We start from the raw sequence: 93657 nt of genomic DNA on the forward strand, positions 1-93657 counted from the left end.
CAGGCGCGCCGTGGGGGGGGGTTTTTTTTGGGGGGGGGGGGGGGCCCCCCGAAGCGCCCCAAGAGGTTTAACTGACTGGCATTACCCCGCGCGCTGTCTTTTCCCACTGCCCTCCCGAACGACAACCCTGACGATGTCGGCCCTTCCCTGCGGCCGATGCGGAGACTTGCGATGAGTACTGATAATCCTCAACCGATCGATGCAGCCGTGGTCCCACGCTTTGCCGGAATTCCGACGTTCATGCGCCTGCCGGCGTTCGAGGACCCGGCGCAGGTGCGCATTGGTCTGGTCGGCGTGCCCTGGGATGGCGGCACCACCAACCGCGCCGGCGCCCGGCACGGGCCGCGGGAGGTGCGCAATATGTCGAGCCTGATGCGCAAGGTGCACCACGTGAGCCGGATCGCGCCGTATGACCTGGTGCGGGTCGGCGACCTGGGCGATGCGCCGGTCAATCCCATCGATCTGCTGGACTCGCTGAAGCAGATCGAGGGCTTTTTCAGCAAATTGCATCAGGCCGGCGTGGTGCCGTTGTCGGTGGGCGGCGACCATCTGGTGACGCTGCCGATCTTTCGCGCGCTGGCCCGTCATCGGCCGATCGGCATGGTGCATTTCGATGCGCACTCGGACACCAACGACCGTTACTTCGGCAACAACCCGTACACCCACGGCACGCCGTTTCGGCGGGCGATCGAAGAGGGTCTGCTGGACCCGCGCCGTACCGTACAGATCGGTATCCGCGGCTCGATCTATTCCGCCGAGGATGAAGCCTTCGCCGAGGAATGCGGGATCCGGGTGATTCATATGGAGGAGTTCAACGACCTCGGCGTGGCCGGCACCCTGGCCGAGGTGCGCCGGGTGGTGGGCGATGAACCGACCTACATCACCTTCGATGTGGATGTGCTCGACCCGGCTTTCGCTCCCGGCACCGGCACCCCGGAAATCGGTGGCATGACCACCCTGGACGCCCAGCACCTGATCCGTGGCCTGCGCGGCCTGAACCTGGTGGGCGCCGATGTGGTGGAAGTCTCGCCGCCGTTCGACTTCGGCGGCGCCACTGCGCTGGTGGGCGCGACCATGATGTTCGAGCTGCTGTGCATCCTCGCCGACGCGCTGGCCGAACGCCGCTGAACCCAGGAGAAGCCATCATGCGATTCAGCGAATTCATCGGTTACGACCGCCACGGCGACGTGCGCGAAATCGACACCACCCTGTCCAAGGGCCGCCTCGGCACCCTCAATGTCTGCGCCAACACCCTGGCGTTCAACGGCCCGGCGTGGGTGGGGGTATCGTCCATGCCGCTGCTCTACACCCTATCCGGCGAGTTGGCGCCGCTGTCGATCCTGGTGGCGTATTTCTTCCCGATGATGGTCATCGCCTTCAGCCTGATCTACCTGGTCCGCCGCGCCCCGGCGGCAGGCGGCGTGTTTGTGTTCAGCAAACGCTACCTGCACCCGGGCGCCGCGACCATCCTCGGCTGGACCTACGTGATCATGTGTTTCAGCGTCACCGCCATGTGCGCGCTGGTCGGGGCGCAGTACGCGCAGAACCTGCTGGGGCTGGACAGTTCGCCGGCCACCGGCCAGGTGGTCGCCAGCGTCCTCTTGCTGGTGTTCATGGTGCTCAACCTGCGCGGTGTTGAGGCCACGGCCAAGGTCGCCGTGTGCCTGCTGGCGCTGGAGTTGACGGTGCTGCTGGGCCTCGGCCTGGCGGGGATCATCGATCCAAAGGTGCCGGACGTGGGCATTCTCAGTTCCTACCTGCCGACCTCCCTGGACAGTTTCTGGACGGCCATCGGCCCGGGCATGCTGTTCGGCATGTGGATGCTCGCCCAGTTCGATTCCTCGATCAATTTCATCGAGGAAGCCCGCACCCCGGTGCGCACCATCCAGCGCTCGTTCCTGCTCACGCTGACGGCGATGCTGGTGATCTATTCGATCGCCGCGATCGGCTGGAAGATGGCGGTGCCCGCCAGCACCCTGGCCGGTCTGTTCGCCGACAGCGCCCAGGCGATCGGCAGCATCGCCCGGCTGTACCTGCCGGAATGGCTGCTGTGGCTGCCGGTACTGGTGATCATCACCTCGGCCTGCAACTGCCTGAACATCTCGCTGAATGCCGGAGTCCGCGCCGGTTACCGGATGAGCCGCGAAGGCGACCTGCCGGCGCCGCTGGAACGCCTCAATCGGCGCCAGGTGCCGGCACGGTTGACCATCATCGGCACCCTGTGCGGGCTGGCGATGGTCTGGGCGAAACCGGTCAGCGAGCTGCAGTGGTACTACGACGTGGTGTCGATCACCATGATGATTTCCTACGCCACCCTGCTGCTCTCCTTCATCCGCGCGGTGTTCCGCGAACAGGCCTTCAGCCGCGCGGTACTGATGTCCGCCCTGCCGGCCCTGGCCCTGTTGACCCTGCTGTATATCGCCTGGACCGCCGGCACCCAGCCCGCCGACCCGGCCTACCTCTATCACGTCTGGTATTGCGGCGCGGTGATCATCGCCAGCGGCGCCGCCGTGCTGCTCTACAACCGCCTGCGTCGCCGGGCGCCTTCGACGAGGATTGTCTCCCCATGATCATGTGGCCCGATCGCAAACGCTTCGCCGTCACCCTGAGTTTCGACCTCGACGCCGAAACCGCCTGGGATACCTCCAGCCTCGATGGGCGGCGCCTGACCCTGCTGTCGATGGGCGCCTACTGCCGCCGCGTGGGGGTGCCGCGCATTCTCGAACTGCTCGCCCGTCACGATATCCGCGCGCAGTTCTACATCCCGGCGCGGGTGGCCGAGATGGACCCGAACGTGGTCCGCGGCATCGCCGACGCCGGTCACGGCATCGGCTGCCACGGTTACTTCCACGAGCGCACCGACGAACAGACGCCCGCGCAAAACCGGCAAATCCTCGAAGACAGCAAGCGCCTGCTGGAACGCACCATCGGCCGCGAAGTGAGCCACTACCGCGCACCGACCTGGGAAATCACCCCGGATGTGGTCGAGGCGCTGGTGGAGCTTGGCTTCAAGAGCGACAGCAGCCTGATGGGCGACGACCGTCCTTATCTGGTGGGCGGCGAGCCTGGCCAGTTGCTGGAACTGCCGGTGAGCTGGGTGCTGGATGACTGGGAGCAGTTCGCCTATTCCGCCGAGCCGGCCATGGGCGGCGTGATCGAAACGCCGGACAAGGTCTTCGAGCTGTGGCGCGCCGAAGTCGACGGCATGCGCGCCTACGGCGGGCATTTCATGTTGACCATGCACCCGCAACTGATCGGCCGGCCCTCGCGAATGCTCATGCTGGAACGGCTGATCGAGTACATCAAAGGCTTCGACGACGCCTGGTGGTGCACCCCGGACGACGTCCACGGCCAGTGGCGCAGCGGCGCCCTCGACCTTCCCCTTTACCCTTATTGAGAGGCAACGCCATGCACGTTCTCGTCACCGGCAGCAACGGGTTTCTCGGCCAGGAAGTGGTGCGCCAGTTGCTGGAGCAAGGCCACAGCGTCAGCGGTTTCGACCGCAGTGCCCCGCGCGAGGCACCCGCCCATCCATTCCACCAGGGCGACCTGGTGGAGCTCGCCAACCTGATCGACACCGGCAACGCCACGCGCTTCGACGCGATCATCCACACCGCGGCGATCTCCCACCCGGTGGACTCCCGCGACATTCCGCTGCAGACCGTACTGACCAACGCCCTGGGCACCACCCATGTGTTGGAGATGGCGCGGCTGTTCGGCATTCCCCGGGTGGTCAACCTCAGTTCCGAGTGCGCCTACGGGCACAACCAGGACATGGGCGTGATCGACGAATCGGCGCCGCTGAACCCGACCACGCCTTACGGCTGCACCAAGGTCTTCACCGAAAAGCTCGGCCAGGTCTACAGCGACCTCTACGGCGTCAGCGTGGTGTCGCTGCGTCCGGGCTGGATCTACGGCCCCGGCCAGTTCATGCAGTGCTACCTGAAAAGCCTGCTGCGCGCGGCCATCGACGGCGAACCGCTGCAGGAGCCCACGGGCGGTGACTACCGCCTGCAATACGTGCATGTCAGCGATGTCGCGGCCGCTTGCCTGCTGGCGATGACGGTCGACGACAGCCAGCTCGAACAGCGCGTGTTCAACGTCACCGCTGGCGAGCAGGAGCGTTACGCCGATGTCGCCGAGCGCGTGCGCCGGCTCTATCCCGCCGCGCGAATCAACATCGGCGCAGGCGGCATCGACGTTCTCGACGACAACGCCCAGTTCGATATCGGCGCCGCCCGCCGGCAACTCGGCTATCGCCCCGCCTACCTGCTGAGCGACGGCCTTGCCACCTACGCGCACTGGCTGGAAAACCACCCTTACTGATCCGGAGCCTCACGCATGAAGACTTTTCTGGTAACCGGTGCCGCCAACGGCATCGGCCGAGCGGTTGTCCTGGCCCTGGCTGAACAGGGTGACCTCGCGCTGCTCAATGACCTCGGCGACAGCCCGGCGCTGGCCGCGCTGGTGACGCACCTGCACGCGGCCGGTGTCGAAACGCGGGTGGTGCTCGGCGATGTCTCGGCGCCGGAGACGGCGCGCGAGGCGTTCAGCGGCCTTGAGCGCCTGGACGTACTGGTCAACAACGCCGGCATTCTCAACGAAGCGCCGATCACCGAGATGACCTTCGAACAGTGGGACCAGATGATCCGCGTCCACCTCTATGGCAGCTTTCTCTTCGCCCAGCAGGCGGCGCGGCTGATGACCCGGCAAGGCAGCGGCGCCATCGTCAATATCGCCTCCGACCTCGGCCAACTCGGTTGCGCCAATCTTTGCCATTACTCGGCGGCAAAGGGTGGCATCATCGCCTTCACCAAGGCCCTGGCGAGGGAGCTGGCGGCGCACGGCGTGCGGGTCAACGCGGTGGCGCCGGGCGGCACGCTGACGCCGATGGTGGAACGGCTCGGGCCGGACTACATTCGCGAGGAATCCGCGCGCTACCCCTTGCAGCGCCTGGGCACGGCCGAGGAAATTGCCGCGACCGTGGCCTTCCTGGCCTCGGCGCAGGCCAGTTTCACCACCGGCCAGGTGCTCGGGGTCAACGGTGGTGGTGTGATGAACGGCTGAGGCGTCGCGGCAAGGCTGCCCGGCGCCGCCAGTGCAATCCGACAGTGACGAGGCAGCCATGCTGGGAAACCTGAACGACATCGACCTGCGCATGCTGCGCACCTTCTGCACCATCGTTGAGGCGGGCGGCTTCACCGCCGCCCAGGTCAGGCTGAACATGAGCCTGCCGCGCCTCAGCGTGGTGGTCCGCGACCTGGAAATCCGCGTCGGCTACTCGCTGTGCAAGCGCGGCAAAGCCGGCTTCCAGCTTACCGACGAGGGCCTGGCCACCTACAGCGCGGCCCAGGAACTGTTCGCCGACATCGAGCGCTTCCGGCAGACGACCGTCGAAGTCAACGGCCGCACCCAGGAGCACCTGCGCATCGGCACCGTCGACAGCCTCGCGAGCATGCCCGACAGCCCGCTGCCCGCGGCCATCGCCCGGTTTCGCCCGGACAACGCGCGGGTGCGCCTGCAATTGCACGTGATGCGCCCGGACGAGCTGGAACAAGCGGTGCTGGAAGAGCGCCTGCACCTCGCCATCGGCGCCTTCCACCATCGGCTGTCGGGGCTGGATTACCGCGACCTGTTCGAAGAAGAGCAGAACCTCTATTGCAGCCGCGAACACCCGTTCTTCAACCGCGCCGACGACAGCCTGGGCATCGAGGAAATCAGCAGCGCGGACTATGTCGACCGTGGCTATGTCGCGGAAAACCGTCGCCCTTACGAGCTGCGTTTCAGCAACATGATCAGCGCCTTCTCCATGGAAGCCATCGCCCTGCTGGTGTTTTCCGGCACCTACATCGGCTACCTGCCGACCCATTACGCCCGGCAATGGGTGGACCAGGGCCGGCTGCGGGCGATCCTGCCGCAGCGGCTGTCTTACGCCTCGGCGTTCCATTGCATCACCCGCCAGGGGCTGGAGATCCCGCCGGGCCTGGGCAACTTCCTCAAGGCGATGAACCTGTCCGGCGCTTAGCGCGCGGCCCAGGCGTTGAAACGCTCCTCAAGTTCCTCGCCGTGATCCACCCAGAACGTCGAGTCCACCAGCAGGCCTTTGTCCATATTGGCCGGCGCGGTCGGCAACTGGGTCTGGATGGCCTCCGGCAGGTGCGACACCGTCTGCTTGTTGACCGGCCCATAAGGGATGTTCATCGAGAAGGTTTTCTGGTTGTCGGCCTGGCTGGCGAACACGATAAAGCGCTCGGCCAGGGCCTTGTTCGGCGAGCCGCGGACGATGGCCCAGTGGTCCGGGTCATACAGCCCGCCGTTCCAGACGATGCCGAGGTTGGTGCCCTCTTTCTGCGCCACGGCGATGCGGCCGTTGTAGGCGGCGGACATCACCACGTCATTGGCCGCCAGCCATTGCGGCGGCTGGGCGCCGGCTTCCCACCACTGGATGTAGGGTTTGAGCTGATCGAGCTTGGCGAAGGCGCGGGCCACGCCGGCGGGGGTAGAGAGGACTTTATAGAGATCGTCGCGGGCGACACCGTCGGCCAGGAGCGCGGCTTCCAGGGTGTATTTGGCGCCCTTGCGCAGGCCGCGTTTGCCGGGGAAGCGCTGCACGTCCCAGAAGTCCGCCCAGGACGCCGGCGGGGTGTCGAGCTTGGTCGCGTTGTAGGCCAGCACCATCGACCACACGTAGCTGGCGACGCCGCACTCACTGACGGTATTGGCGATGTAGTTGTCACCGCTGCCCAGCAGGGCCGGATCGAGCCGCTCGAACAGCCCTTCCTCGCAACCGCGCAGCAGTTCCGGGCTTTCCACTTCGACGATGTCCCAGGAAATCTGTCCGACGCTGACCATGGCTTTGACCTTGGACAATTCGCCGTTGTAGTCGCCGGCCACCACCTTCCCCGCCCCGCTCTGCTCGAACGGTTTGAAATAGGCCTGGTCCTGCGCCGCCTTGGTGGCGCCGCCGAAGGAAATGATGGTCAGCCGGTCGGACGCCGCCATGGCCTGGTTTCCCGCCAGCAGCGCTACCGCTGCGACGATGCACGCACGCAAATTCAAAGACATTGAAACACCCTCCCTACGCTCAAGATGAATGCCGGGGCCGGTATGAAATTCCGGGCGCACGCCGACGGCGTTCGCGGGTTTCATGACCCCGACACGGTTGCAACACGACAGTCTTAAAAGGGCAGTAAGGCGGGTGCGCGATCGTTCTTGTGGATGCGGTCGTGGGATTGCCGCGAAGTTCGACACCTGCCAGAGAGCGAATCAGTTGGCCGCTCATTGTCGATCGCCGAAGCGATCACTTGTTATTGGCTTGACCCGATAATGCGTCAGTTGGGCCGGCAGGCAAATTATGAAAATTGTTATCGCTGGGCATGAAAAAGCTTTGCAGGCAAATGCCGTGGTGATGCGCAACCTGTAGGAGCGGCTTTAGCCGCTCCTACAGGTTCATCCGCGTCGGCTGTCAGATGTGTTCGGCGGGCATTACAGATCAAGCACCAGGCAGCCACTTCTGGCGCGTGAACAGCACGGCGTGAACTGGTCGTTACGCGCCCGTTCCTCGGCGGTGAGGAACTGGTCGCGGTGGTCCGGCTCGCCGTCGAGCACGCGGGTCAGGCAGGTGCCGCAGATGCCTTGTTCGCACGCCACCGGGATGATGATCCCGGCCTCGTCCAGCACGCGGGTGATCGACTGGTCCGCGGGCACCGCGAACACTTGTCCGGTGCTGTGGATGCGCACTTCGAAGGCGTCGTCCTCGGCCTTGGCCACCGGCGCGGCGCCAAAATACTCGCGGTGCAGCCGCGCCTCGTCCCAGCCCGCCGCCCGCGCGCCGGACAGCACATGCTCCATGAAGCCGCCCGGGCCGCAGACATACAACTGGCTGTCGCCGGGTTCCGCTTCCAGCACAGCCTGCAGATTCAATCGCTGTGCCGCCGCGCCGTCATCGAAGTGCAGTTGCACCTGCGCGGCGAACGGCATAGCCCGCAGCCGCTCGACGAACGCCGCGCTGTCCGGCGAGCGGGCGCAATAGTGCAACACAAAGTCGCCGCCCTGCCGCGCCAGGCTCTGGGCCATGGCCAGGATCGGCGTGATGCCGATACCACCGGCAAACAGGATCGAACGCCTGGCCGGCTGCAACGGGAACAGATTGCGCGGCTCGCCGACCGTGATCACCTGGCCGACTTTGAGCAACTGGTGCACCGCGCTGGAACCACCACGGGACGCGGGGTCACGCAGCACGCCGATGCAGTAGCGCATGCGTTCGTGCGGGCTGTTCCACAGTGAATACTGGCGAATCAGGCCGTTGGGCAAGTGCACGTCGATATGCGCGCCAGCATCGAACGCGGGCAGTTCGGCGCCGCTGACGCTGGCCAGTTCCAGGCTGAGGATGTCGCGGGCGACCAGGCGCATCGCCTTGATCTGCACGTCCATCACGATGCACTCCGGGCAATCACCGGCGCTGCCGTCGCCTGCTCGGCGGCGATGATCCGCTCGATGATGCGCCGCGACTGCACCCCGCCGGCATCGATATTGAGCTTGAGCAGCGCGCGCTGCGGGTATTCCAGCAGGTTGCGCTGCTGGCGCTCGAGCATCTCCAGGTCTTCGGCGAAGATCTTGCCCTGGCCGACGCGGATGGTTTCGGTGAGGTCCGGGTCATCGGCCTTGAAGTTGCGCGCCATGCCCCAGAAGTACCAGATCGAGGTGTCGCTCTCGGGGGTGATGAAATCGACCACGATGCTGCCGGCCTTGAGCGCGGCCGGTGCGTCGTAGCCACCGCTGCCGGCATGGGCGACGCCGACTTCGATCAGCACATGGCTCGGCGGGCTGAAACGGCAGATCTGCCAGCGGTCCACCGGCACGTCATCGGCCAGGCCGTTGCCGCGCAGCGCCGCCTGCCAGAACGGCGGCGGCAGGATGTTTTCCATGAAGCGGCTGGTCACCACCGTGTCGCCTTCGACGCGGGTGCTCACCGGGGCTTCGTCGATTTCCTTCTGGCCGATGCTCGACGCATGCACGTAGGTCTCGTGGGTGAGGTCCATCAGGTTGTCGATCATCAGCCGGTAGTCGCAGGCGATGTGGTACAGCCCGCCGCCATAGGCCCAGTCGGGGCTCTCGGCCCAGTGCAGGTGAGGAATCAGCGCGGTATCGGCCAGCCCCGGCTCACCCGGCCAGACCCAGATGAAGCCGTGGCGCTCTTGCACCGGAAAGCTGCGAATGGCCGGAAAGCCCTGCACCCGCTGGCAGGGCATCGCGGCGGTCTTGCCGTCGCAGTCCATCACCAGGCCGTGATAACCGCAGACCAGTTTGCCGTCGCGGACGAAGCCCAGCGACAGCGGCGCGCCGCGGTGGGGGCAGAAGTCTTCCACCGCCGCCACCTGCTGCTGGTGGCCACGGTAAAACACCATGTTCTCGTTGCAGATTTTGCGCCCCAACGGCTTGGTGGCGATTTCATCAGGCGTGCAGGCGACGTACCAGGCGTTCTTCGGATGCATGGGTGTGGCTCGTTTTGTTGTTGTGATGGATCCAGAGATTGAATATTCGGCGGAAAAAACACAACAAAACAGCAGTTACTGGATCCAATAACAGTTCGATAATCGCACGGCATTTGCCGCGGACCTCCCTTCGCAGCCGCGCACAAAGCGGGTAAAGTCCCGCGCTGGAAAGCCTTTGGCCCGTGGAGTCGCCTGTGAGTGGATCTGGACAGCGTGTATTGAACCTGCTTCGCAGGATGATCCTCGACGGGCGCTTCGCCCCCGGCGAGCGGATCGCCGAAATTCCCACCGCCGAATTGTTGGAAGTCTCGCGGATGCCGGTGCGCATGGCGTTCCGCGCGCTGGAGCAGGAAGGTCTGCTGGTACGCCAGGGTGCGCGGGGGTTCGCGATCAAGCAGGTCACCGCGCAAACGCTGTCCGACGCGGTGGAAGTGCGCGCGGTGCTGGAAGGCCTGGCGGCGCGTCAGGCGGCGGAAAACGGGCTGTCGAAAGCCGCCCGCGCGGTGTTGCAGGAGTGCCTGGAACAGGCCGACCAGCTGTTCGAAAAAGGCCACGTCACCGAAGACGACCTGGCGGCCTACCACGACATCAACAAGCGCTTCCACCAGACCATCATCGAGGCCAGCGGCAACGGCGCGGTGGCCGAAGCCTTGTCGCGCAACGAGCACCTGCCGTTCGCCTCGGTCAGTTCGATTGCCGTGGACCGCAACAACCTCGACCAGGAATTCCGCCGCTTCAACTTCGCCAACATGCAGCACCACATGATCGTCGATGCCCTGCTGGCCGGGCAGAGCGCCCGCGCCGAAGCGATCATGCGCGAGCACGCCAACGTCACCATCCGCTACATGAAAATCTTCAGCGGGCCGCGCCAGGACGGGCTGAAAATCATCCAGTAGAAATGCCCTTCACGCATATTCATCGCTAAAAAATATGCGCCTTGTTATTAACAAAGCACCAACGGATATTTCACAAGCAGGCCGCTTGCCCCTACCGTGTTCGCCATCCCTTCCCGTGATGAAGAACGCCTGCCATGTCCAACGCCGCCACCACCGACCTGCTGCAACAACGCTACGGCGAGCAGCATGCTGCCAATGCCCTGAACAACCCGGTGATCGATCACCTGCTCAATCACCGCAGCGTGCGCAGCTACAGCGACCGCGCACTGCCCGACGGCACCCTGGAAACCCTGATCGCCGCCGCCCAGTCGGCGGCCACCTCGTCCAACCTGCAGGCCTGGAGCGTCATCGAGGTTCGTGACCCGGCACGCCGCGCGCGCCTGGCCAAACTGGCCAACAACCAGCGGCATATCGAGCAGGCGCCGCTGTTCCTGATCTGGCTGGCGGACTTCTCCCGCGCCCAGCGCATCGCCACCCGGAACGACACCGAACTGCGCGCCCCGGCCTACCTCGACAGCCTGTTGGTGGGCAGCGTCGATGCGGCCCTGGCGGCGCAGAACGCGGTGGTCGCCGCCGAGGCGCTGGGCCTGGGCACCGTCTACATCGGCGCGCTGCGCAATGACCTGCAAGCGGTGGTGGATGAGCTGCAACTGCCGCCGCTGGTCTATCCGGTGTTCGGCCTGTGCGTGGGCTACGCCGCCACTGACAGCGCCATCAAGCCGCGACTGCCGCAGGCGGTGACGCTGCACCACGAAACCTACCAGGTCAATGCGGCCCAGGAACAACGCCTGATCGGCGACTACGAAGCACTCGCTGCCGCGTTCAGCCGGGCCCAGGGCCAGAACACGCCAGGCTGGAGTGAACAGGTGATCAACCGCCTGAAAGACGAGTCGGCCCTGCATGGCCGCGAGCGCATCGGCAAGGTCCTCAACGACCAGCAACTGGCGCTGCGCTGAGCCGTACGCCCTGACCCTCTTGCATGGAAGTCCGCCCTGAACAGCATCGCCCAACCGACACACACCGAACGGCAAGCTGACCCTGCCCCGCCACCGGGCAACGACGCCACACCCGAGGGGACCTTCCAGCGCAAGGTGCCGATGATCATCGGCTGCGCGCTGTTCATGGAACTGCTCGATTCCACCGCCGTGCTCACCGCGCTGCCGCAACTCGCGGCGGACTTCGGCGAGCCCAGCGTGCGCATGAACCTGGTGGTCACCCTGTACCTGCTGGCGGTGGCGATGTTCATTCCGCTCAGCGGCTGGCTGGCCGAACGGCTCGGGCCGCGGCGGGTATTTATCGCCTCGATCCTGTTGTTCGTTCTGAGTTCGCTGGCCTGCGCCGCCTCCAATGCCCTCTGGCAACTGGCGCTGGCGCGGTTTTTCCAGGGCATGGCCGGCGCGCTGATGGTGCCGGTGGGCCAGGTGATCCTGCTGCGCTGGTCGAGCAAAGGCGATCTGCTGCGGGCCATGGCCTACCTGACCATGCCCGCCCTGCTCGGCCCGGTGTTCGGGCCGCCACTGGGCGGCATGCTGGTGACCTGGCTGTCGTGGCACTGGATCTTCCTGCTCAACCTGCCCATCGGCCTGCTGGGGATTTACCTGGTGCTGCGCCATGTGCCGAACTATCCCGGCCAGGCCAGCCAGACCCTCGACCTGCGCGGTTTCCTGCTCGGCAGCCCGGCCCTGGCCTGCCTGGTGCTGGCCTTCGAAACCCTTGGCCACGGTTCGCTGAACCGGACCTGGTCGTGCCTGCTATTGGCGATCGGCGTACTGTTCGCCGGCCTTTACGTGCGCCATGCGCGGCGCGCCAAAGCGCCGTTGCTCGACCTGTCTCTGCTACGCATCGCCAGCTTCGGCCTGGTGCTCAACGGCGGTTTTCTGTTTCGCCTGGGCGCTGCGGCGCTGCCGTTCCTGTTGGTCCTGCTGTTTCAGGTCGGCTATGGGCTGAGCGCCCTGGAGGCGGGCTTGATGACCTTTGCCGGTGGCGCCGGCGCGCTGCTGATCAAGTTCATTTCGGTGCCGCTGGCGCGGCGTTTCGGCTTTCGCCGCCTGCTGGTCTACAACACCCTGCTGGCCAGCCTGTCGATGGCGGCCTGCGCCCTGCTGAGCGCCGACACCGCGCCGCTGCTGGTGATGCTGATGCTGTTCGCCGGCGGGCTGTCGCGGTCGTTGCAGATGACGGCGATGGGCGCCCTGACCTACGCCGATATCCCCGCCGAACGCTCCAGCAGCGCCGCCACCCTGTCGGCCACCAGCGTGCAGATCAGCATGAGCCTGGCGGTCTGCGTGGCCGCCATGCTGCTCGGTCTGATCCAGATGCTCGGCGGTCACGCCCAGCCCAGCGCCGGTGATATCCAGCTCACGTTGTTGGCGATGAGCCTGATCTGCCTGGCGTCGGTCCTGGTGTTCCGCCGGCTGGAGGGTGACTGAGCGCCGTCAGTAGCGCCGCGTACTCATCAACTCGTCCAGCACCCGGTTCGGCACGCGGAACGGAATCGCCGCATGGTCCTCGCCCGCCTCGATCTGGAAATCGCTGCGCAGGCCGTACTGCGAGAGGTTTTCCAGACGCATTTGCAGCGAGCGGACATCCTGGATTTCCTGCGGCATTTCCCGGTCGCCGGCGATCAGGGTCAGGCTGCGGTGGATCAGGTCCAGCTTGCCGGCGTGGGCCTGGCGGGTGAACGCCCGCTCGTGGGCCAGCAGGTAGCGATCCTGCCACCACAGGCTCGGGCTGATGGCGACGTAGTGCTGGAACAGCGCCGGACGGGTGAACAGCGTGTAAATGCCGAACATCCCGCCGAACGAATGCCCGACCAGGCTGCGTTGGTCCTGGTCCACCTTGAAGCGCTCGTTGACCTTGGGCATCAGGCGCTTTTCGATGAAGTCGAGGAACACGTCCTGGCCACCCTGCGGCGGCTCGTTGCGCTCCGCCGGGGCTGGCGGCGACAGGTCGTAGGCGCGACGGACGAAGTCCAGCGGCGTATCGCTCGGATAGCCGATGCCCACCAGAATCGCCCCGCGCAAGCGATCCTGCGCCCGCTTGGCGGCATGGAACGCCGGGAAATAGGCGTTGCCGTCGAGCAGATAGATCACCGGATAGCCGCCGGTCCAGGGCACCTCGCCTTCCGGCAGGCTGATCATGATCCGGTACTCGCGGCCTTCGGCACTCTTCATCAGCCATTGCTCGGTGCCGTCCAGCGTCACCGGGTCGGCCTTGGCCAACGAGGCGGCGGCCAGCAAACAGGCGCCGGCCATTTTCAGAATTGACTTGAACATGCGCTTCCCTCCCCTTACCAGCGGTAGCTCAGGCTGGTGACCACGCTGCGCGCTTCACCGCGGTAGCAGTAACCGTCCTGGCAGTTGATGAAGCGCTCGTCGAACAGGTTGCGCGCGTTGACGCCCAGGCGCACACCGTCCAGGCCGCCGCCGAAGTCGTAATGAATGCCGGCGTCGACCAGGGTGTAGGCCTCGTTCTTCACTTCGTTGCTCGGGTCGCCGTAGGTGCTGCCGGTGTAGCGCACGCCGCCGGAGAGACCCAGGCCGAACGGCAGCTTGTAGTCCAGCCACAGCGACGCGAGGTGGCGTGGCACATTTTTCGGCACCTTGCCCTGGTCGCCATTGTTGCCACGGGTGACTTCGGCGTCGTTGAAGCTGTAGCTGGCGGTCATGCGCAGGTGCTCGCCGAGGTCAGACACGGCTTCCAGCTCCAGGCCACGGGAAACTTGCTCGCCGGTCTGCACGTTGTTCAACGGATTGAGCAGATCGCGGGTCTGCACGTTGCTCTGGGTCAGGTGATAGAGCGACCCGGTCAGCAACGTGCTGCTGCCCGGCGGCTGGTATTTCAAGCCGATTTCGTACTGCTCGCCTTCGGTGGGCTTGTAGGGCTGGCCGCTGGCGTTGTTGCCGGTCACCGGCAGGAACGACTGCGCGTAGCTGGCGTAAGGCGCCAGGCCGTTGTCGAACAGATAGAGCACGCCCGCCTGCCAGGTGGTGGCCGAATCGCTGGTCTTGCTGTTGATACCGGTCAGGTTGTCGTCGCGGCGCACATGCACCCAATCGCGGCGCAGGCCGGCGGACAGGCGCCAGCGGTCCAGCTCGATCTGGTCCTGCACATAGAGGCCGCTGCGTTGCTCGATGCCGTCCTGGTCGGCGAGCGCGTCGGTGGGGCGGGTCACCGGCTGGTGATAGTCCGGCGCCCAGCGGTCGATGCTCGGCGCCGCGCCCCAGGCGTACAGCAGCGAAGTGTCCAGCCAGGCGTAATCCACGCCGCTGATCAGGGTGTGCTGCACGTCGCCGGTGGCGAAGCGGCTGACCAGCCGAGTGTCGGTGGTCACCGAGCGCATGTCTTCGTAGAGCCCCACCGCGTAACGGTCGAGGGTGTGGCCGTCACTGGAGCCGGTGGGCTGCAGGTACTGGTTGGTGGTGCCGACCTCGCCGTAGCGCAGGTTCTGCTGGAGGCTGAAGGTTTCGTTGAAGGCGTGCTCGAACTCGTAGCCGAAGGTCCACTGCCGCTGGTGGAGCTTGTCGTAGTACTCGTCGCCCTGCCAAAAGTTGGTGAGGTGATCGCCTTCCTGATAGAGCATCGGCGAGGCGGCGGTCTGGCGCTCCTGGTACTGCGCCAGCAGGGTCAGGCTGGTGTCGGAATCGATCTGCCAGCTCAACGACGGCGCCAGCAGGCGCGACTGGTTGTCCATCTGCTCGACCGAGTAGCCGGAATCGCGGTACAGGCCAACGGTGCGGAACAGCACATCGCCCGCCTCGTCGAGCTTGCCGCCGATGTCGAACTGGCCTTGCTCGTGACCGTAATTGCCACCCTGCACCTGCACCTCGTTCCTGGCCAGCAGGCTCGGCCGCTTGCTCACCCGGTTGACCATGCCGCCGGGGCTGATCTGCCCGTACAGCACCGAGGCCGGACCCTTTAGCACTTCGATGCGCTCCAGGTTGTACGCCTCGGTGGAATACAACGACAGCCAGCCGCTGCCCGGCTGGCGCAGGCCGTCGAGGAAGTCGGCGGCAATGGTGGTCTCGAAGCCGCGCACCTGGATGTTGTCGAAACGCGGGTCCAGGCCCGAACTGCCAACCCGCACACCGGCGGCATAGGCCACGGCGTCCTCGACCTTGTTGACCTTGCGGTCGGCGATCTGCTCGGCGGTCACCACGCTGATGCTCTGGGCGGTTTCGAGGATCGGCCGGTCGCTCTTGGTGGCGCTGCTGGCATTGCTGGCGAAGTAGCCCGGCACCGGGGCAAAGGCGCTTTGCAGCGCGGTGGTCTCGATGCTGGTGGGCGCCAGTTGCAGGCTGGCATCGGCGTCGCGCAGCACCACATAGCCGGAAGCGGTCTTGTGGGCGACCAGGCCGCTGCCCTTGAGCAGGGTCGCCAGGCCGTCTTCCAGCGAGCCGCCTTGCGTCAGGCCCGCGGTGTTGAGGCCGCGCACGTCTTGCGGCGAGTACGACAGGATGATCCCCGCCCGCTCGGCAAAGGTACTCAACGCCGCGCCCAGCGGACCGGCCGCGATGGCCGGGGCGACCGTGGCCGGCGCCGCGGTTTGCGCCAGCACGGGCAGGCTGGCGACGCCGCCGCCCAGGGCGATCGCCAGGCACACGGCGCGGGGCAGATGACGGGGCTGGAACGGCAATGGCTGGGGTCGGGCAGAACGCATGACGGAGTCCAAATGAGGGAGTGATCTTCCCTAACCGGACGAGTCCTTGAAGTCCGACAGAAATTTTCCGGTTTTTTTAAACGGCGACCACGCGCACCCACCAGCGGGTGCGTTCGACCACCTTCACCGGCAGCAAATGGGTGATGTTGTCCAGCATCGACGCTGGCTCGTCCAGGCGAAACACCCCGGACAGGCGCAGGTCCGCCACCGCCGCGTCACAGCCCAGCCAACCCTGGCGATAGCGCCCGGCTTCGGCGAGGAAGTCGGCCAGGCGGATGTCGCTGACCACCAGCAGGCCGCGGGTCCAGGCGAACGGGTCGAAGGCGCCCTTGTCCAGCGCGGTCATGCTGGTCGCCGAGACGCCTAGCCCCTCGCCCGCGCGCAACAGGCGTTGCCCGGCGGCGGCGGAGACCTGGACCTCGCCCCGGTCGACGCGGATCTCGCTGTAGCCGTCGCGCTCGCGCAACAGCACCCGCGCATCCTGCCCGGTGCACTGGGCAAAGCGGCAGCGCGCCCGCCAATGCGCGCCTTCCACCAGCACCTCGCCGGAGCGCAGCAGCAGTTCGCCGCCCTGCACGTCGGCCGAACTGTCGGTGTTGAGCACAATCTCGGCACCGTTGCCCAGGCCGACCCGGCGACGCTCGCCCGTGAAGGTCGCGTAGTCGGCGCGCCAGCCCGGAGGCGAACTGACCGCCACCAGCGCCGTACCGCCGACCAGCAGGCCAAGCAGCTTCAACGTGCGGCGACGGCCGACGTCGGCTTCGGCGCGGCGCAGCAGCGGGATGGTCTGCCCGGCGTCGGGCAACTGGCTGGCCTGGAACAGCCCGGCCATCTGCTGCAGGCGTTGCCAGGCCAGTTGGTGCCGGGGATCGCGGCGCAGCCAGTCCTGCAACTGCTCGTTCAATTCGTGGTTGCCTGCATTGCCGCGCAGGCGCATCTGCCACTCGATGGCCTTGTGCACGATGGCTTGCGGAACTGGCTGACCGGACGCGCTCATGACGCGTCCTCGAAGCACACCTGATAGCAGTGCCACAGGGCGCTGGCGACATGGCGCTCGACCGTGCGGCTGGAGACGCCCAGTTGCCGCGCAACCTGGTCGTGGGTCAGGCCGCCGAGCTGGTACAGCAGAAAGGCTTCGCGCACCGCAGGCTTCAGGCCATCCAGCAGACGGGCGATGCGCTCAAGGCATTGCAAGGCTTCATGGCGCACGTCCGGCGCGGGATGACTGGCTTCCGGCAACTGCGCCAGGGCTTCGAGATACGCCCGCTCCAGCGCGTCGCGGCGCCAGTGATCGATCACCAGCCCGCGGGCGATACGCGCCAGCAAGGCCCGCGGCGCCCGGTCACTGACCGGCTGACCGCGCACCAACAGGCGCACGAAGGTGTCCTGGGCGAGGTCCGCCGCCTGCTGCGAACACCCGACCGAACGCCGCAGCCAGCCATTCAGCCAGCCGTGGTGAGTGCCATAGAGCACCTCGAAAGGAACGATCGAATCCGCTTCATGTAGCGACATGCCAAACCCCGCAGCAGGAAAACGCCACGGGTTGGCGTGGCGAACGCGGGCACATTAATAGCGAATCATTCTTATTTCAACTTTTTACAATCGTTACCCGCCAGACGTATTGCCGCAGTGCCCGGCGATGGGTCCAGGTCACGATAATGATTTTTTCAAGGGCCCACCGGGTCGATCACCTGGGTCAACAGGTGGTCATGCCCCTCGACATGCCAGTTGGCCCAGATACGGTGCTTCGAGTCCGGGATCAGGCTCAGCCAGTTGCGTTCCGGCACCAGGTAGTGGCCCTTGAAGCCGATCGGCAGCATCCGGGCGCTGACGCCGTATTCGATGGTTTCCTGGCCAGCGCCGAATTTTTCCATGAAGTACACCGCCACTGCCGGCGGCGGTGTATGGACGATGCCGGTCGAGACCAACTGGAAAATCACCCCGGCACCGTTGCCGTGCTGTGGCAGGCTGGATTCAATCACCGCGGCCGCGGCGACGTGCACATCACCGGAAATGATGGTGACCCGGGTGCCCAGCGCAGAGAAGTTGAGCAGGCGCTTGATCAGCCGCTGTCGCTCATCGCGGTGAGGTTTGCTGCGCCAGTGGTCTCGCAGGTCGTCTTCCAGTTCCCAGGTTCCCGGCAAAGCATTCAGGGCCACTTCGGCGGCATTCAGGTCGAGGTAGGCCACCGGCAGGCTGGTGCACACCAGCAAATGCCTGGGCCGGTTCTTCGCCAGCCCGTCGAGCCAGGCGAAGATGGAATCCCAAGTCGCTTCGGAGGCGATCTGCGTGGGCTGGAAACCGGTGCTGCTGTGCAAGTCGGGATGCCGTTCGCTGCGCAGGTCCGGCACCAGGATCGCCAGTTCGCCGAGGCCGGCATACACCAGGCTGAAGCCCTGGGCAGGCGCTGGCTTGCCAGGGATGATCGGCAACGCGCCGGGGTGATTTGCGCCACTCCCCAGATGCTGCTGAAAAAGGCGGTAATACCGGGACGCCAGCCTGAAAAGATTCTGATAGACCGGACTCTCGTGCAGGTCCTGGGGATGAGAGCCCCAGCCATCAGTGATGTCATGGTCATCCCACATGGCGATGTAGGGGATCGAATGGAGGATCTGCCTGATGCCCTCCTGACTCCATCGCGACACGTACAAATCCGCCAGGAACTTGTCCACCTGGGCTTCGAGTCTCTTGTTCCAAGGCGCTTTGACCTGCGCCTTGTGCCCAAGGTCGGACCACTCCCTCATCGGGCCGTCCAGCACCATCAACGAGTCGGTGTAGACCTGATCCCCGCCCATCACCAGCAGGTGGAATTCCTTGTCCGGAATCTGGTGCCGCGTGTGCATATCGAGCCAACGCTCGTTCGGGCGGTCGATGACCTTCTTGCGGTACTTGTCTGCGGAGAATCCATTGCACGACCCGTAGGCGATGCGCGGTGACTCGCCCTTGCGGGGCACGAAAAAGCTTGCGCTACCGCCGCTGGCCTCAAGGGTGCACTGCAGCGGGGCATTGCCCTGCGTCGCGGTGACCTGGATACGCCAGACATCCTTGGTCGGCTTGTCGAAGGGTATCGAGGCGATGCAGAGCACATCGACCTGGGTGCAGTTCGCCAATTTCGGGACCGGGGCCGGGTCGCCCTTGTCGACGACCAGAAGCGCCGAAACGCAGTATTTTCCGGCATGAATGCCTTGGAAATGCACTATCGGGCCGAGTAACAGGCTCATGGACGATCCTCCCTGATCAGGCGTGCTTTTTTATGGGGCCAGTGAGCGCTGGCCAAGTGATGTTAGCCGGGCTTCGACAATTTGCATGGCGATCCCCCTGCCGGCCGCACGCGGAATCACCCACCTTTCAGAATCGTAATACCCCCCTCACCTCCCCGTTAGTTTCCCCCGGCCATGATGCCGCGCGGTCACTCGATCAATAACAACCGACCGTGCCATCCCAACAATAAAAACTGCCAGGACTACGGAGGAATCATGAACAGACGTACCCGGTTTTCCCTGGCGGCCTTTACGGCCGCAGCGGGTTTCAGCAGCGTGGTCGGTGCCGCGCAAACCGACGAACCGCAAGGCTTTGTCGAAGGCAGCCAGTTGACGCTGCTGAACCGCAACTTCTACTTCAACCGCGACGACCGCAACGGCGCGCAGGCCCCCGGCGGCGCCGGCTATTCCGAGGCGTGGGCGCACGCGATCATTGCCCGTTTCGAATCGGGCTTCACCCAGGGCACCGTGGGCGTCGGCGTCGATGCCTTCGCCATGCTCGGCCTGAAACTCGATACCGGCGGCGGCCGCAACGGGGCGCGCAGCTCGTTCGACGTGCTGCCAGTGGATAGCGACGGCAATGCCCGGGACGACTACAGCAAGGTCGGCGGCGCGCTGAAAGCCCGGGCGTTCGACACGGTAATCAAGGTCGGCGACGTATTCCCGACCACGCCCGTGGTGTCCTACGGCGACTCGCGGTTGCTGCCGGAATCCTTCCGCGGGGTGACGCTGGCCAACACCAGCCTCGACGGCCTGACCCTGCAAGGCGGCCGGCTGCACGCCATGAGCCAGCCGGTGTCGAGCAACCTGCGCGACAACTTCGTGACCTTCTATGGTGGGCCGGTCAATGCGCCGTGGGTCGCCTACTTCGGCGGCGACTACCAACTGACCGAGCACGCCAGCGTCAGTCTGTACACCAGCCGCCTGAAAGACGCCTGGAACCAGCACTACCTCGGCACCTCCGTCAGCTATCCGCTCAGCAACGACTTCACGTTGCTGGCGGGCTTCAACTACTACCGCGCGGTCGACGAAGGCAAGCAACTGCTCGGCGAGTTCGCCAACGACATCTGGAGCGGCAAGCTGGGCCTGCGCTTCGGCGCCCACACCGTCGCACTGACCCACCAGCGCAACAACGGCGATGACGACTTCGACTACCTGCGCCAGTCGGACTCCATCTACCTCGACAACTCGATCCAGTACAGCGACTTCAACTCGCCCGGGGAGCGTTCGTGGATGCTGCGCTACGACCTCGACATGGCGTCGTATGGCGTACCGGGCCTCAGCTTCATGACCCGTTACGGCAAGGGCACCGACGCCGACTACTCGAATGCCAACACCACCTACATGCGCCGCGACGCCAACGGCAACCCGCTGACAGACCAGAAGCGCTGGGAGCGGGATATCGAGGTGAAATACGTGGTGCAGAGCGGGTCGCTGAAGGACCTGTCGCTGCGTGTGCGCCAGGCGACGACCCGGGCGACGCAGTTCGAATCGGATCTGGATGAGACCCGGGTGATCGTGGAGTACCCGTTGAGTCTGTTGTGATATTTGAGGGCCTCATCGCTGGCAAGCCATCTCCCACCGGACCTGTGGGACTCGGCTTGCCGGCGATGAAGCCCTCAAACCCAGCTACTCACCCAAGCCGAGGCCCTGCTCAAACGCATAAGCCGCCCGATAGATCTCCCGCTCGCCAAAGTACCGTCCCACCAGTTGCAACCCGATCGGCAACCCATCGCTTTCCCCGCACGGAATCGATATCGCCGGGTGCCCGGTGGCATCGAAGCCGCAGGTGTTGCCCAGCATCTCGAACGCCCGCCCCAGCGTATCTTCCAGCCCGGCATCCGGCCCCGGCAGTGGCGTGGCGCGCAGGGGCAGTGTCGGCATCAGCAGCAGGTCGAAATCCTCGAACAGTTCGTCATAGGCCGCGCGCAGCGCACGCGCCAGGTTCTGCGCCTTGCCGTACAAGCGGCCCTGGTACTGCCGGTTGATGTATTCGCCGAGAATCATCGTGGTTTTCACCGTGTCCGGTAATTCGTCGGCGCGCTCGCGCCAACTGGCGTGGTGCCCGATCATGCCGTTGAGGTACAGCCCGCGCCAGTTGAAGCCATGGCTGTTGCCTTTCATCATTTGCTGCGTGGCGCCCTCGGCGGCGATCGCCAGCCAAATCGCCGGCCCCTGCGCATGCATCGGCAACGACACCTCCGCAACGCTGGCGCCCAGCCGGCGCAACACCTGCGCCGCCTCCCGCACCGCCTCGTCCACCACCGCCTCGGAATTGGCCTGGCCAAAGCCTTCGCGCAGCACGCCGATACGCAGGCCCGCCACACCAAGGCTCAGCGCCTCGACATAGCCACCGGTAGCGCCGACGAGCGCCTGCCGCGGGTCCAGGCCATCGACACCCGCCAGCACGTCGAGCATCAGCGCGTTGTCACGCACAGTGGCGGTGATCGGCCCGAGGTGGTCGAGGGTGCTTTCGATCGGCATGGCGCCGGTATAGGGCACCAGGCCGTGGGTCGGTTTCATGCCGCAGACGCCGCAGTACGCAGCGGGAATCCGCACCGAACCGCCCTGGTCGCTGCCCACTGCCATCTCGACTTCACCCGCCGCCACCAGCGCAGCGGAGCCGGAAGACGAGCCGCCCGCCGAGTAGCCATGGCGGCGCGGGTTGTGCACCGGGCCGCTGGCCGAGGTGTGCGAGCCGCCTGAGAAGCACAGCGCTTCGCAGACCGCCTTGCCGGCGATGGTAGCCCCGGCGTCGAGCAGGCGGGTGACCACCGTGGCATCCACTTCCGGCGTGTAGCCGTCGAGGGTGAAAGTGCCGTTGAGCATCGGCAGGCCGGCCACGGCAATGTTGTCCTTGATCGCCACCCGCTTGCCGGCCAGCGGCCCGGCGCCCTGGCCGCGAATCAGCGCCTTGCATTGCCAGGCCCCCAGCGGGTTATCGGCGGCCGCGGGTTGATGAACGTCCTGGCGCGGATAACGCACCGCGGGAAGATAGTCAGGCAACGCATCGAGCTGGTCGTAGGCGTCGAAGTTGGCCTGCAACGCGGCGTGATAGCCCGCCAGTTGCGCGGGCGTGAGGGTGATGCCGAAATCGGCGGCAATCTCATCGAGTTCGGTCGGATCGGGTCTGCGAATGGCCATGCGGGTATCTCGCTGAAAAGAAGAAAAACGGTGCGGCGAGGGGCTGAACGTCCATGCGGGGACTCGCCACACCAAAACTGTCCGTCAGGCCTGGAGCAGGTAGCCGCCGAACAGATCGACCACCACCGTGCCGTCATCGGCGGCATCGCCCCACAGCTCCCGGGTGGTGAACAGAACGTGGTAGGTCGGCTCGTTCGGGCTCGGCTGGCCGTGGCCCACCGCATCGGGGAACGGCCAGGCGTGGGTGGTGCGGTGCAGCACCACGCCGCGTTTGCCGCGCACATAACCGGGCATGCGGATATGGCCGCTGACGAATTCGTCGCGCACCCGCACCTCATCGCCCACCTCGAAAGCCTCGCGCGGCGGCTGCGCTTCGCGTCCCGGCCCGAGCGGCAGGGCCAACGGGTAACGGCCGCCCGCCAGTTGCTCCAGGCGCTGCTGCTGCAACGCGCCCTTCTCGACGAACAGCGAGGCGGTGCCGACCACGATCCGGTCGTAGTAGCTGGACGTCAGGTACTGCCGCGGCTCCATGCGCTCGATGGCATGGCGCAGTTCATCGACATTGAACAGCCCCAGCTCACCGGCGCCGAGAAACAGCAGGCTGTAGCCGAGGTGCTCCCAGTCTTCGTGGAACACCGGTTTGTAGCTCAGTGAATTGGCGGTGTGCGCCACCGGACCGAAGCCCTGCACGCCGCCCAGGTCATGAATGCCGTCCATTTCACTGCCCTCCCTTGCCGTGATCGGCCAGCACACCGACCTCGGGCCGGGCGATGCCGATCAGCACGTCCTTGGTCACCAGGCGGGCGAGCTGTTCTTCGCTCCAGCCTTCGGTGCCTTCGGGGCGAAACGGCAGGACCATGTAGCGGGTTTCGGCGCTGGTGTCCCAGACCCGGATCGCCACTTCGTGCGGTAGGTCCAGGCCCATTTCCCGCAGCACGCTGCGCGACTCGCGCACTACCCGGGCGCGGTATTCGAAGCTCTTGTACCAGTCCGGCGGCAGCCCGAGCACCGGCCAGGCGGTGCACGAACAGAGGGTGCAGACGATGACGTTCTGCAGCGTCGGAGTATTTTCCAGGGCGACGATGTACTCGCCCTGCACCCCGGTGTAGCCGAACTGCGCGCAGGCGGCGGTGCCGTCGCGCAGCAGCAGCTCGCGGTAGGCCGGATCGACCCAGGCGCGAGCCACCACGCGGGCGCCGTTGGCCGGGTCGAAATCGTTTTCCATCACCTCGGTGAATTGCTCGACGTAGCTTTCGGGCAACAGGCCCTGTTCTTCCAGGGCCTGCTTCAGGGCAAAGGCGCGATCCGCCGCGGACGCTGCCACGGCGCTGTTGTGCTTGTTCATGCGGTTCTCCTTCGATGCGCTCAGACGCCGCGCAACAGGCCGGTGCCAGGGTGGCAGTTGATGTATTCGTAGTGCTGGTCGGCGGCGCGCAGCACGCTCACTTCGTGATAACCCTTCCACTTCAGCTCGCCCTGCAGGCGCTGAACCATGCGCATGAAGGTGCCGAAAATCTCGATATGGGTCGGGTGTGATTCGGACCAGCGCTCCAGGTGCGACATGGAGCGCCAGTGGCTGACGGAAAAACTCTTTTCCTCGCGCTGGCCACGGGCGTCGATGTGCTGCATGTAGCGGTTGCTGTAGCAGCCCACCGGCAAACCCTCGTCACGCAGGAAGTCCATGCCGGCGCGCAGCACCGGCTCCATCTCGCCAAGGTAGAGGCCGCGTTCCTCCTCCACGGTTTCGCTCCAGTCCTGGCCGGAGCGGATGATCACCAGGTTTTCATGCCCGCCGACCTTGACCCGCGCCGGTGCGCGGCTGGCCTGGAGGTCGCCGCCGGGCTGCATGGCGTCGGTCTGCGACAGCGGCACGCGGTCGCGCATCGAGCCCCAGTAGCCGTGCTCCTGGATTTCGCCGCTGCGGGTGCCCATCGCCAGGCCCACGCCCTCCATGCCGACGGGCATGGCATACAGGGTTTCGAAGCGTTCGACGCCGGGGCTGGCAATTTCGCGGAAGTAGCCCAGGCCGTCCTGCTCGCGCTGCGCAGCGTTCCACCAGCCGGCGACGCGCTCGTCCGTCTCCCAGCGCTGGAAGGTCGCCGGGTCGTCCCAATAGGCGATGGCGATCATGTTGTCGTAGCCGGCGGCATCGACGTAGTGGGCCATGTCGTAGTGCTGCGGGGCGTTGTCCAGGCCGAAGTGCTGGACGATCTGGCGCAGCGCCGCGCAGACCGCGCCCAACTGGCTTTCGCCCTTGCCCTGCACGCCAAGGTAGGCCATCACGTATTGGCTGACCTCGGCGTCGGCCCGGCCGACCCAGGCCGGGAACGGCGGGGTGTAGTCATCGTCGATGCGGCGCGGGCGCAGGCGCGGACACATCAGGTGCTTGTCGATTGCGGATTCCATCAGGCTGACCTCATTTGTAGTTGTCGGTGTGTGGCAGCGGAAATCGGGTGCCCTAGAAGATGTGGGCGTAGCGCAGGTTCAGGCGGAAGTCTTCGCGCGGCCCGTTTTCCACCACGAGGTCGCGGCCCAGTTGCAGTTGCAACTGGTCCTTGGGGGTGAAGAAGCGGGTCGCGGTGAAGCGCAGGTTGGTGGTGCGCTGGCGGTTGTCCTGGTCAACGTCATCGACGCGGGTTTCGCCGCCCCAGAGCTGGCCGACGCCCACCGCCAGCGCGGTGGCCGGGTCGGGCATGTAGCGGCCCATCAGTTGCGCGGCGTAGGAGACTTTCTGCTTGAGGGTCGCGGAGGTCGGGCCGTAGGCGTCGTTGTCGCCGTACCAGATGGCATCGCCGATCACGTCCAGCGCCCACTTGTCGCCGAAGTGCTTGATGTAGGCGGCCTGGAAATCCACCTTCCAGCGGTTCTCGCCGAGGTTGAGCGCATCGTTCTTGTCGTAGCTGCCGCTGGGCACGTAGAGGTAGGCGTTGGCGCTGAGGGTGTCGCGGGCGCTGTTGAGCAGCAGCTTGATCGGCGCGGTGAGGATCAGGTCGCCGACGCCGCTGGTGCTGCCCAGCGCCGAGGCGTCGGCACTGCCGGCGACATGGCCGAAGGGCAACAGGAATTGCGGATCGATGGTGACCTTGTCGTTGACCTGGACGACGTGAAGCAGACGCAGGATGCCGATATCGGAGGTGAGGTTGAAGTCGGAGCTGGCCGAATGGCCGTCGGCGCGCAAGGCGTCGGTGGTCGCGTGCTGGTAGTAGATCGCGCCGATGGTAGCGCCTGCCGGGTACTGCTCGTAGTCGCCGGGCGCCACCTCCACCGCCATGCTGGAAAACGACACGCCAATCAGCACCAGGCCACAGATCACGGAGTGTTTCAGTTCGCAAAACGAAAGGCTTGTTCTTTTCATGTTGTTTGCCTTGAGTCAGGGGCCCTCTGTGGGGCATTCGAATGACCGGCTGTCCTGGCCAGATTCCTGCACGGAGACAGGTCCGGCGAACCTCCCCGCCGCCGGTGACTCAAGGATGAGAGCCCGGGCGCCGTGGTTCTTGGCTGAAACGGAACAAAAACTGTGCTTGGTCGGCCCTTGCGTCCGATGCGCTGGCGGGTGGGGGTTTGCGGGTGTATGAATGAACCTGCAGCTCCTTCGCGGCGGTTCGTCGCGATGAGCGCCACCGAGGACCGGACCGCGGCGGGCTGAGGATTCATCCTGAGAACAAATTCGATAACAGGGGTGCGTCGACGATGGTCAACGATTTCTGCGCGGGCATTCCGTCGCCCGCCAACTGGGCGAGCGACAGCATCGAGCTGGCGACACTGAGCAACAGCTTCAACGACCGGGTGGACTACTGGCGCGAGATGATCCTGCGGCTGTTCGCCGACGTGGAAATCGGCGCCCTGCCCAATCCGGCCTTCTACGGCAAGGTGCGCTCGCAGAAGTGCGAGCTGCTGCGGGTCAGCGACGTCGGCGCCGCCGCGCAGGCGGTCAACCGTCGCCACCTGCAACCGCGCTGCCGCGACGAGGACAAATACTTCGCCGTGCTCATGCTCGAAGGCCACGAATGCCTGGAGCAAGGCGGCAGCCGCGCGCGGATCGGCCCCGGCGAATTTTCCATCTACGACGCCACCCGCCCCCACCACCTGACGTTCGACAGCGACTGGCGGCAGATCATCATCAGCGTGCCGCGAGCGAGCCTCAACCAGATGGTGGTGGACATGGAATCGCGCACCGCCACCCGGGTGTCGCTGGACACGCCCATGGGCCGGGTGCTGCGCGCCTTCCTGGAAACCCTGTCGGCCCAGATCGGCCAGTTCACCCCCACCGAAATGGCGCGGCTGTCGGAGTCGGCCACCCACCTGATTGCCCTGACCCTGGGCAACCTGCAGGTCATGGACCCGGAGCACTCGCGCTCGCAGGCGCTGACCCTGACGCGGATCAAGCTGTACATCAACGACCACCTGCGCGACCCCGGCCTCAACGCCCAGCAGGTCGCCCAGGCCAATGGCCTGTCGAGCCGCTACATCGGCAAGTTGTTCGAACGCGAGGGCAGCTCGCTGATGCGCTATGTGCTGCGGCGGCGCCTGGAGCGCTGCGGTGCTGAACTGACTCACCCGCTCAATGCCGGTGCACGCATCTCCGAACTGGCCTTCAGTTGGGGCTTCAACGACCTGTCGCATTTCAGCCGTGTGTTTCGCGAGTTCTACGGGGTGTCACCGAAAGAGTGGCGGGAGGCGGGCCTTGTGCGCTGACCCTCTGTTCAGATAACGCAAAATCGGTATGATTGCCGCGCCCTTCATTTCCTGCCCTGAGCGCCACCGCCGCAATGACCCTGGCCCGCCCCCACAAATCGCTGCTCGCCTGGGCGCTGTATTTCAGCGTGCTGCTCAGCTCCGTGCTGTGCGCGATCGGCCACGGGCAGATGGCCGGGTTGCAGCTCAGTGGCCTCGATGGCGCGTTCTGTTCGGTCAGCAATGACCACGGCGTGCACACCAACCTCGATGATGCCGGCGGCTTGCCCATGAGCATGACCGGCGACACCGGCTGCGCCGTGACCAGCCTGTTCAGCGCGATCATCCTCGCCGCGTTCTTCGGCCTGCTCGGGCTGCTCGCCGGTGAAGCGGTCCGGCCGCTGCCGGTGCTGGATATCTCGCGTTCACCGCGTTATCGCTGGCCGCTGATAAACCCCCGCGCCTCCCCCGCCCTGCTGACTTCGCCCTGACATCGCCGCATACGGCGGGCCGCCCTGTGTCCGCCCGCCGCGGCTTATCGAAGACAAGCCAGGAAGCACCCTATGTTTCGCCTGACCACCTTGGCGCTGCTGATCAGCAGCGCAACCTGCGCGTGGGCGCAGGACGACAGCCTGACCCTGCCCGCCAGCACCATCACCGCCGACGCCGACGAACCTCGCGAAGGCACCCGCCTCGACCTGGATACGCCCATCGCCAGCGGCTCGCGCCTGAACCTGAGCGCCCGCGAGAACCCCGCGTCGGTCAGCGTCGCCGACCGCAAGACCCTGGAACGCATCGGCGCGCGCAACTTCCAGGACGCCGCCAACGCGCTGCCCGGCGTCAACGCCTCGGCGCCGCCCGGCTGGGGCGGATTCGTCTCCTATCGAGGCTTCAACGGCGCGCAGATCGGCCAGTTGTTCAACGGCATCAACCTGCAATACGGCGCCGCCGGCAGACCGGTCGGGGCCTGGATCTACGACCGCGTCGAGCTGCTGGGCGGCCCGTCGTCCTTCCTCAACGGCAGCGGCGCGGTGGGCGGCAGCCTGAACTTCATCACCCGCTTGGCCAGCCGCGATGAAGACAGTTTCGAAGGCCGCGTCAGCTACGGCCGCTACGACACCTGGGAAACCGCCATCGGCGTCAACAAGGCGCTGAACGACGGCGACGGCCCGCGCCACTACGCGCGCCTGGACTACAGCCGCACCGCCACTAACGGCTACATCGACCGCCAGGAAAACGGTGCCGGCAACCTGGCCTTCTCGCTGCTCAGCGACATCAACGACCAGCTCTCCCACACCCTGGCGATCGAGTACCTGGAAGAACAGGAAGACAGCCCGTACTGGGGCGCGCCGGTGCTGCGGCCACTCGGCGGCACGCTGCATATCGACAAGCACGACCGCTTCGCCAACTACAACGTCGAAGACGGTCGCTACGAGCAGCGCACCCGCTGGCTGCGCTCGATCACCGACTACCGCTTCAACGACACCACACAACTGCGCAACACCTTCTACCACTACAACGGCCAGCGCGATTACCGCAACCTGGAGACCTACCGTTACAGCGACGACAACCGCCAGGTCCTGCGTTCCGGCGGCTACCGCCAGCGCCACGACCAGGAAGTCAACGGCGACCGTATCGAGCTGACCCACGCCAGCGAACTGTTCGGCCTGACCAGCGACTGGGCCTTCGGCCTCGACTACAACCGCAACCAGCAGACCAACTACCCACTGTCCAAGGGCGCCTTCGATACGGTGACGCCGGGCAACTTCGACCCCGACCACTTCCTCGACATCCCCGGTATGGACGCCCCGCGCAGCAAGGGCCGCAGCACCGGGACCGACACCTCGTCAGCCTTCGTCGAGAACCGCACGCGCCTGACCGACCGCCTCGCCCTGGTCACCGCGCTGCGCTACGACCATATCGACTTCGAGGTGGTGGACCATGTGGCCCGGACCAATCTCGACCGCCGCTGGGATGCCGTGACCGGGCGCCTCGGCCTGGTCTACGACATCAACGAGGACATCAGCCTCTACAGCCAATACAGCACTTCCGCCGAACCACCGGGCGGCAGCCTGACCGGCGCGTCCATCGCCCAGGTCGGCGACCTCGACCTGAGCACTGGCCGGCAGGTCGAAGTGGGCAGCAAGTTCAACTTTGCCGACGGTCGCGGCAGCGCTACGGCGGCGGCGTATCGCATCGTGCGCAAGAACATTTCGGTGCCCTCGTCCAGCGTGCCCAACACCACCGACCAGGCGGGCCAACAGACCTCCACCGGTATCGAGCTGGCAGCGTCGTTCAAGGTCACCCCGACCTTGCTGGCGGCGGGCAACTTCGCCTGGGTGCGGGCCGAGTACGACGAATTCAACGAAACCATCGGCGGCGTGCTGTATTCGCGCAAGGGCAAAAACCCGGTCAACATCCCCGACCGCGTGGCGAACCTGTGGCTGACTTGGGACGTCGCGCCCGGCTGGCAGACCGGCGCGGATGCGCGCTACGTGTCGTCGGTGTACGCCAACACCGCGAACACGATGTGGGTGCCGTCCTATACGGTGTACGGACTGTTCGTCAGCCACGACCTGGACCAACACACCCAAGTCAGCGCCCGCGTGCGCAACCTCACCGACGAGGTCTACGCCCGCTTCATCCACCAGAGCAACACCCAGTACTACCTGGGTGAACCGCGAAGCCTGGAGCTGGCGGTGAACTGGAAGTACTGAGGCCGTTCACTCTCCGCGAAAAAACCTGCGCCCGTTTTCCTTGAGCAGCGCCACCATCGCCTCGGCGGCGGGCGGCAGGTAAGCCCCGGCCCGCACCGAGACCGCCACGGTGCGGCGCATGGTGGTTTGCGCCAGCGGCACTTCCCGCAGCCAGGCGGTGCCGTGGCCATGCTCCAGGGTTTCTCGCGCGGCGAAGCTGAGCAGCCGGGTCTGGGCGATCAGGCGCGGCAGCAGCGAAATGGAATTGGTCTCCACCTGCACCACCGGCGGCGGTAGCTGGTTGGAGGTGAAGGCGTTGTCGATCCAGCGCCGCGCGGTCACCGTCGGCCCGGCCAGTACCCAACGGTACTGGCACAGGTCCTTGAGGGTGATCGGGCCGGAGAACACCGGGTGATCGACGCTGGCCACCACCACCGCCTCGTCTTCGAGAATGGGCCAGGTCTCGAAGTCCGGATCATTGACGATCAGCGGGCGGATGATCGCGTCCAGTTGCCCGGCCCGCAGTGACGCCTTGAGCACATCGTCCTGGCCGATGGACAGGGTCAGGGTCAGCTCCGGCGCACGCTCCAGCAACGAGGCGGTGAGTTGCGGCAGCAGGTGCTCGGCCATGCTCGCGGCGCAGCCCAGGCGCAGGGTGCCCACCAGGCCGCTGGCAAAATCGCGGACCTCGCGCTCGGTCTCGGCGATGCTGCGTTGCAGCTCCCGGCCACGGGCCAGCAGCAGTTCGCCAACGTCCGTCAGCTTGATTCGCCGGCCATCGCGCTGGAACAGCTTGGTGCCGAGGGACTCTTCCAGGCGCTGGATGCTCTTGCTCAGCGCCGGCTGGCTGCGGTTGAGCTTTTCCGCGGCCCGGCCGAGATGGCCCAAGTCGGCGATGGTTTCAAAATAAGTGAGATCGCGTAGGTCCATGATTCATGAATTTCAGTTATGGATTCATCAAAAGTAGAAAATAGACTTGATGAATCGTGGCGTCGATAATTTTCTCCGCCAGCCGTTCGTTCCTTCGCGCGGCCCCTCTGTCTCGGAGGATTCAGACGTTGCAAACCCCTCTCGCTGTTCGCCCTTCCCGCTTCCCTGTCCTTCAATGGCTCGCGCTTGTCATCTGCGCGGGCGCTGCCGGCCAGTCGCTGCACGCGCTCTCGGTGCCGGCCGGTCTGTTTCTCGGCCCCATGCTGGTGGCGATTGTCTTCGCCGTCTCCGGTGCGCGCCTGCAACTGCACCGCCAGGTGTTTCGCTTCGGCCAGGGCTGCGTCGGCCTGCTGGTGGCCCATTCGGTGAGCTGGTCGGTTCTGGCCGCCCTCGGCCAGTCGTGGCAGGTCATGCTGTTCGCGACCTTCCTGACGGTGGCGCTCAGCGCACTGGTCGGGCTCGGAACCGTGCGCTTTGGCGGCATCCCTGGCAGCACCGCAGCCTGGGGCACCGCGCCGGGCGCGGCGTCGGCGATGGTGTCGATGGCCGAGGACAACGGTGCCGACGCCCGGGTCGTGGCGACCATGCAATACGTGCGGGTGGTATGCGTGGTGATGATCGGCTCGCTGGTCAGCCATCTGCTCGGTGCCGACGAAGTCGCCGGCGCCGCCGCCAGCGCACCGGACGTGGTCGACGCCAGCCAGTGGGGCGACCTGCTGCTCAGCCTCGCGGTCATCCTGCTTGGGGTGGCTGCGGGGTCGAAGATGCCGGCGGGGGCGTTGCTGATGCCGCTGCTGCTGGGCGCCGCGCTGCAGCTTGGCGGTGTACTGACGATCACCCTGCCGAGCGGCGTGCTGGCGTTCGCCTACGGCGCCATCGGTTGCTACATCGGCCTGCGTTTCGACCGCCAGACCGTGCGCTACGTGTGGAAGCGCCTGCCGACGATGATCGCCGGCGCGGTGGCGCTGATCCTGCTGTGCGCCGCGGGTGCCTGGCTGCTGGCCAAGGCGGTGGGTAGCGACTTCCTGTCGATGTACCTGGCTACGAGCCCCGGCGGGCTGGACGCCATGGCCATCATCGCGGTGGAAACCCATGCCGACGTCGGCATGGTTTTGGCGATGCAGACCCTGCGCCTGTTCGGCGTCATCCTCACCGGCGCCTGGTGTGCGCGGCAGATTATTCGGCTGACGCGGGCGTGAGCAGGATGGTCCGCTCGCGCGGCGCATCGCCTGTGGGGACCAGTCTTGCCGGCGATGGCGCCGGGCCAGGCGACAGCGTCGTTTCGGTCGGGCTTCATCGCTGTATGGGTATCTACACATCTCGCGGTCATTTGGTGGCTGGAAGGTGCCAGTCAAAAAACCGAGTAGTGGCCACCATGCGCATGTCGAAAGTTTTCCAGCGCTCTCAAGATCGAGCGCCGCCCGCGCGGCGCATCGCGGATGAATCCGCTCCTACATTTGCTGCAACGTACCTATGCCTGTCAGGCCATGGTTGACTGCCTTGTTTGTACGACGCGGTATCGAGTCGGCCTCAACAGACTCCCCGCGATTCATCGCCAAACGCCAAAGGCGGGCAACACCTCTCTGACAGGCCATGGCACGTTGCAGCAAATGTAGGAGCGGATTCATCCGCGATGCGCCGCGCGGGCGCACCTTTCGGCATCACTGACCTCGGCCGCCGAAACCAATCTCCAGCTCAGCGAACTGGTCGACAAGCAATTCGGCGACCTGGTCTGGGCCACCCAGCAGTCGCTGGAAATGAGCCAGGCGCTGGTGGCGTCGATGTTGAGAGCGTCGATGGCATGCAGTCAGGCTGATATCTGACAAGCATGCCGACCGGGTTACCTCAGAACCGCGTGCGCACGGTAAACATCAGGTTGCGTGGGTTACCGAAGTAGGTGCTGTTTTCGACGGTGCCGGTCTGCGAGTAGTAGGTGCGGTCGAAGAGGTTTTCCAGGTTCAGCGACAAGTTGACGTTCTGGCTCAGGTCATAGCCGACCCGGGCGTTGTAGACGGCGTAGCCGCCGGTTTCGTTTTTCACGCCCTTGCCGGGGGGGCTGTCGATGTAGCGGCCATAGACGCCGCTCTGGATATTGCCGCCCGCGCCAATCTGCCACTTGGAGAATTCGCCGGGCAACTGATAGTTGGCCCACAGGCGCAGCATGTGTTCCGGCATCGAGGTCAGGAACGAGGTGCCTTCCAGCGCGACGTTGTCAGGGTTACGCACATATTTGCTGCGGTTATAGGTGTAGCCGGCGCTCAGTTCCAGGCCGGGCAGGACCTTGCCCGACATTTCCGCTTCGAAGCCTTCCGAACGCACTTTGCCGCCCGCGACGTAGCAACGGCAGGTGGCGGGTTGGGTCTGGTCGGTCTGGGCGCGGCCGGAGTAGTTGGTGCGGAAGATGGCGAAGGCGGTGTTCAGCGCGCCGTCATACAACTCGCCCTTGAGGCCCAGCTCGTAGCTTTCGCCGGAGCGCGGCGCCAGCGGGTTGCCGGCCGCGGTTTCGTAGCTGAGCTGCGGGGTGAAGATTTCCGAGTAGCTGGTGTAAGCCGACCATTCCGGCGTCAGCGCGTAGACCAGGCCATAGAACGGCACCACTTTGGCGTTGGTCTGCTGACCAGTGAGGGTGTGGCGGCCATTGAGTTCGTTGAACTGGTCCTGGGCGTAGTCCCACCAACTCACACGGGCGCCGACGATGACGTCCAGCGGGTCGATCACGTTGACCCGCAACGAGCCGTACACGCCCTGCTGGTCGAGGGTCGCGGTGGTGGTGCGGTATTTGTCGGTGGTGTCGTACTTCGGCGGGTGGAACTGGGTGATGTCGGGAATGAAGTCGAAGGCGCCGTCGTACCAGGTCACGTCGTAGCGCGCCGCGACCCGTTTGCTGTGGGAGACGTTGCTCCCCAGGATGACTTCGCTGCGCCGGCCCATCAGGTCGAAGTTGCCGGTGATAAACAGGTCGGTGTTGTACTGGTAGTTGTTTTCGCCCCGCCCTTCGGCCCAGTTGTAGGCGCCGGAGTTGTCCGCCGGATCGATCAGGCCACCGGTGTTGCTGTACAGCGCGTCGAGGTTGAGACGTGTGTAGTTGCTGGCGAGGGTGACCTTCCAGTCGTCGTTGATCTGATGTTTGGCTTCGATGAAGAACTGCGTCGATTCGACGTCGTTGTAGTCCGACGGCGAGCTGAGGTTGGTGGAGCGCTTGAAGTCGATCTTCGTGCCGTTGCTGTAGCTCGGCAGGCCCCAGTCCATGGTCGCGTGGTTGTTGGCGTTCTGGTAGTTGAAGCCGACGCTGAGCAAGGTGTCGGGCGTCAGGTCGAACTCGATCACGCCGTAGGTCGACGCCCGCTCGCTCTTGCCCTCGTCGTAGAAGTAGTGGCGCGAGCCATAGGCGGTGGCCAGGCGCCCGCGCACGGTCTTGTCTTCGTTCAGCGCGCCCTGCAGGTCCACCTCCTGGCGGTAGTTGTCCCAGGTGCCGGCCTGGGTCGTGGTGTTGAGCTGGAAGTCAGCCCCGGCGCGCTTGCGCACCAGATTGATCGCGCCGCCCGGCGAGCCCGCGCCCTGGAACAGGCCGGCCGAGCCCTTGAGCACTTCCACGCGCTCATAGGCGATCAGGTCGGTCCAGTTCAGCGAGGTGATGCCGGTGCTGCTGCCGGCCGGAATCGGGATGCTGTTGATCTGGAAATTGTCGATTTCGAAGCCGCGGGCATAAGGCTGGTTGTCGCCGTTCAACGCACCGTAGGCGACCACGCCCTGGACGTTGTTGTAGACGTCGTTGAGGGTGGTGATGTTCTGGTCCTTGAGGCGTTGGGCGGTCAGCACCGTGATCGTCTGCGGGATTTCCTTGAGGCTGCGCTCGCTCTTGCCGATGGTCACCGCGCCGGTGGTGTAGGACCGGGTGTATTCGGTGTTAACCCCGAGGTTCTCGCCGTTGATGCTGGTCGGCGCCAGTTGCAGGGCGTCGCTTCTGTCGGCGGCGGGCACCAGCAGGTAGTTGCCCTGGGCGTTTTGCACCACGCTCAGGCCGGTGCCGGCGAGGATCCGCGCAAAACCCTGCTCCACGCTGAACTGGCCTTGCAGCCCCGCACTGGTTTTACCGGTGGTCAGGCGCGCATCGGTGGACAGCGGAATCGCCGCTTGCCGGCCGAACTGGCTGAGCGCCTGGTCCAGCGGGCCGGCGGCAACGCTGAACGCCCGCACCGCGCTGGCCGCCTGCACCGTGCTGTCGGCCTGCGCCGTCAGGTTGAAACCGAGCAGCAGGCTGCCCGCGAGCGCGAGGTGCAAGGCCGAGGTGCGGGTGTCGTGAATGGCACGGGCCAGCGGGTGGAGGCGATACGTCATGAGCAACTTCCGAGAGGGTCAAGGGGCCGCGTCAGCAGCGGGATTACCCCTAAGCCAATCGAGCGCGAAAAATCTGCCAGCCCGTCGAAAAAATAATTAGGCGACCCGCCGTGGCGTCACCGTGACCCAATAGCGAGTGCGGCGCTGGACACTCACCGGCAGGCTGTCCTGGAGCAGCGAGAAGATCCGTTCCGGGTCGTCCAGCGGATAGGAGCCGGTGAGTTGCAGGTCGGCCACCGCCGGATCGCAGCGCAGGATGCCGCGACGATAACGTGCCAGTTGCGCGACGAAATCCTCCAGACGCATGCGCTCGGCAACGATGAAGCCGTCGATCCACGCGGTGCTGCCCGGGTCCGCCGGCCGCACGTGCGACACCCCGCGGGAATCGATGAGCGCCTGCGTCCCGGCCTCGACCACCGGCTGCGCCGGGCGTCCCGGAATCGACACCGCCACCCGCCCGCTGCTGACCGCCAGCCGCGTGCCGCTGCCGGCCTCGTCGCAGCGCACGCAGAAGCGCGTGCCCAGTGGCTGCAACAGCGCGTCGGGGGTCTGCACCCGGAGTGGTCGGCGCGCGGGATCGTTGCCGGTGAGGATGTCCATCTCGCCGAAGCGCAGTACGATCAGTCGTTCATTGGCACTGAAACGGATGTCCACCGCGCTGCCGGTGTTCAGCCACAACCGGGTGCCGTCCGCCAGGGTGCGCTGCAAGCGTTCGCCGGTGGCGGTGCTGAGGTCGGCCAGTTCACCCTGAACCCAGTGGCTGTCCTTGCCGTGCCAGGCCGCGGCGCCGAGTACGCCGACGCCGAATAGCAATTTCAGCACCTGGCGACGGTCGCCACTGACATAACGGGTGTGCTGCAAGGCGCTGCGGGCCACCGGGTTGTCCAGCACCTGCGCGTGGTTGTGCAGCATTCCCGGCAGCCGGGCCATGCGCTGCCAGGCGCGCTCGTGCTCGCTGTCGCTCTGGCGCCAGCGCTGCAATTGCTGCAGCTCGGCCTCGCTGATATCGCCGGACTGGGTGAGGCTCAACCAGGCCAGCGCCTGGTCGCGAACGCGGGCGCTGATGGGTGGTTCGGCGTGCTTGGCGGAAGGCATGGCGATCACTCGAACAGGCTGGCGTAGCAGCGGCTGAACGCCTTGAGCATGGCCTTCTGCACCTGATTGACGCTCAACCCCAATTGGACCGCGATCTGCTTGTAGGTCAGGCCATCGAGTTGCGAGAGCAGGAAAATCTCCCGCACCCGCGGCGACAGACCGTGCAGCAGCGCGTCGATTTCGGTCAGGGTTTCGATCAGCAGGTAGCGCGCCTCGGCGGAAAGTTCGACGTGCTCCGGCTGCGCGGCCAGGGCCTCGGCGTAAGCCCGTTCCACCGCGAGGCGGCGCCAGCGGTTGATCAGCAAGCTGTTAGCGATGGTGGCGAGGTAAGCCAGGGGTTGCTTGAGTTCACTGACCGAACTGCGGGCGCGGATGATGCGCACAAAGGTGTCGTGGGCCAGGTCATCCGCGTCCGCCGCTTCGCCCAGGCGCCGCTGCAACCAGCTCTTGAGCCAACTGTGATGCTGCAGATAAAGGACTTCGACATCCTGCTCGAATGAGTTGTGCGTGCCCATGGGCCAGAACGCCTGCGTAGATGATAACGATTCGCAATATTAGCGATTCGTCCGAGCACGGCGCAACTGTCTTAATCTCGGGCCGCCTCAATCCCTCGGCGAATACAGTCAGCAAACACCGGCTCCTCCAGGTACGCCACATTCAACCGCGTCCATGGCGTCACGCCTTTCTGGTTGGTCTGGAAGATCGCCCCCGGCGCCAGCATCACGCCCTTGCCTTGCACCTCGCGGGTGAACGACGCCGTGTCGTCGATCCCCGGAAAACGCGCCCACAGGTACAGGCTCTGCTCCGGCCGGCAGAACACCTCGGCGCCGAGTTCATCGAGCACCCGTAAACCGCGAAAGGTGGCCTCGCGGGCCCGGTCCTGCAGGCGCATCAGGTGCCGCAGGAAATGCCCCTCGCCGAGAATCACGTCCACGGTGCGCTCGCACAGTTCGGAGCAACTGGTGTGCAGCATCATTTTCAGATCGGCCAGTTCATCGATCATGTCCTTGCTGCCGGCGATGTAGCCGACCCGCAGCGCTGCCGACACTGACTTGGAGAAGCTGCCGATGTACAGCGAGCGGCGCAGTTGATCGAGCGCCGCGACCTTGAGCGCGGAGCTGGGCTTGAAGTCGGCCAGGGCGTCGTCTTCCACCAGGATCAGGTCGTGCCGCTCGGCCAGTTGCAGCAACTGGTGGGCCTTGGCCGGGGAGATATCGGAGCCGGTGGGGTTGTGGCTGATGGACTGGATGAAGAACAGTTTCGGCCGCTCGCTGCGCAGCAGCGCTTCGAGGGCGACCATGTCCGGGCCGTCGGCCAGGCGCGGCACACTGAGCAGGCGCGCGCCCTGCAATTGCAGCTTGCCGAACAGCGGGTAGTAACCGGGGTTTTCCACCAGCACCGCGTCACCGGGGACGACGAAGCGGCGGATGATCAGGTCCAGCGCGTGGTTGGCGCCGTGGGTGGTGACGATCTGCCGCGGCGTGGCGCTGATGGCGTAGCTCGCCAGCTTGCGCACCAGGCTCTGGCGCAGCGCCGGGTTGCCGAGGCGGTTGCCGTAGCGGAACAGGTTGCCGGCACCGCTGCGCATCACTTGCCGGGTGAATTTGTCGAGGCGCATGTCCTGCAGCCAGGACACCGGCGCAAAGCCTTCGCCCAGCGGCGCCAGGCCGGGTTCGCGGACGAACTGCTGGCGCATCATCCAGATGGTGTCCATGGCGCGGGTGTAGGGCGGGGTTTCATCCACTTCCGCCGCCTGGAGCAAGGCGCCGACGAAAAAGCCCTGGCCGTGGCGCGCTTCCACCAGGCCCTTGGAGGCGAGGATTTCGTAGGCGGTGATCACCGTGTTCTTCGAGTGCCCGTGCAAGCGCATGTACTCGCGCAGCGACGGCAGGCGCTCGCCGGCCTTGAGCACACCAGTGCGGATCTGCTGTTCCACCGCGTCGGCGACCTGCTGGGCAAGGGTGATACGGGCCATCGTCGGGCTCCTGTCCTGGGTACAGTCTGGGTACTGTTGGGCGAAACTGTACCTTTATTCAAGGGCACAGTGGCTGCACATTTAGCACCACGCCGGCGACGCGCTCAAGCCGCCGCCCCAACAACAATGACTCCAACGGAGCCCTCCATGAGCCTCGACTCGCGCCTGCCCGATTTCCGCAACCTGTCCCCTGAAGCCCGCCTTGACCATATCGGCCAACTGCTCAACCTGAGCAGCGACGACGTACGCCTGCTCGCCGAAACCGGCGCCCTGCCGATGGACATCGCCAATGGCATGATCGAAAACGTCATCGGCAAATTCGAACTGCCCTACGCCGTGGCCAGCAATTTCCAGCTCAACGGCCGCGACGTGCTGGTGCCGCTGGTGGTGGAAGAGCCGTCGATCGTTGCCGCTGCCTCGTACATGGCCAAGCTGGCCCGCGCCAACGGCGGCTTCATCACGTCCAGCAGCGCCCCGCTGATGCGCGCCCAAGTGCAGATCGTCGGCGTGCAGGACCCGCTCAATGCACGCCTGAGCCTGCTGCGCCGCAAAGACGAAATCATCGAACTGGCCAACCGCAAGGACCAGTTGCTGAACACCCTCGGCGGCGGCTGCCGCGATATCGAAGTGCACACTTTCGCCGACACCCCGCGCGGCCCGATGCTGGTGGCGCACCTGATCGTCGACGTGCGCGACGCGATGGGCGCCAACACCGTCAACACCATGGCCGAAGCGGTGGCGCCGCTGATGGAACAGATCACCGGCGGCAAGGTGCGCCTGCGCATCCTCTCCAACCTCGCCGACCTGCGTCTGGCCCGTGCCCAGGTGCGGATTACTCCGGAGCAGTTGAAATCCGCCGCGTTCAGCGGTGAAGAGGTGATCGAAGGCATCCTCGACGCCTACTCCTTCGCCGCCATCGACCCCTACCGCGCCGCCACCCACAACAAAGGGATCATGAACGGCATCGACCCGCTGATCGTCGCCACCGGCAACGACTGGCGCGCCGTGGAAGCCGGCGCCCACGCCTACGCCTGTCGCAGCGGCCATTACGGCTCGCTGACCACCTGGGAAAAGGACGGCAACGGCCATCTGGTCGGTACCCTGGAAATGCCGATGCCGGTCGGCCTGGTCGGCGGCGCCACCAAGACCCACCCGCTGGCGCAACTGTCGCTGCGCATCCTCGGCGTCAAGACCGCCCAGGAGCTGGCGGAAATCGCCGTGGCCGTGGGCCTGGCGCAAAACCTCGGGGCCATGCGCGCCCTGGCGACCGAAGGCATCCAGCGCGGACACATGGCGCTGCACGCCCGCAACATCGCCCTGGTCGCAGGTGCGCGCGGCGACGAAGTGGACTGGGTCGCCCAACGCCTGGTGCAGGCCCATGACGTACGCACCGACCGCGCCGTCGAACTGCTCAAAGAAAAGCGCGGCGCGTGATCATGGCCACGTCCGAGCGAGTGAAAATCGTCGAGATGGCGGCCCGCGACGGCCTGCAGAACGAGCCTCGGCACCTGTCGGTAGAGGCCCGTCTGAGACTGATCCGCGACCTGGCGGCCACCGGCCTGCGGCATATCGAGGGCGGCGCCTTCGTGTCGCCGCGCTGGGTGCCGCAGATGGCCGGCGCCGAAGAACTGTTCCGCCAGTTGCCGCGCGACGATGGTGTCAATTACTCCGCGCTGGTGCCCAACCTCCAGGGCCTGGAAGCCGCGCTGCGGGCGGGCTGTCGCGAGGTGGCGGTGTTCGCCGCCGCCTCCGAGGCGTTCTCGCGCAGCAACATCAATTGCTCCATCGACGAGAGCTTCGAACGCTTCGCGCCGGTGCTGCGCGCCGCGCGCGAAGCGGGCGTGCGGGTGCGCGGCTATGTATCCTGCGTGCTCGGCTGCCCGTTCAGCGGCCCGGTCGCCACGGATGCCGTGGTCCGGGTCGCCAGCCGCCTGTACCAGATGGGCTGCCATGAGATCAGCCTGGGCGACACCATTGGCGCAGGCCGGCCGGACGAGACGGCGCGCTTGATCGAACACTGTGCCCGGGCGCTACCGATAACGGCGCTGGCCGGCCACTTCCATGACACCTACGGCATGGCCATCGCCAATATCCACGCGGCGCTGAGCCTGGGCATGCGCACCTTCGACAGCTCGGTGGCGGGCCTCGGCGGTTGCCCCTATTCACCCGGCGCCAGCGGCAACGTCGCCACCGAAGACGTGCTGTACCTGCTGCACGGCATGGGCTTCGAAACCGGTATCGACCTGGAGGCCATGGCCCGGGTCGGCGCGCGGATCAGCGCCGAACTGGGCCAGCCGTCGCGCTCCCGCGTCGGCCTGGCCCTGGCCGCGAGGGACGCTCGCCAGCCGTGACCCGACGTTGCTCCCGAACAAAAACAACAAGCCCGCAAGGGCAGGAGAATTCCAATGAAACCTGAATGCCGTCTGCACCGCCTCCGCCCGGAGGCCAACCATGGCTGACGACAACCTCTATGAAGTCTGGGGCGACACCGTCGACAGCCGCCACCTGATGGCGTCCATCGCCGTCGGCGCCGCGTGCAGCCTGGGTGCGTTCTTTCTGGCTGAGCACCTGCTGACCGGCTGGGTCGAGTCCGACCAGATGGCCCGCGCCTACGCGATGTTGCTGGGCATCCTCGGCTCGCTCGTCGGCGGCGCCGTCAGCGCCTGCCTGTTCAAGCCCAAGCGCCATGTGGTCGAACACGTCACCGACCCGGCGTGGCGCCTGCAGGTGATCGAAGAATTGCGCGCCGAATACGGCGGCATCGGCCAGGTGTCCGACCTGCCGCCGGAAGTGCTGGCCGAGTTGCGTGAACTGGGCCTGGATCGCCTCTTCGAAGACGCCGAGCCCGCTCAACAACCCCAGTCGCAACCCCAGCCACGCCAGCACGGCGCGGCCCTGAAGGGAGGTGTCGCCTGATGGACGCCCTGTTCGACCAGATCCTGATTGCCGCCCTGATGGGCGTGATTGGCGCCGTGGTGTTCTCGGCCATCGGCCTGATTTCCGGCAGCGACGAAACCACCACCCTGGCGCCGCTGACCTTGCTGGTGGTGCTGCTGGGCGTGCCCGCCGCCGGGGTGTTCACCTTCTTCCTCGCCGGCGCGGTGGCCAAGCACATGACCCACGCGGTGCCGACGGCGCTGCTGGGGATTCCCGGCGACACCATGGCCACGCCGCTGATGCGCGAGGCGAATTTCCTGCGCAACCTCGGTGTGCCGCACATTGCCCTGCGCAAGATGATTTCCGGCGCGGTGATCGCCGCGCTGGTCGCGGTGCCGCTGGCGGTGCTGTTCGCCGTGCTGCTGGCGCCGTTCGGCAGTGCGATCAAACAGGCCGCGCCGTGGGTGTTCCTCGCCGCCGCCACCACCATCGCCTACTTCTCGGCGGGCCGTTGGGCCTCGGTGTTGGCGCTGCTGCCCTTCGTGCTGGTGATCATCGCCCTGCAGACCCTCACCGGCCAGCATGGGGTCAAGCTCAGCGTCAGCTACTTCCTCGGCATCGCCATCGGCCCGCTGATTGCCGCGCTGTTCGCCATGCTCGCCCCGGCGGAACGGGCGCGGATGAAGCGCAACGAACCACGGACCTTCTCGCTGTCGCCGGACGTGAAAGGCTGGGGCGGCTGGTTTCCCAACCCGCTGAAAGTCCTGGATCGCCGCCAGGCCGGCTGGACCCTGGCCACCGCCACCGTGTCGAGCGCCACCTTCGTCTTCAGCCCGGTGGCGATGACGGTAATCCTCGGTGAAGTGGTCGGTGCGCGCATCAAGCACGCTTACCACCGCCTGACCTCGGTGATCACCGTGCGCAACGGCGTCACCGAATCCACCTACATCGCCGAGGCGCTGATCCCGTTGATCGCCTTCGGCCTGCCGCTGAGCCCGGTGGCCGCCGGGCCCGCCGCGCCGCTGTTCAACGCACCGCCGCGGTTCACCGTGGACACCGCCACCGGCCAGGTGAACAACCTGCACAACCTGCTCAGCGCCTGGGAATTCCTCGCCTTCGGCATGCTCGCGGTGGTCATCGCCATCCTCATCGCGTACCCGTTCTCGATGAACTTCGCCCACCGCGCCGCCTCGTTCGTGTCGCGGCGCATCAGCCACGAGGCGGTGATCGCCACCTTTGTCGGCCTGATCCTGGTGATCGGCCTGTGGGAAGGCGGCCTGCTCGGTTTGCTGGTGATCCTCACCATCGGCCTGCTGGGCGGATTCCTCTACCGCTTCATCGGCTTCAACATCGGTGTGCAGTTCATGGGCTACTACACCGCCGTGCTCAGCGTGCCGGCCATCGTCGCGCTGTTCGCCTGACCTGATCCTCCCTCACGACCCACGCAGCCCGGGCTGGCTGCGTGGCTTTACTCGCCCGCAAAAAAGGAACAACAACAATGAATATCCTTTGCACCCCTCGCCGCGTGCCGACCGCCTGCGCCTGCCTGCTGCTGAGCTCCGGCGCCGTCCAGGCCCAGGGTTTCGTCGAAGACGCCAAGGCCGGCCTCACCCTGCGCAACTTCTACATCAACCGTAATTTCGTCGACCCGGCGTTCCCGCAAAGCAAGGCCGAGGAATGGACCCAGAGCTTCATCCTCGACGCCAAATCCGGCTTCACCCAAGGCACCGTCGGCTTCGGCGTGGACGTGCTGGGGCTGTATTCGGTCAAGCTGGACGGCGGCCGCGGCACGGCCAATACGCAATTGCTGCCGGTGCATGACGATGGCCGCCCGGCCGATGACTTCGGCCGCCTGGGCGTGGCGCTCAAGGCCAAGGTGTCCGCGACTGAACTGAAGATCGGCGAATGGTCGCCGATGCTGCCGGTGCTGCGCTCGGACGACGGCCGCTCGCTGCCACAGACGTTCCAGGGCGCGCAGGTGACCTCCCGCGAGATCACCGACCTGACCCTCTACGGCGCCCGCTTCCGCGGCAACAGCCCGCGCAACGACGCGAGCATGGACGACATGTTCATGGCCGGTCGGCCCGCTGCGACGTCGGACCGGCTGGACATCGTCGGCGCTGAATACCTGTTCAACGACAAGGCGACCCAGGTCGGTGTCTGGCACTCGGACCTCGAAGACATCTACCGCCAGCAGTACTACAACCTGATCCACCGCCAGGCCGTGGGCAACTGGACCCTGGGCGCCAACCTCGGCTGGTTCGTCGGCCAGGACAGCGGCCGCTCGCTGGCGGGTGACATGGACAACCGCACCGGCTCGCTGATGCTGTCGGCGCGGACCGGCGCGCACACCTTTTACCTCGGCCTGCAACGGGTCAGCGGCGATACCGGCTGGATGCGGGTCAACGGCACCGCGGGCACCAGCCTGGCCAACGACAGCTTCAACTCCAGCTACGACAACGCCCGCGAGCGCTCCTGGCAGCTGCGCTACGACCACGACTTCGCCGCCGAAGGCCTGCCGGGGCTGCAACTGATGACCCGCTACATCAGCGGCGACAACGTGCATATCGGCACAGTGCGCGACGGCAAGGAATGGGGCCGTGAGACGGAACTGGCCTACACCCTCCAGAGTGGCGCCTTGCGCGACCTGACCATCAAATGGCGCAGCTCCACCTTGCGCCGGGACTTCAGCAGCAATGAGTTCGATGAGCATCGGGTGATCGTGAGTTATCCGCTTTCGCTGCTGTGATTCAGCGCTGGTATCTGCATATCTCACAGGCAACACGCGGAACCTGTAGGAGCGGCCATTAGCCGCGATGGGCCGCAACGCGGCCCCAAAACCATCCCGCACGAGTTGGCTGTCTATATCCGGTCTCACTTTCGACGCTCAGGCGCCCTGAATGTGAGACCCCAACCCGCCAGAAACAGTGTGCTGGATGGATTCAGGGCCGCGTTGCGGCCCATCGCGGCTAACGGCCGCTCCTACAGGTTCTGCGTCTTGCCGGCGAGATGTGTAGATACCCACAACAAATCCCCCGCCCCGACCAACAACCATCCCCCTCCATCCTGCATCTGTAGGATAGTGATCCCGCCCCAATCCACCGACACTCTCCCCCAGGCCCTGCCAACGTCCACGCGGCGCTCCGGTCCTCCCTGACTCCGTGACGAAACCAATAAGAAAAGTCGCACAGAGGTAATAAAACCCATGAGCGGTCATGAACACAGCCTTGCCAGCCTCCTCGGGGCATTCAGCACGATGACGCTGGAGCTGCAGCGCCTCGCGCAAAACAACGATATCGAACATTTCCACCAGCCCGCCCTGGCGAGCATCAGCCAGGTGTTGCCCTTCACCAGCGCCTGGTGGGGCCGCGCGGCGTTGATCGACGGGATGCCGGAAGAGCACAGCTCGTACCTCTACAACCTGGCGCCAAGCTACCTGCCGGACTGGCAATCCATTCGCCACACCGACGTGACCATCCACCGCGTCCACGAACGTCCGGGGCAAACGGTCATCGTCGACATGCGCGACCCCGCCAACGGCGCCGGGCTCAACTGGCTCGGGGAAACCTACGGCATCGGCGAGCTGCTGTGCGTGGTCTACATCGACCCGCAAACCCACCTCAGCGACCACCTCGCCCTGTACCGCGTCCCTGGCGCTCCGCGCTTCACCGAGCAGGACTGCCGAATCCTCGACAACATCATGCTGCACCTGGTGGCGGCGGTGTCGGCCAACCATATCCGCACGCTGGTCGCCAAGCGCGAAATGCTCACGCCTTCGCGCAACCTCGCCCTGGCGGTGTGCGACCAGCGCGGCACCTTGCATTGCGCCGAGCGCGGCTTCGTCGATCTGCTGCTGAACGAGTGGCCGGACTGGAGCGGCCCCTTGCTGCCGGTGCCCATGGACGCCCGTGGCTATGACGGCAAGCGCTTGCAGGTCGAAGCCTCGGCGGTCGGCGACCTGTTCCTGCTGGCCGCCCGTGGGCGCAACGTCTTCGTCCAGCTCAGCCCCCGTGAAAACGCCGTGGCCCAAGGCTTCGGCGAAGGCCGGACGTACAAGGAAATCGCCCGCGACCTGGGCATGTCGCCCAACACCGTGCGCCATCACATCCGCGCCATCTACAGCAAGCTCGGGGTCAACGACAAAACCCGCATCGCCCACCTGCTGCACACGCCACCTGACTGATCCACAGCGCTGACCCGCACTGACCGATTCGCCGGTTTTACCGGCGACGGGATCCCTTTGCCTTTTTTTTGCCACTGCCCGGTACCGGCGAGCCGTTCGCCACACAACCCCTCGAAGAAGAGACGAAAGCGCATGAGCAACCACCTTCACCGCACCCTCGCCGCGATCACCGGCGGCCTGTTGAGCCTCCAGGCCAGCGCCGCCGACCTCAACGCCCGGGACTTTTTCGGTGCGCCGTCCGGCACCAGCCTCGGCGTGCTGTACTTGCCGGCCACCCGCGCCAATGACTACCACGGCCCGGCCGACAGCACCGGCAAGGCCGAACTGAAGGTCAACGCCGTGGCCTATCGTCAGGTGTTCTTCACCGACCTCTGCGGCACCCTGTGCACGCCGCAATTCATCGTGCCCTTCGCCGACATCGACGCCCGCCTGCCCGGCGCCAGCGGTCACACCGGCGAAAGCGGCTTCGGCGACCCGCAAGTCGGCGGCACGCTGTTCTTCATCAACGACCCGGCCTCGCGCACCTACAGCGGCCTGCTGACCCTCGTCACCCTGCCGGTCGGCGAGTACCACGGGCAGAACCCGGACGTGTCGCCGGGCGCCAACCGCTGGGGCACCACCTTCGTTTACAACTACACCCAGGGCATCGGCGAAAAGTGGGTGCTGGAAGCCAACCTCGAAGCCCAGCTCTACGGCAAGAACGACGACTATTTCGGCGCCGAACTGAAACAGGATCCGCTCTACCGCCTGCAAGCCTTCGCCTCCTACGACTTCACCCCCGCCACCTACGGCGCGCTGCGGCTGATCCACGCCGATGGCGGCGAACTGCGGATCAACGACCAGCGCATCGACGACACCCACAAGCGCTACACCCAGGTCGGTTTCGAGGTCGGCCACTGGCTCGATCCGCAGAACCAACTGATGTTCAGCCTCTCGCAGAACGTCGCCACCGATAACGGCTACCACGGCGCGGACGCCTTGCTGCGTCTGGTCCACGTGTTCTGATCGACTGTCCCGGAGCTTGCCCATGACCACCCAGACCAGGCCGCTGTCCGGCGGCAACCTGTTCGCCTCCTCGCAACTGGCGCTGCTCGCGGCCATTGTGCTGTTTGCCGCGATCACCCCGACCATCCTCATGACCGCGCCGGCCGTCGCCGCGCAACTGGCCACGCAATGGCAATTGAGCCCGTCGCAGATCGGCGACCTGTTTTCCACCGAACTGGGCGCCATGAGCCTTGCCACCCTGCCCGCGTTCTGGTGGCTCAAGCGCGTCAACTGGCGCACCGCGGCGGTGCTGGCCGGCGTGCTGTTCATCGGCGCCAACCTGCTGTCGATCTGGGCCCAGGATTACAGCGCCCTGCTGGCCCTGCGTTTTTGCAGCGCGCTGGCCGGGGGCTCGCTGATGATCATCTGCCTGTCCAGCGCCGCGTCCACGGCCAATCCCAGCCGGGTCTACGGCTTGTGGGTGATGGGCCAACTGGTGGTCGGCGCCATCGGCCTGAGCGTGCTGCCACGGCTGTTCGAACACTACGGGCTGGCGGCCTGCTACCTGATCCTCGCGGTGCTGATGACGCTGTTCCTGCCGCTGGCGCGTTACTTCCCCCAAGGCGCGCCGACCGGGCAGCAGAGCGTCGATGAACGCCCGCGCGCGGCGAAGTGGAAGGTCGCGCTGGGCATTCTCGGCATCCTCAGCTTCTACATCAGCCTCAGCGGCGTCTGGACCTTTATCGGCGCCATCAGCGCCAACGCCGGCATCTCCGCCGACGCCAGCGGCGAAGTGCTCGCCATCGCCACCGTGATGGGCATCGTCGGTGCCGGCTGCGCCTCGCTGATCGGTGACCGCCTGCCGCGCGTGCTGCTGTTGCTGCTGGGCTACGGCCTGATGGCCGGCGCGGTGCTGTTGTTGCTGGGCCAGCCGCCACTGGCCCGGCTCGCCCTCGCGGCGCTGGCCTTCAAGTTCACCTGGACCTTCATCCTGCCGCTGATCCTCGCCTGCCTGGCGGACCTGGACCGCTCCGGAAAACTGATGAACGCCTCCAACCTGGTGATCGGTGGCGGCCTGGCGATAGGCCCGGCCATCGCCGGCCGCCTGATCGAAAGCAGCGGCGGTTTCCAGCCGCTGCTGATCAGCGCCGCCAGCGTAACCCTCATCTCCCTGTTGCTGATTCTCGGCTGCCGCACCAACGCCTGAGCCGCCCCATTACCTTGAAAGAACGGAATGACCATGAGCCGAACCACTGCTTTTTTCTTCGATGAACTCAGCCTCTGGCACAGCGCCGGCCTGCACGCCCTGACCCTGCCGGTCGGCGGCTGGGTGCAACCGCCCGCCGCCGCCGGCCACGCAGAATCGCCGGAAACCAAGCGCCGCCTGAAAAGCCTGCTGGACGTCTCCGGCCTGACCCGCCAGTTGCAGGTGCGCAGTGCCGCCAGCGCCACGGACGAGGATCTTTTGCGCGTCCACACCGCCGAGTACCTGCAGCGCTTCAAGGCCCTGAGCGACGCCGGCGGCGGCGAACTCGGGCCGCACGCGCCCATCGGCCCCGGCAGTTACGACATCGCCAGGCTGTCCGCCGGCCTGGCCATGGCCGCGGTCGATGCGGTGCTGGCCGGCGAAGTGGACAACGCCTACTCGCTGTCGCGACCACCGGGCCACCACTGCCTGGCCGACAGCGCCATGGGCTTCTGCTTCCTGGCGAACATCGCCATCGCCGTCGAGGCGGCCAAGGCCAAACGCGGCCTGGGCAAAGTCGCGGTCATCGACTGGGACGTGCACCACGGCAACGGCACCCAGTCCATCTTCGAGGAGCGCGGCGATGTGCTGACCATCTCCCTGCACCAGGACGGCTGCTTCCCGCCCGGCTACAGCGGCGAAGACGACCGCGGCCGCGGCGCCGGGCTGGGAGCGAACATCAACATCCCGCTGCCACCGGGCAGCGGCCATGACGCCTACCTGCACGCCATGCAGCGCATCGTGATCCCGGCGCTGGAGCGCTTCGAGCCGGAGCTGATCGTCGTCGCCTGCGGCTACGACGCCAACGCCGTCGACCCGCTGGCGCGGATGCTGCTGCACAGCGACTCGTTCCGGCAGATGACCCGTCTGGTGCGCGAAGCGGCCGAACGCCTGTGCCAGGGGCGCTTGGTGCTGGTCCACGAAGGTGGGTATTCCGAAGCGTATGTGCCGTTCTGCGGGCTGGCGGCGATCGAGGAACTGGCCGGCATCAGGACCGACGTCAACGACCCGATGCTGGAGTTCGTGCAGTTGCAACAGCCGAGCGCCACCGTGACGGCCTTCCAGCGGCGGCTGGTGGACGAGATGGCTGAAAAGCGCTGACGTCAGGCTGGGCGGGGCCTGCCTTGCAGGCCCTTGCTGGACTGCGCTGCCGCATCCCACGTGGCCATCACCTGGGGGATCGCCGCCTCGATCAGCGCATGCGGCACCTCGTCCCGGGCGAGGATCGAAACCCCTTGCAGAAAACTGTCGAACACCGTCGCCATCACCCGCGCGTCAGTGGCCTCCGGCAGCAACCCGTCGCGAATCCCACGCTCGACGCAGGCCACGAACCCCGCCCGCGTGCGCAGCCGCGACTGCGTCAGCGCTTCCGTCACTCGCGTATTTTCCGGGCTCGGCGCACTCATCACGCCGAGCGCCACCATGCAGCCCTTGGGGTGACCGTCCTCGCACTGCATGCAGGTTGACTGGCGCAGCGCTGTCTCGATGGCCTCGCGCGGCGGCAGGCATTCATCCCAGAGGCATTCGGTGACTTGGGCGTAGCTCGTCAGGTAACGCTGCACGCACTCGTTGAACAGCGCCTCCTTCGAACCGAATGCCGCGTAGAAGCTCGGGGCGGATATCCCGCCGCCGAGCCCGGCTTTCAACTGGGTCAGCGAGGTCGCGTCATAACCGTGCTGCCAGAACAGGTGCAGCGCCTGGTCAACCGCCTGGTCGCGATCGAATGTGCGGGGACGGCCCATTTTCGCCATGTCGGAAATCCTCTGGAAAACGAGTTAGATACTATTCGATACATAAATCATTGACAACACACGGGAGCGACCGCCAACATTTGTATCGATTGGTATCCAAATCGAAATACTTGTTCAAGGAGTTCTCCGTGACCACCTCACTTCCCTCGCCAGCAGCGCCCGAGCGCTTGCCTGTCGGCGCCCTGCTCGCCCTGGCCATGACCGGCTTTCTCTGCATCGTCACCGAAACCCTGCCCGCCGGGCTGTTGCCGCTGATCAGCGAGGGCCTGGCGATTTCCCCGTCGATGGCCGGGCAGATGGTCACCGCCTACGCGCTGGGTTCGGTGCTGGCGGTGATTCCCATGACCATCGCCACCCGTGGCTGGCGCCGGCGCAATGTGCTGTTGCTGACCATCGTCGGCTTCCTGCTGTTCAACTCGATCACCGCGCTGTCATCCCATTACGGCGTGACGCTGGTGGCGCGCTTCTTTGCCGGTGTCTCGGCGGGCCTGGCCTGGAGCCTGCTGGCCGGTTATGCGCGGCGCATGGTCGCGTCACAGCAACAGGGCAAGGCGTTGGCATTGGCGATGGTCGGCACGCCGATCGCCCTGTCCCTCGGCGTGCCGCTCGGCACCTGGCTCGGCGGGCTGGTCGGCTGGCGCAGCACCTTTGGCCTGATCTCGGCGCTGACCCTGGCGTTGATCGTCTGGGTGCTGGTGAAAGTCCCCGACTACCCGCCGCAGCCGGCGCACCAGCGCCGGTCGCTGCGCGCGGTGCTGACCACGCCGGGGGTGCGGCCGGTGCTGGCGGTGGTGATCAGTTGGATGCTGGCGCACAACATCCTCTACACCTACATCGCCCCGTTCGTGGCGCCGGCGGGGCTGGCGGAACGGGTGGATCTGGTGCTGCTGGTGTTCGGCATCTTCGCGCTGGCCGGGATCTGGATGACCGCCCGGCTGGTCGAGCCGCTGCTACGCGTGACCACCCTGGTCAGCCTGGCGACCTTCGCGTTGGTGTCGCTGGTATTTGGCGTGCTCGGCAGCGTGCCTGAAGTGATCTACCTCGGCGTGGCGGTCTGGGGCCTGAGCTTCGGCGGCGCGGCGACACTCCTGCAGACCGCCCTGGCGGACGCCGCGGGCGATGGCGCGGATGTGGCGTTGTCACTCAACGTGGTGGCGTGGAACAGCGCGATTGCGGGGAGCGGCGTGGCCGGTGGGGTGTTGCTGGATCGCTGGGGTGTCGAAGCGTTTCCGTGGGCGATGCTGGTGCTGCTGGGACTCGCTTTCGCCATCGCCCGCGGGGCCCGGGCCCATGGGTTTACGCCGGGGCCTAGGCGGGCTGAGGCTGGGGTGGTTGCGGGGCATTGAGATCGCTGTCGCGCGGTAGGAGCGAGCTTGCTCGCGAAAACCTGTCGGACATGCCCGGCGCACCTCACCCAGCCAACTCCTCCATCACCTGCGCGGTCGTAATGACCTCGCGAAAATGATGCGTCCAAAGGTCAATCCCCAACCGCCCCGAACGGTCCAGCGAGGAGCCCACGGTCAGGTCGGTGACCAGCGTCGGGCTAAGGCCGGCATCGAACAGCGCGAACCCGGCGGCGAGCACGCAGGTCTCGGTCTGCATGCCGCAGACCAGCACCCGCTCCACCCCAAGCTGCTTGATGTACTCGAGGGCTTCGGCGCTCTGGCCGTAGCCGTGCTTGACGAACACCCGGTCAACCTCGACCAGGCACTCGTCTTCCGCCGCCGGGTGCCAGCCAAGCTGGCGTTGAAACGGCGTGACCTGCTCATCATGCAGTTCGACCGAGGCGATCGCCGGCAACCGTGCCGACAGCCAGCGCGCCCGGTCGACCAGCCACTCGGGCGGGCTGAAGGTGGACTGGATGTCGACGATGAGTAGCACCTGGCGCATGGACGGCCCTCGAAGGTGAATGAAGGGCGCGGAGTATATCGCCAGTGGCGTGCCACACACACTGGGCCCCCTCGATACCTGCAGCGGATGATAGGCTACGCCCCACTCGGCTTTTTCCATCCGCTACAGGAGATTCCCCCATGCTCGGCGTGACCGACTACGGCGCTTTCGTGATCGCGTTCATCATCGTCCTGGCCATTCCCGGCCCCGGCAACTTCGCGCTGATCACGGCCACCGGCAAGGGCGGGATCAAGGCGGGCATGGCGGCGACCTGCGGGGTGATTCTCGGTGATCAGGTGCTGTTGTGGCTGGCAGTCGCCGGCGTCGCGACGCTGCTGGCCGCTTATCCGGCGGCCTTCCACCTGGTGCAGTGGGTAGGCGCAGCCTATCTGGCGTACCTGGGCCTGCGCATGCTGCTGAGCAAACCCGGCGGCGCGCCGCGCAAGAGCCGCATGGACAACGGCCACTACCTGCGCCAGACCATGATGATCACCCTGCTCAACCCCAAGGCGATCATGTTCTACATGGCATTCTTCCCGCTGTTCGTCGATCCGGTGAAGCACCAGGGCCTGGTGACGTTCGGCTTCCTCGCCGCGACCGTCGCGGTGGTGACCTTCCTCTACGGCCTGATCGCCGTGGTCCTGACCCATAAACTGGCCGAACGCATGCGCGCCAACCCGCGCATCAGCAACCTGTTCGAACGCGCGGCAGGCGCCTGTCTGGTGGGGTTCGGGATCAAGCTGGCGGCCATGCGCTAATAACGTTCACCGTCGTTGACAGTCCCGCAGAAAACGGCAGAATCGCCGGCCTTTTTCGTGACAGGACGGCTCCCATGCAACGGATTGTGATTCTCGGCAATGCCGGCAGTGGCAAATCCACCCTCGCCCGCGCCCTGGGCAAACGCCTCGACCTGCCGGTGGTGCACCTGGACCAACTGTTCTGGGAGCCCGGTTGGGTCGAGCCCGATGCCGAGCAGTTTCGCAAGCGGGTCCGCAACGCCGTCGCATCCGATAGCTGGGTCTGCGAAGGCAACTACGCCCGACGCACCTTCGACCTGCGTCTGCCCCGCGCCGACCTGATCATCTGGCTCGATACGCCGCGGCTCATCTGCTTACCGCGAGTGCTCCTGCGCAGCCTGATGAGCCGTCCGCGCCCCGACCTTGCAAAAGGCTGCAGCGAAAAGCTCGACCGGGAATTCCTCACTTTCCTCAAGTTCATCTGGCAATTCGATCGCGGCTACCGGCCCGGCATCGAACGCGTGCGCCTGGCCGTCGGCCCGCAGGTGCCGGTGGTGCACCTGCGCGGCAACCGGCAGGTCGACGAATTTCTTCAAGCTCTGGGGATCGCCGCCGATACAGCCTGAACCAGTATGGAAACTAAAGGCTACCGATCATGAGCCCAACCATCGCGGGATTGCGCATTTCCCCCGTGTACATTGCGCCCCAGCCGGCACCCGTCAGTACCGAGAGCATCAACGCGGTCGAGGCGGTCACGGCCATTCCCAGCACCACCGTCAGCCTTGGGCAGAGCCCCAACAGCAACGAGGACGCACGCCTCTACACCTCGCGAGGCACCCTCGGCGCGTCGCAGGTCCGCTACGCGCTGGAGCAAGACAACCTCGACAAACTCAGCATCAGCCTGATCAGCAGCATCCAGTCGTCCTCCATCGGCGCCCGCTTCCAGGGCATCGGCGCGGCCTTGCTGGAGCAACTGGCGGCCAATGGCGGGCAATCCGTTTCGCAATCGGTGTTCACCTTTACCGAAGGCACCCAGCCCAGCGCCGAGGCACTGAAACTGCAAGGCAACGGCCTGCGCGAGAACCCGACCAACGCCGTCAGCCTGACCCTGACCAGCGCCTCCGGCGCCACCATCACCCTGTCCCTGGCCAGCAACGAGAAAGGCCTGGCGGTCAGCGCCCAGGTTGAGGGCGGCCAGCTCACTGACAATGAACTCAAGGGCCTGGCTGCGCTGGCTGACAGTTTCCAAGGCGCCATCAATGGCCTGACCGAAGATCCGCCGCGCCTGGACCTCGGTAATCTGGTCAAGCTCGACCCGAGCCTGTTCAGCTCCTTGCAGATGAGCGCACAGCTGGAAACCGCCAGCGGCGAACCGCAGCGCTTCAACCTGAGCCTGGACGACAGCGCCCGCACCCTGAGCCTGCAAGGCCCTTCCGGCAACGTGCAGTTGAACCTCGATACCCGCGACAAGACGCTGCTGGGTAACGATGCCCAGCGCCAGGCGGCGATCCAGAACTACCTGACCCAGTTCGACACGGCGCAGCGCCGGGGCAAGGGTGATGAAAACCTGACGAACCTGTTCAAGGCCGCCTTCGTTCAGCTCAACAGCGCGGACGATGGCGCCAAGACCGCCACCGAACGCACCTCGGTGCTGGGCAAGAACGACCGCGTGCTGCTCAGCGGCCTGGCCGACTTCAGCGCCTCGATCAGCCAGGAGGTCAAGCAGGTCAACCCGATGCGGCTGTCGGAGACTGACTACTTCGACTACAAGGTTTCCCAGTCGACCACGGTTCGTGGCACTGCTGAGGCCGCCCGCTCGGTCCAACAGGACCAGCAGGCCAGCCTGAAAGCCGCCTACCACGCAAGCCTCAACCCGGAAGTGGCGCTGGCGCTTGGCACTGATAACGCGTCGCAGAACTACCGCTATCACGAGATCAACGATCAATCGAGCAGCAGCACTCGCCTGGCCTACGACAAGAAAGACCGGCTGATCGAGGCTACCGCGACTCAGCAGGCTAGCCAGAACGAGCGTGTTCGTACCTTTATCAATGGTGCGGTGGAAGCGGATGTGAGCACGCCGACCTCGACGTCCGGGTCGCGTAACCTGCTGGGTCTGCTCAATGACGCGTTCACTCAGGAACGGGCGTCGTTGAGGGATCGCGGGGTTTCGATTCTCGAAGCACAGTTGGCGTCGAAACGCAGTGAGTGGGGATTGCAGTCCAACACGTCGGACATCCGCGGCTAGCAACATGCAGCGGACAGGTGTAGGAGCGAGCTTGCTCGCGAAACGCCGCGACCTAAATCGTCCAACATGCACCCACGAGCAATGGCGCTGGATGCTTGACCCTCAGCCCAGCAGGTCAGTGATCCACTGAACCTGCCGGGCCAAATCCCGCACTTTCTCTTCCGGCACGGCCTGCCGGGCCTGGGCGAAGTTGACCAGCGTGCGCTGCTTCAACCGCAACAACCGCTGCCACTTGGCCAGGAACGCCGGGCTGCGCGCCTGCATCTGCAACGGCCCGAAGTACAGTTCCTCGGGGCTGTACAGCACCGGCCCGCTGCGCTCGGCGACGATGATTTCGTAGTCGAAGCGATTTTCCCGCAGCACTTCTTCGCTGAGGATGCGGTAGTCGTTGTCCATCAGCCATTGCCGTAGCGGCTGCTCGCCGCCGTTGGGCTGCAGGACCAAGCGTTCCTCGCCGCTCAGGTGGGCCTTGCCGCTGGCGAGGATGTCGCGAATCGTCTCGCCGCCCATGCCGCACAGGCTGACCGCCGTGATCCCGTCCCCCGCCTCGATCGCCGCCAGGCCGTTGGCCAGGCGCACGGTGATGCCGTGTTGCAGGTCGTTCTCGCGAACCGTGCGCTCGGCCGCACGAAACGGCGTCAACGCGACCTCGCCCGCCACCGCCGCCGCAATGGCGCCACGGCGCATCAACGCGACCGGCAGATAGGCGTGGTCCGAGCCGATATCGGCCAGCCGCGCCCCGGCTGGCACCTGCGCCGCCACGCGCTCCAGGCGCTTGGACAATGTCTGTTCGTTCACTACCGCCCCTTTTTCACCACAAGCGTCCGGCGCGCTTGGCCGGATCGGGGGCAATTCTGTCGGGCAATGCCGGGTATTTCAAATGGTCGGTGCTGGTTTAGCGGCGATCGGCGCGCGGGTTGCAACCGGCGACGCTGGCCAACCCATTCCAAATGGCCAGCCGATAGGCGACACTCGCCACTTCATGGACGTCTGCAACAACGCTCGGGGCCTGATTGCACGGCCGGGCCATGATCAAGTTGTATCAATCGGACGCCATGAACCATGCCCGTTGACCTGAAAGCGCTCTACCCCAAACTGATCCACCTGATGCTGGACACGGTCTTCGTGGTCGACCGGGACAACCGGATCGTCTTTGTCAGCGACGCCTGCGAGGCACTGTTGGGCTACCGCGCCGACGAACTGACCGGCACCCTGATCACCCAGTACATGCACCCCGACGACCTGCCGGCCACGCGGGCTTCGATCATCCGGGTGATGAACGGGCAACCTCACTTCGATTTCCGCAACCGCTATATCCGCAAGGACGGCGGTGTGGTGAATATTCTCTGGGCGGCCTTCTGGTCCGACGAGGTGGAGGCGCGGATCGGTGTCGCGCGCAACGTCACGGCCCTGACCCGGGCCGAGGATGAGCTGCGGTTTCTCGCCCATCACGACCCGCTGACCAAACTGACCAACCGCTCGGTGTTCAATGACCGCCTGGAATCGGCCCTGCGCACGGCGCAGCGTCACAACAGCACGGCGGCCTTGCTGTTTCTGGATATCAATGACTTCAAGCTGATCAACGATGTCCACGGGCATGCCGCCGGTGATCGCGTGCTGTGCGCCATTGCCCGGCGCCTGGAACGCTGCGTGCGCGAGACGGACACGGTGGCGAGGATGGGCGGTGATGAGTTCACCGTGCTGCTGAGCGATATCCCGTCGGAAGAAGCCGTTGCCGAAAAGGTGGCGCAGATTCTCGCGGTCATGGCCGAACCGCTGGGTGACGACTTCGACGGGCTTTCCATGCCGTCCTGCAGCATCGGTGTGGCCTGCTATCCCGCTGACGGCGAGGATGCCGATACCCTGCTCAGCCATGCGGACAGCGATATGTACCGGGTAAAAAGGCGTCGTTCGGCGGCGGGATAAGACATACGGAATGTATTTCCACGCGTCCTGTGTAATGGCTCAGGCCTTGAATTACGCTGTATACCGTATTCGCCTGACACCTCCATAAAATGTCTACTGCGTCACATTTTTCCTGATGGTTTCACGGGCAATAAAAACAATGCCCGGACGCGTTTTGGCTCAAACATAAGTGGAAATATTCAGCCACTCGTTCAGATGCCAAGCACCTCATTTGAACCGTTTCACGGACCCAGTTCCAACGTCAGAACGGGCGCAATCAGAGCTGATAAATGCCGTCGATTTTTCATTTTTCACGAACAGGCCATCGCCCACTTTCCCGTTGAACAGCGGACACTTTTACTCCATTCCACTACGCATGCCTTCGTCGCTCTCTCACCCCGGGATTGCTCCATGTTTTCGGGGGCGAGACACCTTTACGACTATAAAAATCATCAAACGCCACTTAATACCGCCCGCACTTCCGATGCGTGCACGTTGAATACGACCTTGCAACTTCCCCACCCACAACCTAACTGCAAAAAAACAAACAACAACTAAAATTCGCCTTTCATGCACCGCCAAGAATCCAGAAAAAATAGCAACACAACAACCCCAACAATAAAACAACAAACAACGCTCCTAAACCCAAATAACCATCTGAACGCAAGCCCAACAACTTCCCCCAAACTAAAATCAACTTACCAAACTACTAGCCCAACTAATAAATCCTTATTTAAAAATCACGCGACTACCAACCCGGCCGGCCTTACCAACTATTTCTTGCAAACAAAAGACATTCGCGCAAACTTTTCGAGTTCACCCGAGCCATTCCGCAGCCGCGCCACGCGCAGCAAAAAGTTACCGCTTTACAAATAGTTAGCGCGTTAACAAATCGCGCGCTCGCCCCGCCCCACCTGCCCTGCAGGCGATCAAGGGACAACCTGCCCCTCGCTTCGCCATTAGCGCACTTACAATACTTACACTTCCTGACGTCAATTAATCCGCGTCAAAAAAAATGATGTCACATTGCCATTGACCGCCGGTCGCAACAGCGCTATTAATGCGGTCGTACTACCTCTGACCCTGCTATGGGTCATCGCTGCGACGGAATGCGGGGGGGAGCATAAAATCAAACGGACGATGGTTTTCACCATTAAAGAATCCGTTTTTTAAAACGCGCCACGCAGACCGGGGGGGGCTGTTCAAGCCCAGCAGAAATAGGGGAGCGCTCCTTCGAGCAAAGGGGCAGATATCAAGAAAACCTAGAAAAACATCCATCTTGGAGCCTGACAAAGAACAGGCGCGATGGGGTGTCGACGCAGTTCACCTGCGCGACGGTGCAACGCGGTATCACGCCGCTGAATGCTGTTCTATTTTTTCGAGAATCAAACTAATTACACGCCTGCGCATGCGCCTCAACCGAGGCCGCTTGTCTGTGCCTGCGTAAAACTTTTTTGGCTGATCTTTTTTCGGCCCGGGCGCCCTTGCGCCTGAAAAATGCCAACGGTTTACCAAGGATGTTCGGCTCCGTCAGGACGCCGGCTCGAGTGTGCTCAATCGCTAGAGAAACAAAGATGCTGGATGTATCCCGACGATCGAATGACCTGCCTCTAAAAACCTCCTCGCCAATCACTGACAGCAAGGTTCCCATGCTCTATTCCCACGTACCGGCGAAGGCGCTGCTGTGCGCCCTCGGTTTTGCCGTGATGACCGCCAACGCAGCATTGGCCAACGAATCCGCCACCCAGGTCCCGCAATCCCAGGTCCCGCAATCCCAGGCTTCGCAAGCCCAGGTGATGGTCAAGGCCGTGGAATTCAGCGGTAACCGCACCTTCACCACCGAGCAGCTCAGCGCGCAGATCGCCGGCGATATCGGCCGCCCGATGAGCCTGGTCGAAATGAAAGCCCTGGCCGCCAAGGTCGAGGCCTACTACCAGGCCTCCGGCTACCGCCTGGTCAAGGTGGTGGTGCCCGCCCAGGACTTCGCCAACCAGAACGCCCTCAAGCTGGTGGTTCTCGAAGGCTGGTTGGGTAACGTGCAAGTCACGGGTGCCAAACGTTTCTCCAACGAGCAGGTGCTTGACGCCCTGACCGCGGGCGGCGTGGTCGCCGGCAAGCCGTTCACCCTGGAACAGGTCGAGCGCTCGCTGACTCACCTCAATCGCCTGTCCGGCATCGAGGTCAGTTCGACCCTGCAGCCAGGCGTGGAAACCGGTTCCACCGACCTGGTGGTCGATGTCACCGAGGCAGCGCGCGTCCAGGGCGCCGTGGAAGTCAACAACTACGGCAGCAAGGACACCGGTGAAACCCGCGTGATCCCGAGCCTGAAGTTCGCCAACCTGAGCGGCCACGGCGACGAAGCCAACGTCATGGCGCTGACCTCCATCGGCGACGGCGACTTGTGGTACGGCTACGTCGACTACAGCCTGCCGCTCAACGCCCAAGGCACCAAGGCCCGCGCTTACTTCTCGAAAGGTAACGTCGACGTCGGCAACACCTACCGCGTGCTGGAAATCGAAGGTGACAACCAGAGCTGGGGCCTGGGCGTTTCGCAAGACTTCGTGCGCTCGGCGCGCAGCATCATCACCGCCGAGGCCTGGCTGGAATCGCAAGACCTGGAGCAAAGCATCCTGGGCGTGCGTACCGCCGAAGACAAGATCCGCAAACTGCGCTTCAGCCTGAACCTGGACAACTCCGACCTGTACGGCCGCACCCTCGCCACCGCCGGCCTGCACTACGGCCTGGGCGAAGCGTTGGGTGGCATGGACGACGAGTCGATCATGTCCAGCCGCGCCGCCGCCAAGGCGGACAACACGTTCACCAAGTTCACCTTCGACATCGCTCGCCTGCAACAGATCACCCCGCGTTTCCTGGTGATCCCGCGCATCGCCGGCCAGTACTCCCTCGATTCGCTGGTGTCCAGCGAGCAGTGGGGTGTCGGCGGCTTCAACTCGGTGGTCGGCCACGCGCCGTCGACCTGGTCGGGTGACCACGGTTTCACCGCCAGCCTGGAAGGTCGCTACTCGTTGTTCAAGGACAACGACCGCTACCAGGCCACCGCGCGTATCGACCACGGTCAGGTCTGGCTGAAGGAAACCCTGGTTGGCCAGGACGATCATCAGGACCTGACCGGCGCCGCCATCGGCCTGCTGGCCCGTCCGATCGACAGCGTCGACCTGCGCGTAGACATCGGTGTGCCCCTCAGTGAGAAAACCGAGGACAGCACCTACGTCTACGCCCAGGCCCGCTATCGCTTCTGAGCCACGGAAACCACACCCAATTCGCACAGGTAAGTACTCATGTCCCGCAAGAAAAAAGGCACGAAGACATTCATCAAGGCGGTCTCGGTTTCCGTGATCGGCGCCAGCAGTTCGGTTGCATTCGCAGCACCCACAGGCGGCGTGGCCGTGTCCGGTGGCATCTCCATCGGCACCATGAACAACAACGAACTGGTCATCACCCAGGCGTTGCAGAAAGGCATCATCAACTGGACCGACTTCAGCATCGACGCTGGCGAGCTGGTGCGTTTCGCACAGAACGCCGGCAACGACTCGATCACCCTGAACCGGGTGCTGGGCAGCCAGGTCTCGCAGATCCAGGGCGCCCTCCAGGCCAACGGCAACATCTTCCTGATCAACCCCAACGGCATCGTTTTCGGCGCCGGTTCCCAGGTCGACGTGGCCGGCCTGCTGGCGACCACCTTCGACGTCACCGACCAGAGCTTCCTCAACGGTGGCCAACTGAACTTCACCCAGGTCGCCGGCAAAGACCTGGCCAGCATCGCCAACCAGGGCCAGATCACCACCGGCAGCGGTGGCTTCGTCTACCTGGTGGCGCCGAAGGTCGACAACTCCGGCTACGTGATCGCCAACGTCGGCCGCGTGACCATGGCTGCCGGTGACCGCTTCACCGTCAACCTGCAAGGCAGCAACCTGATCAACTTCAGCGTGTCCGCCGACACCCTGGCCGCCGCTACCGGCAACGACCTGACCGGTGTCAACAACAGCGGTACCGTCAAGGGCGATACCGTCCTGCTGCAGGGCAACTCCGCCAGCGGCCTGATGAGCTCGGTGGTCAACAACGGCGGCATCATCGAAGCCACCGACCTGACCATCAACGCGGGCGATATCGTCCAGGCGGGCACCGTCAAGGGTGTCGGCGTCGCCGCGGCCACCACCGCGACCCTGGCCGCGACCAACACCATCACCACCGCCGACAACAGCGCCACCCGCGCCAACACCCTGAACCTCTCGGTCACCGGCGCCGGTGCTTCCATCGGTGCCGAAGGCGCGGCCCTGCGCGTCGACGCCGACGTGCTCAACGCCAATGCCGCCAACGGCCACGTGCTGGTCACCGACGTCAACGGCGGCGTGGCACTGGGCGAAGTCAACGCCGGCACCGCGACCGAAGGCGGCAGCGTGGTGATCACCGCCCAGAACGGCAGCATCACCTCGGCCGACACCAGCAAAACCAACGTTTCCGGCTACTCGGCCAAGTTCGTCGCCGACGGCGCCGTGGGCACCGACAGCGATGCGGTCAACACCAAGGTCGGCGTGCTCTCCGCCTCGACCCAGAACGGCGGCATCAACGTCAAGAACCAGGGCGCCGTGATTCTCGGCGACGTCGTCGCTCGCGAGCAGATCACCATCAATGGCCAGCCCGCGGTTTCCGGCGCCATCGACAACAGCGGTTCGATCACCCTGAGCAACGGCAACACCGGCAGCAAGAACGTCAAGGTGCAGGCCACTGAAGGCGTGGTCCTCACCGGCACCGTTTCGGCCACCAACAGCCTGACCGTGACCTCCGACACCGGCAGCATCCTGGCCGCCCAGGCGGGCACCTCGCTGGTCGGTCGCACCGTCAACCTCAACGCCGGCACCGAAGTCGGCGACGCCTCCCAGGCCCTGAGCACCCAGAGCAACACCGTCAACGCCGCCGCCGGCAACGGTGGCGTGTACTTGAGCGAAAGCCAGGGCCTGACCATCGGCACCCTCACCGCCGCCGGCACCGACAACAACGTCGTGCTCAACGCGACCCAGGGCAACATCACCGTCGGCAGCATCACCGCCACCGGCGGCAAGGTCGACCTCACCGCGGGCAACGGCGGCATCACGGCCACCGGTTCCGGCACCAACGTCACCGCGGCTGAGCTGACCGCATCGAGCAAATCCGCTATCGGTGCCGCCAACAAGGCGCTGAGCACCAGCGTCGACAAGATCACCGCCACCACCACCGCGGCCCAGTCCGGCGTGTACCTGTCCAACGGCAAGGCGCTGAACAGCCTGTCGGTGACCACGCCGAACGGTGACACCAACGTCGCCTTCACCGGTGGTTCGCTGGTCTACAGCCGCAACCTCAACAGCCTGACCCTGAACCGCACCCAGGCGCTGGACCTGTCGTTCTCCAACACCGCCAGCGGCTTCAAGCTGAACGGCATCGACGCCGGCGCCGACAAGAGCGTCTCGCTGACCGCCGCCGGTGACATCACCCAGGGCAGCGGCAGCATCGTCGGCAAAGACGTGGTCATCGACGCCTCGGGTAACGTCGGCGCCGTCGGTACTGCCCTGCAGACCCAGGCCAGCACGCTGAACCTGACCAGCCGCAACGGCATCGCCAACGTCGCCAACACCTCCGCCGACCTGACCGTGACCGCCAAGGCCAACTCCACCAACGGTGCCGTCACCGTCGGCCAGAGCGGCAACCTGGCGGTCAACTCGATCGTCGCCAAGAAAGCCGTCGAGCTGACCGCCGGTGGCGCTGTCACCACCGCCGCCGACGCCGTCGGCACGCCGATCTCCGCCGGCTCGCTGAACGTCACCGCCGCCTCCATCGGCACCAGCAGCAAAGCGCTATCGAGCCAAGTGGCGGGTGGCGCGGTCAACCTGACCGCCACCGGCGGCGACATCAACTACGCCAACATCGGCGCCATCAGCCTGCTGGACGTCCTCGCCACCCAAGGCAAGATCGCCTTCCAGAACTCCGGTGACGTGGTCGTCGGCCAGGTCAAGGCCGGCGGCACCGTCGACTTCAAGGTCTCCGGCAACGTCACCGACGGCAACGGCTCGGCCGCCAACTTCATCACCAGCGGCCTGACCGCGGCGGTGAAATCGTTCGGCACCTCGGGCGACGCCATTGAAATCCAGGTCGACGAACTGGTGATCGACGCCGCCAACGGCGGTATCTACGCCCGCCAGAGCAACGGCAACCTGCTGTCCCTGGTGCAGGCCACCAGCGGCGGCACCGGCAGCGACATCCAGATCGCCGCGGACGGCAGCATCAAGCTGGGCAACGTCGACGCCGGCGGCAACAACGTCAAGCTGAGCGCCGGCGGCACCATCGAAGATGGCCGCAGCAACAAGACCAAAGCCAACGTCGTCGCCCGCGAACTGGACATGAGCGCACCCGGCGGCATCGGCAAACAGGGCCAACTGGACCTGGATGTCAGCTTCCTCTCCGCCGCCGGCGGCAGCGGTGGCGTGACCGCCACCAACGCCGGTGCCGTGGCCGTGAACAGCAGCTCGCTGACCGGCAAGGGCGCGAGCGCGATCACCATCGTCGCCACCGCGATCACCGTGCTGGACAACAGCGGCGGCACCATCACCATGGATGGCGGCTCGCTGACCCTGACCGCGACCTCGGGCAACATCGTCTTCCTCAACCAGACCGACACCATCTACCTGCCAGGTGGCGGCAGCATCACCCTGACCGCGATGAACAAGGCCAGCTCGCAGGTGCCGGGTTATGACGGCGTGATCATCGCCGGCAACCTGAAGACCGACGGCGGCAACATCACCCTGCAAGCGCAGTCGAACATCACCATCGGCATGCTCGATGCCGGCACCACCGGTAACGTCACCGTCGCTTCGGCCGGCGGCGTGATCCTCGACGGTAACGGCACCGCACAGAACATTCGCGGCAACAACGTCAGCCTGACCGCCAGCACCCCGAGCAAGTACACCGCCGAGCTGACCCGCGACACCGCCATCGCCGAATACTCGGCGCGCGATGCCGAAGCGGCCGCCAAGCTGCTGCAACTGAACATCCTGATCCAGCAGCTCAAGGACTACGAGGCCCTGGTCACCTCTGCCACCGTGCAGAACAGCCTGGCCGAGCTGACCCAGCGTCTGGCGGATATCTCCGCGACTGCGCAGTCGAACAAAGTCGACAGCATGTCCAAGGTCGCCGACGGCCTGAACACCGCACTCAACGCCGCCAGCGTGGTCCGCAACGCCGCCGCGGTCATCGCCGGCGCCGCCCAGGCCATTCCGTTCTCCGGTGACGCCGGTGCCGACGCGGCCTTCGCCGTGGTCGACCTGGTGTTGTCCGCCGCCACCCTGGCGCTGGACAGCTACGAGCGCTACAGCCTGGCCCCGCAACAAGACCTGCTGGTCGAGTTGAACAACACCCTGGACGTGGCCAACGCCGCGGTCTACACCGCCGCGACCAACCTGGCGACCACCACCGCCATCCGCGACACCACCGCCACCTCCAAGGCCACCGCCGACCTCGCAGTGTTCAAGGCCAACACCGCCCGCGACGCCTCCTTGCAAGTGCGCAAGCAAGCCGTGGCCGCGTACAACCTAAACCAGCAGATCGACAGCTCCGCCGACAAGCCGCTGGGCATCACCGCCAACCGCCTGGACATCAACAACGGCGGCGTCATCGACTCCAGCCTGTACCTGGACTCCGCGGGCAGCCTGGGCCTGGGTGACATCACCGTCGCCGCTGGCCAGAAGATCGTCGCCGAAGCCAACAACAACATTGGTGTGGTCGGCAGCGTCAACAGCGACACCTCCATCAGCCTCAAGGCTGGCCAGGCCATCCTCGGCCAGGGCGGCACGCTGGCAACGCCAGACCTGAAAATGGTCGCCGGCAACGGCATCGGCGCCAACCAGGCCGTCAACACCAGGACCGACCGCGTGGCGGCCGACGCCGGCAACGGCGGCGTGGCCATCGTCAACGCCAACGGCGGCGCCCTGCTGACCATCGGCACCCAAGGCGCGGTCAAAGGCATCACCGGCGCGGGCGACATCAGCGTCACCACCGACGGCTCGCTGAAAATCGACCAACTGGTAAAAGACAGCACTCACAGCCACACCGTGAGCCTGACCAGCACCAACGGCTCGATCATTGACGGCAACACCGTCGAGCGCAACGTCCAGGGCGGCACCCTGGTAGCCACGGCTACCGGCGCCATCGACCTGGACACCGACGTCGACACCCTCAACGCCGAAGTCACCCACGCGGGCAACATCACCCTGCGTGAAGCCAACGCCGTGACCGCGAACCGCCTGCAAACCGCCAGCGGCAACATCGACCTGACGGCCGGTGGCGCAGTGCTGGTCCGCAGCCTGGACGCCGGCACCGGCACCATCAACCTGCGCGCCGATGGCGCGGTGGACGATGACCAGGACAACAGCACCCTGATCGTCGCCGACACCCTGAACATCAACGCGGCAGGCAGCGTCGGTGCCACCGGCGGCAACGCCAACCGCGCGCTGGACACCAAGGTCAACACCGTCAACGTCACCGCCGCTGGCGAGGTCAACCTGGCCGACGTCGATGACCTGACCATCGGCACCCTGGAAACCGACCACGGCAACGTCACCGTCACCACCGGTGGTTCGCTGAACGTCGGCACCCTAAGCACCGGCACCACCAGCGACACCGTGACCCTGGTCGCAGGCAACCAGATCACCAACACCAAGACCGACGGCACCAGCAACATCGATGCCGCCAACCTGACCCTGCGTGCAGAGAACGGTATCGGCGCGGCCAACGCGCTGAACGTCAAGGTCGGCAACCTCGCCGGCACAACCACAACGGGCAGCCTCAAGCTCAACGATCTGGACGGTGACCTGGTCATCGGCACCCTCGCCCAGAACCTGGGCCTCGGCACGCTCTCCGGCCTGAACAGCACCGACGGCGCTATCGAAGTCGGCACCGCCGGCAACCTGACCGTCAACAATTCCGTGACGGCCACTACCTCTGGCGCGGTACGTCTGAGCGCGGGCGGTGACGTCCAGCAGAACGCCCAGATCGAAACCGAGAACGGCGATATTTCGGTACGCGCTGGCGGCAACGTCCAGCAGGACGAGCAGATCCTGGCTGATACCGGCAACATTGCGGTGAAGGCTGGCGGCAACATTCAACAAAACGCGCACACCAAGACCAATGTCGGCAACATTGCGGTGACCGCCGACGGCGACATCACGATGGGCGCGAATACCCATACCGTTTCGTCGGTTTCCGGCAACGTCACCGTCGCCGCAGGCGTCAATGCCTCGCTGCAAGACGTGGGTGCCTACGCTGGCGACGTCAATGTGAGCGCGCAACAGGGCAACCTGGTACAGAACGGCCAGTTGCTGACCGGCACGGGCAACATCACCGCTCACGCCGGCCGCGACCTGACCACCCTGGGCCTGACAGGCGCAATGTTCGCAGGCAACATCGACCTCAGCGCTGGCGGCAACATCAGCCTGCAGCACGTGGGCACCAACGGCGGCAACATCAAACTGAACGCAGGCGGTGACCTGACTCAGCATCAACAGGTGCTGACCGCTGCAGGCAACATCACCGCGCACGCCGGTGGCGACCTGACCACCCAGACCGACACCACCGTCGTCGGCGCCGGCAACATCAACTACAGCGCTGGCGGCAACGCCAACCTGCAGCAGGTGACCACCGGCAACGGCAACGTCGACCTGAAAGCCACCGGCAACCTGACCCAGAACGCTCTGGTGCAAACCGGCGCGGGCAACATCACCGCGCACGCCGATGGCGACCTGACCACCCAGACCGACACCACCGTCGTCGGCACCGGCAACATCAACTACAGCGCTGGCGGCAACGCCAACCTGCAGCAGGTGACCACCGGCAACGGCAACATCGACCTGGCGGCCACCGGCAATCTGACCCAGAACGCTCTGGTGCAAACCGGCGCGGGCAACATCACGACCTCCGCGGGTCGCGACGTCACCCTCAACGGCGAAACCAGCACCGCTCAAGGCAACATCGCGCTGAGCGCGGGCCAGAACCTGACCCAGAATGCGCTGGTGCACACCGATGCCGGCGACGTCACGACCTTCGCGGGTAACGATGTCACCCTCAACGACGTGACCAGCACCTTCAACGGCAATGTGAACCTGACTGCAGGTCGCGACCTGACCCAGAACGCACTGGTCAACGCCACCCAAGGCAATGTCGGCGCCAAAGCCGGCCGTGACCTGCTGATGACCTCCGTCGCCAGCACCACCACCACGACCGGCAATGTCGACTACAGCGCGGCAGGCAACGCCACCGTGCAGGAAATCGGCGTCGATAGCGGCAACGTGAGCGTGACCGCCCAGGGCAACCTGGTGCAGAACGGCACCCTCGGGGTCAACAACGGCAACGTCTCGGTGGACGCCAAAGGCGACCTGACCATGAGCGTCGGCGCGCTGACCAACGTCAACAGCCAGGGCAACGTGGCCTACACCGCGGGCGGCAACCTGCTGATCGACCAGATCCGCACCGCCGACGGCAACGCCACGCTCACCGCCAAGGCCGGCGACATCCAGGTCCAGGGCAACGCGGCGCGTAACGTCACCGCCAAGCAACTGACCGCGACCGCGTCGGGCAACATCGGCAGCAACGATGCCCTGCGCACCGACATCGACACCCTGGTGGCCAAGGCCGATAGCGGCTCGATCGTGGTCGATGAAGCCAACGCCATCACCCTCGACAACGTCGCGGCCGCCAACGGCCAGGTGTCGGTCAACGCGGGCGACATCGCCATCAAGCAACTGCAGGGCGACAGCATCGCGCTGACCTCCAGCGGCAAGGTCGAAACCCTCAGCGGTGGCCTGGTCAAAGGCGGCGACCTGAACGTCGACGCTGAAACCGGCGTCAACCTGCACACCGCTGTCGACAGCGCGACGGTATGGGTCAACGGCAGCGGCAATATCGCCCTGACCGAAGACGACGCCATCACCCTCACCCGCCTGAACACTGCGGACGGCAACATCCGCGTGACCGCTGGCGGCGACATCGGCGTGAACACCGTGAACGCCGGCAGCCAGAATGTCAGCCTGACCTCCACCGGCGGCGCCATCGTGACCCAGCAGCCGAGCTTCTTCGCTCGCATGCTGGCTCGCGTGGCCCAAGCCACCGGCATCACCGGCGACCGCATCGAACTCGACGCGGCCAACGGCCTGGGCAACGGCTCGCAAGGCGCCCTGAAACTGACCGGCAACACCCTCGACGCCAGCACCACCCGCGGCGACGTGAACCTGGCTCAGTCGCAGGCGGCAACCCTGGAGAACGTCAGCACCGGCAACGGTAACGTGCAGGTCGTGGTCGCCGATGGCAACGCCGTGGTGGGCAACGTCAGCGGCACCGGCTCGGTAGCGCTGACCGCCGAAAACGGCCAACTGGTCGACGATGGCAACAGCACCACCCGCGTCCAGGGCAACGCCCTGAACCTGAGCGCCACCGACGGCATCGGCGCCAACGGTGCCCTGCAGACCAAGGCAACCAGCATCAACGCCCAGGTCAGCAACAGCGGCAACATCGCCATCAACGAAGCGGATGGCCTGGATCGCCTGACCGTCAACAGCGCCAATGGCGACGTTGCCGTCAACAGCGCGACCGGCAACCTCAACGTCGACGTGATCAATGCCACTGGCCACGCCGTCACCCTGAACGCCAACGCCGGCGCCATCCGTGACGTCAACAACAACACGGTGAGCAACGTCAACGCGCAGAGCGTCAACCTGAACGCCGCCAATGGCGTCGGCCAGGCCGGCAATGCCTTCGACGTCAACGTGCGTAACCTGGCGTCCAACGGCGGCAACGGTGGTGCGGCGCTGAACAGCACCTCGACCTCGGCGCTGAACCTGACGGCGCTGACCGCGTCCCAGGGCGACATCGTGCTGACCAGCGCGGGCGACCTGAACGTCAACGGCGGTGTTTCGCACACCGGCGGCGGCAACATCACCCTCAACGGCGGCAACATCAACCAGAACGCCAACATCACCACCAGTGGTCGCGGCAACGTCAGCGTCAACGGCAGCGGCAACGTCGTCATGGCGCCGACCTCCACCACCAGCACCGGCAACGGCACCGTCAGCTACACCGGCGGTCGCAGCATCAGCGTTGCGTCGATCCAGACCTCCAACGATGTCGGTGGTGGTCGCGTGGTGTTCGTCGCGCCGCAGGTACTGGACAACATGCCGGGCGTCGCCAACGTCCGTGCCTGGTCGGTGTCGCTCAAGGCGGACAACGGCACCAACGCGCTGATCCAGGAACTGATGGGCGACGTCAACGACTCGTCGCAGGTCGACCTGGGCAACCGCGTGATCGGTGGCAGCCTGGCCGAAAGCCGTCGCTTCATGGAAGCGCTGCTGCAGCCGGCGATGGTTCAGCAGACCGGTCCGGAGAAACTCTTCGACGCGGGTCTGTTGAACGCTTCGCAGGTCAGCCCGTTCCGTGGCTTTGTCGAAGGTGAAGACGGCGTGATGACTTACAACAAGTAAGTCGTAACGCGGTAAACAGAAAGGCCGCCGGGGGGATTCCCCCGGCGGCCTTTTTTTTTGGTTTTTCACGGGGTCCTGGGGACGATGATCTTTGGCTTTGCGGACTTATCCGTTCGATGCGGCGAGGCTGTGGGCGCCTTTCGGCCTCCTGTAGGAGCGAGCTTGCTCGCGCCCCCCCCTTGAGCGCCGCACGATTTTGAGTCTGCGCGAAACACCCTCCCCCCTTCCCTCCACCCCGCAAAATGTGAATGATGGCGGGATGCCACAAACATCCCCTCAAGGAGAAACGAGATGTTCGATCTGAGTGACGTTGGCTACGTCAAACGTATCGTGATCGGCAACACGGATCCGACCAATCCACTCTCGCAGGCCGCTATCGATGACCAGACAGACCTGCTCAACCGCTGCCTGAACAACACCCCCAAGGGACGGATCATCGGACTCGAGAAAACCCTGGCGTCGGTCGAGGTGGCGGGCCGCCAGGAAGCGCTGCAGGCGCTGGTCTATCACGTCGGTTTCGCCCGCAAGCCACATTGGCTGACCGAGTATGAATAAGGCCGTGCCCGCCGCTCTGCCCAAACCCCAGCCGCAGCCGAGGCCGTAATGGGAAAGGAGCTCATCGAAATTGCCGGCGTTTACTACCAGCGTATCTGGGGTGCCCGTGGAACAGGGGACCGCGATCATCTGGGCGACCTTGAACGGTCATCCTTGATCTGGCGAAACACCGGCGCGTGGAAGGTCAAGACCAGCGACGTTCGATGGGCGCACAGCGGGGAAAGCAAATACACCGGCTCACAACGCACCCTGAGGAAGAACAAGCTCAAGCACAAGTGGGACAGCGCGCGCCTGGGCGTGCGCTATCGCGACAAGGCCCGCGAAGAGAAGCTGCTCCAGTACAAGATCAAAGTCCTCAAGCGGATCATGGCCAAGGTGAAATCCCGTGGCGCGAAGGCGTCGGCGACGTATACCGAAGAGCTGGCATCGACCTCGGACAACACGATGTTCGTCGAAGGCGTGCTTGACGACCAATCGCCCTTTCAGGCGGCGGCCTGGTTCCAGCGCAGCGGGAACGATTGGACTCCGCAGGCGGTGTGTATCGTCAACATCCAGGACATCTCCGGCCATCCCGCGCTCTACCCACTGTGCCCGGAACAAAAGGCGCAAACCGTGGACAGTGGCCTGGCCAGCCTGCGCTTCGACTCGACACCGATGTACGCCGAGTCGGCCATCGCCATTGAAGGCAGCGAAACAGCGATGCCGATTCTGCAGGGCGCGCATTACTACCAGGCCTTCCAGTTCGGCCCCAACTTACAGCAGGCGGTCCGCAGCCACATGCCGCTGGTACTGATCTGCGAACAGTCCGACGGTTGCCAGTGGCGCTCCACGCCCTTCGATCTCGAGTTCACCAACGTCCGCCTGTCCCACTGCGTGCTCAACATGATCACGCAAACGCTGGAGGGCGCCACGCACAGCACCTGCTACCTCGTCGGCGTTGGCCTGGATGGCCGCCGCTACTACACGGACCTCGGCCGCGACGACTGGGTACTGCGCTGGAACCTCTACCTGGAAGACGGGTTCGAGCCTTCCGAGGTCGATGACGACGACCCGGACACCAACGCGTCGCTGGCGGGTGAGGAAGATGACTTCTTCCTGAACTGCGAAAACGAGTTTCCGCCGCTGGGAGAGCTGGCCCATCTGGATACCTGGCTGGGTGGCGAAACCTGGCGCAAGGGCGCGATTTCGTCCGGCCTGTACAACGCCCTCACCGACGCCCAGTTGCTGCACCTGCAATTCGGCATTGCCCTGACCACCTTCGGCATGACGGATGTCGCACTGCTGTTTCGCGGCACACCGACAGCCACGGTGACGAATGAGCATTTTTCCTTTGGCCGATCGCTGTTCCGGGTAGTGCTGGGCCAGCCATTCAACGGTGGCTCGGGCGGCATCATCCATGAGTCGCACCTGCAGGCGACGGTCTGCGGTGTCGCCTGCGAAGGCTACAGGGAGGAAAGCGAGCAAACCGCCATTGTCAACTTGCGCCCCCTGGATGACGCCGATATCCCCGCACTGATCCACGCCATGGAGATCAACCTGCCAAGCGACCCGCAGCCGCCGATTACCCAGTTCGCCCTGCGCCTGGAACTGACCACCGGACGCTGGTCGATCCAGGCCAGCAACGACGAGAACCTCGACTTCACCTTCTACAACCCGGCACTCAATCCGATTCCCGCGGAGCAAGGCTAATGGCGATCCGCATCATCAGTTGGAACATCTTCAATTTCGCGGCCGGCACGTCCGGGGTCATGAGCAGGACCGACAGCACCAACCGGATGATGGATGTGGTTCACCCGCCCGCCGGGGCCGCCGAGTGCGACATTTTCGTGATCATCGAGCCGACAACGAAGAAAGGTAAAGTCGGCACCGCCGCTACCGGGGGCGGCCCCAGCGGCGGCACGCAGATTCTCGCGATACTCAACGCCCGGGCCAATGGCGGCGCGGACTGGGCAATGGTGGCGCCGCAGATTATCTACTGCAAAAAGAAAGGCGGAGGCGAAACCGTGCTGGTGTTCCACCGCACGCCGGTCGTCACGTTCCAGGCGGGGACATTGCTGACGAACTCGACGAAGACCATCATCCCCAACTGGGAAATTCTGGGTGTACGGGAAAGTTGCCCGTTCCATGTCACCTTCCGCGACGTGGCAACCAATACCGATTTCGAACTGATCGCACAGCACGCCCCGAGCCCAAGCTACGGCGCCGACCAAAACCGCAAGGCCAACCTGGGCGTGGCGGCAGTGGGCGCACACGCCAGCGTCACCGGCAAACCCAGGGTCGTGTACCTGGGCGACCTGAACCTGTGCGCTGTGCCGTCGCCTCCCGTGCCGGACTGTGACCTGACGGGGCACAATGACGACCGCACCACGCTGGGCAACCTGGGCTTGACCCTGGTTTCCGATCGGACGCGCTCCAGCCTCAAATCGGGCGCCGCGGTCTGGAACAACTACCGCGAACACGCCTACGACAACATTCTGGTCAAAGGCCATACCGCGGCGAACTTGCCCGGCGTGATCGACCTGGTCGCCCCACTGGTCGCCACCAAACCCACACCGATCGCGGCGAACGTGTTCCGCAGCGGCACGGTGTTCCACAAGATCCGCATCATCAAAAAAGGCGGGATCAGCGACCACCTGCCGATCAAGGTGACGCTCACTTTCTGACTTACCGCCAGGCGTAAGGGGGGTCCAGGAACGGCGGCCAGCGCTCTTCCTCGATCTCGCCTTCGTCTTCTTCCGCCTCTTCAGCGGCCGGCGGCGTCGCGGTCAGCAGGATGTCGGCGCGCTCCACGACCTGGGTCGATTCGTTGCGTTGCAAGGTGATCTCGATGTTCCAGTCCCCTGCCGGCAGCTCCTTTTCCTCGATGGCGACGAAGCCGGTGCCGTCGAGGGTGCCCTCGGCCAGCAACGACCCTTCCAGCAGCAAGCGATAAGGCGTGTCGGCCAGTGGCGTGTTGTCCTCGTCCATCACCGTCACTTCGATGCACGGTTTCTGGCAAGGCAGGATCGGGTCGCCCAGTTCGGTGGACGACGCCAGCGCCACCACCTCCTTGTCCATGGCGGCATAGGCGGCGACGGGATCGTCGTCGGGCGGCACGATCACCGGTGGCACCACCGCGAAGATCAGCGGTTCGAACTTCATCCCCGCGCCCTCTTCTCCAGCAGCCAGTCGCGCACCTGCGCATCGAGCACATCGAGCCGGTCACCCGGCCGCAGGCGTGTGTCGCCAAGCGTCTCGCGCACCCAGGTATTGGGCGACTCCGCGCCGAGATCGTCGTCCAGGGCCATGGCCACGTTCGCCAGGCGCAGCATGTCTGGCCGGTCGCGCACGCCGCAGTCTTGCGCCAGCGTGTAGACGGCGCGCAAGCGCGTTTCCAGCGCAGCCGGCCCCAGGCGCTCGGCCCGCCGCGGCCAATGCTCGGCCACCCGCGCGGCGGCCTGCCTGAGGAACAGCGCGTCGGCGGACTGGCCCAACTGGCGCAGTTGCTCGCTACTGATTACCAGCATCATCGCCCCCGGTGCTGAACACCTGCCAGTCCTTGCCCTCTTCCAGCTCTACCACCAGGCGCTTCATCGGCCCGAGCAGCGCCTGGTATTGCGCCGCGTCGCAGGAGGGCAGAAACACGCCGAGCACTCGCGGGTCATAGAAGCGGAACATCAGCACGCGGTGGTCCTCGGTGCGCACCCGCAAGAACTTCTTGCAGTGACGGCGCAACTGATCGATCGACACCTGCGCCGGGACCTCGATGAAAATCCCCCAGGCCTTGCCCCAGCCTCGCCGCAGCAGGTCCAGGCTGGCCGGCGAGCCGGGCGTGAGCTTGACCAGCCACGGCGCGGCGGCTTTCAGCCGGGGGATCAACGGGCCGGAGTACAGGCAACTGGATTCAAGTCCGCTGCGTTCGAGCAAAGCCACGATGCCGGGGTCGCGAGCGCCGTCGAGCAGCCAATAGATCTGGTCGTCGGGCGACTCGCTGTCCTCGGGCCAGAGCAGCGCGGGCAAGCGTTCCAGCGCCGACAGTGGCGGGACATTCTCGGTGTTCTCTTCGCTCATGCGTTGCGCTCGCAAATTTCACAGAAAGGGGTGCCGGTAACGGCGGCCTGTTCCAGCGCAGCCGCTTGCGCACCCTGCACGGCGTCGATCGGTTGCGGTGGCGCGGGGGCCTTATTAGTCGCAGCGGCGCGGGATTGCTTCGCCTGCTCGCACACCTCGCAGAAGGGCGTGCCCTCCTCGGCGGCCTGTTCCAATACCGCCGCTTGGGCATCCTGCACGGCCGCGGCCTCTGGCGACGGCACTGGGTCAGCAGCGGCCCGGGCCTGCTCGCACACCTCGCAGAAAGGCGTAGCGTCCTGCGCGCCCTGCTCCAGCATGGCCGCGAGGGTTTCCTGGGCGGCGGCCACTTCAGCCGTCGGCTGCTCGACCACCGCCGCCACCACGGCAGGAGCCGGCGCGGGCGCTGGGGCAGCGGCGGCTTCAACGGGCGGAGGTGGGCTGGCCGGGGCGGCAGCGGCAACAGCGGCGGGTCGCTCGCTGGGGGCGACCACCGCCGGGCTGGCGAAGGTATCGACGCGGGGCCACACGCGCGGCCGGTGGACGTAGACATCAGCGCGCAAACTGCCGAAGCGCAGTTCATTGGCGACCTGCTGCAGCACCTGATCGTCGCTGAGCTGGTGGATCATCAGGGTTTGCCGGGCCAGCACCCGGCGCAATTCGAACAATTGGCCGGTGCCGCGCAGGTGACGTTGCACGAAGGCGTCGGCCTGCCACACGTCGTGCAACTCGACGCGGCGCTGCCAGGCGAGCGCCCCGCTGTCGGGGCGGCTGGTGCTGAATTCAGCCTGTTCGCACAGCTCGATCTGCTCTGCGCCGTCCGCCACCCATAACCGCATGTTCCGTCCCTGGACGTTTGTCGTAGCGAGCCATATACGAAATGGCCAGCCCCGTGTCAATACGCCACTACTTGCGCTGCCCCTCAGCCGGGGTAAACCGCACTCACTCGGCCATCTGCAACTCCGGCAGCTTGACCCGGAACGCCCGGGTCGCCACCAGCAGGCAAATCAACCCCAGGCCCATCCAGATCAGGCCGATGGTGAACGACAGGCTCGACAGGCTGCTCCACAACCACAAGGTGATAAAGAAGCCCGACACCGGCAGCGCGCCGTACAGCAGGCCGTTGCGCAGGCCACGACGTTTCTGGTCGATCAGGTAATGCTTGACCACCGCCAGGTTGACCGCCGAGAACGCGAACAGCGCGCCGAAGCTGATCATGTTGGCGACGGTGTCGAGGGTGATGAACAGCGCCACCAGCGACAACACGCTGACCAGCATGATCGCGCTGGCCGGCACCCGTTTCTTCGACACCAGGCGACCGAACACGCGGGGCAGCGCGCCGTCCCGGCCCATGGCGAACAGCACCCGCGACACGCTGGCCTGGGACACCATCGCCGAGGCGAAGCAGCCCGCGACATAGGTGGCGGTGAAGGCCGAGCCGAGCAGATCACCACCGACCCGGCGCATGACCTCCACCGAGGCCGAGTCGGGATCATTGAAGGTGCTCCACTCCGGGTACACCATCTGCGCGCACCAGGACACCACGACAAACAACACGCCGCCGAGCAGCGTGACCAGCATGATCGCCAGCGGGATGCGGAATTTCGGGTTGGCGGTTTCCTCGGCCATGGTCGATACCGCGTCGAAACCGACGAAAGACACGCAGAGCACCGCCGCGCCGGTCATGACCAGCGGGAAGCTGAAGCCCTCATGATGAAACGGCGCCAGCAACGACACCGGCTCAGCCTGCGCCGACAGGCTTTGCACCGACAAGCCGACGAATACCGCGATGAAAATCAGTTGGGCGACCACCAGCACGCAGTTGACCCGGGTGATGGACTCGATGCCGATCAGGTTGAAGAAGGTCACCAGGGCAATGGAACCGAGCACCCACACCCACGGATGAATCGCCGGGAAGTATTCGGACATGTAGATGCCGATCAGCAGGTAGCTGAGCATCGGCAGGAAAATGTAGTCGAGCAGCAGGGTCCAGCCGGCCATAAAGCCGAAACAGGGCCCGAACGCCTTGCGCGTATAGGTGTAGACCGAGCCCGAAAAAGGATGGGCGCGAACCATGCAGCCGTAGCTGTAGGCGGTGAACAGCATGGCCGCGAGGGTCAACAGGTAGGCGGTGGGCAGGTGCCCCTTGGTCATCTCGGTGACCAGCCCGTAGGTGGTGAACACCGCCAGCGGAACCATGTAGGCGAGGCCGAACAGCACCAGCGCGGTGAAGCCCAGGGACTGGCGAAAACGCCCGGTGTGCGAGGTTGAAGGGTGAGACGGCGTATCGGCCACGTTTGTTGTTGTATTCATTGCAGACTCCTGGAATCGGGATGCAGGACGCCGCGGCAGGCGAAAGGCTTCGCTGCCGTTGTGACTCTTGTTATGGAAGGGCACGCAAGGCGGCCACCCCGGCCGGGGTGGCGCGCCGTTCAACTCAGCGCTTGCCGACGATCCCCGCGGTGCGGTCGACGGCGATGCGGGTCTTGTCGACCAGTTCGTCCAGCTCGGCGCGGGTCGCTACCAGGGCCGGCGCCATGATCATGCGGCCCAGGGTCGAGCGGATGATCAGGCCCTCTTCGAAGCCGAAGGTGCGGCATTGCCAGGCCAGGTCGTTTTCGTTGGCGAAGCGCTTGCGCGTGGCCTTGTCCTCGGCGAACTGCAAGGCCGCGACCAGGCCCGCGCCCTGGACCTCGCCGATCAGCGGATGGTCGACGAACACCTCACGCAGGATCTTCTGCAGGTACGGGCCGGTGTCGTCCTTCACCTGGCGGACGATGCCTTCATCGCGCAACGCCTTGAGGTTGGCCAGCGCCACCGCGGCGGCGACCGGGTGACCGGAATAGGTCAGACCGTGGGCAAACACCCCGCCCTGCTCCACCAACGCATCGGCAATGCGCTTGCCCAGCACCAGGCCGCCCATGGGCACGTAGCCGGAGGTCAGGCCCTTGGCGATCGACAGGGTGTCCGGCTCGAAGCCGAAGTATTCATGGGCGAACCACTCGCCGGTGCGGCCGAAGCCGCCGATCACTTCATCGGCGCACAGCAGCACATCGTACTGGCGGCAAATGCGCTGGATTTCCGGCCAGTAGCTTTCCGGCGGGAAGATCATGCCGCCCGCGCCCTGGAAGGGCTCGGCGATAAAGCCGGCGACGTTCTCCGCGCCCAGTTCGAGAATCTTCTCTTCCAGTTGCAGTGCGCAGCGGCGACCGAACTCGGCCGGGGTCAGCTCGCCGCCCTGGGCGTACCAGTACGGCTCGTCGATGTGCGCCACATCGGGAATCAGCCCGCCCATCTCGTGCATGAATTTCATCCCGCCCAACGCGGTGGCCGCCAGGGTCGAGCCGTGGTAGCCGTTCCAGCGGCCGATCATGACCTTCTTCTGCGGCTTGCCGACCACCTGCCAGTAACGGCGCACGGTACGGATCAGCACCTCGTTCGCTTCGGAACCGGAGTTGGTGTAGATGACGTGGCTGTAGTGCCCCGGCAGCAGGCTGAACAGCAGCTCGGACAGCTCGATCACCGCCGGGTGGGTGGTGTGGAAAAACAGGTTGTAGTACGGCAGTTGGTCCATCTGCGCGGCGGCGGCGGCGGTCAGGTCCTTGCGCCCGTAACCGAGCTGGGTGCACCACAGCCCGGACATGCCGTCCAGGTAGCGGTTGCCATCGTTGTCCCACAGATACAGGCCCTCGCCGCGGACGATCACCCGAGGCCCTTCGGCATTGAGCGCCTTCTGATCCAGAAACGCATGGATATGGTGGGCGGCATCGGCCTTCTGGTAGTCGCGGGTCTGGCGTTGCGGTGCGAAGGGTGCATTCATGGCGTTTTTCTCTCTTGTTGGTAGGCGAGCGGGTGCGTTCAGCGACGCTTGCTCATGTAGCTTTCCAGCGGGTCCTTGCTGAGTACGCCCTGGGCGGCCGCCAGGGAATCGATGAACAGGGAAAACAGCTCCGACTGCGTGCCGATATCGAGCTTGCTGTAGACGTTTTTGCGGTGCGACTTGATGGTGTCTTCCGAGACCGCGAGGCGCTCGGCCAGCGAGCGGGTCGAGTGACCGCGCAGGATCAACTGGGCGATGCGGCACTCGCGCTCGGTGAGGATCGACGAGCCGAAATTGTTCAGCGCCGTGTGGATGCGCTGCTCCAACTGGTTCTCGAAGCGCGTGCCGCGGACGTCGAAGCCGACGAAATGCTTGCCGAGCAAGGCCAGGACCCAGGGCGCGATGCGCTTGAACTGCGCGGTGGTGGCCGCGTCGAGTTTCTCGGTGAAGGCCAGCGACACCGCCAGGCTCAGCCCGGGGGACGGTTGCAGGATGTAGTTCAGTTCGTCCTGCAGGTGCGAGTGGCGGTAGAACGACTGGTAATACTCGCTCAGCTCGAAATGATCGGGGGCAACCTCGGCCAGCTCGAAGCACCCGGACACCGCGTTCTCCACGCAGGCGCCGTAGAACGGGTCGAGCAGGTAGAAACCGGACAGGTAGTGACGCACGTTGCCTTGTGGCAGCCAGGGACCGTCCAGCTCGAACAACGCGCTGGGCATGCCGCCGTGGGGGTAGAGATAGAGCGTGGTGGCCTGGATCGGCTGGATGCAGCCGAGGGTTTCGAACAGCGTCGCGGCGAATCCCGGGTGGCCGATGCTCTCGGTCACCTTGGCCATCTGTTCGAACCATTGCGCAGAAACAAGCTGGTCGTTTTCCACTTCAAAGACTCGCCGAAAGAACGCTGGGGACGGCACCCGCCTGATCGGCGGCGCCGGGGTTGAAAGGATGTTCCCACGAGGTGGGAGGGACCGAAATCACCCGTTGGGGTGAGTTGATGGATGGTGCAGGTATTGTGTTTTGGGGTGGTGCGGAATCGCGAGCAAGCTCGCTCCTACAGTGGTTTGAGCTGCGCCTCCAAACGTCGGCCTGACGCAACGCCCGTAGGAGCGAGCTTGCTCGCGATGGGCCTAGAACTCAGCGCAACTGAAACCAGGTCGTCTTCAACTGCGTGTACTTGTCAAACGAATGCAGCGACAAATCGCGCCCGAACCCGGACTGTTTACCACCACCAAACGGCACGGAAACATCCAGCGCATCCAGGGTATTGACCGACACCGTCCCCGCCTTCAACGCCCGCGCCACGCGGTGGGCGCGGTTCAGGTCGTCGCTCCACACCGACGCTGCCAACCCGTAAATGCTGTCGTTGGCCAGGCGCACCGCCTCCTCCTCGCCGTCGAACGCCTTGATCGCCAGCACCGGCCCGAAAATCTCATCCCGGGCCAGGCTCGAATCGCTGTCAACGTCGGTAAAAATCGTCGGCTGAATGAAGTTGGACGAGCCGTTGATACGCAACTGCTCACCCCCCGCCAACAACCGAGCGCCCTGCCCTTGTGCCTGCTCGATGGCACGCATGATCCGCGCGGTCTGCTCGCTGTCGACAATCGCCCCGGCACCACTCGCAGGATTCAGCGGATCGCCGGGCAGCCAGGCCTTGGCCTTCTCGATCAAGCGCTCGACAAACTCGTCATGAATGGACCGCTGCACATACAACCGCGAGTTGGCCGAACACACCTCACCCTGGTTGAAGAAGATGCCGAACGCCGCTTTCTCCGCCGCCAGATCAAGGTCCTGGCAATCCTCGAACACCAGGTTCGGGCTCTTGCCGCCGCACTCCAGCCACACCTGTTTGAGGTTCGACTGCGCCGCGTACTGCATGAAGTATTTGCCGACCTGGGTCGAGCCGGTAAACACCAGGCAATCCACATCAGGGTGCAGGCCGAGGGCCTTGCCGGCGCTTTCGCCGAGGCCCGGCACGACGTTCAGCACGCCTTCGGGAATCCCGGCTTCCAGCGCCAGTTGCCCCAGGCGCAAGGCGGAGAACGGCGACTGCTCGGCGGGTTTGAGCACCACGCTGTTGCCAGCGGCGAGCGCCGGGGCGAGTTTCCAGGCGGCCATGTCCAGCGGGAAGTTCCACGGCACCACCGCCGCCACCACGCCCAGCGCTTCGCGGGTGATGGTGGCCAGCGCGTTGCGCGCGGTGGGCGCGACCTGGTCGTAAACCTTGTCCAGCGCCTCGCCGTACCAGGCGAACACGTGCGCGGCGCCGGGCACGTCGATGGTGTAGGCGTCCATCACCGGCTTGCCCATGTTCAGCGAGTCGAGCAACGCCAGTTCTTCGCGGTTGGCCAGCAGCAGCTCGGAAAGCCGGAGCAGGATTTTCTTGCGCTCCACCGGCGCCATCCGCGCCCAGGGCCCTTCTTCGAACGCCCGCCGCGCCGAACGCACGGCCAGGTTCACCTCGTCCTCGCCGCACGCCGCGACGCGCGCCAGCAACTGGTTGGTGGCCGGATTGATCGCCTCGAAGGTCGCGCCCGAAGCGCTCGCGACCTGCTGGCCGCCGATCAGCGCCGTGTCGAGGAATGTTTGCCGGGCAGCCCGCTGCTGCCAGTAGTTGAGATCGAGCACACGCTACTCCCTGACCGACCGTGGCACGGTCGGTTGTTATGGTTTCGGCGGATGGTGCGCCAGTCTCGTGGCGAGGAAAAATAGTAAAAATATGCTCGGGCGCAATGAAAAAGCTCGGCAGCGCGACGCCGCTCAAGCACTGGCGGATTCGTCACTTAGTAGTGTTCTCTTCCTACACCTCGCGGCGAATGTCATGATTCGCCCTCAGCCCGCCCCGGCCTTGTGACTCTCGAAAACGGCTTCCATGTCCTCTCACGAAAGCATTGATTCCACCGTCCGCACCATCCTGGTCATCGACGACGAACTGCGCTCCCGCGAATCCCTGTCGCGGGTGCTCGCCGACGAGTTCGACGTGCTGCTCGCCGACTCCGCCGATCAAGCCCGCGAACTGCTCGAACGCCACCCGGTGGCGGTGATCCTCTGCGACCAGCGCATGCCGGGCATGCAGGGCATCGACTTCCTCAAGGAAAGCCGCGAGCGCTGGCCCGAGGTGGTGCGCATCGTGCTCTCCGGCTACACCGACTCCGAAGACATCATCGCCGGGGTCAACGAAGCCGGGATCTACCAGTACCTGCTCAAGCCCTGGCTGCCCGAGCACCTGCTCAACACGGTGCGCAACGCCGTGGAAAGCCGCGCCTTGCACAACCACATGCAGCGCCTCGACGTCGAGCTGCGCGCCGCCACTCCGGTGCTGCGCCGGCGCAACCAGCAGGCGCTGGAAAAAGTCCGCGATGCCTTCGACTTCGCCCGCATCGTGCGCGCCCCCGGCAGCCCGCTGGACGCGCTCTGCGAGTTGGCGGCGCGGGTCGCGCGCTTCGACCTGTCGGTGTTGCTGCTGGGCGAGTCCGGCACCGGCAAGGAACTGCTGGCCCGCGCCATCCACTACGCCAGCCCGCGTGCCGGCAACGCCTTCATCGTCGAAAACTGCGCGGCGCTGCCGGACTCGCTGCTGGAATCGGAGTTGTTCGGGCACAAGCGCGGCGCCTTTACCGGCGCCCATCAGGACCATGTCGGCCTGATCCAGCGCGCCCACGGCGGCACGCTGTTTCTCGACGAGATCGGCGACACCTCGCCGGCCTTCCAGGTCAAGCTGCTGCGGGTGCTGCAGGAAGGCGAGCTGCGCCCGGTCGGCGCCACCACGGCGGTGCGGGTGGACGTGCGGATTATCGCCGCCACCCACCGCGACCTGGAGGCGGACGTGCAGGCCGGGCGTTTTCGCAGCGACCTCTATTACCGCCTCGCCGGGGTATCGCTGGCCTTGCCGCCGCTGCGCGAACGCAGCGGCGACCTGATCCCGATCGCCAGCAAACTGCTCGTCGACGCCAGCAAGGAACTCGACCTGCCCGGCCTGCACTTCGCCGCCGACGCCCTCGGCAGCCTGCTCGGCTACCCCTGGCCGGGCAATATCCGCGAGCTGCGCAACGAGGTTTACCGCGCCGCCGCGCTCTCCGACAGCGCCGAAGTCAGCGCCCGGGCGTTCTCCTGGAAAGTGCTGCAAGGACAAGCCGGTGGCGCGCTGCCCGGTCTTGCCGTCGATGGCCGCCCGGCCGGCACCCTGCAGGAGCAGCTCGACGCCATCGAGGCGACGCTGCTCAAGGAAGCCCTGCTGCGCCATCGCTGGAACAAGACCCACACTGCCCGCGAACTGGGCCTGTCGCGGGTCGGCCTGCGCCAGAAACTGCGCCGCTTCGGCCTGGAGGAATCGCCATGAGTGCCCCGTTCCGCGTGCTCTGGCTGCAATCCGGCGGCTGCGGCGGCTGCAACATGTCGCTGCTGTGCGCCGACACCCAGGACTTCGCCGGCCTCTGGCGCAGCGCCGGGATCGAGTTGCTGTGGCACCCGTCGCTGTCGCTGGAAAGCGGTGACGAAGTGCTGGCGATCCTCGACGACTGCCTCGCCGGCCGCACCCACCTCGACGCGCTGTGCATCGAAGGCTCGCTGCTGCGCGGGCCCAACGGCACCGGGCGGTTCCACCTGCTGGCCGGCACCGGGGTGGCGATGATCGACTGGGTCAGCCGCCTCGCCGCGGTCGCCGACTACACCCTCGGCATCGGCACCTGCGCCGCCTATGGCGGCATCACCGCGGCCGGCCACAACCCCACCGACGCTTGCGGCCTGCAATACGACGGCGACCGCCCCGGTGGCCTGCTCGGCGCCGGCTACCGTTCGCGCAAGGGCTTGCCGGTGATCAACGTCGCCGGCTGCCCGACCCACCCGGGCTGGGTCACCGACACGCTGATGGCGCTGGCCGCCGGGCTGTTCGCCGACAGCGACCTGGACGCCCTCGGCCGCCCGCGTTTCTACGCCGACCAACTGGTCCACCACGGCTGCACGCGCAACGAGTTCTACGAGTACAAGGCCAGCGCGGTGAAGCCCTCGGACCTCGGCTGCATGATGGAAAACCTCGGCTGCAAAGGCACCCAGGCCCACGGCGACTGCAACAACCGCCTGTGGAACGGCGAAGGCTCGTGCACCCGCGGCGGCTACGCCTGCATCAACTGCACGGCGCCGGGTTTCGAGGAGCCGGGCCACGGATTCCACCTCACGCCCAAGCGCGCCGGCATTCCCATCGGCCTGCCCACCGACATGCCCAAGGCCTGGTTCGTCGCCCTCGCCGCGCTGTCCAAGTCGGCCACCCCGGACCGTGTCCGCCAGAACGCCACCGCCGACCATGCGCTGATCGCGCCGGCCATCCGCCCCACGCGGCGCTAGGGAGTTGCCAGCATGACCCGTCTATTGGTCGGCCCGTTCAACCGCGTCGAAGGCGACCTCGAAGTCCAGTTGGACATCGAGGACGGCCAGGTGCGCTCGGCGCAGGTCAACGCCACCATGTACCGTGGCTTCGAACAGATCCTGCGCGACCACCCGCCCCTCGATGCGCTGGTCTACGCGCCACGGGTGTGCGGCATCTGCTCGGTGTCGCAATCGGTGGCCGCGGCCCGCGCCCTCGCCGGCCTGGCCGGGGTCGAGCCGCCGGCCAACGGCCTGATCGCGATCAACCTGATGGCAGCGACGGAAAACCTCGCCGACCACCTCAGCCACTTCTACCTGTTCTTCATGCCCGATTTCGTCCGCCCGCTCTATGCCGAGCGGCCCTGGTACGCCGACGCGGTGGCCCGCTTCACCCCGCACAGCGGCAGCCAGCAGCGCCTGGCCCTGGCGGCGCGCAAGCGCTGGCTGGACCTGATCGGCACCCTCGGCGGCAAGTGGCCGCACACCGGCTCGGTGCATCCCGGTGGCTCGACCCGCGCCATCGATCCGGCCGAGCGCCTGCGCCTGCTGACGCGGGTTCGCGAGTTCCGCCAGTTCCTCGAAAGCGAGCTGTTCGCCGCGCCGCTGGAGCTCATCGCCGGGCTCGCCAGCGAGGAACAGTTGTGGGCTTGGTACGCCGAAGCGCCGGAGCGCGGCGACCTGCGGCATTTTCTCCGCATCGTGCTGGACAGCGGCCTGGAACACCTGGGCCAGGGCCCCGGCTTGTACCTGTCTTACGGCGCCTACCCGCAAGCCGACGGTTCGCTGGCCTTCGACCGCGGCCTGTGGGACGCCCGCCTCGGCCAGTTGCGCCCGCTGCACCTGGACGGCATTCGCGAAGACGCCAGCCACGCCTGGCTCGACGACCGCGGCGGCCCGCTGCACCCGGCGCAAGGAATAACCGAACCGACCCTGGACAAACCCGCCGCCTACACCTGGAACAAAGCCCCGCGCCTGGCCGGTGAAGTACTGGAAACCGGCGCCCTGGCGCGTCAGTTGATCAGCGGCCAGCCGTTGCTGCGCGATGCCGCCGCGCGTTGCGGCGCCAGCGTCTACACCCGCCTGCTGGCGCGCCTGGTGGAACTGGCGCGGGTGGTGCCGATGATGGAAACCTGGCTGTTGGCGCTGCGTCCCGGCGAACCCTATTACACCGCCTGCGAACTGCCCGACAGCGGCAGCGCGGTCGGCCTCACCGAAGCCGCGCGCGGCGCGCTGGGCCATTGGTTGCGGGTCGAACAGGGGCGCATCGCCAGTTACCAGATCATCGCGCCGACCACCTGGAACTTTTCTCCGCGCGATGCCCAGGGTCGTCCCGGCGCCCTGGAGCGCGCGCTGGAAGGCGCGCCGGTGCGGCCCGGCGAAAAAACCCCGGTCGCGGTGCAACACATCGTGCGCTCGTTCGACCCCTGCATGGTCTGTACTGTGCATTGACCCGGAGAACCCCATGCAACGCCTGACCATCTCCCTCGACGACGGCCTCGCCGAAGCGCTCGACCAACTGATCCGCGCCCAGGGCTACGACAACCGTTCCGAAGCCCTGCGCGACATCCTGCGCCGGCACATCGAGGAACAGCGCCTGCGCGAGCAAGCCGAGTCGCTGCAATGCGTGGCCAACCTCAGCTTCGTCTACGACCACCATGCGCGCACCCTCGCCGAACGGGTGATGACCCTGCAACACGACCACCACGACCTGACCATCGCCAGCCAGCATGTCCACCTGGACCACGACCACTGCCTGGAAAGCCTGATGCTCCGCGGCCCGGTGCAACGGGTGCGGGCCTTCGCCGAACGGCTGAGCGCCGAACGCGGCGTGCGCCACGGCCAGCTCAACCTGATTCCGGTGGCGGCGAGCGCCGGTGATCACGCCCACGCGCACCTGCACCCCACGAGCTGAAATCCATGGCCCGCAAACCGCCACCGCCGCCCATCGACGAAGACGCCTGGCTCGAAGTCATCGGCAAAATGGACGAGGTGTACTCGCAACTGGTCCAGGACGAAATCGCCCTGGAGCAGAAAAACGCCGAGCTGGAACAGTCGCAGCAGTTCATTACCGGCCTGCTCGGGGCCATGTCCGACATCCTCCTGGCCTGCGACACCCAGGGTCTGATCGAGCAGTCCAATGCCTCGCTGCGCGAACTGGTCGGCGGCGACGAACAGCAACTGCTGGGCAGCCCGGTGTATGCGCTGCTCGGCGACGACGACAGCACCGCGCACCTGCGCAACGTCCTCGGCGGCCTGCGCCAGGCCAACGCCTGCGCCAACCTCGAAGTGAATTTTCGCGACGCACAAGGCGCGCTGTTGCCGGTGGAGCTGAGTTGCACCGTGCGCAGCGGTCCTCACGGGCGTTGCCTCGGGCATGTGCTGGTGGGCCGGCCGCTGGGCGAGTTGAAACACGCTTACCGGCAACTGCACGAAGCCCACGAAGCGCTCAAGCGCACCCAACAGCAACTGCTGCACGCCGAGAAAATGGCCGCCCTTGGCCGTCTGGTGGCGGGGGTCGCCCACGAGTTGAACAACCCGATCAGCTTCGTCCTGGCCAACGCCCATGTGCTCGGCGGCTACGGCAAGCGCCTGCAGGACTACCTCGGCGCGGTGCACGACGGCGCCCTCGGCGACGAACGCGAAGCCCTGCGCCGGCAACTGCGCATCGACCCGCTGCTGGCCGACCTGCCCTCGCTGATCGACGGCACCCTGGAAGGCGCCCAGCGCACCGCCGATATCGTCAGCGCGCTGAAGCGGTTCTCCGCGATGGACCGTGGGCAATCGGGAGAGATGTCGCTGAACGATGTCATCGAACGCGCCATCCACTGGATCACCCGCGGCACCGCGCCTGACCTGCTCATGCACTGGCAGCCGGGCGAAGACGTGACGGTTCACGGCAACAGCGGGCAACTGCTGCAAGTGCTGATGAACCTCATGCAGAACGCCTACGACGCCGCCCGCAGCGCCGCCAGCGTGCCGCCGCAAATCTGGATCGAACTGGTCCGGGAGCCCGGCTGGGCCAACCTGACCTTGCGCGACAACGGCGCGGGAATCGCCCCCGAGCACCTGAGCCAGGTGTTCGAGCCGTTCTTCACCACCAAACCGGTGGGCCAGGGCACGGGGCTGGGGTTGTCGATCAGCTACGGCATCATCGAGCGCGCGGGCGGCACGCTGGAGGCGGGGAATCATCCGCAGGGGGGTGCGGTGTTCCGGTTGCGGTTGCCGGCGGTGGTTGCGGGGCTTCCGGTTTGAGGGGGCGGGTGCAAATGGGGTTGTCAGTTGGATCGCAAATCGCCAGCCGCTTGCAATCCGCTCCCACAGAATGGCAATTGGCTGACCGTTAGCGATGAGGCCCTAAAACTCATCCCCCTCTCTTGGCACACCCCTTGTATGAAGACTTTGAAATTCTTCATACAACCGGACTGCCCATGCCTCGCCCTTCCTCCATCACCACCCTCTTCACCGGCCTGATCGCCGTCAATCTGCTGGCCTGGTTCTGGGCCTTGGTGGCCTTCCACGATTACCCACTGCTGCTCGGCACCGCCGTACTGGCCTACAGCTTCGGCCTGCGCCACGCGGTGGACGCCGACCATATCGCCGCCATCGACAACGCGACCCGCAAGCTGATCCAGGAAGGCCAGCCCACCGCCAGCGTCGGCCTGTTTTTCTCCCTCGGCCACAGCAGCGTGGTGATCATCGCCTCGGCGCTGATCGCCTTCAGCGCCGCCAGCCTGCAAGACGAACTGGAAGCCTTCCACGGCGTCGGCGCGGTGATCGGCACCTCGGTTTCCGCCGGGTTTCTGTTGCTGGTGGCGTTGATCAACCTGGTCATCCTGCGTTCGGTCTACCGCGCCTTCCGCCGCGTGCGCCAGGGCGAGCGCATCGGTGAGGCCGAGCTGCACGGCATGCTGGCCGGCGGCGGGTTGATCGCGCGGCTGGCACGGCCGTTGTTCCGCCTGGTACGCCGCAGTTGGCACCTTTACCCGCTGGGTTTTCTGTTCGGCCTGGGCTTCGACACCGCCACCGAAATCGGCCTGCTGGGCATCGCCGCCAGCCAGGCGGTGCAGAACCTGCCGGTGCTGTCGATCATGGTGTTTCCGGCACTGTTCACCGCCGGCATGGCGCTGGTCGACAGCGCCGACAGCGTGCTGATGACCGGCGCCTATCGCTGGGCCGAAGTGCGCCCGGCGCGCAAGCTCTACTACAACCTGACCATCACTTCGGCGTCGGTATTGGTGGCGCTGCTGATCGGCAGCATGGAAGCCCTTAACCTGATCGCCGACCAGCTCGGGCTGCAAGGCGCGGCGTGGGATTTCATCGCCCAGGTAAACGAAAACTTCGGCCTGCTCGGCTACTTGATCGTCAGCCTGTTCATCGCCACCTGGGCGCTGTCCTGGGCGTTCTATCGCTACAAGGGTTATGACCGCCTGGACCTGAACCCGGCCTGATCACGACCTTTCCACTTGCGCCCGCCAACTGATCACAGGCCTTCCACCGCGTCTGCGCCCCGCCCGTCCGCCTTCGCCGCGGACCGGGGCGAAACCCCGCAATTCAGGGGTCCGCCAGTCTAGACCAAGGTCGAAAAGGCGCCTGCGACGTAATGGCACAGGTCTTGAAGTAAGCCCTTGGCCACTCGAAAGAAAAAGACCGCCTGGCCGAGGAAATTCAATTGACCGAAACATTTTATGAGGTGATGCGCCGGCAGGGCATCTCGCGGCGCAGCTTCGTCAAGTTCTGCTCGCTGACCGCCACCTCGCTGGGCCTGGGCCCGGCCTTCATGCCGAAAATCGCCTGGGCCATGGAAAACAAGCCGCGCACGCCAGTGCTGTGGCTGCATGGCCTGGAATGCACCTGTTGCTCAGAGTCGTTCATCCGTTCCGCGCACCCGCTGGCCAAGGACGTGGTGCTGTCGATGATCTCGCTGGACTACGACGACACCCTGATGGCCTCGGCCGGGCACCAGGCCGAAGCGATCCTCGAAGAGGTGATGACCAAGTACAAGGGCAACTACATCCTCGCCGTGGAAGGCAACCCGCCGCTGAACCAGGACGGCATGAGTTGCATCATCGGCGGCAAGCCGTTCATCGAGCAGCTCAAGCGCGTGTCCCGCGATGCCAAGGCGATCATTTCCTGGGGCTCCTGCGCCAGTTGGGGCTGCGTCCAGGCGGCCAAGCCGAACCCGACCCAGGCGGTGCCGATCCACAAAGTGATCACCGACAAACCGATCATCAAGGTGCCCGGCTGCCCGCCGATCGCCGAGGTGATGACCGGCGTGATCACTTACATGCTGACCTTCGACCGCATCCCCGAGCTGGACCGCCAGGGCCGGCCGAAGATGTTCTACAGCCAGCGCATCCACGACAAATGCTACCGCCGGCCGCACTTCGACGCCGGTCAGTTCGTCGAGGCCTGGGACGACGACTCGGCGCGCAAGGGTTACTGCTTGTACAAGGTCGGCTGCAAAGGCCCGACCACCTACAACGCCTGTTCCACCGTACGCTGGAACGGCGGCACCAGCTTCCCGATCCAGTCCGGCCACGGCTGCATCGGCTGCTCCGAAGAAGGTTTCTGGGACAAGGGCTCGTTCTACCAGCACCTGAGCGACGTCAATGCCTTCGGCGTCGAGGCCAACGCCGACCAGATCGGCCTGGCCGCCGCCGGCACCGTCGGCGCGGCCATCACCGCCCACGCCGCGGTCACCGCCATCAAGCGCGCCAGCAATGGCAAGGCGCACGCCACCCACGAAGTCTGAATGACGTACGGGAAAACCTGATCCATGAGCAATTACTCCACCCAGGGCTTCGACCTGGACAACAGCGGCCGGCGCATCGTCGTCGACCCGGTGACCCGCATCGAGGGCCACATGCGCGTCGAGGTCAACCTCGACGCCAACAACGTGATCCGCAACGCCGTGTCCACCGGGACCATGTGGCGCGGCCTGGAAGTCATCCTCAAGGGCCGCGACCCGCGTGATGCCTGGGCTTTCGTCGAACGCATCTGCGGCGTCTGCACCGGCTGCCACGCCCTGGCCTCGGTGCGCGCGGTCGAGGACGCGCTGGATATCCGCATCCCGCCCAACGCCCACCTGATCCGCGAAATGATGGCCAAGACCCTGCAGGTCCACGACCACGCGGTGCACTTCTATCACCTGCACGCGCTGGACTGGGTCGATGTGATCTCGGCGCTGAAAGCCGACCCCAAGGCCACCTCGGCGTTGCAACAGATGGTCTCGCCGGCGCACCCGAAATCCTCGCCGGGCTACTTCCGCGATGTGCAGAACCGCCTGAAGAAGTTTGTCGAAAGCGGCCAGCTCGGCCCGTTCATGAACGGCTACTGGGGCAACCCGGCCTACCAGTTGCCGCCTGAAGCCAACCTGATGGCGGTCACCCACTATCTGGAAGCCCTCGACCTGCAGAAGGAGTGGGTGAAGATCCACACCATTTTCGGCGGCAAGAACCCGCACCCGAACTACCTGGTCGGCGGCGTACCCTGCGCGATCAATATCGACGGCGACCTCGCCGCCGGCGCGCCGCTGAACATGGAACGACTGAATTTCGTGCGGGCGCGGATCGACGAAGCGCTGGAGTTCTGCCGCAACGTTTATGTGCCGGACGTGCTGGCCATCGGCACCCTGTACAAGGACAAAGGCTGGCTGCACGGCGGCGGCCTGGCGGCGACCAACGTCATGGACTACGGCACCTACGCCAAGGTCAATTACGACGACCGCACCAACCAGTTGCCCGGCGGCGCCATCCTCAACGGCAACTGGGACGAGATCCTGCCGGTGGACGTGCGCGACCCGGAACAGGTGCAGGAATTTGTCACCCACTCCTGGTACCAATACCCGGACAACGACAAGGGCCTGCACCCCTGGGACGGCATCACCGATCCCCACTACGAGCTGGGCGCGAAAACCAAGGGCACCCGCACCGCCATCGAAGAAGTCGACGAAAGCGCCAAGTATTCGTGGGTCAAGTCGCCGCGCTGGCGCGGCCACGCCATGGAAGTCGGGCCGCTGGCCCGCTATATCCTCGGCTACGCCCATGCGCAGCAAGGCAACCCGCACTGCCAGCGGGTCAAGGAGCAACTGGAAAGTTCGCTGCGGGCGGTCAACCACGACCTGCCCAAGGCGCTCGGCCTGGCCAGCACCAACTACAGCGCCAAGCAATTGCTGCCGAGCACCATCGGCCGCACCCTGACCCGCGCCCTCGAAGCCGAGTACTGCGCGGAGATGATGGTCGATGACTGGAACGAGCTGATGCTCAACATCCGCAATGGCGACCGCGCCACCGCCAACGTCGACAAATGGGACCCGAAAACCTGGCCCGCCGAAGCCAAGGGCGTCGGCAGCGTCGCCGCCCCGCGTGGCGCCCTCGGTCACTGGATCCGCATCAAGGACGGGCGCATCGAAAACTACCAGTGCGTGGTGCCGAGCACCTGGAACGGCAGCCCGCGTGACAGCAAGGGCCAGATCGGCGCCTTCGAAGCGGCGCTGATGAACACCCCGGTGGCGGTCGCCGACCAGCCGGTGGAAATCCTCCGCACGCTGCACTCCTTCGACCCCTGCATGGCCTGCGCCACCCACGTGATGAGCGAGGATGGCGTCGAGCTGAGCACGGTCACCGTGCGTTGAACCCGCCCGCAGCCAGCCGCCGGGCGCCAACGCGCGCCCGGCGCATTCGAGGTGACGACATGTCCGAACCCCACGCCCCCGAGAGCGGGCACAGCGAATACGTCTACGAAGCGCCCGTGCGCCTGTGGCACTGGATCAACGCCGCCTGCATCGTCGTGCTGTCGGTGACCGGCTACTTCATCGGTGTGCCGCCGCCGACCCAGCCCGGCGAGGCCAGCGCCAGCTTTCTGATGGGCTACATCCGCTTCGCCCATTTCGCCGCGGCCTACCTGTTCGCCATTGGCATCCTCGGCCGCGCCTACTGGGCGCTGGTGGGCAACCACCATGCCCGCGAGCTGTTCTGGATACCGATTACGCGCAAAGCCTACTGGCGCGATTTCGCCTGCTGGCTGCGCTACTACCTGTTCATCGGCCCGGTGCCGGAACCGATCTTCGGCCACAACCCGCTGTCGCGTTTCGCCATGGTCTTCGTCTTCCTGCTCACCTCGCTGTTCATGCTGGTGACCGGCTTCGCGCTGTACGGCGAAGGCGCGCAGGTGGGCTCGTGGCAGGAGCAACTGTTCGGCTGGGCGCTGCCGCTGCTGGGCCAGTCGAACAACGTCCACGTCCTGCACCGCCTCGGCATGTGGCTGATGATCCTGTTCATCCTGCTGCACGTGTACGCCGCCGTGCGCGAAGAAATCTGCGGCCGCCTGCACCTGATCGGCGGCATCGTCTCGGGCTACAAGAGCTTCAAGAAATGAGCACATCCACCCCCGCTCCGCGCATCACCGTGCTCGGCATCGGCAACCTGCTGTGGGCCGACGAAGGCTTCGGCGTACGCTGCGTCGAGGCCCTGCAACAACGCTACGAATTCGCCGACAACGTCACCCTGATCGACGGCGGCACCCAGGGCCTGTACCTGATCCAGCACGTGCAGCAGGCCGATTACCTGCTGATCTTCGACGCCGTGGATTACAGCCTGGCGCCGGGCACCCTCAAGCTCGTCGCCGACGACGAGGTGCCGCGCTTCCTCGGTGTGAAGAAGCTCAGCCTGCACCAGACCGGTTTCCAGGAAGTGCTGATGCTCGCCCAGCTCACCGGCCATTACCCCACGCGCGTGCTGCTGATGGGTTGCCAGCCGGAGCGCATGGACGACTACGGCGGCAGCCTGAGGCCCTGCGTCAAGGCGGCGCTGGAGCAGGTCATCGACGCCGCGCTGGAGGTGCTGGCGGACTGGGGCGGCGAACCGCGCCCGCGCACCAGCGCCCTGCCCGACGACGAGGCGGTGACCCTGTTGCACCTGGAGCTGCAGCGTTATGAAAACGAGCGGCCCAGTGAAGCAGTCGCCTGCCGTGTCGGCGACGAACGCATCCTCGCGCGGCGTAACTGAGATGTGCATCGGCCTGCCCATGCACGTGCTCGGCACGCGGCCCGGCGCGGCGCTGTGCGTCGACCGCCACGCCCGCCAGCGCTGGATCGACACCGCACTGGTCGGCGATTGCGCGGCCGGCGACTGGTTGCTGGTGTTTATCGACGCCGCGCGCGAGCGCCTGAGCGCCGATCGCGCCGCCGAGATCGACGCCACCCTGGCGCTGCTCGATGCCGCGCTGCTCGGTGAACCCGTGGGTGCGGACGCCGCGTTCGCCCTGCCCTCGGCCATGAGCGCCGAAGACCTGGCCCGCTTGCTCGGCCAGCCCACTTCCAAGGAATCCTTATGAGCGAATCTGCCGCCTTCCTGGCGCCCCTGCCCGCTACCCCTGAGGTCCCGCCGCTGATCAACCGCCTGGTCGAGCAGTTCGCCGCCGACTGGGTCGACCTCGACAATGTAGAGGCCTGGCTGGCGCAGCCCGGCGACGCTCTGTTGTTGCTTTGCGGCGACCCGGTGCGCCACCCGGAATGCCTCGACGTCGCGGTGATCCTGCCGGAATTATGCAAGACCCTGACCGCCCGCCACGGCTGCCACCTGCGCCTGGGGGTCGGCCGGCGCACCGATGAAGAGGCCCTGGCCGAACGCTTCGCCCTGCGCCGCTGGCCGAGCATCATCTGGCTGCGCGACGGCGGCTACGTGACCCAGATCGACGGCATGCGCGACTGGGACGTGTACCTGCGCATGGCCGAAAGCGCCCTGCAGCAAAGCAACGCACTGATCCCCGTGCGCAGCGACGCGCCCCACCCCGCCCCCGGAGGTTGCCAGTGAACGGTGCCCACCCCATGGACCCGCTGCACTACATTCCACTGATGGACATCGGCCCCGGTTCGCAACCCGAGGACGACGCCCCCCTGGAATACATCAACATGCCCCAGGGCATGTACACCCACAGCCTGCCGCAACTGCCCGAGCCCGAGGCGCTGGACGCCGCGCCCGGCGCCCGCCAGGCCCTCGGCGAAATCCTCGCACGGCTGCAGCGGCGGTGTGCCGGCGACACGCCGGCGATCCTCGACCTGCGCGGCTACAGCGAGGCCGACCGGCGCCTGCTCGACCAGTTGCTCGGCGAAGGCGAAGTCAGCGCGCGCATCGGCGGCGCCGCCGGCGTGCGTATCCAGGAGTCGATCTTCGCCGGTGTGTGGCGGGTGTTCGGCGTGGGCCGCGACCATATCGAAGTGGCGCCAGCCCCTGCGCTGCTCAGCCATGCGGCGCGCATCGACGCCGCCGCCGACGCCCTGACCCCGACGCTGCCATTGCCCGCCGGGGTGATGAACGCGCCAGCGATCCTCACCGAGCTGCAAGACCGCACCGGCAACTGGCAGCCCGGCAGCGCCGCTCATGTGATCAACCTCACGTTGCTGCCGCTGTCGGAACAGGACGTGCCCTTCCTCGACGCCTGCCTCGGCGAAGGCGCGGTGCTGGTGCTGGCCCGCGGCTACGGCAACTGCCGCATCAGCAACACCCGCGTGCCGAACTGCTGGCGGGTGCGCTACTTCAACTCCCAGGACGCGCTGATCCTCGACACCCTCGAAGTCACCGACCTGCCGGAAGTGGTGCTCGCCGCCCCCGAAGACCTGACCGACTCGCTGGAGCGCTTCGCCGACATCATTCAGTGGTTCGAAGACGAATGCGCGGAGGTCGGGGCATGAGCGACTTTTGCGGTTTCGAAGGCAGCTACCTCGGCGACCGCAGCCGCCTGGCCGACGCCACCCGCCTGGAATGCAAGATTTGCTGGTGGATCTACGACCCGGCGCAGGGCGACCCGGTCTGGCAGATCGCCGCGGGCACGCCGTTCTCGCGCCTGCCCGAACACTGGCGCTGCCCCAATTGCGACGGCGACGCCGAGCAGTTCATGGTGCTCGATGACTGAGCCGAACCCGAGAGCCGAAGCACTGGCCCGGCGTTTCCGTGAAATCGCCGACACCCGCATGCGCGGCCTGCCGTTGTTGCACCCGGCGCTGGACGTTGAAGTCGTCGGCTTCGCCTGGCAGCACGTCGGCCCGCAGGCCAGCGCCGGGCTGCTCGGCATCCTCATCACGCCGTGGTGCATGAACCTGATCTGGCTGCCGGACGGCAGCGACGCGCCCGCCGAGGGCGAGGTGCGCGAGTACCTGATCGGTGACGAACGCATGGACTTCATCAGCGTCCACGACGAGGTGTTCGGCGCGTACCAGAGCTGCTCGCTGTTCTCGCCGATGTTCGACTTCGCCGACGCCCGCAGCGCCCGCGAGACCGCCGTGCACGTGCTCTCCGTGTTGCGCCGCCCGCCCGTTGAAGTACCGGCCAACCCGAGCCGGCGTGGCCTGCTGTTCGGCCGCTTGACGGGGGACCGGCCATGACCG

General features: G+C 65.6%; 77 protein-coding genes. 48 read left to right on the forward strand and 29 right to left on the reverse strand.

What is annotated here, in order from left to right:
- The first annotated feature begins 171 nt into the window (after nt 1-171).
- The 6 genes from speB to NTD88_RS09205 are packed head-to-tail and all read left to right on the forward strand — an operon-like array spanning nt 172 to nt 6025.
- Nucleotides 172-1128, forward strand: coding sequence for an agmatinase (gene speB, locus NTD88_RS09180; protein WP_095156754.1), 957 nt, complete (start codon nt 172-174; stop codon nt 1126-1128).
- Nucleotides 1129-1145: 17 nt separating this feature from the next.
- Nucleotides 1146-2570, forward strand: coding sequence for an APC family permease (locus NTD88_RS09185; RefSeq protein WP_262154658.1), 1425 nt, complete (start codon nt 1146-1148; stop codon nt 2568-2570).
- On the forward strand, nt 2567-3397 hold the full coding sequence (locus tag NTD88_RS09190; protein WP_262154659.1) for a polysaccharide deacetylase family protein: 831 nt from the start codon (nt 2567-2569) through the stop codon (nt 3395-3397). The genes NTD88_RS09185 and NTD88_RS09190 overlap by 4 nt, the downstream gene beginning before the upstream one ends.
- A gap of 11 nt (nt 3398-3408) precedes the next feature.
- Nucleotides 3409-4326, forward strand: a complete 918-nt coding sequence (locus NTD88_RS09195; RefSeq protein ID WP_262154660.1) for an NAD-dependent epimerase/dehydratase family protein — start codon at nt 3409-3411, stop codon at nt 4324-4326.
- A 15-nt stretch (nt 4327-4341) separates the two neighbouring features.
- The gene (locus NTD88_RS09200; RefSeq protein ID WP_262154661.1) at nt 4342-5067 is read left to right on the forward strand and encodes an SDR family NAD(P)-dependent oxidoreductase; all 726 of its coding nucleotides are present in this window, start codon (nt 4342-4344) and stop codon (nt 5065-5067) included.
- A gap of 58 nt (nt 5068-5125) precedes the next feature.
- Nucleotides 5126-6025: a LysR family transcriptional regulator gene (locus NTD88_RS09205; RefSeq protein WP_262154662.1), complete on the forward strand. Its 900-nt coding sequence runs from the start codon at nt 5126-5128 to the stop codon at nt 6023-6025.
- On the opposite strand, the gene NTD88_RS09210 is transcribed toward NTD88_RS09205, so the two are convergent.
- The 3 genes from NTD88_RS09210 to NTD88_RS09220 form a co-directional block, all read right to left on the reverse strand.
- Nucleotides 6022-7065, reverse strand: coding sequence for an ABC transporter substrate-binding protein (locus NTD88_RS09210; protein ID WP_262154663.1), 1044 nt, complete (start codon nt 7063-7065; stop codon nt 6022-6024). The genes NTD88_RS09205 and NTD88_RS09210 overlap by 4 nt on opposite strands.
- A gap of 420 nt (nt 7066-7485) precedes the next feature.
- Nucleotides 7486-8436, reverse strand: coding sequence for a PDR/VanB family oxidoreductase (locus tag NTD88_RS09215; protein WP_262154664.1), 951 nt, complete (start codon nt 8434-8436; stop codon nt 7486-7488).
- The gene (locus NTD88_RS09220) at nt 8433-9494 is read right to left on the reverse strand and encodes an aromatic ring-hydroxylating oxygenase subunit alpha (RefSeq protein WP_262154665.1); all 1062 of its coding nucleotides are present in this window, start codon (nt 9492-9494) and stop codon (nt 8433-8435) included. The genes NTD88_RS09215 and NTD88_RS09220 overlap by 4 nt, the downstream gene beginning before the upstream one ends.
- A 194-nt stretch (nt 9495-9688) precedes the next feature.
- Here NTD88_RS09220 and NTD88_RS09225 point away from each other — a divergent pair, with 194 nt between their 5' ends.
- The 3 genes from NTD88_RS09225 (at nt 9689) to NTD88_RS09235 (ending at nt 12819) form a co-directional block, all read left to right on the forward strand.
- Complete coding sequence (locus NTD88_RS09225) at nt 9689-10390, forward strand: GntR family transcriptional regulator (RefSeq protein ID WP_262154666.1); 702 nt, start codon at nt 9689-9691, stop codon at nt 10388-10390.
- A 134-nt stretch (nt 10391-10524) separates the two neighbouring features.
- Nucleotides 10525-11346: an NADPH-dependent oxidoreductase gene (locus tag NTD88_RS09230; protein WP_262154667.1), complete on the forward strand. Its 822-nt coding sequence runs from the start codon at nt 10525-10527 to the stop codon at nt 11344-11346.
- A 141-nt stretch (nt 11347-11487) separates the two neighbouring features.
- Complete coding sequence (locus NTD88_RS09235) at nt 11488-12819, forward strand: MFS transporter (RefSeq protein ID WP_262154668.1); 1332 nt, start codon at nt 11488-11490, stop codon at nt 12817-12819.
- Nucleotides 12820-12825: 6 nt separating this feature from the next.
- Here NTD88_RS09235 and NTD88_RS09240 read toward each other — a convergent pair whose 3' ends face one another.
- The 5 genes from NTD88_RS09240 to NTD88_RS09260 form a co-directional block, all read right to left on the reverse strand.
- Nucleotides 12826-13665 (reverse strand): alpha/beta hydrolase, encoded by an 840-nt coding sequence (locus tag NTD88_RS09240; protein ID WP_262154669.1) that lies wholly within the window; start codon nt 13663-13665, stop codon nt 12826-12828.
- A 14-nt stretch (nt 13666-13679) separates the two neighbouring features.
- A complete protein-coding gene (locus NTD88_RS09245) occupies nt 13680-16049 on the reverse strand; it encodes a TonB-dependent siderophore receptor (RefSeq protein WP_262154670.1) in 2370 nt (789 codons plus the stop codon).
- A gap of 76 nt (nt 16050-16125) precedes the next feature.
- Nucleotides 16126-17046, reverse strand: coding sequence for a DUF4880 domain-containing protein (locus NTD88_RS09250; RefSeq protein WP_262154671.1), 921 nt, complete (start codon nt 17044-17046; stop codon nt 16126-16128).
- Complete coding sequence (locus NTD88_RS09255; protein WP_262128537.1) at nt 17043-17561, reverse strand: sigma-70 family RNA polymerase sigma factor; 519 nt, start codon at nt 17559-17561, stop codon at nt 17043-17045. The genes NTD88_RS09250 and NTD88_RS09255 overlap by 4 nt, the downstream gene beginning before the upstream one ends.
- Before the next feature lie 155 nt (nt 17562-17716).
- Entirely contained in the window at nt 17717-19270 is a 1554-nt protein-coding gene (locus tag NTD88_RS09260) for an alkaline phosphatase D family protein (RefSeq protein WP_262154672.1), read from the reverse strand.
- A gap of 255 nt (nt 19271-19525) precedes the next feature.
- Between NTD88_RS09260 and NTD88_RS09265 the strand changes: the two genes are divergently transcribed.
- A complete protein-coding gene (locus NTD88_RS09265) occupies nt 19526-20854 on the forward strand; it encodes an OprD family porin (protein ID WP_262154673.1) in 1329 nt (442 codons plus the stop codon).
- Nucleotides 20855-20938: 84 nt separating this feature from the next.
- Here NTD88_RS09265 and NTD88_RS09270 read toward each other — a convergent pair whose 3' ends face one another.
- From NTD88_RS09270 to NTD88_RS09290, 5 genes are all read right to left on the reverse strand, one after another.
- On the reverse strand, nt 20939-22453 hold the full coding sequence (locus NTD88_RS09270; RefSeq protein WP_262154674.1) for an amidase: 1515 nt from the start codon (nt 22451-22453) through the stop codon (nt 20939-20941).
- Between the two features lie 84 nt (nt 22454-22537).
- Nucleotides 22538-23170, reverse strand: coding sequence for an SH3-like domain-containing protein (locus tag NTD88_RS09275; RefSeq protein ID WP_262154675.1), 633 nt, complete (start codon nt 23168-23170; stop codon nt 22538-22540).
- Nucleotide 23171: 1 nt separating this feature from the next.
- A complete protein-coding gene (nthA, locus tag NTD88_RS09280; RefSeq protein WP_095156735.1) occupies nt 23172-23798 on the reverse strand; it encodes a nitrile hydratase subunit alpha in 627 nt (208 codons plus the stop codon).
- A 20-nt stretch (nt 23799-23818) separates the two neighbouring features.
- On the reverse strand, nt 23819-24859 hold the full coding sequence (locus tag NTD88_RS09285; protein ID WP_262154676.1) for a phenylacetaldoxime dehydratase family protein: 1041 nt from the start codon (nt 24857-24859) through the stop codon (nt 23819-23821).
- Between the two features lie 52 nt (nt 24860-24911).
- Complete coding sequence (locus tag NTD88_RS09290; RefSeq protein ID WP_262154719.1) at nt 24912-25724, reverse strand: transporter; 813 nt, start codon at nt 25722-25724, stop codon at nt 24912-24914.
- 419 nt (nt 25725-26143) lie between these two features.
- On the opposite strand from NTD88_RS09290, the gene NTD88_RS09295 reads away from it, so the two are divergent.
- From NTD88_RS09295 to NTD88_RS09305, 3 genes are all read left to right on the forward strand, one after another.
- On the forward strand, nt 26144-27148 hold the full coding sequence (locus tag NTD88_RS09295; RefSeq protein WP_262128543.1) for a helix-turn-helix domain-containing protein: 1005 nt from the start codon (nt 26144-26146) through the stop codon (nt 27146-27148).
- Between the two features lie 74 nt (nt 27149-27222).
- Nucleotides 27223-27618, forward strand: coding sequence for a DUF2946 domain-containing protein (locus NTD88_RS09300; RefSeq protein WP_262154677.1), 396 nt, complete (start codon nt 27223-27225; stop codon nt 27616-27618).
- 72 nt (nt 27619-27690) lie between these two features.
- Nucleotides 27691-29844: a TonB-dependent receptor gene (locus NTD88_RS09305; protein WP_262154678.1), complete on the forward strand. Its 2154-nt coding sequence runs from the start codon at nt 27691-27693 to the stop codon at nt 29842-29844.
- Between the two features lie 6 nt (nt 29845-29850).
- Here NTD88_RS09305 and NTD88_RS09310 read toward each other — a convergent pair whose 3' ends face one another.
- Nucleotides 29851-30753 (reverse strand): LysR family transcriptional regulator, encoded by a 903-nt coding sequence (locus NTD88_RS09310; protein WP_262154679.1) that lies wholly within the window; start codon nt 30751-30753, stop codon nt 29851-29853.
- Between the two features lie 128 nt (nt 30754-30881).
- On the opposite strand from NTD88_RS09310, the gene NTD88_RS09315 reads away from it, so the two are divergent.
- Nucleotides 30882-31952: an AbrB family transcriptional regulator gene (locus NTD88_RS09315; RefSeq protein WP_262128546.1), complete on the forward strand. Its 1071-nt coding sequence runs from the start codon at nt 30882-30884 to the stop codon at nt 31950-31952.
- A gap of 646 nt (nt 31953-32598) precedes the next feature.
- Here the strand turns inward: NTD88_RS09315 and NTD88_RS09320 are convergent.
- From NTD88_RS09320 to NTD88_RS09335, 4 genes are all read right to left on the reverse strand, one after another.
- The gene (locus NTD88_RS09320; RefSeq protein ID WP_262154680.1) at nt 32599-35091 is read right to left on the reverse strand and encodes a TonB-dependent siderophore receptor; all 2493 of its coding nucleotides are present in this window, start codon (nt 35089-35091) and stop codon (nt 32599-32601) included.
- Nucleotides 35092-35187: 96 nt separating this feature from the next.
- Nucleotides 35188-36186 (reverse strand): FecR domain-containing protein, encoded by a 999-nt coding sequence (locus NTD88_RS09325; RefSeq protein WP_262154681.1) that lies wholly within the window; start codon nt 36184-36186, stop codon nt 35188-35190.
- A 5-nt stretch (nt 36187-36191) separates the two neighbouring features.
- Nucleotides 36192-36701: a sigma-70 family RNA polymerase sigma factor gene (locus tag NTD88_RS09330; RefSeq protein WP_262128549.1), complete on the reverse strand. Its 510-nt coding sequence runs from the start codon at nt 36699-36701 to the stop codon at nt 36192-36194.
- 71 nt (nt 36702-36772) lie between these two features.
- Nucleotides 36773-38161 carry a PLP-dependent aminotransferase family protein gene (locus NTD88_RS09335; protein ID WP_262154682.1) on the reverse strand — a complete coding sequence of 463 codons (1389 nt, stop codon included), beginning with the start codon at nt 38159-38161 and terminating at the stop codon, nt 36773-36775.
- A 147-nt stretch (nt 38162-38308) separates the two neighbouring features.
- On the opposite strand from NTD88_RS09335, the gene NTD88_RS09340 reads away from it, so the two are divergent.
- From NTD88_RS09340 to NTD88_RS09380, 9 genes are all read left to right on the forward strand, one after another.
- Nucleotides 38309-39595 (forward strand): hydroxymethylglutaryl-CoA reductase, degradative, encoded by a 1287-nt coding sequence (locus NTD88_RS09340; RefSeq protein WP_262154683.1) that lies wholly within the window; start codon nt 38309-38311, stop codon nt 39593-39595.
- Nucleotides 39596-39597: 2 nt separating this feature from the next.
- Nucleotides 39598-40512 carry a hydroxymethylglutaryl-CoA lyase gene (locus NTD88_RS09345; RefSeq protein ID WP_262154684.1) on the forward strand — a complete coding sequence of 305 codons (915 nt, stop codon included), beginning with the start codon at nt 39598-39600 and terminating at the stop codon, nt 40510-40512.
- A gap of 100 nt (nt 40513-40612) precedes the next feature.
- Entirely contained in the window at nt 40613-41077 is a 465-nt protein-coding gene (locus NTD88_RS09350) for a hypothetical protein (protein ID WP_262154685.1), read from the forward strand.
- Nucleotides 41077-42459 carry a tripartite tricarboxylate transporter permease gene (locus NTD88_RS09355; RefSeq protein WP_262154686.1) on the forward strand — a complete coding sequence of 461 codons (1383 nt, stop codon included), beginning with the start codon at nt 41077-41079 and terminating at the stop codon, nt 42457-42459. Before NTD88_RS09350 ends, NTD88_RS09355 begins: the two co-directional genes overlap by 1 nt.
- 77 nt (nt 42460-42536) lie before the next feature.
- The gene (locus NTD88_RS09360; RefSeq protein ID WP_262154687.1) at nt 42537-43787 is read left to right on the forward strand and encodes an OprD family porin; all 1251 of its coding nucleotides are present in this window, start codon (nt 42537-42539) and stop codon (nt 43785-43787) included.
- Nucleotides 43788-44243: 456 nt separating this feature from the next.
- Nucleotides 44244-45221, forward strand: coding sequence for a helix-turn-helix transcriptional regulator (locus NTD88_RS09365; protein WP_262154688.1), 978 nt, complete (start codon nt 44244-44246; stop codon nt 45219-45221).
- 132 nt (nt 45222-45353) lie between these two features.
- A complete protein-coding gene (locus NTD88_RS09370) occupies nt 45354-46226 on the forward strand; it encodes a transporter (protein WP_262154689.1) in 873 nt (290 codons plus the stop codon).
- Nucleotides 46227-46248: 22 nt separating this feature from the next.
- Entirely contained in the window at nt 46249-47412 is a 1164-nt protein-coding gene (locus NTD88_RS09375) for an MFS transporter (protein ID WP_262154690.1), read from the forward strand.
- A gap of 33 nt (nt 47413-47445) precedes the next feature.
- Nucleotides 47446-48552, forward strand: coding sequence for a class II histone deacetylase (locus tag NTD88_RS09380; RefSeq protein ID WP_262154691.1), 1107 nt, complete (start codon nt 47446-47448; stop codon nt 48550-48552).
- A 2-nt stretch (nt 48553-48554) separates the two neighbouring features.
- Here the strand turns inward: NTD88_RS09380 and NTD88_RS09385 are convergent, their stop codons facing one another.
- Nucleotides 48555-49202, reverse strand: a complete 648-nt coding sequence (locus tag NTD88_RS09385; RefSeq protein ID WP_262154692.1) for a TetR/AcrR family transcriptional regulator — start codon at nt 49200-49202, stop codon at nt 48555-48557.
- 128 nt (nt 49203-49330) lie between these two features.
- On the opposite strand from NTD88_RS09385, the gene NTD88_RS09390 reads away from it, so the two are divergent.
- On the forward strand, nt 49331-50548 hold the full coding sequence (locus NTD88_RS09390; RefSeq protein WP_262154694.1) for an MFS transporter: 1218 nt from the start codon (nt 49331-49333) through the stop codon (nt 50546-50548).
- Between the two features lie 64 nt (nt 50549-50612).
- Here the strand turns inward: NTD88_RS09390 and NTD88_RS09395 are convergent, their stop codons facing one another.
- The gene (locus tag NTD88_RS09395; protein WP_095156714.1) at nt 50613-51092 is read right to left on the reverse strand and encodes an isochorismatase family protein; all 480 of its coding nucleotides are present in this window, start codon (nt 51090-51092) and stop codon (nt 50613-50615) included.
- A 140-nt stretch (nt 51093-51232) separates the two neighbouring features.
- On the opposite strand from NTD88_RS09395, the gene NTD88_RS09400 reads away from it, so the two are divergent.
- The 3 genes from NTD88_RS09400 to NTD88_RS09410 all read left to right on the forward strand — a co-directional run bounded on the left by NTD88_RS09400 (nt 51233) and on the right by NTD88_RS09410 (nt 54074).
- Nucleotides 51233-51850, forward strand: coding sequence for a LysE family transporter (locus NTD88_RS09400; protein WP_175650435.1), 618 nt, complete (start codon nt 51233-51235; stop codon nt 51848-51850).
- Between the two features lie 74 nt (nt 51851-51924).
- Nucleotides 51925-52455, forward strand: a complete 531-nt coding sequence (locus NTD88_RS09405) for an AAA family ATPase (RefSeq protein WP_262154695.1) — start codon at nt 51925-51927, stop codon at nt 52453-52455.
- Between the two features lie 29 nt (nt 52456-52484).
- A complete protein-coding gene (locus NTD88_RS09410) occupies nt 52485-54074 on the forward strand; it encodes a hypothetical protein (RefSeq protein WP_262154696.1) in 1590 nt (529 codons plus the stop codon).
- Between the two features lie 102 nt (nt 54075-54176).
- On the opposite strand, the gene NTD88_RS09415 is transcribed toward NTD88_RS09410, so the two are convergent.
- Entirely contained in the window at nt 54177-54872 is a 696-nt protein-coding gene (locus NTD88_RS09415) for a tRNA (adenine(22)-N(1))-methyltransferase (protein ID WP_305885284.1), read from the reverse strand.
- Nucleotides 54873-55136: 264 nt separating this feature from the next.
- Between NTD88_RS09415 and NTD88_RS09420 the strand changes: the two genes are divergently transcribed.
- The 6 genes from NTD88_RS09420 (at nt 55137) to NTD88_RS09445 (ending at nt 71712) form a co-directional block, all read left to right on the forward strand.
- Nucleotides 55137-56000: a GGDEF domain-containing protein gene (locus NTD88_RS09420; RefSeq protein ID WP_095156710.1), complete on the forward strand. Its 864-nt coding sequence runs from the start codon at nt 55137-55139 to the stop codon at nt 55998-56000.
- A 1628-nt stretch (nt 56001-57628) separates the two neighbouring features.
- Nucleotides 57629-59239 carry a ShlB/FhaC/HecB family hemolysin secretion/activation protein gene (locus NTD88_RS09425; RefSeq protein WP_262154697.1) on the forward strand — a complete coding sequence of 537 codons (1611 nt, stop codon included), beginning with the start codon at nt 57629-57631 and terminating at the stop codon, nt 59237-59239.
- Nucleotides 59240-59278: 39 nt separating this feature from the next.
- The gene (locus tag NTD88_RS09430) at nt 59279-68494 is read left to right on the forward strand and encodes a filamentous hemagglutinin N-terminal domain-containing protein (protein ID WP_262154698.1); all 9216 of its coding nucleotides are present in this window, start codon (nt 59279-59281) and stop codon (nt 68492-68494) included.
- A gap of 291 nt (nt 68495-68785) precedes the next feature.
- Nucleotides 68786-69049 (forward strand): hypothetical protein, encoded by a 264-nt coding sequence (locus NTD88_RS09435; protein WP_262154699.1) that lies wholly within the window; start codon nt 68786-68788, stop codon nt 69047-69049.
- 48 nt (nt 69050-69097) lie between these two features.
- The gene (locus NTD88_RS09440) at nt 69098-70738 is read left to right on the forward strand and encodes a hypothetical protein (RefSeq protein ID WP_262154700.1); all 1641 of its coding nucleotides are present in this window, start codon (nt 69098-69100) and stop codon (nt 70736-70738) included.
- Entirely contained in the window at nt 70738-71712 is a 975-nt protein-coding gene (locus NTD88_RS09445) for an endonuclease/exonuclease/phosphatase family protein (protein ID WP_095156705.1), read from the forward strand. The genes NTD88_RS09440 and NTD88_RS09445 overlap by 1 nt, the downstream gene beginning before the upstream one ends.
- Before the next feature lies 1 nt (nt 71713).
- On the opposite strand, the gene NTD88_RS09450 is transcribed toward NTD88_RS09445, so the two are convergent.
- From NTD88_RS09450 to NTD88_RS09485, 8 genes are all read right to left on the reverse strand, one after another.
- Complete coding sequence (locus NTD88_RS09450) at nt 71714-72190, reverse strand: hypothetical protein (RefSeq protein ID WP_095156704.1); 477 nt, start codon at nt 72188-72190, stop codon at nt 71714-71716.
- On the reverse strand, nt 72187-72555 hold the full coding sequence (locus NTD88_RS09455; protein WP_262154701.1) for a hypothetical protein: 369 nt from the start codon (nt 72553-72555) through the stop codon (nt 72187-72189). The genes NTD88_RS09450 and NTD88_RS09455 overlap by 4 nt, the downstream gene beginning before the upstream one ends.
- Nucleotides 72539-73099: a DUF4123 domain-containing protein gene (locus NTD88_RS09460; protein ID WP_262154702.1), complete on the reverse strand. Its 561-nt coding sequence runs from the start codon at nt 73097-73099 to the stop codon at nt 72539-72541. Before NTD88_RS09460 ends, NTD88_RS09455 begins: the two co-directional genes overlap by 17 nt.
- Nucleotides 73096-73935: a hypothetical protein gene (locus NTD88_RS09465; RefSeq protein WP_262154703.1), complete on the reverse strand. Its 840-nt coding sequence runs from the start codon at nt 73933-73935 to the stop codon at nt 73096-73098. Before NTD88_RS09465 ends, NTD88_RS09460 begins: the two co-directional genes overlap by 4 nt.
- Nucleotides 73936-74038: 103 nt before the next feature.
- Entirely contained in the window at nt 74039-75409 is a 1371-nt protein-coding gene (locus tag NTD88_RS09470; RefSeq protein ID WP_262154704.1) for an APC family permease, read from the reverse strand.
- 124 nt (nt 75410-75533) lie between these two features.
- A complete protein-coding gene (locus NTD88_RS09475) occupies nt 75534-76916 on the reverse strand; it encodes an aspartate aminotransferase family protein (protein WP_262154705.1) in 1383 nt (460 codons plus the stop codon).
- Between the two features lie 38 nt (nt 76917-76954).
- Nucleotides 76955-77752: a response regulator transcription factor gene (locus NTD88_RS09480; RefSeq protein ID WP_175651004.1), complete on the reverse strand. Its 798-nt coding sequence runs from the start codon at nt 77750-77752 to the stop codon at nt 76955-76957.
- A 298-nt stretch (nt 77753-78050) separates the two neighbouring features.
- Nucleotides 78051-79541 carry an aldehyde dehydrogenase gene (locus NTD88_RS09485; protein WP_262154706.1) on the reverse strand — a complete coding sequence of 497 codons (1491 nt, stop codon included), beginning with the start codon at nt 79539-79541 and terminating at the stop codon, nt 78051-78053.
- 244 nt (nt 79542-79785) lie between these two features.
- On the opposite strand from NTD88_RS09485, the gene NTD88_RS09490 reads away from it, so the two are divergent.
- The 15 genes from NTD88_RS09490 to hybE all read left to right on the forward strand — a co-directional run bounded on the left by NTD88_RS09490 (nt 79786) and on the right by hybE (nt 93654).
- Entirely contained in the window at nt 79786-81252 is a 1467-nt protein-coding gene (locus tag NTD88_RS09490; RefSeq protein WP_262154707.1) for a sigma-54-dependent transcriptional regulator, read from the forward strand.
- Nucleotides 81249-82253 carry a HupU protein gene (locus tag NTD88_RS09495; protein ID WP_262154708.1) on the forward strand — a complete coding sequence of 335 codons (1005 nt, stop codon included), beginning with the start codon at nt 81249-81251 and terminating at the stop codon, nt 82251-82253. The genes NTD88_RS09490 and NTD88_RS09495 overlap by 4 nt, the downstream gene beginning before the upstream one ends.
- Before the next feature lie 12 nt (nt 82254-82265).
- Nucleotides 82266-83723, forward strand: a complete 1458-nt coding sequence (locus tag NTD88_RS09500; RefSeq protein ID WP_095156696.1) for a nickel-dependent hydrogenase large subunit — start codon at nt 82266-82268, stop codon at nt 83721-83723.
- A gap of 13 nt (nt 83724-83736) precedes the next feature.
- Nucleotides 83737-84186: a nickel-responsive transcriptional regulator NikR gene (gene nikR / locus NTD88_RS09505; protein ID WP_262128584.1), complete on the forward strand. Its 450-nt coding sequence runs from the start codon at nt 83737-83739 to the stop codon at nt 84184-84186.
- 5 nt (nt 84187-84191) lie between these two features.
- Entirely contained in the window at nt 84192-85526 is a 1335-nt protein-coding gene (locus tag NTD88_RS09510) for an ATP-binding protein (protein ID WP_262154709.1), read from the forward strand.
- Between the two features lie 176 nt (nt 85527-85702).
- Nucleotides 85703-86722 carry a HoxN/HupN/NixA family nickel/cobalt transporter gene (locus tag NTD88_RS09515; RefSeq protein ID WP_262154710.1) on the forward strand — a complete coding sequence of 340 codons (1020 nt, stop codon included), beginning with the start codon at nt 85703-85705 and terminating at the stop codon, nt 86720-86722.
- A 215-nt stretch (nt 86723-86937) separates the two neighbouring features.
- The gene (locus tag NTD88_RS09520) at nt 86938-88026 is read left to right on the forward strand and encodes a hydrogenase small subunit (RefSeq protein ID WP_262154720.1); all 1089 of its coding nucleotides are present in this window, start codon (nt 86938-86940) and stop codon (nt 88024-88026) included.
- A 24-nt stretch (nt 88027-88050) separates the two neighbouring features.
- Nucleotides 88051-89907 (forward strand): nickel-dependent hydrogenase large subunit, encoded by a 1857-nt coding sequence (locus tag NTD88_RS09525; protein WP_262154711.1) that lies wholly within the window; start codon nt 88051-88053, stop codon nt 89905-89907.
- 59 nt (nt 89908-89966) lie between these two features.
- Complete coding sequence (gene cybH / locus NTD88_RS09530) at nt 89967-90650, forward strand: Ni/Fe-hydrogenase, b-type cytochrome subunit (protein ID WP_262154712.1); 684 nt, start codon at nt 89967-89969, stop codon at nt 90648-90650.
- Complete coding sequence (locus NTD88_RS09535) at nt 90647-91279, forward strand: HyaD/HybD family hydrogenase maturation endopeptidase (RefSeq protein ID WP_262154713.1); 633 nt, start codon at nt 90647-90649, stop codon at nt 91277-91279. Before cybH ends, NTD88_RS09535 begins: the two co-directional genes overlap by 4 nt.
- Before the next feature lies 1 nt (nt 91280).
- Nucleotides 91281-91607: a HypC/HybG/HupF family hydrogenase formation chaperone gene (gene hypC / locus NTD88_RS09540; RefSeq protein WP_262154714.1), complete on the forward strand. Its 327-nt coding sequence runs from the start codon at nt 91281-91283 to the stop codon at nt 91605-91607.
- Nucleotides 91604-92086 carry a hydrogenase gene (locus NTD88_RS09545; protein WP_262154715.1) on the forward strand — a complete coding sequence of 161 codons (483 nt, stop codon included), beginning with the start codon at nt 91604-91606 and terminating at the stop codon, nt 92084-92086. Before hypC ends, NTD88_RS09545 begins: the two co-directional genes overlap by 4 nt.
- The gene (locus tag NTD88_RS09550) at nt 92083-92964 is read left to right on the forward strand and encodes a hydrogenase expression/formation protein (RefSeq protein WP_262154716.1); all 882 of its coding nucleotides are present in this window, start codon (nt 92083-92085) and stop codon (nt 92962-92964) included. The genes NTD88_RS09545 and NTD88_RS09550 overlap by 4 nt, the downstream gene beginning before the upstream one ends.
- Nucleotides 92961-93185 (forward strand): rubredoxin, encoded by a 225-nt coding sequence (locus tag NTD88_RS09555; protein ID WP_095156686.1) that lies wholly within the window; start codon nt 92961-92963, stop codon nt 93183-93185. Before NTD88_RS09550 ends, NTD88_RS09555 begins: the two co-directional genes overlap by 4 nt.
- Nucleotides 93178-93654: a [NiFe]-hydrogenase assembly chaperone HybE gene (gene hybE, locus NTD88_RS09560; RefSeq protein ID WP_262154717.1), complete on the forward strand. Its 477-nt coding sequence runs from the start codon at nt 93178-93180 to the stop codon at nt 93652-93654. The genes NTD88_RS09555 and hybE overlap by 8 nt, the downstream gene beginning before the upstream one ends.
- The last annotated feature ends 3 nt before the right edge of the window (nt 93655-93657 follow it).

The sequence above is a fragment of the Pseudomonas sp. 20P_3.2_Bac5 genome, assembly GCF_025466035.1.
Lineage (GTDB): Bacteria > Pseudomonadota > Gammaproteobacteria > Pseudomonadales > Pseudomonadaceae > Aquipseudomonas.

What these genes read in the sequence shown, in the direction of transcription:
- NTD88_RS09250 (WP_262154671.1), bottom strand. Translation starts at nt 17,046, where the DNA reads ATGAGCGCGTCCGGTCAGCCAGTTCCGCAAGCCATCGTGCACAAGGCC.
- NTD88_RS09270 (WP_262154674.1), bottom strand. Translation starts at nt 22,453, where the DNA reads ATGGCCATTCGCAGACCCGATCCGACCGAACTCGATGAGATTGCCGCC.
- NTD88_RS09325 (WP_262154681.1), bottom strand. Translation starts at nt 36,186, where the DNA reads ATGCCTTCCGCCAAGCACGCCGAACCACCCATCAGCGCCCGCGTTCGC.
- NTD88_RS09345 (WP_262154684.1), top strand. Translation starts at nt 39,598, where the DNA reads ATGGCCACGTCCGAGCGAGTGAAAATCGTCGAGATGGCGGCCCGCGAC.
- NTD88_RS09230 (WP_262154667.1), top strand. Translation starts at nt 10,525, where the DNA reads ATGTCCAACGCCGCCACCACCGACCTGCTGCAACAACGCTACGGCGAG.
- NTD88_RS09535 (WP_262154713.1), top strand. Translation starts at nt 90,647, where the DNA reads ATGAGCACATCCACCCCCGCTCCGCGCATCACCGTGCTCGGCATCGGC.
- NTD88_RS09410 (WP_262154696.1), top strand. Translation starts at nt 52,485, where the DNA reads ATGAGCCCAACCATCGCGGGATTGCGCATTTCCCCCGTGTACATTGCG.
- NTD88_RS09430 (WP_262154698.1), top strand. Translation starts at nt 59,279, where the DNA reads ATGTCCCGCAAGAAAAAAGGCACGAAGACATTCATCAAGGCGGTCTCG.
- NTD88_RS09185 (WP_262154658.1), top strand. Translation starts at nt 1,146, where the DNA reads ATGCGATTCAGCGAATTCATCGGTTACGACCGCCACGGCGACGTGCGC.
- NTD88_RS09310 (WP_262154679.1), bottom strand. Translation starts at nt 30,753, where the DNA reads ATGGACCTACGCGATCTCACTTATTTTGAAACCATCGCCGACTTGGGC.
- NTD88_RS09275 (WP_262154675.1), bottom strand. Translation starts at nt 23,170, where the DNA reads ATGGACGGCATTCATGACCTGGGCGGCGTGCAGGGCTTCGGTCCGGTG.
- NTD88_RS09440 (WP_262154700.1), top strand. Translation starts at nt 69,098, where the DNA reads ATGGGAAAGGAGCTCATCGAAATTGCCGGCGTTTACTACCAGCGTATC.
- NTD88_RS09510 (WP_262154709.1), top strand. Translation starts at nt 84,192, where the DNA reads ATGGCCCGCAAACCGCCACCGCCGCCCATCGACGAAGACGCCTGGCTC.
- NTD88_RS09350 (WP_262154685.1), top strand. Translation starts at nt 40,613, where the DNA reads ATGGCTGACGACAACCTCTATGAAGTCTGGGGCGACACCGTCGACAGC.
- NTD88_RS09435 (WP_262154699.1), top strand. Translation starts at nt 68,786, where the DNA reads ATGTTCGATCTGAGTGACGTTGGCTACGTCAAACGTATCGTGATCGGC.
- NTD88_RS09305 (WP_262154678.1), top strand. Translation starts at nt 27,691, where the DNA reads ATGTTTCGCCTGACCACCTTGGCGCTGCTGATCAGCAGCGCAACCTGC.
- NTD88_RS09425 (WP_262154697.1), top strand. Translation starts at nt 57,629, where the DNA reads ATGCTCTATTCCCACGTACCGGCGAAGGCGCTGCTGTGCGCCCTCGGT.
- NTD88_RS09495 (WP_262154708.1), top strand. Translation starts at nt 81,249, where the DNA reads ATGAGTGCCCCGTTCCGCGTGCTCTGGCTGCAATCCGGCGGCTGCGGC.
- NTD88_RS09245 (WP_262154670.1), bottom strand. Translation starts at nt 16,049, where the DNA reads ATGCGTTCTGCCCGACCCCAGCCATTGCCGTTCCAGCCCCGTCATCTG.
- NTD88_RS09190 (WP_262154659.1), top strand. Translation starts at nt 2,567, where the DNA reads ATGATCATGTGGCCCGATCGCAAACGCTTCGCCGTCACCCTGAGTTTC.
- NTD88_RS09545 (WP_262154715.1), top strand. Translation starts at nt 91,604, where the DNA reads ATGAGCGAATCTGCCGCCTTCCTGGCGCCCCTGCCCGCTACCCCTGAG.
- NTD88_RS09475 (WP_262154705.1), bottom strand. Translation starts at nt 76,916, where the DNA reads ATGAATGCACCCTTCGCACCGCAACGCCAGACCCGCGACTACCAGAAG.
- NTD88_RS09255 (WP_262128537.1), bottom strand. Translation starts at nt 17,561, where the DNA reads ATGTCGCTACATGAAGCGGATTCGATCGTTCCTTTCGAGGTGCTCTAT.
- hybE (WP_262154717.1), top strand. Translation starts at nt 93,178, where the DNA reads ATGACTGAGCCGAACCCGAGAGCCGAAGCACTGGCCCGGCGTTTCCGT.
- speB (WP_095156754.1), top strand. Translation starts at nt 172, where the DNA reads ATGAGTACTGATAATCCTCAACCGATCGATGCAGCCGTGGTCCCACGC.
- NTD88_RS09465 (WP_262154703.1), bottom strand. Translation starts at nt 73,935, where the DNA reads ATGCGGTTATGGGTGGCGGACGGCGCAGAGCAGATCGAGCTGTGCGAA.
- NTD88_RS09555 (WP_095156686.1), top strand. Translation starts at nt 92,961, where the DNA reads ATGAGCGACTTTTGCGGTTTCGAAGGCAGCTACCTCGGCGACCGCAGC.
- NTD88_RS09460 (WP_262154702.1), bottom strand. Translation starts at nt 73,099, where the DNA reads ATGAGCGAAGAGAACACCGAGAATGTCCCGCCACTGTCGGCGCTGGAA.
- NTD88_RS09210 (WP_262154663.1), bottom strand. Translation starts at nt 7,065, where the DNA reads ATGTCTTTGAATTTGCGTGCGTGCATCGTCGCAGCGGTAGCGCTGCTG.
- NTD88_RS09330 (WP_262128549.1), bottom strand. Translation starts at nt 36,701, where the DNA reads ATGGGCACGCACAACTCATTCGAGCAGGATGTCGAAGTCCTTTATCTG.
- NTD88_RS09200 (WP_262154661.1), top strand. Translation starts at nt 4,342, where the DNA reads ATGAAGACTTTTCTGGTAACCGGTGCCGCCAACGGCATCGGCCGAGCG.
- NTD88_RS09320 (WP_262154680.1), bottom strand. Translation starts at nt 35,091, where the DNA reads ATGACGTATCGCCTCCACCCGCTGGCCCGTGCCATTCACGACACCCGC.
- NTD88_RS09375 (WP_262154690.1), top strand. Translation starts at nt 46,249, where the DNA reads ATGACCACCCAGACCAGGCCGCTGTCCGGCGGCAACCTGTTCGCCTCC.
- NTD88_RS09355 (WP_262154686.1), top strand. Translation starts at nt 41,077, where the DNA reads ATGGACGCCCTGTTCGACCAGATCCTGATTGCCGCCCTGATGGGCGTG.
- NTD88_RS09290 (WP_262154719.1), bottom strand. Translation starts at nt 25,724, where the DNA reads ATGGCGGTGGAGGTGGCGCCCGGCGACTACGAGCAGTACCCGGCAGGC.
- NTD88_RS09340 (WP_262154683.1), top strand. Translation starts at nt 38,309, where the DNA reads ATGAGCCTCGACTCGCGCCTGCCCGATTTCCGCAACCTGTCCCCTGAA.
- NTD88_RS09285 (WP_262154676.1), bottom strand. Translation starts at nt 24,859, where the DNA reads ATGGAATCCGCAATCGACAAGCACCTGATGTGTCCGCGCCTGCGCCCG.
- NTD88_RS09515 (WP_262154710.1), top strand. Translation starts at nt 85,703, where the DNA reads ATGCCTCGCCCTTCCTCCATCACCACCCTCTTCACCGGCCTGATCGCC.
- NTD88_RS09480 (WP_175651004.1), bottom strand. Translation starts at nt 77,752, where the DNA reads ATGGCCAAGGTGACCGAGAGCATCGGCCACCCGGGATTCGCCGCGACG.
- NTD88_RS09265 (WP_262154673.1), top strand. Translation starts at nt 19,526, where the DNA reads ATGAACAGACGTACCCGGTTTTCCCTGGCGGCCTTTACGGCCGCAGCG.
- NTD88_RS09260 (WP_262154672.1), bottom strand. Translation starts at nt 19,270, where the DNA reads ATGAGCCTGTTACTCGGCCCGATAGTGCATTTCCAAGGCATTCATGCC.
- NTD88_RS09490 (WP_262154707.1), top strand. Translation starts at nt 79,786, where the DNA reads ATGTCCTCTCACGAAAGCATTGATTCCACCGTCCGCACCATCCTGGTC.
- NTD88_RS09370 (WP_262154689.1), top strand. Translation starts at nt 45,354, where the DNA reads ATGAGCAACCACCTTCACCGCACCCTCGCCGCGATCACCGGCGGCCTG.
- NTD88_RS09525 (WP_262154711.1), top strand. Translation starts at nt 88,051, where the DNA reads ATGAGCAATTACTCCACCCAGGGCTTCGACCTGGACAACAGCGGCCGG.
- NTD88_RS09205 (WP_262154662.1), top strand. Translation starts at nt 5,126, where the DNA reads ATGCTGGGAAACCTGAACGACATCGACCTGCGCATGCTGCGCACCTTC.
- NTD88_RS09470 (WP_262154704.1), bottom strand. Translation starts at nt 75,409, where the DNA reads ATGAATACAACAACAAACGTGGCCGATACGCCGTCTCACCCTTCAACC.
- NTD88_RS09380 (WP_262154691.1), top strand. Translation starts at nt 47,446, where the DNA reads ATGAGCCGAACCACTGCTTTTTTCTTCGATGAACTCAGCCTCTGGCAC.
- NTD88_RS09405 (WP_262154695.1), top strand. Translation starts at nt 51,925, where the DNA reads ATGCAACGGATTGTGATTCTCGGCAATGCCGGCAGTGGCAAATCCACC.
- NTD88_RS09400 (WP_175650435.1), top strand. Translation starts at nt 51,233, where the DNA reads ATGCTCGGCGTGACCGACTACGGCGCTTTCGTGATCGCGTTCATCATC.
- nthA (WP_095156735.1), bottom strand. Translation starts at nt 23,798, where the DNA reads ATGAACAAGCACAACAGCGCCGTGGCAGCGTCCGCGGCGGATCGCGCC.
- cybH (WP_262154712.1), top strand. Translation starts at nt 89,967, where the DNA reads ATGTCCGAACCCCACGCCCCCGAGAGCGGGCACAGCGAATACGTCTAC.
- nikR (WP_262128584.1), top strand. Translation starts at nt 83,737, where the DNA reads ATGCAACGCCTGACCATCTCCCTCGACGACGGCCTCGCCGAAGCGCTC.
- NTD88_RS09500 (WP_095156696.1), top strand. Translation starts at nt 82,266, where the DNA reads ATGACCCGTCTATTGGTCGGCCCGTTCAACCGCGTCGAAGGCGACCTC.
- NTD88_RS09385 (WP_262154692.1), bottom strand. Translation starts at nt 49,202, where the DNA reads ATGGCGAAAATGGGCCGTCCCCGCACATTCGATCGCGACCAGGCGGTT.
- hypC (WP_262154714.1), top strand. Translation starts at nt 91,281, where the DNA reads ATGTGCATCGGCCTGCCCATGCACGTGCTCGGCACGCGGCCCGGCGCG.
- NTD88_RS09395 (WP_095156714.1), bottom strand. Translation starts at nt 51,092, where the DNA reads ATGCGCCAGGTGCTACTCATCGTCGACATCCAGTCCACCTTCAGCCCG.
- NTD88_RS09195 (WP_262154660.1), top strand. Translation starts at nt 3,409, where the DNA reads ATGCACGTTCTCGTCACCGGCAGCAACGGGTTTCTCGGCCAGGAAGTG.
- NTD88_RS09365 (WP_262154688.1), top strand. Translation starts at nt 44,244, where the DNA reads ATGAGCGGTCATGAACACAGCCTTGCCAGCCTCCTCGGGGCATTCAGC.
- NTD88_RS09445 (WP_095156705.1), top strand. Translation starts at nt 70,738, where the DNA reads ATGGCGATCCGCATCATCAGTTGGAACATCTTCAATTTCGCGGCCGGC.
- NTD88_RS09455 (WP_262154701.1), bottom strand. Translation starts at nt 72,555, where the DNA reads ATGCTGGTAATCAGTAGCGAGCAACTGCGCCAGTTGGGCCAGTCCGCC.
- NTD88_RS09360 (WP_262154687.1), top strand. Translation starts at nt 42,537, where the DNA reads ATGAATATCCTTTGCACCCCTCGCCGCGTGCCGACCGCCTGCGCCTGC.
- NTD88_RS09220 (WP_262154665.1), bottom strand. Translation starts at nt 9,494, where the DNA reads ATGCATCCGAAGAACGCCTGGTACGTCGCCTGCACGCCTGATGAAATC.
- NTD88_RS09235 (WP_262154668.1), top strand. Translation starts at nt 11,488, where the DNA reads ATGATCATCGGCTGCGCGCTGTTCATGGAACTGCTCGATTCCACCGCC.
- NTD88_RS09335 (WP_262154682.1), bottom strand. Translation starts at nt 38,161, where the DNA reads ATGGCCCGTATCACCCTTGCCCAGCAGGTCGCCGACGCGGTGGAACAG.
- NTD88_RS09450 (WP_095156704.1), bottom strand. Translation starts at nt 72,190, where the DNA reads ATGAAGTTCGAACCGCTGATCTTCGCGGTGGTGCCACCGGTGATCGTG.
- NTD88_RS09300 (WP_262154677.1), top strand. Translation starts at nt 27,223, where the DNA reads ATGACCCTGGCCCGCCCCCACAAATCGCTGCTCGCCTGGGCGCTGTAT.
- NTD88_RS09420 (WP_095156710.1), top strand. Translation starts at nt 55,137, where the DNA reads ATGCCCGTTGACCTGAAAGCGCTCTACCCCAAACTGATCCACCTGATG.
- NTD88_RS09240 (WP_262154669.1), bottom strand. Translation starts at nt 13,665, where the DNA reads ATGTTCAAGTCAATTCTGAAAATGGCCGGCGCCTGTTTGCTGGCCGCC.
- NTD88_RS09295 (WP_262128543.1), top strand. Translation starts at nt 26,144, where the DNA reads ATGGTCAACGATTTCTGCGCGGGCATTCCGTCGCCCGCCAACTGGGCG.